This is a genomic window from Nocardiopsis sp. NPDC006198, from assembly GCF_040613895.1.
Classification (GTDB): Bacteria; Actinomycetota; Actinomycetes; order Streptosporangiales; family Streptosporangiaceae; genus Nocardiopsis; species Nocardiopsis tropica.
In genome coordinates this window covers 55,760-151,916 of sequence record NZ_JBEXSY010000011.1, presented here as the reverse complement: position 1 = coordinate 151,916, position 96,157 = coordinate 55,760, and the positions used below count along the sequence as shown (strand labels likewise).

Below are 96,157 nucleotides of genomic sequence, written 5' to 3'. Positions count from 1 at the left end.
CGTCCCCCCCCACCCGCCCCTGGCCGCCGGGCCCCCCCGCATCGGCCGGGCCGTGACCACACCCCCGCCGGGGCGGGGGGCGCCGGGCCCGCCCCCCCCCGCCCCGGAACCGCTCCGGCCCCAGGAGGCGCTGCGCGCCGCCGAGCAGGAGCGCCGTGCCGAACTGGCCCGCCTCGAGCACCTCCGCGGGGACGCCGGACGGCGCCGCGCCCTGGGCCGCTCCGTCGACGAGCTCACCGCGCGCCTGGACCGCACCCGCGAGGAGTCGGCGCGCCTGCGCGAGCGGGCCCTCTCCCTGCCTCCCCGGGTCGAGTCCCTGACAGGCGAACTGCGCCGGGTCCGCGACCTGGCCGGGCAGGTGGAGTCCGCCGGAACCGCCCTGGCCGCCGCGGAGCGCCGCCGGGATGCGGCCGCCGCGTACGAACGGCTCGGCCGCGAGCTGGAGGAGGCCGAGGCCCGGTGCCGCCGCGCCGTGGACGCCGCGCAGGCCGCACGCGAGCGGGCCCTCGCGCTGCGCGAGCGGCGGATCACCCACATGGCCGCCGAGCTGGCGTCGGGCCTGGCCGAGGGGGCCCCGTGCCCGGTGTGCGGGTCGGCGGAGCACCCGCGTCCCGCCCTCCCCTCGGACGGGGACCTGGTCACCGCGGAGGAGGAGCGTGCGGCGCAGGCCGCGGCGGACGACGCCGCCTCCCGCCGCACCGCGGCGGAGAGCGACGTGGTGGCGTTGGGCGAGCGCCGGGCCGCGGCGCTCGAACGCGCCGAGGGCCTCACCCCGGAGTCCGCCCGGGACGAGGTCGGGGAGCGCGCGAGGGAGCTGGCCGACGCCCGCGCCGCCGCCGGCGAGGTCCACCGGGTGGAGGAGGCGCTCGAACAGCTCGAGGCCGAGGTGGAGCGGATCCGCGCCCGGGAGGGGGAGCTGACCCGGCTGGAGGCGGAGGCCGGGACCGAGCTGGAGAGCGCGGTCCGGGAGCACGGGAGGCTGACAGCCCTGCTCGACGCGGCGCGCGGGGGCGATCCGGGGCTGGAGGAGCGGATCACCAGGCTGTTCGGGGAGGCCGACCTGCTGCGCGCCGCCGCCGAGGCCGCGAACACCCGCGACGGCGCAGCCGAGGAGTACCGGTCCGCCGTCGCCGAGGCCGAGCGGTACCGGGCCGAGGCCCGCTTCGCCGACGAGGCCGGGGTGTGGGAGGCGGCCGTGGACGAGCCGCAGCGGCGCGCCCTGCGCGAGCGCGCCCGCGCCTTCGACGACGAGCTGGCCGCGGCCCGGGCCGCGCTGGCCGATCCGGAGCTCCTCGCCGCCGACGGCCCGGCCCCCGACATCGCCGCGCTGACCGCCGGGGCCGAGCGGGCCTCCGCCGCGGCCGACCGCGCGGTCGCCTGGCGGAGCATGCTGGAGGAGCGGGCCCGGCGCCTGTCCGCCCTCCGCCGGGAGCTGCGGAGCCGGATGGAGGGCAGCGAACCGGTCCTGCGCCGCTACGCGGTGGCAGAGGGCCTCCGCGGCCTGGCCGCGGGCACCTCCGGGGACAACACCGACAACGTCCGCCTGTCCGCGTACGTGCTGGCCGCCCGCCTGGAGCAGGTGGTGGCGGCGGCCAACGGACGACTGCTGACGATGTCGGACGGCCGGTACGAACTCCGCTACACGGTGGACAAGGCCGCGGGGGACGGCCGTGCGCGGTCGGCGGGCGGCCTGGGCATGCGGGTGGTCGACGCGTGGACGGGGGTGGAGCGCGACCCGGCCACCCTGTCGGGCGGCGAGACGTTCTTCAGCTCACTGGCCCTGGCGCTGGGGCTGGGCGACGTGGCCGCCGCCGAGGCGGGCGGCGCCGACATCGACACCCTGTTCGTGGACGAGGGCTTCGGCACCCTCGACGAGGACACCCTGGAGGAGGTGCTGGACGTGCTGGACCGCCTGAGGGACGGCGGGCGGGCCGTGGGCGTGGTCAGCCACGTCGCCGACCTCAAGCACCGGGTCACCACCCGGTTGAAGGTGGTCAAGGGGCCCTCCGGCTCGCGGGTGGAGCACACCGGCTGACCGGGCGTCCGGGGCCGCTTCCCGGACGGGGGCGGACCCGGTTCCGTCCCCGGGCGGAGGACGTCCGTTCCGGCGGCCGGGTGCGGGGCGGGGGCCGCGCCCCGCGCGCACGCCGCCCGGCCGCGCCCGGGGCGCTCCGCCCACGCGTGCCCGTCGGCGGGACGGGCCCCGCACCCACCCCGGGTCGGCGCACCCGCGCGGCGGTGCGACAATGACCAGCGTGAATTCGCTGGTGGACATCGCTGTGTTCGGAATCGTGGGCGCCATCATGATGGCGGCCCTCATCGGTCTGCTCCTCGTGGTCTCGGGGAGCGCTCGCGGGGCCTCGCCCCGGGTACGGGTGGCGTTCGGGGCCGCCTCCGTGGTGCTGCTGGTGGCGCTGCCGACGCTCACCGCCGCCAACACGCTGTCCTCGGGCTCCGGTTTCTGGGTGGCGTTCGCCACGGCCACCTGTGTGGTGGCCGTCGTGTACGCGGTGAACGTGGCGATGCTGCCGGTGGTGGCGCGCCGCCGGGCTGCCGCCACGGGCGAGACCGCCCTCGCGTCGCTGCGGCCGTCGCCGCCGGTCCTGGCCGCGGGCCTCCTGATCTGCCTGGCGCTGGGACTGCTGGGCGCGGCCGTGGCCGCCCTCGTCGTCTGAGCCCCCCCTCCCCGCACCCCGTGCCCGTCGGCGCGGGGCACTCGTCGTCCGGGCCCGGCCCCGCGACGGGGCTCCCCGGGCCGACCGCGGCCCCGCCCGTCACGCCCCCGGACACGACGGCGGGGGCGCACCGGGTGGTGCGCCCCCGCCTCCGGTCGGGTCAGCGGCCGTTCGCGGCGGCCGGGTCGTCGTCCGCGGCGCCTTCTCCGGCGGACTCCTGTGCCCCCCGTTCGTCCTTCCCGTCCCGTCCGTCCCGCTCCGTCCGGTCGGCGGGGTGGTCGGAACCGGCGGCGTCCGGCTCGTCGGCGGGCGCCGTCGCGGTCCCCGGGGAGGCCAGGCCGCGCGAGCGGCGGTCCAGTTCGGCCAGGTAGGCGTTGTAGTCGTCCATGTCGGCGTCGTCCGAGCCCCCGCGGCGGCTGTGGCGCTCCCTGCGGCGCTCCTGCTTCTCGTCGTCGCGGGACCACTGGACCACGAGCGTGAGCATCACCAGGAGTGTGGGGATCTCCCCGAGCGCCCAGGCGACCCCGCCGCCCGCGTACTGGTCCTCGGCCAGGCCGTCCAGCCACGGCACGTCGAACTGGCTGTAGAAGTCCATGGCCATCGGGGCCGACTGCATCATGATCGAGATGCCGAAGAAGGCGTGGAAGCCCATCGCGAGCAGCAGGAGCAGGATGCGCAGCAGGTAGGGCATCTTCCTCGGCGCCGGGTCGACGCCCACGATGACCCAGTAGAAGAGGAAACCGGTGACGAGGAAGTGCGCGCCCATGAACAGGTGACCGAGGTGGTCGTTCATCAGGGTCGGGAAGAGCGGGGTGAAGTACAGGGCGTAGGGGCTGAACACGAACAGCGGCGCCGCCACCGCGGGGTGTGTCACCACCTTGGAGAAGCGGCTGTTCAGGAACAGGTTCAGCCACTCGCGCGGCCCCCGGTCCCCGCGCTGCCGGGCGGGCTTGAGCGCACGCAGCGCGAGCGTGACGGGCGCTCCCAGCACCAGCAGGATGGGGGTGAGCATCGACAGGGTCATGTGCTGGATCATGTGCGTCGAGAACAGCACCATCGCGTAGGTCGCGAAACCGCTGAGCTGGATGACGACGATCGACAGCAGACCCGCCCCGAACGCGACCGTGCGCCCGACGGGCCAGGTGTCGCCGCGGCGCAGCAGCCGGGTCACCCCCGCCGCGTACAGTCCTCCGGCGACGACCACGAGCATGATGAAGAACAGGTCCGGACGCCACAGGGTGAGCAGCGTCTGCACGCTCATGGGCGGCGGGACGGGGAAGCCGAGGATGGCGGCGGCGGGGTCGACGGTGCCCTCCAGCGGCGGGGGCGGGGCGGTGCGCCCCAGACCGACGGAGACACCGATGACGGTGGCCATGACGAGCACCTCGACCAGGGCGATGCGCAGGAACGAGCCGCGCCGGAACTCCGGGCCGCCGGCCCCCTTGAGGGCGAACTCGCGGTGCATGTACCCGAACGCCCCCAGGACGCCGAACAGGATGATCTTCACCAGGATGATCAGCCCGTACTCGGTGGTGACGAGCTCGGCCGGTGAGGAGAGCCGGGCCAGGGCGCTGGCCGCGCCGCTGACGGCGACACCGATGTAGGCCCACAGGGCCAGGCGGCTGAACCGGTGGGCGGTGACCGCCGGCTCCTGGGCGTCCCGGCGCACCGCGTGGTAGGTGACGGCCGCCAGCCCGCCCACCCACACGCTGATGGAGACGACGTGCATGGCGAGCCCGGTCACGGCGAGTTCATGGGCGCCGGAGGAGGCGGAGTGGCCGGTCAGGGCGGGCGGCGTGGTGGCGACCAGGGCGAGGACCAGGAGCCACAGGCCCCCGGTCGCCGTGGTCGCCGTGCGGCCGAAGAGGGCGATGCCGGTCGTCAGCAGGATGACGAACATGAGCGCGATGCCGCCCGAGACCGCCCCGGCGTACGCGGTGACCTCGTCGACGCTGACCTGGCCGATGGTCCTGGCCAGGAACTCGGAGGCCTGGAAGTAGAGGGTGGCCACGGCCGCGACGGCCCAGACGAGGGCCGCCCAGGTGGCTCCGCGCACGTAGGAGGCCGCCTGCGGGGTGAGCCTGCCCTGGCGCGAGGGCAGCAGGACCGCGGCGAGCAGGAGGAGCCCGATCGCGACCACGGCCGAGCCGTCCATGGCGACCTTGGCCAGCGGCATGCCCCACCGCACGGCCTCGCCCGCGTCGGGGAGGCCCGGGATGACCTCGGGGAAGGCGGCGCCGCCGAGGACCAGGGTGAGGCTCAGCCCCGTGAGTCCCAGGACCGCGGCGGCCACGGCGAACAGGGGCACCCGCCCTGTGCCCGGAGCGTCGTCATGGTGCTCCGGGGAGGAGGATGTCGCATTGTGTGCGAGTGGAGCCACGCGGCACTCCGTCGTCGATGTCGTTCGGTTGGCTGGTCGGAGCCCTCGGTTGTGGCCGCCTCGCCGCCGCACGGTCGGCTCCGGCAGGGGCTGTGCACGGAGGAGCACCTCGCCCAAGGTTAAACGGTCTACTACACGGCGTCGGACTGGGGTTCGCCCGGACGGCCCCCGCGACCGTGCGGCCCTCCCGCGCAGCGGGGCGCCGCCCCCGGGCCGGCCCCCGCTGCGCGCGGGCCCCTGTTGTCGGGTTCTCCCCTTCCGGCCGGGCTCTTCGCGCTACGCTCGTGAACCAGTCGTGACGACGGTCTCACTCCTCCTCGCGTTCGTCCCCCGCTCCCACGATCCCCCCGCGGATCCCGTGTCCCAGCAGCACTCTCTCGTCGCGAGCGTACGAAGGAGACGGCGATGACCGAGTTCGACAGTGTGGTCCGCTCCAGGCGGGTGGTCACCCCCGAGGGGGTCGTGCCCGCCTCCGTCGCCGTCCGCGACGGCCGCATCGAGGCCGTCGCGGACCACGGTGCGCGCCTGCGCGCGCGGCAGGTGACCGATCTCGGTGACGTGGCCCTGCTGCCCGGGGCCGTGGACATCGGCACCGGCGTACACGTGCCGGGCCGGGGGCTGGCCGAGTCCTACCGCCTGGTGGGACAGGCGGCGCTGAGGGGCGGCGTGACCTGTGTGGTCGCCGCCCCGGCGCCCGCGCGCCCGGCGATCACGTGCGCCGAGGCGCTGCACGCCCACCAGCTGGCGGCCGCGGGCTCCCCGGTGTCCGTGCGCTTCCTGGGAGGGGTGACGAGCGGCACCAGTCCGCTGGACCTGGCCGACCTCCAGGCGGCGGGCGCGGTGGCGTTCCACTGCTCCCTGTCGGACGGGGGGTCCCCGGACACGGCGGCGATGAGCGACGCCCTGCTGCGCAAGACGATGGCCGAGCTCACCGCGTCGGACGCGGTGCTGCTCGTGCACACCGAGGACGCCCGCGAGCTGGGGTCCCCGCCGGTGTCCGCGGAGCAGCGGCCGCCCCGGGCGGAGCGCCGGGGGATGGAGCGGGTGATCGCGGCGGCGCGCGTGGTGGGGGCGCGCACGCACGTGTGCCCGTTCACGGCGGCGGACTGCGCGGCCCTGCTGGCGGCGGCGGAGTCGATCGGCGTGGCGATGACGGCGCACACCTGCCCGCACTACCTCTGCCTGCCCGCGGAGGGGCTGGCCCCGTCCTCGCCCGCGCACGGCTGCCGTCCACCGCTGCGCTCCGACGCCAACCGCAGGGCGCTGTGGAGCGCCCTGCTCTCGCAGGGCTCGGCGATCTCCACGATCGGTTCGGGGCACCTGCCCTCCCACGGCCTGTACACGCTGGAGTGGAGCCTGTCGGCGCTGTGGACGGCGGCGCACCGGCGCGGGCTGGGCCTGGCGGACCTGGCCCGCTGGACGTCGCGGGCCCCGGCGGAACTGCTGGGGCTGGACGGCAAGGGCCGGATCGCGGCGGGGTTCGACGCGGACCTGGTCGCCTTCGACCACGCCCGCGGGGTGGCGGTCCCCCCGGCCGACCCGAGCCCGTACGCGGGTAGGGAGCTGACCGGCCGGGTAGGGCGGGTGTGGGTGTCGGGACGCGAGGCGGCGACCGGGGACGACCGGTAGCCCTCCCCCGGGGAGGCCGCCGCGGGTCCTGGACGGCACCGGCGCACCCTCGTGTCACACCCCACACACCGCCCTTACACGGTGTCAACAAGAACGCCGAGAGACATGCATGTTGGCGATAGCGCCGGAACGCCTTCGCAGTTCACAGTGGGGCTATCAACGGAGATACCAGTGGAGGAACCGTGCGCATCGGCGTGCCCCGTGAGATCAAGAACCACGAGTACCGGGTGGCCATCACTCCCGCGGGAGTCCACGAGCTGGCCGGCCGGGGCCACGAGGTGGTCGTCGAACGCGGCGCCGGCCTGGGCTCCTCCATCTCCGACGAGGAGTACTCCGCGGCGGGGGCCCGCATCCTGGACACCGCCGACGAGGTGTGGGCGGCGGGCGACCTCGTCCTGAAGGTCAAGGAGCCGGTCCGGGAGGAGTACCACCGGATGCGCGACGGGCAGGTCCTCTTCACCTACCTCCACCTGGCCGCGTCCCGGGAGTGCACCGAGGCCCTGCTGGAGCGGGGGGTGACGGGCATCGCGTACGAGACCGTGCAGCTGCCGGACGGAGCCCTGCCACTGCTGGCCCCGATGTCCGAGGTGGCGGGGCGGCTGGCGCCCCAGATGGGGGCGGTGACGCTCCAGCGGCCCAACGGCGGCCGCGGGGTCCTGATGGGCGGCGTCCCGGGCGTGCGACCGGCGCGGGTGACCGTGATCGGCGGGGGCGTCTCCGGCCTCAACGCGGCGCAGATCGCGGTGGGCATGGGCGCCGACGTCACCGTGCTGGACCTGAACGTGAACAGGCTGCGCCACGTGGACGCGCTGTACCGGGGCCGGATCAGGACCGTGGTCTCGAACGCGTTCGAGCTGGAGCACTCCGTCCTGGAGTCCGACATGGTGATCGGCGCGGTGCTGGTGCCGGGCGCCCGGGCGCCCAAGCTGGTGTCCAACGAGCTGGTGTCGCGGATGCGGCCCGGGGCGGTGCTGGTGGACATCGCGATCGACCAGGGCGGCTGCTTCGAGGACTCCCGGCCGACCACGCACGACGACCCGACGTTCCGGGTGCACGACACGGTGTTCTACTGCGTGGCGAACATGCCGGGCGCGGTGCCCAACACCTCCACCCACGCGCTGACCAAGGACACCCTGCGGTACGCGGCGGCGCTGGCGGACAAGGGCTGGCGCCGGGCCCTGCGCGAGGACGACGCGCTCGCCGGGGGGCTCAACACCTTCGGCGGCGAGGTGGTGTACGCGCCGGTCGCGGAGGCGCACGGCCTCAAGCACCGGAGGCTGGACGAGGTCCTCGCCGCCGGCTGAGCGCTCTCGCCCCTCCCCGCGCCCTTCCGGGCCGTCCCCGTCCGAGCCCGTCCGGCCGGGGGCGGCCCGGACCCGTGCGCGGGGACGGGAACGGGAGCGGGGGCGGACCCGTGCGCGGACGCGGGACGGCGGGCGAGCGCGGGGCGCGGGGGCGGCAGGCGCCCGTCCCCGGGACGCCGCCGCGGGGAGCGCACACCGGTGTCGGCGGCCCCCGGGGACCCCCTGTATCCAAGGAAACCCGGAAACCCGCCGCGGCGCCAGGCCGTCCGTCCGCCTGTGGACGGCGCGGGCGCGCACCGCGTTCCGGGGACCGGGGCGGGCCCCCGACCGGGCCCGGCCGATGGGAAGGACCACGCGGTTCGGGGTGGTCGGGCAGGTCGGGCGCGGGTACGGTCGGGAGGAAGGCCCGCGTCCGCCCGCCTGGGACGGACGACCTGCGGGAGGACGAACACCGAGGTGGGGACAGCGTGGCACACACCGGCTCGGCGACCGCGACACGGATCGTCGAACTCGAGCTGATCCGACTGCGGCCCGCGTCCGGCGGGCGGAGCGCCGACACCGACGGCCCCGTCCTCGTCAGAGTGGCCGACGGCGAGGGGGTCGGCGGCTGGGGAGAGCTCCCCGCCGCCACCGGGGCCCAGTGGGAGGCCCTGACCGCCGGGTTCGCCCCGGCCCTGCTCCGGCACACGTGGAGGCGCCCCACCGAGGCGGGCGACGCCTGGGCCGACCTCCCGCGGGATCCCGCTGTGGCGAACGCCCTGGACACCGCCTGCTGGGACCTGTGGAGCCGACAGCGCGGGACGCCGCTGTCGCACGCCCTCGGCGGTGAGCGCACCGCGCTCACCGCGGGGGTGACCCTGGCCCGCCAGGTCACCCTGGAGTCGGTGGTCACGGAGGTGAACCGGCAGGTCGGTTCGGGTTTCCGGCGCATCAGGCTGGAGGTGGAGCCGGGGTGGGACGCCGACGTGGTCCGGGCCGTGCAGACCAGTTTCCCGTTCCTGGTCCTCCAGGTGGACTGCGGAGGCCGCTACACGGAGTCGCCCGCCGACCTGGACTCGCTGCGCGCCATGGACGGGCTGGGCCTCCTGGCCGTCGAGGACCCCTTCGCGCCGGGCGACCTGGCCGCCCACGCGCGCCTGGCCTCGGAGCTGCGCACCCCTGTCGCCCTGGGCCGGGGGCTGTCGTCGGTGGAGGACCTGGACGACGCGATCCGCGCCGAGGCGGGCGGGGCCGTCAACGTGGACCCGACCCGGCTGGGCGGGCTGACGTCCGCCCGGCGCGCGGTGGACCGCGCCGTGGACGCGGGCTGGCAGGTGTGGTGCGGCTCGTCGGCGACGACCGGGATCGGCCGTGCGGCCGTGGTCGCGCTGGCGTCCCTGACCGGGGCGTCCCTCCCGGTGGAGATGCCCGGCGCCGGGAACCGCAGCCGCGACCTGGTGGTGCCGCCGGTGCGCGCCCATGACGGTGTGGTGCCGATCCCCTTGGCGGAGAGCGGGCTGGGACACGGGGTGGACCGGGCCGCGGTGGCCGACCGGACCGCGCGGTCCCTGGTGGTGGACGCGGACGGACCGCGCGAGGTCCGCACCGCGCGCGAGGCCCGCGGCCGACGCCGCTGACCCCGCGCCGGGCGGGCGTGCCCGCGGTCCCCGCAGCGCCGCTCCGCACGCGGCGGGGCGCTGCGGCGGGGCGCTGCGGCGGAGGGCGCGCACCTATAACCGAACACCGTTAGGTAGAGTTGCGGCACCGTCCGGCCCCGACCCCCGGACCCGACGTGACAGTGGAGGCGCGGTGCGCGTATTCGCCGACATCAACGAGGTGCTCTCAGCCGAGGGCGAGCACCTGGGCCACACCGACTGGGTGACCATCGGCCAGGACCGGATCTCCCTCTTCGCCGACGCGACCGAGGACCACCAGTGGATCCACGTCGACCAGGAGAGGGCGGCCGACGGCCCCTTCGGCACCACCATCGCGCACGGGTTCCTGACCCTGTCGTTGCTGGCCCACTTCTCCCAGTCGATCATCTCGGTCACCGAGAAGCCGAGCATGTCCGTCAACTACGGGCTGAACAAGGTGCGGTTCCTCCAGCCCGTCGCGTCCGGCTCCCGCGTCCGCGACGGCGTGGAGATCGTCTCCGTCAAGGAGACGCCCAAGGGCTACCTGGTCTGCACCCGGCACACCGTGGAGATCGAGGGCTCCGAGCGCCCCGCGCTCGTCGCCGAGTCCCTCGGCCTCTGGGTGCCCTGACCGCGCGGGCCCCGGGCTCCCGGGGTCCGGACCGGACGCGCCCCGGGGCACGGTGCCCGGGGCGCGTCCGTCGCGGTGCGCGGCGGCCCGCCCTCAGCGGGCGATCCTGCGCAGGATGCGGCGCCCCAGGCCGGGGGTGAACCAGCGCAGTTTACGCTCGGCCCGCTCCGCGCGCCTGCGGAGCCTCTGCGCCTCGGCGCGCGCCTGGTTCAGCTGGTGGCGGAGCGCCTCGGCGGAGTCCTCCGTCCGCTCCTCGTCCGCGGGACCGGCCCCGTCCGCCACCACGAAGGCCTGCGCGGACGCCCACTGGACGCCGAACAGCTCCTCGACCAGCTGGTCCAGCTCCTTCGGCTCCGCCTCGGGCTCCAGGTGGCGGGCGCGGGCGAACGCGGACGTGCGCTCTAGGCGCAGCACCCCGTCCCCCGCCCGCGTGGCGCCCGGCAGGGGCGCGCAGAACAGGCCGTCGCCCCGCCGGTCCAGCAGCGCCACCAGGTTCGCGACGGCGTTGTCGCGCGGTTCCGCCCCGGCGGGGACGTGGAGGCGGAAGGGCACCCGCGGGTCCTCCTCCGGGTCGCCCTCGGTGAAGCGCACCCGGGGATCGCCCCGGAAGGTCTCCCTCACCAGGCGCAGGTCCAGCCGCTCGTCGTCCAGCGGGGAGCGCCGCCCCTCGTCCAACACGCCCCACGGACCGCGCAGCCACAGCCGCACGTCCGGCGTCGTGCCCCGCAACAGGCCGGAGGCGGTGGTGTCCGCCTCCTCCAGGGTGGCCTCGGCCACGTCGAGGACGATGTCGACCCGGGGCACCTCCCACTGCCGGTCGGGGCGCTTGTTGCGCAGGTGGAAGTCCGGGACCCGGTTGGAGACGTAGGGCCCCCGGTACCGCGTGCCCCTCTCCTTCTCCTGCTGCATCTGGGAGCGGCCCAGGTGCCAGCTGCTGGTGTCCGGGTCGGGGACGAACACGGCGCCCCGCTGGGCCAGGCGGTGCCCCAGTTCGCTGTCACCGCCCAGGATCAGGTCGGCGTCCATCCCGCCCGCCGCCTCGAACAGGGTGCGGTGCAGCGAACCCGTGGCCCCGACGAACACCTTGAAGGCCCCGTGGTGCGCCGTGCGCAGGCCGTCGGTGCGCTCGACGACCTCCTCGATCCAGTGCGTGTCGGCGGTCTCCCGGTCGAACAGGTCGGCCGCCCGCCCCGCCCGCACCTGCTCGGCCACGTACTCCGGGTCCAGCGCCTCCGGGTCGAAGTCCACGAACAGCTTGTGCCCCAGGACCACGGCGTAGTCGAGGAGGTGGTGCCACCGCATCTGCGACTCGACGTGCTCCCGGTACACCAGCATGTCCGAGTCCAGGCGCAGCACGACCGCGCCCTCGGACGCCGCGGCGCCGGTGTTGAAGGCGTGCCCCGACCCCCACCCGCCCGGAGCCGACACCAGCAGCCGCGTGTTCTCCGGACGCACCCGCGGCAGCTCCAACGGCTCCGGAGAACCGTCGTCCACCACGACCACCTCCATCAGACGCGACGGATAACTCTGCGCCGACAACGACGCCAGCACCATCGCCAACTTCTCCGGATGACCGTGCGCCGGAACCACCACCGACACCGACAGCGTCGGCTCCCACCCCCCCAGAACCGGCGGCACGAGCGGTGAGTAGTCGTTGCGGTACAGCCTGGGCTGCACCGCGGGCGCCGGGTCGGTCGGCGCCGTCCCCTGGCCCTCCGGCCCGCCGGCGCCGCGCCCGGCGGGTACCTCCTTGCTGGAGGCGCTGTCTGAGGTGGTCAACTTTGTCCCCCCGAGTGCTCGGTGTGCGGGGCGGCCCGGCCGAGCGGCTCCGCTTCCCCCTCCATGAGGGAGTTGGGCCGCCAGCCCGACCACTGCTTGGTGTGGTTGCGCAGGAAGTAGCCCAGGTCCACCTCCCACGTGTGTCCGGCTCCCGCCCTGCGCAGGAGGTATCCGAGGCCGTGGGTGCGGTAGATGCGGCCGCCGGCCTGCCGTACGGCGAGCAGGAACTGGCTGTCGATCGCCCGGGGCAGCGGGCGGAAGCCCCCGACGTCCTCCAGCACCACGCGGTCGGTGAGGATCGTGCTGCCGACCACCTGGGCGTTGGGGAACTCCGACCGGTAGCTGCGCCACACGGTCAGGTCGAGCTCCTGGAGGTAGGTGAAGTTCTGGCTGATGCCCACGACGTCGGCCCCGGAGTAGGCCCTGGACAGCATCAGGTCGGAGAGGTGTTCGGGGCCGTACCAGTCGTCGTCGTCCCACTTGGCGACGACCGTGCCGGAGGCCCGGTCCACCGCCTCGTTCATCACCGCGCCGAAGACCTTGTCCCCGTCCGCCTCGTGCACGGTGATGGCGTGGCCGAGGGCGGAGAACCCGCGTACGGCCTCCTCCACCGGGGGCAGGGAGGCGGAGAACCCGTGCAGGGCGAGGACCACCTCGAACCTGACGTGGCGCTGCCGGGCCACCTGGGCGAGGGCGAACCCCACCAGGTCGGGGCGCCGGGTGCACAGGACCACGGAGACCAGCGGGTCCGGGACGACGGGGATGCCCGCCTCCTCGGCCAGTGCGCGCCACCTGGTCCGCCGCCCGTGGGCGCGCAGCGCGGCGCGGCGCAGCCGGATGCTGTGCTCCTCCCGCGCCAGGCCGTCGAGCATGTCCTCCTCCTCGGCGGAGGTGAGGAGGTCGGTGAGGGGCTGTCCGAGTCCGGCGGCCCACGCGGGCACGGGGCCGCTCACCAGCGGGACCCCGCCCGCGGCGAGGGAGGCGACCGCCCTCACCGCCGCCGCCGGCCCGGCGTGCCCGGACCAGTCCACCCGGACGACGCGCAGGTCGCGGATCCGGTCCAGGTCGACGTCGGTGAGGCCGCCGTCGGCGGGCACGGTCACCAGGACGTCCCCGTCGGTGCGGATGACGGCGCGCGATCCGTCGACGGTCAGGTCCGCGACGGGGCCCTTGGTCCTCTTGTTGAAACCCATGGGGTTGACGAGGCGCTCGTCGATCGGGGCGACGGCGCTCACCGGGTCGGGGCCCCGGACCCTGAGCGCCGCGGCCGGGCCGTCGGTGTCGACCCGGGACTCCCACGAGTCCGCCCCGGTGGTGGAGCGGTCCAGCGCGGGGACGGCCACGTCCTCCCACAGCGGCAGGGAGGCGCCCTCCTCCGTGCGCAGGACCAGGTCGGCGGCGGGTGTGACCCGGATCAGCGGAACCGGCCCCACCGGACCGACCGGCGTGGCCTCCGGGTCGCCCGGGCTCCACAGGTGCGCCTGCGGTCCGTGGAGCCCGGCCCGGATCCCGCTCCCGGGGCCCCTCCGGCGTCCCCGCCCGCCGTGGAAGACCGCTGCGAGCGCCGGCGCGACGTCGGTCCCGCTGGGGAAGAAGAGCTCGCACACCCATCCGCCCTTCTCCGCCCTGCGCACCCGCAGCTCGTGAAGGTCGTTCCACTCCTCGATGCCGGGCGGTGAGGGGGCCAGGCCCCCGTGGTGGCCGGGGATGTGCGCCACGGCCACGAGGAGGTGGACGGCCCGGGGCAGGTGTGCGGCGAGGGTCACGGCCCTGCGCAGGTCGGTGAGGCTGGCGGCGACGACGGCGACCAGGCCGACCGCGGGCCGGCCCCCGTCCCCGCCGGTCCCTTCTCCGGGGAGCACCGGCTCCCCCACCGGGTGGGTCCCCAGGTCGAGGAGGAGGTCGTCGGGCCGCAACCGCAGGGAGGCGAGTTCGTCGAGGACACCGCCCCCGGCTCCGATCCGGCACAGTACGGCGCGCTCGTCACCGCGTGTGCGCAGGGCCTGGCTGATGGCGGAGGTGATCATCGGGCGACCTCGGTGAGTTGGGTGCGCGGGGCGGGAGCCCGTCGGACGCGTGTCGGTCACTGCGTCCCAGACTAACCAATATGATCACTCTGGGTGCAAACATGACCGCGTGTCGTGATCGATTGGCTCCCGGCCCCGCGGGCCGCCCCGGCTCAGCGCGCGAACCTGCGCAGCACCCTCTCCACCGTCCCCGGCTTGGACCAGCGGAGCTTGCGCTCCGCGCGCTTGGCCCGGGCCGTCTGGCGCTCGACCTCGGCGCGGGCCTCCGCGAGCTTGCGGCGCAGCGCGTCGGCCTCGGCGTCGGACGCCCCGGCCTCCTCCTCCGCCGCCTCCCGTACGACGAACGGCTCCCCCGGCATCCAGTGGGTGGTGTGGACCTCCTCGACCACCCGGTCGAGGTCGCCGCCGGTCGCTCCGGGCTCCAGGTGGCGGGCGCGGGCGAACGCGGACGTGCGCTCCAGGCGCAGCACCCCGTCCCCCGCCCGCGTGGCGCCCGGCAGGGGCGCGCAGAGCAGGCCGGCCTTCTTGTCGTTCACGGTCCGCACCAGGTCCGCCACCATCGTGGGCGTGGGGGCGGCGCCCACGGGGACGTGGAGGCGGAAGGGCACCCGCGGGTCCTCCTCCGGGTCGCCCTCGGTGAAGCGCACCCGGGGATCGCCCCGGAACGTCTCCCTCACCAGGCGCAGGTCCAGCCGCTCGTCGTCCAGCGGGGATCGACGCCCCTCGTCCAACACGCCCCACGGACCGCGCAGCCACAGCCGCACGTCCGGCGTCGTGCCGTCGAGCAGGGCCGAGACGGTGGTGTCGACGTCCTCCAGCGTGTGCGCCCCGACGTCCAGGAGGACGTCCGCGAAGGGCACCTCCCACTGCCGGTCCGGCCGCTTGCGACGCAGGTGGAAGTCCGGGACCCGGTTGGCCACGAAGGGCATGCGGTAACGGGTGCCCGCGTCGCGGCGGGTCTGCATCTGGGAGCGGCCCAGGTGCCAGCTGCTGGTGTCCAGGTCGGGGACGAACACGGCGCCCTGCTGCGACACCCGGTAGGCGAACTCGCTGTCGCCGCCCAGGATCAGGTCGGCGTCCATCCCGCCCGCCGCCTCGAACAGGGTGCGGTGCAGCGAACCCGTGGCCCCGATGAACACCTTGTACGAGAGGCGGTCGGCGGTGCGCAGCCGGTCGTGCTTGTTGATCAGGCGCTCGACCCAGTGCGTGTCGGCGGTCTCCCGGTCGAACAGGTCGGCCGCCCGCCCCGCCCGCACCTGCTCGGCCACGTACTCCGGGCTCAGCGCCTCCGGGTCGAAGTCCACGAACAGCTTGTGGCCCATCGCGACCCCGTAGTCGAGGAGGTGGTGCCACCGCATCTGCGACTCGACGTGCTCCCGGTACACCAGCATGTCGGCGTCGAGTCTGAGGATCACCTGGCCGGACGAGGCGGCCACACCGGTGTTGAAGGCGTGCCCCGACCCCCACCCGCCCGGAGCCGACACCAGCAGCCGCGTGTTCTCCGGACGCACCCGCGGCAGCTCCAACGGCTCCGGAGAACCGTCGTCCACCACGACCACCTCCATCAGACGCGACGGATAACTCTGCGCCGACAACGACGCCAGCACCATCGCCAACTTCTCCGGATGACCGTGCGCCGGAACCACCACCGACACCGACAGCGTCGGCTCCCACCCCCCCAGAACCGGCGGCACGAGGACGCCGTGGTCGTTGCGCAGGACTCGGGGCTGCCGTGTGAAGTCGGCCTCCCACCGCGGTGGCACGCGGGTGGCCGCGGCCGCGGTGGCGGGTTCGTGTCCGGTCTCTGTGGTGGTCAACGCTGTCCCCCTGTGTTCTCGGTGATGGACCGGCCGAACTCCGCGGGCTCGCCCTCCAGAAGGGAGCTGGGCCGCCATCCGGCCCACTGCCGGGCGTAGTTGTGCAGGAAGTAGGCCATGTCCTCGGACCAGGTGTGTCCGCCGCCCGTGCGGCGCAGCACGTAGCCCAGCCCGTGGGTGCGGTGGATGCGGCCGCCGCCCCGGGTGACGGCGAGGAGGAGCTGGGTGTCGATCGCCCGGGGCAGCGGCCGGAAGCCGCCCGTCTCCTCCAGCACCACCCGGTCGGTGAGGATGGTGCCCCCGGCGATGAACCTGGTCGCCGTCTCCGACTCGCGGCTGCGCCACACGGTGACGTCCACCTCCTGGAGGTAGACGAAGTCCTGGCCGGTCCCGACCAGCTCCGCGCCGGAGTAGGCGCGGGCCAGGGCCAGGTCGGCCAGGTGGTCGGGTCCGTACCAGTCGTCGTCGTCCCACTTGGCGAGCAGGTCGCCCGAGGCGCGGGCGGCGGAGTCGTTGAGCACCGAGCCGAACACCTGGTCGGCGTCGGCCTCGTGCACCACGATCCGCAGGCCGGTCGCGGCGGCCTCGGCGACGGCGGCGGCCACCCCCGGCAGGTCGGCGGGGAAGCCGTGCAGGGTCAGGACCACCTCCAGGTCCACACCGCGCTGCCGGGCGATCTGGGCGAGGGCGAAGCCGACCATCTCGGGCCGGCGGGTGCACAGGATGACCGAGATCCGGGGGGCGGGCGGGACGGGCACGCCCGCCTCGGCCGCCAGCGACCTCCAGCGGGTGCGCAGGCCGTGGGTGCGCAGTGCGGCGCGGCGCAGCCGGACGCTGTGCTCCTCCCGCCGGAGCCGGTCGGTGAGGTCGGCGTCGGCGGCTCCCTCCAGGAGGTCGCCGAGCGGTCGGCCCAGCCCGGCCGCCCACGCGGGCACGGGCCCGCTGAGCAGGGGGACCCCTCCGGCCGCCAGCGAGGCGACGGCGCGCACGGCCGCCGAGGGGCCGGTGTGCCCGGACCAGTCCACCCGGACCCCGCGCAGGTGGCGCAGGCGGGCCAGGTCGACGTCGGTGACGGTGCCGTCCGGCGCGACGTCGACCAGGACCTTGTCCCCGGCGCGGACGACCGCGCGGTCGCCGTGGGCGGTGAGGTCCCCGAGGGGGCCCTTCTCGGCCTTGGTGAAGCCGACGGGGTTGACGGACAGCTCGTCCACGGGGGCGATCGCGGACACGGGGTCCGGACCGGCCGCCGAGCGCGCCTCGCGCAGGCGGGCGTGGCCGTCCTCGCCCGCCAGGTCCGCCCAGGCGTCCGCGCCGGTGGTGGCGCGGTCCAGGGCGGGCACGGCCGCGTCCTCCCAGGCGGCGCGCCCGCCTCGGGCGGTCACCCGCAGGGCGAGGTCGGCGACGGGGGTGACGCGGCGCAGCGGGACCGGCCCGGTCGCGGGGACCCCGGTGGCGCCGGTGTCACCCGGCCTCCACAGGGCCCCCTCCGGTCCGGAGAGCGCGGCCAGGGGGGCGACCGCGGGGCCGCGGCGGCGTCCCCGGGTCCCGTGCAGGACCGCGTCGAGGACCTCGGCGGTGTCCACCCCGTTGGGGAAGAACAGCTCGCACAGCCAGCCCTGCCGGTCGGCCCTGCGCACCCGGACCTCCTCCAGGTCCCGCCACTGCCCCATGCCCGGGGAGGCGGGCAGCGGCGGGTCCTGGTGTCCGGGGACCGCGACGAGCGCCACGAGGACGTGGGCGGCCCGGGGCAGGTGCACGGCCGTGGTCAGCGCGCGGCGCAGGTCGGTGGTGGTGGCCGCGACGACCGCGACCAGGCCGGCCTCCGGCCGCTCCCCGCCCGGAAGGTCCACCGGCGCGCCCAGGGGGTGGGCGTCCAGGTCGAGGACGAGGTCGGAGGGGCGCGTGGGCAGGCCGGCCAGTCCGGCCCGGGCGCCGGCGCCCGTGTGGCACAGCACGGCGGTTTCGTCCCCGCGGGCACGCAGGGCCTCGCGGAGGGCGGTGGTGATCATCTGGCGACCTCGGTTCGGGGGACGTGGGTCTGGTGCCGGGGCGGGGCTCAGGCGCGGGTGAACACGTGGGCGCCCTTCTCCGCCGCCTCCTCGGTGCGGCGCAGACCGGGGTTCTCGGCGAGCCAGCGGTCGCCCAGCGCCCGCTCGTCGGGGCGGGAGGCGTCGTCCAGGACGATCACGGCGTCCTCGGCGCAGCGCGGCAGCAGGACGGGAACGGCCGGGTAGCGGGCCTGGGAGCCCGTGGCCTCCGGCGGTCCGTCGACGAACAGCAGGCCGATGTCCTCCAGGTCTGCGAGGACGGAGGTGTCGTACCACCGGCGGGCGCCGCCGTCCGGGCCCTCTCCGGCCTCCCCGTCGCCGGGCTCGAACCCGGTGAGCGGGGCGGTGCGGATCTCCACCACGTCCTCCAGGCCGTGCGAGGCCACGAGGGCGCGGCTGAGCTCCGCGTAGCGGGCGTCGTGCTCGATGGCCACGAGGCGGCCCGCGCCCGCGCGCCGCAGCGCGTACCCGATCCACACGCTGGACGATCCGCTGCCGCACTCGACCACGAGTCCGGGACGGCGCCGGTCGATGTCGCGGACGAGCAGTCGCATGACGTCGGGCGAGGCCGCCCAGCCGCGCAGGGGCGGCATGAACGTCGGGGTGTCGAGGTGTTCGCGCAGCTCGGTCCAGGCGACCTGCTGCTCGTAGTCGTTGCGCCCCTGCACGGTGACCGCGTGGGTGACCTCGCGCGCCAGCTTGGGGAGGGAGTGGTCCCGCAGGTGCGTGAGCCGCTCCTTGACCCCGTCCATCGAGTGCGCGGCCTCCAGGCGGTCGCGGCCCAGCGCCTCCGCGACCCTGCGGCTGTGGGTGTCCATCGCCGTGGACACGGAACCGGACAGGCCCTTGACGGTGCGGCGCAGCAGGAGGAGGACCAGGGCCATGAGCGCGACCGCGCCGCCGAGCGCGCCGAGGAGCACGAGGACGGCCGCGTCCACCCACCGGATCAGGCCGAGGAACCCCAGGACCACGGGGACGGCGAGGACGGCGGCACCGCCGACCGCGCCGACGGCCAGGATCGGACGGAGACGTCTGCGAAGCGACCGCATGGGCGGGTACCTCCACGGGAGTTGGCGGCCCGGCACCGCAAGGGTGAACCGAGGGGGACACAGAGGGGGACGATCGGCTTTCTCCACACGGAACGGCCGGTTCCGAACGCTGTTCCGGGAGGAGGAGCGACAAACGGATCAAGCGTTTTCGAGACTAGCCCTTCACGTCGACGGCGAGATGCGCGTGAGTCGAATCGAAACCCGCAGGACGCTCAATTCTCCTTCTGTTCACCCTTCCATCACCATTTACTCATTTCTGCGTATCTGTACCCTTCTCGCCGGAAGGGCGGTCACCATCCGGTGGCGCCGCGCAGGGCCTCGTCCATCACCGGGGCGAGGGTCGCGGAGTAGGTGGCGGTCATGTGGGAGTGGTCCCAGAACACCAGGACGTTCCCGATGACGGCTTCGCACCGCCCTTCCGGGCACACGTACTCGGTGAGGTCCACGGTCGTGACGTTGCCGGGCAGGTCCGCGGCCGCGGCCGGGTCGGCGGCGGCCTGGCTGTAGCCGGCCGGGGACACGCACTCCTCCAGGGGACGGCTCTCCACGCACTCGGCCCCCGCGGTGTCGCGCCGGGGCAGGTCGCGCATGCCGATGACGTCGATGCCCAGCGCGTCCAGCTGCCGCCAGCGCTCCACGAAACCCTCGTGGACCCGCTCCCCGGCCGGGCTGGCCCGGGTGGAGGAGGTGAACACGGCGTCGGGCCGCTCCCGTTCCAGGATCTCCATGGCCTCGGCGTTCCACGCCTCGCACTCGGGAAAGGGCTCCCCGCCCCGGGTGTGGGGGCCCGTGCCGAACTGGCAGCCGCTCTTGGTGAAGGACAGCAGCCGCCACCCGTTGTCCTCGGCCGCCTCCAGGACCGACGGGTACCAGTGCGCGACCCGGGACGCGCCCACCAGGGCCAGGGTGTGCTCGGCGTCGGCCGGCCCGGCGTCGCACACCGTGACCTCGCTCTGCGTGAGCGGCACGTGGCAGCCCCGGGCGTGGTGGGGGGACAGGTCCTGGCTCGCGTCCGCGGGGTCGGGGCGCACCGGCATCTCCTGGAGCAGCAGGGACGGGTCGACCGCCAGCCGGGCCCCGGGGTAGTAGGCGGGTGTGCGCACCTCCTCCGCGCGGGCCTGCTGCTCCTCCTCGATCCGGCCCGACCACAGTGCCGTCGCGGCCAGCACGGGGGCGAGCAGGGCCGCGGCCACCCCCAGCGACCAGGCCGGGGAGCGCCGCCCGGGCGCCCTGGTCAGGCGTTCGACCCCGCCCTCGACGGCCTTGGAGGTGATCAGGGCCAGGAGCAGGGACAGCGCGAGCACGAACACCCCGCCGAGGGGGGACGCCAGGGAGCGGTCCGTCACGGCCAGGTAGCAGACCAGGACCGGCCAGTGCCAGAGGTAGAAGGGGTAGGAGAGCGCGCCCAGGGCCATGAGCGGCTTCCAGGTGAGCAGCCGGTCGGCGCCGAACCGGGTCCCGGAACCGGCCAGGACCACCATGACCGCGGCGCCGGTCGGCCACAGGGCGACGTAGCCGGGGAAGAGCGTGGAGACCTGGAGGAGGACCCCGCAGGAGACGAGCGCGAGCAGGCCCGCCCACCCCAGGACGACCCGCAGGCGCACGGGCAGGTCGATCCGGTGGACGACGAGGGCGAGCAGCCCGCCCAGTGCGGGCTCCCACAGGCGGGCGCCGGTGTCGAAGTACGCCCAGGCCTGGTCGGTCCCGGTGATCCGCACCGAGTAGGCCAGGGACACGGCGAACACCAGGCCCACGACCGCGGGGAAGGCCAGGTCCGACCGTACGCGGAGCCGGGCCGCGACCAGGGCGGTCAGTCCCAGCAGGAGCGGCCAGAGCAGGTAGAACTGGCCCTGGATCGACAGCGACCAGAAGTGCTGGACCGGGCTGGCCGCGGCCTCCCGGGCGAGGTAGTCCACCGCGGCCCGGGCCAGGGCCCAGTTCTCGTGGTAGAGCGCGGCGGCTCTGACCTGCGCGATCACGTCGGTCCACCGCGAGCTCGGCAGCCACAGCCAGGTGGCGGCGAGGGTCGCGGCGAGCACGACGGCCGCCGCCGGGGTGAGTCTGCGGGCCAGTTTGGCCCAGAAGGCGGCGAGCCCGATGCGGCCGTCGCGTTCCAGCGCCCTGACCAGCGACCCCGTGACGAGGAAGCCCGTGAGGAGCAGGAACACGTCCACACCGCCGGAGACCCGGCCGAACCAGACGTGGTAGAAGGCCACGAGGAGTACCGCGACGGCGCGCAGTCCCTCGATCTCGGGGCGGAATCCGCCGCCCTTTCGCGTGCCCGACGGCTCTCGGGAGAGTGGGTTCGTGGTGGCGGGCGCGGGGGCCCCAGCCGCTGAGACGGACATGAGTGGTGAACGGCCTCGAAGAATAGGAAGGTTTTCACCGAACGAGGCGCGGAGCGGGTTCGGTCCCTCGAATTCGGCGCTGAATCATCGCCGATTTCGACACCCCTCCGGTGAATGGCCGGAGAACGCGCGGCCAACGGTCCGCCGACAATCGTGGCGGCTCCCGGACGTAGGCCCGGAACTCCAGGAGAAACCCCTCTCCGTCAGCCGTGTCGGACCGGGCGGGCGTTTTCACCATGAAGGCGATGATTGCGGACGAGCCGCGCGGGGAAGGGCGGTGGAGGGTCCGCCGCGGGCAGCGCCGGCGGGCCGCGGCTCGGCGGCGTCGCGCCGGGGGCGCGGAGCGCGGTTTATTCCCCGGCCGGGGTGTAAAGAGCCTGACACCCGGTGTCCTGCCGTCCGGCTGATAGCTTGCTGCCTAGGCGATCCCATCGCTGCTGAACACGACGAGCCCCGTTCCTGGAAAGGTGCGTCAGAGATGTCTGCGCCATACACGCTTCCCGAACTGCCCTACGACTACGCGGCCCTGGAGCCGTGGATCTCCGGCCAGATCATGGAGCTGCACCACGACAAGCACCACGCTGCCTACGTCACCGGTGCCAACACCGCTCTGGAGAAGCTGGCGGAGGTTCGCGAGTCCGGTGACTACGCCACCGTGAACCTGCACGAGAAGAACCTGGCGTTCCACCTGGGCGGCCACGTCAACCACAGCATCTTCTGGAAGAACCTGTCCGCCGACGGCGGCGACAAGCCCGAGGGCGAGCTGGGCGCGGCCATCGCCGACCAGTTCGGCTCGTTCGACGCCTTCCGCGCGCACTTCGGCGCCGCGGCCTCCGGCCTCCAGGGCTCGGGCTGGGCGATCCTGGCCTGGGACACCCTGGGCCAGCGGCTGATCGTCGAGCAGCTTTACGACCAGCAGGCGAACAGCCCGGTCACCACCCAGCCGCTGCTGATGCTGGACATGTGGGAGCACGCCTTCTACCTCCAGTACAAGAACGTGAAGGCGGAGTACGTCAAGGCGTTCTGGAACGTGGTCAACTGGGCCGACGTCCAGGAGCGCTTCGACGCCGCCCGCAAGGTCCGGCTGGGCTAGACCGTCCTCCGCGGACCGTTCCGGGCCGGCGACCGGCGCGAGCGCCGGGTCCCGCCGGGGGCGTCCGCGGAAGACGCCCCGGACCGCCCTCCGCGGCGCGGCCCGGGCAGTGCGGGGGGCGGCACCACACCGGTGGTGCCGCCCCCGCGTGCGTCCGGGCCGCGCCGCGGTCAGACCACGAGCCGCACGGGGTCCTTCGCCACCGGGCCGTGCCGGCGGAACTCCCGCCAGGCCCGGGAGAGCCGCCAGACCAGCTCCTCCCGGGTACCGGCGTCGAAGGCCACGGGCAGCCGGAAGTACTCCGCGTGCCGGCCGTCGGGGGACGCCGACATGGTGGGGCCCGGCACCAGCTCCACGTCGTGGCAGAGCGCGACCTGGGCGTAGGCGCGGGAGTCCGCGCCGGGCAGGCGCACCCACAGGGCGGCACCCCCGTCCGGCCGCCTCCACTCCCAGTCGGGCAGGGCCTCGCGGAGCAGCCCCTCCATGTGGTCGAGGGCCCCGCGCATCATCTCCGAGCGCTCGTGGGCGAGGCCGGCGTAGTCCTCCAGCAAGCGCACGGCCACCGCCTGGTCCAGGAGGGGGCCGGCGAGGTCGGCGAGGACCTTGCGGCGGCTGAGCCGCAGCGCCATCTCGGCCGGGGCGCGCAGCCACCCCACCCGGAGCCCCGCCCAGGAGACCTTGGACAGGGAGTCGACGCTGATGATCTCGGCCCCCCGCGGGGCGTACGCGGCCAGGGGGGCGGGTTCGTCGGGGGAGCGCAGTCCGGTGTAGGCGGCGTCCTCCAGGATCGGCACCCCGTGGCGGGCGGACAGTTCGCCCAGCTCCCGGCGGCGCGCCGCGGACATCATCGTGCCCGTGGGGTTGTGGTACGAGGGCATGACGTAGATCAGGTGGGGCGCGTGCTCGGCCACGGCCCGGCGCACGCCCACCCCGTCGATGCCCTGGTCGTCCAGGGGCACCGGCAGGAACTCGGCTCCCCGGTCCGCCATCAGGTCCAGACAGCCCGCGAAGCCGGGGTCCTCCACCACCACGGGCGACCCCTCGCGGAGGTAGAGCTGCGAGACCAGGTTGACGGCCTGGTGGGCGCCGGTGGTGACCACGATCTGGTCCGGGGTCGTCGGCAGGTCCAGTCGGCAGTAGTGGTCGGCGATGGCCCGGCGCAGCGCGGGCAGCCCGCGCGGGTGGTACGTGCTCTCGGCCATGAGCGACGGCAGGTCCTCGGCGACGACCCGGCGGATGGCCGCCTCCACCCCGCCCAGGGCGGGGGTGTGGAGGCTGGCGGCCGAGATGAGCCCCTCGTCGCTCTGGAAGAGGTTGCGGTACATGGCGTTGACGCTGCCGGTGCGGCTCCAGCCGTCCGGGCGCACGGGCGCGACCCTGCCGCTGATCCGGGTGCCGCTGCCCTGCCTGCTCTCGAGCAGCCCCTCCGAGCGCAGGGAGTCGTAGGCGGAGACCACCGTCGTGCGGCTGACCCTGAGCGCGGCGGCGAGGACCCGCTCCGAGGGAAGGCGCTCGTTCGGCGCCAGGGTGCCCTGGGCCACGAGATCGCGCAGGGAGTCCGCGAGGCGCCGGTAGAGGGGGCCCTCCCCCCGGGACCAGGTGCCGAGGACGTCGGCGAGGTCGGCGGGCTTCCGCGAAGAGTCCATTTACCGCTCCATTGGATCTGTGGGGAAGCCCCCGGGGCTTCCATAATGGCATTGGAGAACAGAGCACCACCAGAGCCAAGGTGGACCGCTTCATCGAGGTCCACTTCTCGATCGGAGTCGTCGTGAACCTCCTCGCCCAGCACCCCCGCACCGTCGCCGACCACCCGCGCACACCGCACCGAACCCGGGCGGCGCAGGGCGCCCGGGAGGGACGGCCGCTCCTGGCCGAGTCTCGCACGGTCCGGGGCGACCGCCGGTACCTCGCCCCGCTCGCCGCCGCGCTGCGGAAGCGGGCCGCCGGGGGAGACGGAGCCCCCGAAGAGGTCCACTTCTCCGACGGAGGGGACCGCATACACGTCATCGCGCTGTGGCGCTCACCGACGGACCTGCGGGAGTTCGTGGAGGCGTCCCACGGCGACTTCCTGGACTTCCGGGCGCTGACCGGCGCCTTCCCCCGGGTCGGACGCGTGCTGTGGTGGGCGGCGGACGGCGCCGCGGTGACCCCGGAGGAGGCCGCGGCCCGCGCGGAGCACCTGCGCGAGCACGGTCCGCGTCCGCACGCGTTCACGCTCACCTCCCCGGTCCCCGCCCCGGCCTGAGGGCCCGCGTCGTACGGACCACCGGGGGCCGGCGGCGGGACGGCCCCGCGCGGTCAGCGCAACCCCTCCACCGTCCAGGTCCCGCCCAGCCCGGGCGCCAGGGAGCGGCTCGCCACCTCGGCGAACCCGGCCGGGTCCAGGCCGCCGGTGCTCTCCGGCACCGCCCCCTCCAGCGGCCCCGCCCCCATCCCGGGCAGATCGGTGAGGTTGCAGCGCATCGCCAGGTCCGGCCGCTCCGGCCAGGACCCCACCACGACGCCCGCCGGATGCAGCCCCCGTGTGCGCAGCGCCTCGCCGGTCAGCGCGGTCTCGTTCAGCGTTCCCAGGTCCGGCCGGGCGACCACGAGCACGGGCGCGGACAGCAGCACGGCCGCGTCGGCGAGGGTCTGGCCCTCGGCGTTCAACCGGACCAGGAGCCCGCCGGCCCCCTCCACCAGCACCAGTTCGTGGTCTCCGAGCAGCTCCCACACCGCGTCCGCCACGTGTTCGGCCCGGACCGCGGGCGCCCCGCAGCGCGCGGCGGCCGTGGCGGGCGCCAGGGGGTCGGGGTAGCGGGCCAGCTCGACGGCGGTCACTCCGGGCACGAGCCCGGCGACCACGTCAACGTCACCCCGCTCGGCCGGTCCCACCCCGGTCTGGGCGGGCTTGAGCACCGCCACCCGGCGCCCGGCGGCCCGCGCCAGAGCGGCCACGGCGGCCGTGACCACGGTCTTGCCGACCTCGGTTCCGGTTCCTGTCACCATCAGGACGGTCACCGGCACCACACTCTCTCCCCGTCACGGCCCACGCGGCTCCTCACCTGTCCTCCCGTCACCGATCATCCTGAACCCGCACTCTTCCCCGAGAGGGGGAGCCCAAGCACGGCCCCTGCCCCGCGCACCGGTGAGGGGCGCCCCGGGCCCGGCCCCCGCTCACGCCCCGCCGTCGGCGGCGGCCGCGGAGGCCTCCGCGGCGGCGACCATCCCCGCGGCGACCACGGCCACGTCCCCGGCGGTACAGGTGTAGGGGGGCATGGCGTACACGAGCTCGCGGAAGGGCCGGAGCCACACCCCCGCCTCCACCGCGGCGCGCGTGGCCTCGCGCATCCGCACCGGGGCCTCCAGCTCCACCACCCCGATCGCGCCGAGCACCCGTACCTCCCGCACCCCGGGCGCCCCCTCGAGCGGGGCGAGGCCCGCGCGCAGACCGGCCCCGATCCGTGCCACGTCGTCCCTCCAGCCGCCCCCGGCGAGCAGGTCCACCGAGGCCGCGGCCGTCGCGCAGGCCAGCGGGTTGCCCATGAAGGTGGGGCCGTGGGCGAGGACCGGCTCCTCCCCCTCGGCGATGCCCCGGGCCACGCGCCCCGTGCACAGGGTGGCGGCGAGGGACATGTACCCGCCCGTCAGCGCCTTGCCCAGGCACATCACGTCGGGGGCCACCCCCGCGTGGTCCGCGGCGAACAGCTCGCCCGTGCGGCCGAAGCCCGTGGCGATCTCGTCGAACACCAGCAGCAGCCCGTGCCCGTCCGCGATCCTGCGCAGCTCCCGCAGATATCCCGGGTGGTGGAAACGCATCCCCCCGGCGCCCTGCACCACGGGTTCCACGATGATCGCGGCCAGCTCACGGGCGTGCTCGGCGGCCACCCGCTCGAACTCCTCCACGTAGCCGGGGTCGGGAGGGGCGTCGAACCCGCCGGGCGGCGCAGGCGCGTACACCTGGGCGGGCAGGAGGTCGCCCCACAGGGCGTGCATGCCCCCGTCCGGGTCGCAGACGCTCATCGCGTGGAACGTGTCCCCGTGGTACCCGCCCCTCCAGGTGAGGAACCGCCGCCTCTCCGGGCTCCCCGAGGAGCGGTGGTACTGGAGGCACATCTTCATGGCGACCTCCACCGACACCGACCCGGAGTCGGCGAGGAAGACGTGCTCCAGGGGCTCCGGCGCGATCCCCACGAGCGCCTCGGCGAGCTCGGCGGCCGGGCCGTGCGTGAGCCCCCCGAACATGACGTGGCTGAACGCGTCCACCTGCCGCCGCACCGCCGCGTCGAGCACGGGGTGGCGGTACCCGTGGATCGCCGACCACCAGGACGCCATCCCGTCGACCACCCGGTGGGACCTCCCGTCCGCCCACAGGGTCAGCCGGGTCCCCTCCGCCTCGGTGACCACGTACGGCGGCTCGGCCGGGGGCACCGTGGAGTAGGGGTGCCACAGGCGCGCCATGTCGGTGTCCCTGACCCGGCGGGGGCCGGACCCGGCCCGCGGTCGGACCGCTCCTGTGTCTGTGCGCGTCATGGTGCCCCATTGTTCACCCGGGCCGGGCGTGGGCCCCCGGGCCGTCCCGCCAGGAATCCGCGCGGAACTTTGTGGGCTTCCGCCGGTGACGGCCGGACCCGCGGGCGGGCAGAGTCGTAGACGCCTCCCTGGCACGCAGGACCGGACCGCCCCAGCGGAATTGGCCGCCGCTGGGCCGGTCCCTCCCCGGGAGGCCCTCGCGCCGTCCCGGCCGACCGGGCCGGCCGTCCGGCCTCCCCGCCGCCCCGCCCCGCAGGACGGCCCCGGGGCGCGCGATCCGACCCGGGACCGCTCGTCCGCCTCCCCCGCCCCCACCGGAGTGTGACCCGCACCGACCACCGCACCGAGGAGCCCGCGCTCATGCCGAGCACCGCCGCCACCGCACCGCCCCGCCGCCCGTGGACCCTGCGCGCCAGGCGCCCGCCCTCCCCTGCGGGGACCCCGGTGCGCGCGGACCCCGGGCCCTCCACCGCCGCGTCCCCCCGCCACCCCTTCGGCTGGCTGGACGGCACCGCCCGGATCCGCGCGGCCGCCGGGCTGTCCCGGCGCACCGCCCCCAGGGCCGCCGACGACGGCCTCCTGGACCTGGCGGGCAACGACTACCTGGGCCTGCTCCGCCACCCCGACGTGGTCGGCGCGGCGGCCGACGCGGCCCGTGCGTGGGGCGCGGGCGCCGGGGGCTCGCGCCTGGTCTCCGGCGACACCGACCTCCACCAGGAGCTGGAGCGCGAGCTCGCCGCCTTCTACGGCACGGAGTCCGCCCTCGTGTTCTCCTCCGGGTACGCGGCGAACCTGGCGATGGTCACCGCTCTGGCCTCACGCGACGGCGGCGACACGCCCCTGCTGGTGTGCGACCGGCACAACCACGCCTCCCTCATCGACGCGACGCGGCTGGCGAAGGCCTCCGGAGCGCGGGTCGCCGTCTTCGACCACGCCGACCCGGACCGTGCGGCGGAGGCTCTCGCCCCGGCGCGGGGCCGTGCGCTGGTGCTGAGCGACGCCGTGTTCTCGGTGGACGGCGACCTCGCCGACGCGGCGGCGCTCGCCCGGACGGCGCGCCGGCACGGCGCGGCACTCCTGCTGGACGACGCGCACGGACTGGGCGTGGTGGGGCCGGGCGGCCGGGGGACGCCGACCGCCGCCGGCCTGCGGGGCGCGGACGACGTGGTGGTGTCGGTGACCCTGTCCAAGTCCCTCGGCGCGCAGGGCGGTGCGGTCCTCGGACCGCGGCGCGTGGTCCGGCACCTGGTCGAGACCGCCCGCACCTTCGTCTTCGACACCGGTCTCGCACCGGCCTCGGCGGGAGCGGCGCTGGCGGCCCTGCGCGTGCTGGTCGCGGAGCCGGGGCGTGCCGCCGCGGTCCGGGACCGGGCCCGGCGGCTGTCCGAGGGGCTGCGCGAGCGCGGCCTGGACGCGAGCCGTCCCGACGCCGCCGTGGTCTCGGTCGGGGCGCCCTCGCCCGAGGCCGCGGTGGCGTGGCGGGCCGCGTGCCTCGCCGAGGGGGTGCGGGTGGGGTGCTTCCGCCCGCCGTCGGTCCCCGACGGCAGGTCCAGGCTGCGGCTGACCGCCCGCGCGACACTCGGTGACGGCGACCTCGACCGTGTGCTGGCCGTCGTCGGATCGACCCGCTCCCCGGTACCCTTGCGGAGGGAATCAGGAGCCGTCCGGTAGGCGGGAGGCGGTATCGGCAGTGGCAGCACGTGGTGAAGACCCGCAGACGCCGGAACCTGTGCCCGACGACCCCTCCGCCGTCGGGGGGACCGGCTCCCCGAAGAGCCCGGCCCCCCGGGACGGCGGCCCCTCCGGAGGACCCGGCGACGCTTCCCCGGGCGCGGGCGGCGGGGGCCCCTCGGGGCCGCGCGCACGGCGGCGCGGGGCCCGCGCCGCGGTCGCCGTCTCCCTCGTGCTCGTCCTCGCCCTGGTCGTCACCCTCACCGTGCCCGCCACGCGCGAGGGGCTGATGGGGCTCTGGTGCGACGCCACCGGCGGCGTGTGCCCCGGGGAGGAGCTCCCCCCGATCACCGAGGACGAGGAGTCCGACTGGCGGGTCCGGATGGAACCGGAGGACGCCGCGCTCTGGGGCAACTACGTGGCCCTGGGCGACTCCTACTCCTCGGGGGACGGCGCGGGCGACTACGACCCGGCCACCGCCGAGCCGGGCGGCTGCTGGCGCTCCGAGAACGCCTACCCCAAGGTCATCGGTGAGGAGTTCGACTTCTCGGGCTCGCTGGCCTTCTACGCGTGCAGCACCCACAAGGGCGAGGACATGCTCGGCCAGATCGGCACGCCCGAGTCCCAGATCGAGCGGGTCACCGAGAACACGTCCCTGGTCACCCTCGGCATCGGCGGCAACGACCTGGGGTTCACCCCCGTCCTGCGCACCTGCATCGTGCGGATGCCGCTGCTGGAGAGCAGCGTCTGCGTCGAGCAGGAGGAGGACCTGGAGCGCCGGATGGACGCGTTCGAGGAGACCCTCGCCGAGGTGCTCGGCGAGATCCGCGACCGCGCGCCCGACGCCCGCGTGCTCGTGCTGGGGTACCCCCGGCTGTTCCCCGAGGAGCCGCCGGGCATGTACTACACGCTGACCGTGAGCGACCAGGTCTGGTTGAACTCCCTGGCCCAGCGCTTCAACGAGCGCATCCGCGACGGCGTCTACGAGGTGGACGGCGAGGTGTACGGCGGTCGCCGCACCGGCAGCGTCGAGTACGTGAACACCTTCTCCGCCCTCAACGGGTACGAGGTGAGCGCGGAGGAGTCCTGGTTGAACGGCATCGTGCTCGGCCAGCTGGGCGAGGGCCTGCGCGTGGACCGGGCCAGCTTCCACCCCACCGCCCAGGGCCAGATGTCCATCGCCGAACGCGTGCGCCTCCAGATCCTGGAAGGGCCCGAACGCACCCTGTACGTGTCCCGGGAGACCCTGGAGGACGTCGACCCGGAACAGCTGATGTCGGAGCTGGGCGGACCCCTGGACCCGGTCCGCGTCCCGGAGCCCTCCGGGTCGCCGGCCAACGAGGCCGACGCGCCCTAGACGTGTTCCGCGGAGCATTCCGGGCACGCGGGAGGCGGGAGGCCCGCCGACGGCGGGGTGGGACCGGTGGTGCAGCCATCCGGTGGACGCCTCCCGCCCCTCGGCCCCGGACCGGCAGGTGGCGTAGGCCCGCGCCCGGACCGGGGTCCGGTCGACGCGCCCGGCCTTGCCGTCGGTCCGGGGCCGGCGGGGCCGGGCGCCCCGCGCGGCGGCCGGAGGGGCCCCGTCACAGCGGAGCCCCCTCCGGCCGGTCCGCTACCGCTCAGCCCTGAGTTCCTCCAGGACCTCGCCGAACCGGTCCAGACCCCAGTTGAGGTCCTCCTCGCTGATCACGAGGGGCGGCGACATGCGCACCGTGGAACCGTGGGTGTCCTTGACCAGGACGCCGTGCTCGGCGAGGCGCCTGCACAGCTCCTTGCCGGAGGCGAGTCGCGGGTCGACGTCGATGCCCGCCCACAGGCCGATGCTGCGCGTGGACACCACCCCGTTGCCGACGAACTCCTTCAGGCGGCGCTTGAGCACCTCGCCGAGGCGGCGCGTGTTGTCCAGGTAGGGCCCCTCGGTGAGCATCCGGACGACCGTGGCCCCCACCGCGCCGGCCATCGGGTTGCCGCCGAACGTGCTCCCGTGCTGGCCCGGCCGGATCACGCCGAGCACGTCCTCGTCGGCGACCATCGCCGACACGGGCAGGATGCCTCCGCCCAGCGCCTTGCCGAACAGGTAGGCGTCGGGGACCACCCCGCTGTGCTCGCAGGCGCGGACGGTGCCGGTGCGGCCGAGACCGGACTGCACCTCGTCAGCGATGAACAGCACCCGGTTGGCGTCGCAGATCTCCCGCACCCGGGGCAGGTAGTCCGCAGGGGGCACGATCACGCCCGCCTCGCCCTGGACCGGCTCGATGAGGACCGCCGCCGTGGTGTCGTCGACGGCCTCCTCCACGGCCGCGGCGTCGCCGTACGGCACCGACCGGAAGCCCGGGGTGTAGGGGCCGAAGCCCGTCCTGGCCTCCGGGTCGGACGAGAACGAGATGACCGTGGTGGTGCGGCCGTGGAAGTTGGCCCCCGCCACGACGATGGTCGCCCGGTTCTCCGGGATGCCCTTGACCTCGTAGCCCCACTTGCGGGCCACCTTGATGCCGGTCTCCACCGCCTCGGCGCCGGTGTTCATCGGCAGGACCTTCTCCTTGCCGACCATGTCGGCGAGGGCGCTCACCCAGGGGCCGAACTGGTCGTTGTAGAAGGCGCGGCTGGTGAGCGTGACCCGGTCCAGCTGCCGGTGCGCCGCCGCCAGCAGGTCGGGGTTGTGGTGGCCGAAGTTCATGGCCGAGTATCCGGCCAGGCAGTCCAGGTACTTCCTTCCCTCGACGTCCGTGACCCAGGCTCCGCGGCCCTCGGCGATCACGACGGGAAGGGGTGAGTAGTTGTGCGCGGATCGCGCCTGTGCCAGCGCGATGTGCTCGGCGCTGGAGAATCCCTGTCCGCCGGGGTTTCCGGCGGAGTCCTGCTGGCCCAGATTCTGGGTGTTGTCCATCTAGCCGCTCCGATCACCATTGACCGATGTCAGACAGTAGATACCCACCGGACGGCCCTGTAGAGCCCTCCGGCGGAGGTCCCCACGAGTTGAGCAGATGATCCGGCGGGCCCACAAGGGGTGAGGCGTATCACAGATCGCCGCCGGGGCCCGGAAACCGTGCGGGAGGCCTCCTCCCGACCCCCTGAGCGGCCCCCCTCTCATCCGTGGTGACCTGGTACGACACCCTGGGTGACGCGCTCCACAGCCCCGACGGCGATCGGCTCCTCCCCCGAGGGGTACCGTCGCACCAACGAGCCACAGTGCCGCCGCGAGCCCCTCCGCCGTGGACGGCCCGTCGACCGATGGGAGGTCGGGCGTGCCCACCTCAGTGCCCCCGGTGTCCGCGGACGCCCCGTTCTCCCTCGCGGCGCTGCTCGCCGCGGTCACCGACGCCGTCCCCGACCGGACGGCCCTGGTCGCCGGGCCCCGGCGCCTCACGTACCGGGCCCTGCACGACCGCTCCGTCCGCCTCGCCCGCCACCTGGTCGGCGCGGGCGTGGGCCGCGGCGAGCACGTCGCGATCCTGGCCTTCAACCGCGCCGAGTGGATGGAGTCCTTCCTCGGCGTTCTGCGCGCGGGAGCGGTCCCGGTCAACGTCAACTACCGCTACGTCGCGGGCGAGCTGCGGCACGTCCTGGCCGACTCGCACGCGGTCGCGCTGATCGCGGAGGACTCCCTGGCGTCCACGGTCGAGGCCGTGCTCCCGGACCTCCCCCGGCTCCGCCACGTGGTGCTCGTCTCCGACGGCTCCGTGCGCGGCGCCGAGGGGGTCGGCTACGAGGAGGCGCTGGCCGCCGCGCCGGAGGGCGCGGCCCTTCCTCCGACCAGCGGCGAGGACCACTACCTGCTCTACACCGGGGGCACCACCGGTTACCCCAAGGGGGTGCTGTGGCGGCAGGCCGACATCTTCCGCGCCGCCCTGGAGCGGCGCTCCCCCGGCGCCCCCCGGGCCCGGACCCTGGACGACGTGGCCGGGCGCGCCGCCCGGTGCTTCCCCCAGCGCATGCTGGTGCTCGGCCCGCTCATGCACGCCGCCGGGCAGTGGAACGCCCTGAGCATGCTGCTGTGCGGCAAGCAGGTGGTGCTGTCCACCGACCGCAGCTTCCGGCCCGACCGGGTGCTGGAGACGGCGCACCGGGAGGGCGTGCACACGGTCCAGCTGGTGGGCGACGCCATGGCCCGCCCGCTGGCCCGGCACCTGCTCACCGAACCCGGCCTGTGCCCGGACCTGACCGCCGTCCGCTCCGGCGGCACACCGCTCACCCCGCAGGTGCGCGGCCTGTGGCGCGCCTGGCGCGAGGACATCGTCCTGGCCGACTCCTACGGGGGGTCGGAGACGGGCGTGTGCGGTTCGGCGACCGCCGCGGAGGGGAGCGGCGGGCCGGACGGCTCCGTGTCCCTGGAGGGGGCCGCCGACGCCCGCAGCTTCACGATGGGCGGCAGCATCGCGGTGCTGGACCAGGCGCTGCGCCCGCTCCCGCCGGGTTCGCCCGAGGTCGGCCGGATCGCGCGCACCGGCCGGATCCCGCTCGGCTACTACAACGACCCCATCACGACGGCCCGTACCTTCCCCACCGACGCCGACGGGCGCCGCTGGGCCCTGTCCGGCGACTTCGGGGCGCGGGCCGGGGACGGGTCGATCGTCCTCCTGGGGCGCGGGAGCGCCGTCATCAACACCGCCGGGGAGAAGGTGTACCCGGAGGAGGTGGAGGCCGCCCTGAAGGCGCACCCCTCGGTGGAGGACGCGATCGTGGTGCCCGCCTCGGACGAGCGGCTCGGCCAGAGGGTGACGGCCCTGGTCTCCCTCGCCGCGGGGGCCCGCCTGGAGGAGGCCGCCCTGCTGGACCACTGCCGCGTGCGCCTGGCGGGGTTCAAGGTCCCGAGGACCGTCCACTTCGTGGACCGGGTGCGGCGCACGGCCGTCGGCAAGCAGGACTACCGGTGGGCGGCGTCGGTGGCCCGGGACGAGGGCGGGGTCCCGCGCCCGAGCCCGCTGCGGTACTGACGGCCGCGGTCCGCGGAACCGCCCGGCGCGGGGGCGGGGACGGCGGCCGGCCTGTGGAGGGCCACACCCTGTCACTGAGACGAAGCACAGTTTTCGGATGCTGTCCGGCGGCCCTGCTACAGGGCCGAAAATTACGTCATTCCAGGACAAAGGCCACGTAAGGGTTCTGCCAGGCCTCGCTTTGGCGGCTCCACACGGGGTGCGGTCGTCCACAACTCTCCTCAGCGCCTGCCCACAGCGGCCTCCGCCCCTTGTACCTTAGATCCCGACGGCCGCAATCTCCGGCCGATTCGGACAGTCTCCTTTTCGCCTCATCCCCACCCGTCGCACATTCGCGTGCGCGGGCGAGACCCTTAGGACGGAGGAAGGCGCACCTCTCCCGGACTCCCCGGGTAGCGTCCAACCACCCAGATGGCCAATTCCGCAGGCTCCTACCTCCTCGACGCGGTGCGCGGCGGCGCCGTGGGCGCCTCCGAAGCCCTTCCGGGCATCAGCGGCGGGACCGTCGCCCTCATCGTCGGCCTCTACGACAAGCTCATCGGCGGCGCGGGCCACATGGTCAGCGGGATCAAGCGGTACGTCACGGACGTCCCGCGCGGGCGCGGCAGGGCCCGCGCGCAGGAGCAGTTCCGACAGGTGGACTGGAGCGTCCTGGTTCCCGCGCTGGTCGGCATGGCCGTGTTCCTGGTCCTGGCCGCCCTCCTCCTGGCGCCGCTCGTCGACGCCTACACCCGGTACGCCTACGCCCTGTTCTTCGGCCTCGTCCTGGCGTGCCTGTGGATCCCCTACTCCGGGGCGGGCCGCCCCTGGAGGGCCGGGCACTACGCCGTGGCACTGGTGTTCGCCGTGGCCGCCTTCGTGCTCACCGGGCTGCCGGGCGCCAACCTGCCGACCCACCCGGCGGTCGTCTTCCTCGCCGCCGCGGTGGCCGTCTGCGCGCTCGTCCTGCCGGGGCTGTCCGGCTCCTTCATCCTGCTCACACTCGGGCTCTACGAGCCGACGATCAGCGCGGTCGGCGACCTGGACATCGCCTACCTGGCCGTCTTCGCCCTGGGCATGCTCACCGGCCTGTCCCTGTTCGTGAAGCTGCTCCAGCACCTCCTGGAGAACTTCCAACACATGACCCTCGTTGTACTCACCGGCCTCATGGCCGGTTCGCTGCGCGCCCTGTGGCCGTGGCAGACCGAGTCCCGCGAGGTCGTCACCCCCACCGACGTCCCTGTGACAGTCGTCTTCATCGTCGCCGGTTTCGTGATCGTGACCGCGGCCATCGTCTGGGAGCGCCGCAAGCGCTCCCGGGCCGAGGCCGCCCGCGTCGCGGCCGGCGTCCGACCGGAAAGAACGGAAAGCCACTTCTCATGACAGCGAATCTGTGGACGGCGTCGAACCTGGCGATGGAAGGCGAGGTCGTCCACGAGTACGAGGGCTTCATCGGCTGGGTGCTGAGCCTGATGACGACCCTGGGCGAGCCCGGCGTCGGCGTGGCCCTGTTCATCGAGACCTTCTTCCCCCCGATGCCGAGCGAGGCGGTCCTGCCCGGTGCGGGCTTCCTCGCCTACGACGGGCACATGAACGTCTGGCTCGCCATCCTGTGGGCCACGATCGGCTGCCTGGTCGGCGCCTGGGGCTTCTACGCGATCGGCGCCCTGCTGGGCCGGGACCGCACCAAGTGGCTGGTGGAGAAGACCCCCCTGCTCGAGGTCGAGGACTTCTACAAGGCCGAGCGCTTCTTCGCCCGTTTCGGCGGCCTCGCCGTGCTCCTGGGCCGGTGCGTGCCGCTGGTGCGCAGCTTCATCTCGGTCCCCGCCGGCATCGAGCGGATGCCCATCCTCAAGTTCTCCGTGTACACCGTGATCGGCTCCGCCGTCTGGAACTCGATCTGGATCGGACTCGGCTACGCCTTCGGCCCGGCCATCAAGCCGATCCTGGTGCAGTGGAGCGGCCTCATCAGCAACATCGTGCTGGTCGTCATCGCCCTGCTGTTCCTGTGGTTCGTCATCGTCCGCGTCCGCAAGCTGCTCAAGGCCCGGTCCGCGGACAACGCCCCCACCCTCTGAACGGCGCCGGCAGCCGTACGGGCCCCTCGGGTCCGCGCGTCCGGAACACATACGCCGACCCCCTCGGGTCGGCCGCACACTGAGCGGGGCCGCCCACGCGGCGGCCCCGACGGCGCGGGGTGCCGGTGAGTCCACCGGCTGAGAGCACACCCGTCGAACCTGCCCTAGTTCGTACTAGCGAAGGAACGCCCATGAGCGCGTACAACATCGTGTCCATCGCCGGCAGCGACCCCAGCGGGGGCGCCGGGATCCAGGCGGACCTCAAGGCCTTCTCCGCACACGGCGCCTTCGGCATGACCGTGGTCGCGGCCCTCACCGCCCAGTCCACGCGCGGCGTCACCGGGGTCCACCCGATCCCCGCCGATTTCGTCGCCCACCAGATGGACACCCTCTTCTCCGACGCCACGGTGCACGCGGTCAAGGTCGGCATGCTCGGCACGGCCGAGGTCACCGAGGCCGTCGCCGAGGCGATCGGGCGCCACGGACTGCCCCACGTGGTGGTGGACCCGGTGATGGTGGCCAAGAGCGGCGACCGCCTGCTGGAGCCCTCCGCCGTCGACGCGCTGCGCACCCGGCTGCTGCCCCGGGCGGACCTGGTCACGCCGAACCTGCCCGAGGCGGCCGACCTGCTGGACGAGCCGGAGGCGGCCGACCTGGCGGCGATGCACGAGCAGGCCCTCCGGCTGCTGGAGTTCGGTCCGCGCGCGGTCCTGCTCAAGGGAGGCCACCTGGCCGGAGAGGACTGCGTCGACATCCTCGTGGCCAAGGGCTCCGCCCCGGTCGAGTTCCGCTCGCCGAGGGTCCGCACCCGCAACACGCACGGCACGGGGTGCACCCTGTCCTCCTCGATCGCGGCCCTGCTTCCGCAGCGGCCGGACACGGCCTCCGCCGTGGGCGACGCCAAGGTCTACCTGACCGAGGCGCTCCGGCGGGCGGACGAGATCGACGCCGGAGGCGGGCAGGGGCCCGTGCACCACTTCCACGCCTGGTGGAAGTAGGACCCGCCGACCGGGGGGCGGCACCGACGCCCTCCCCCGCGGGACCGGGCCCGGCGGAGCGGCGCGTCCGCCTCCGCCGGGCCCGGCCGCGTTCGCGGAGGCCGGGGGCCCGGCGGGCCGCCGGTCGTGCCGCTACCCCCGTACGGGCTCCATGACCGCGTCCGGGTCCCGCCAGTCCGGGTGGGCGAAGAACTTCCTCGTCTCCGCGACGACCACCGGGGACAGCAGGAGCAGCCCGATCAGGTTGGGCAGGGCCATGAGGCCGTTGGCGATGTCGCTGAACAGCCACACCGCGTCGATCTGCGCCGTGGCGCCGACGTAGACGACCGCGATGAACAGCAGCCGGTAGGGCACGACGAGCGAGCGCCCCGCCAGGTACACGACGCACCTCTCGCCGTAGTAGGCCCAGCCGAGGATGGTCGTGTAGGCGAAGACCACCACCGCGCAGGCGACGAACACGGGACCCAGGCCCGCCAGGTCCGGGCTGATCCGGCCGAGGCCGGCCTCCATCGCGGAGGTGGTGAGCAGGACCCCCTTGTCGCTGCCCTCCACCCCCGCGGCGTCGGGGTCCTGCCACACCCCGGTCGTGATGATCATCATCGCGGTCAGGGTCAGCATGATCACGGTGTCGACGAAGGTCTGCGTCATCGCGACGAGGGCCTGGCGGACCGGCTGGTCGGTCCTGGCCGCGGCGGCGGCGATGGCGCCGGTGCCCATGCCGGACTCGTTCGAGAAGATGCCGCGGGAGACGCCCTGGCGGATGACGTACATCAGGGTGGCGCCCGCGAACCCGCCCGCCGCGGAGGTGCCGGTGAAGGCGTCGCCGAGGACCAGTGCGAAGGCGGGGCCGATCCGGTCGTGGTGCACCGCCAGGACCAGCAGGTTCATGAGGACGAAGCCGATGATCATGAACGGGACCACGGCGGAGGCGACCCGGCCGATCCCCTTGATCCCGCCGAGGACGACCACGGCGGTCAGCAGCATCAGGACCACGCCGACGGCCCGCTGGTCGGCGCCGGTGGCGTCGTTGACCGCCTCGGCCACGGCGTTGGCCTGGGTGCCGTTGCCGATGCCGAAGGCGGCCACCGCCCCGAAGACGGCGAACGAGCAGCCGAGGAGGACGCCGAGCCCTCCGGGGAGGCCCCGGCGCAGGTAGTACATCGGGCCGCCGGCCTGCTCGCCCCTCTCGTCCGTGACCCGGTACTTCACCCCGAGCAGGGCCTCGCTGTACTTGGTGGCCATGCCCAGGACGCCGGTGACCCACATCCAGAAGAGGGCTCCCGGTCCGCCGAGTCCGATGGCCAGGCCCACCCCGGCGATGTTGCCGACGCCGGTCGTCGCGGCCAGGGCGGTGTTGAGGGCCTGGAAGTGCGAGATGTCGCCCCTGAGGTCCTCGCCGACCTCCTCCCGCCGGACGAGGGCGAGCCACAGGGCGTGGGCGAGCCGGGTGAACTGGAGCGCCCGCAGCCGGATCGTCAGGTAGACCCCGGTGACCAGCAGCAGCGGGAGGAGGACGAGCGGACCCCAGACGATGCCGCTCAGTACTCCGGCCATGTCGAGCAGCAGGTCCACGGGGGTCTCCGTCTCGGTGCGCGCGTCGGCCCGGCGCCACCGGCACGGCGAGGCGGGGTCCGGCGGTCCGGGGGGGTCGTGCCGACGGTAGTGGACACCGCGCGGTGTCGCCAGGAAATCGCGGCAACACGCGGCGGAGCCGTGTCCCCCGCTCCCCGGGGCCCCCTCACCGGGGGCCGGGGGACGCCCGCCCTCCGGACGCTCCGGTCCCCGCAGGCGCGTGTGGGCGGGCAGTGGTCAGGAGTCGTCCTTGTGGGAGAGGGCGAGCCTGCTCAACACCTCGGCGGCCCGGACCGGGTCGGCGCCCCGGCCCACGGCGATGCCGAGCAGGTAGGTGGTGAGCGGGGCGGCGGGGCGGGCCACCGAGTGGGCGGCGTCCTTGGCGAGGTCGAGGACGCGGTCGACGTCCTCCTTGCCCAGGGGCTCCGTACCGGTCAGTTCCAGTTCACGGCGGACGGCTTCCGCCCATTCGACGAGGGTCACCGGGCGACTCCTAGGAGAGGGATGGCGGTCACGTCAGGCGATCATAGCCACCCGGGTGTCACCGGGCGGCCACAGGCGCGCGCGGGCGGGTCACCGTCCGATCGCCCGACCCACGCCTGCGCTTCGGGAGGGGTTCCCCCCGTGCCGGACCGCGGTTCACCCGGCGGTCCTAGTGTCGGCACCAGCCTTCCCCCGGCGTTGGGAGCCCCCGCATGCCACCGACCGAGCCCTCTCAGCCGCTTCGCGTGGCGATCGTGACGGAGTCCTTCCTCCCCCAGGTCAACGGGGTGACCAACTCCGTCTGCCGGGTCGCCGACCTGCTCGCCTCGCGCGGGCACCGGGCCCTCGTCCTGGCTCCCGGCCCCGGACCGTCCTCCTACGCGGGCTTCCCCGTGGTCCGCATGCCCTCGCTCCCCCTTCCCTTCTACCGGGACTTCCCCGTGGGCCTTCCCGCCCGGCGCACGATGACCGCGGCCGTCCGCGCCTTCGCCCCCGACGTGCTGCACCTGGCCTCGCCCGCCCTGCTCGGGTCCGCGGCGGTGGAGACCGCCCGCCGCTGGGCCCTCCCGACGGTGGCGGTGTTCCAGACCGACCTCCCCGGCTTCGCGGCGCGCTACGGCCTGCCCGGCGGCGACGGCGTCTGGTCCCTGCTCAAGCGCACGCACTCCGCCGTCGACCGCACGCTCGTCCCCTCCTCGGCCGCCATGGAGGCGCTGTCCGGGCGCGGGTTCCCCCGGCTGGACCTGTGGCGGCGCGGTGTCGACGCCCGCCGGTTCTCCCCCGCCCACCGCGACGACGGCCTGCGCCGCAGGCTCGCGCCGAACGGCGAGACCGTCGTGGGCTACGTGGGGAGGCTGGCCCGGGACAAACGGGTCGACCTGCTCGCCCACGTGGCCCGCCTGCGCAACATCAGGCTGGTCGTGGTCGGGGACGGCCCCGAGCGCTCCCGCCTGCGCCGCCGCCTGCCCGACGCCGTCTTCACCGGGCAGCGCACGGGCTCCGAGCTGTCCCGGCTGTACGCGTCGATGGACGTGTTCGTCCACACGGGGGCCGACGAGACGTTCTGCCAGGCCGTCCAGGAGGCGCTGGCCTCGGGGGTTCCGGTGGTCGCCCCTGCCGCGGGCGGGCCGCTGGACCTGGTCGTCCCCGAGCACAACGGGCTCCTGTTCGCGCCGGACTCGGTCCGCGAGCTGCGCGTGGCGGTCGGGCGACTGGCCCACAACAGGGCCGTGCGGGAGAGGATGGCCGGGCGGGCCCGCACCTCGGTGGAGCACCGCAGCTGGGAGGCGGTCGGCGACCAGCTCATCGGCCACTACCGAGCGGTGATCGCGCCCAGCCGCGAGCTGGCGGCGCGGGGGACCGACACCGCGCGGTCCGCCTGAGCGCTTCCGGTCGGCGGGACGGCCGCGGGCGGGGGCCGGAGCGGCCCGTCACCGGACAGGGCTCCGGCCTCCCCCGGAAGGAGCGTCCGGGGGAGGCCGGAAGAGTGTGCGCCCGCCCCGCCCCCTTCCACGGGGCGGACGCCGGGATGGTCTAGCCGACGGTCTGGGCGGTGGCCCGGGCCCGCGTGACGACGGCGCCGGGAGCGGCGTCGAGCAGCATGGCGAGGACCTCGTCGAGCCTGTCCAGGTGGGCGCGGATCCAGGGCAGGGCCAGCGGGTCCGTGGCGGCGAGCGCGGTGTAGCGGCGCTCCTCGGACTCCCCGTAGAGGAGGCTGGTGGCGACCCTCATGCGCAGGGCCCCGGCCCCCTCGCCGAATTCGAGGGCGGGCAGGACGCCCATGCCGAAGCGGTCCAGGAGCAGCCCGGTCAGCGCCGGTCCGGTGGTCACGCCGTGCAGGGCGGCCAGTCTCCCGCGGACCGGCTCGAAGTCGGGGTAGAGGTAGAACGCGGCGCGCGGGGCGGCGACGGTCGCGCCGGCGCGCTCGAAGGCCCCGGCGACCGCGCGGGCCACGATGCCGTGCAGGCGGCTGCTGCGGTCGATGTGGTCGACGAGTTCGGCGGGCTCGGTGAAGGCGTGGGAGGCGGCCTCCTGGACGGGGGCGGCGGGGCTGGACCAGATCTCGCTGGCCACGCCCAGCAGCCCGCCGCGCAGCCGATGGCCGGCCTCGGAGTCGGGAAGGCGCAGCACGCCGATCCGCCATCCGCCCAGGGCGAGGTTCTTGCTCAGGCCGGTGGAGATGACGGTGCGCTCGGGCGCGTACTCGGCGGGGCTGTGGATCTCGACGGGGTCCTCGCCCGGGCCCGCCGGATGCACCAGGTCCCGGTAGATCTCGTCGGAGATGATCAGCAGGTCGAGCTCGCGCGCCACCTCGGAGAGCCTGCGGACGGTGTCGGCGTCGGCCACGGTCCCGGTGGGGTTGTCCGGCAGGGTGACGACGACGGCGTTGACCGTCCGCCCCTCCTCGCGGGCGGCGGTCACCGCGGCGTGCAGGAGGTCGGGCTGCGGCACGCCGCCCTGGCCGGTGGCCGTGGGGACCAGGATCGGCCGCTGGCCGACCAGGCGGCTCTGCGCGGCGTAGCTGACCCAGCTGGGCGCGGCGATCGCGGTGTCGCCGCCGATCTCCAGCAGGAGGCTGTACAGGAGCGGCTTGCTACCGGGGCCGGCGATGACCAGGCCGGGGTCGGTGGGCAGTCCGCGGCGTTCCCAGTAGCCCGCCGCGGCCTCCCGCAGGGCCGCCGACCCGGCGACGGGACCGTAGGCGTTGGCGCCGTTGCCGGCGGAGAGCCGGTCGCGCATGACCGGGTGGACCGGGAGCCCGGCCTCGCCGAAGCCGAGCGGCAGAACGCGCACCCCCTGGCGCCGCTTCTCGGCGAGGGCTTCGTTGACGGCAAGGGTGGCGGACACAGTGACGGTCATGGACGACTCATCTCCGGCTCATCGTTCGGCGCTCGACCGCGCCTCGGTGCGGCGGTCTGTCATGCCTCACCCTGCCCCGCTCCGGCCATCAGTACAAGCGAGTCTTTTCGATGCTGAGCGTAAGGTGTCCTTATGCTCGATCTCCGACGCCTGCACGTCCTCCGCGAGTTCAGCGTCCGGGGCACCATCGCGGCCACCGCGAGCGCCCTCGGCTACACGCCTTCCGCGGTCTCCCAGCAGCTGGCCAGACTGGAGCAGGAGACGGGTGTCGCGCTCCTGGACCGCTCCCCCAAGGGCGCCGAGCTGACCGACGCCGGACGGCTGCTCGTGACCCAGGCGGAGGAGATCCTGGCCCTGGTGGAGGCGACCGAGTCGGTGCTCGCGGAGCAGGCGGACGTCGCCCTCGGCATGGTGACCGTCACGGCGTTCCCGACCGCCGCCGTGGCGTTCGCCCCCCTGCTCGCCCCGCCGCTGCGGCGGCACGAGGGGATGCAGCTCGTCCTCCGGCAGACCCTGCTGTCGACCGGGCCCCAGAAGGTGCGGTCTCGGGAGGTGGACATCGCCCTGGTCGACGACTGGTCGGGGCAGCACCCCGGCCGGGGGCCCGACGGCGCGCTGCGCCACATCCACCTGCTGCGCGACCCGCTGGTGTTGGCGGTGCCGGAGGACCACAGGCTGGCGGACCCGGCCGAGCCGGCGACACTGGACCGCCTGCTCGGCGAGTCGTGGATCGTGGCTCCGCAGACCGAGCGATCGCGCTACGGAACGGACCGGCTCCTGGCCGAGGTGGGCGGGCTTCCCGCCACCACCTGGGAGTTCGAGGGCCTGGGGACCATCCTGAGCCTGGTGTCCCGGGGCATCGGGATCGCCGCCGTCCCGGCCCTGGCGATGGTGGGCTCCCCCGCGGGACTGGTCTGCCGGCGGCTCCCCGCGTCGGCTCCGGAGCGGCACGTGTACGCGGTGGTGCGCCCCGCCTCGCTGCGCAGGCCCGCGGTGCAGGTGACGCTGGCGGCGCTGCGCGAGGCCGCCCGGCAGGTCGAGCGGGAGCTCGCGGAGCTCGCGGAGGTCGCGGAGGTCGCGGACCTGTAGTCCGCTCCCCGGGACCGCGTCAGCCGGCGCCGGGCCGCCCGTGGACCGTCCTCCGCGAGGGGTACCGCTCGTCGCCCACGGGATCCCCCTCCGGGTTCCAGCTCCAGGAGACGGCCGGTGTGACGCGCAGGAACACGCCGGGACCGATCATGCCCGTCCGCTCGAACGGCTGCTCCGCGCGGCCGTAGAGCCGGATGCCCCGCGCGGCGAACGGTTCGGGGGACACCAGGTCGTCCACGACCGGCGCCACCCTGCCCGGCCCGTCGCCGAGGTCGCGGAACCTCCGGGTCCGGGTGACGGACGCCGCGCCCCCGATCCAGACGTGCGCGCCGTCGAACTCGAACGCCGCCGGGACGACGTCGGGCTGCCCTCCGGGACCGACGGTCGCCAGGCGCGCGAGCGGTCGGGAGCGGAGGTGGCCGGTCCCGGCTTCGGTGAACGACGCGGGCTCTCGACCTCCGGGCCCCTCGGCGGGGCCGTCGCGCGGACAGGACGGGGCCGGGACACGGGCCGCGCCGGACCAGGACCCGGGGCGCTCCACAACGGCGTGTGGCCCGGCCCTCCCGGGCCGGACCACACGTCGGTCGGATCGCGTTCGGCAGCCCCCCGGGGCTGCGACGCCTCGCACCGGTTCACTCGCCGCCGTCCCTGCCGCGGCTCCTGTCGATCCTGCGCCGCAGTCTGCGGCAGACGTGGAGCGCGCGGTCGCGGTCGTCCCGGGCGTTCCACCATCGAGCGTAGGCTTCCAGTCTGCGTTGTCTCAGCGCCTCCAGTTCGGCCTCCATCCGGGTCACCCTGTGCTCCAGGTCGATCCGCTCGCGCTCGAACGACGACATGTCGCGCTCATGGAACCCCGCCTCCCTCTCGGCGTCGGCGAGCCGAGCGGAGAGGGCCTCGGCGGCGTTCCCGCCGCGGGCGGTCCGGCTGCGGCCGGCCTGTCCACTGATGCCTTGGAACCACACAGTGTCTGGTGTTTCCCGAAGGGCCCCAACATCACCGTTCGCCACGCAAAGAATACGGAAAGTGGCAAAAGGTTCAAGTTTCCCTTTTTGGACATACAGCCCAATTGACTCACACCGCGACCGGGCGCGCGGAGAACTCCCTCTCCGCCCTCAGCGGTACGGGGGTGGCCCCCTGGAGACGCACGTAGACCGACTCGAAGCGCTCCAGCGACCGGTGGTGGTCGTGCCGCAGGGCGATCTCGCGGCTGGCCTCGCCCAGGGAGCGGCGGGTCCGCTCGCTCCCGAGGACCGAGAGCAGCCGGTCCGCCAGGCTCTCCGGGTCGCCCGGCGGGAAGAGGAACCCGTTGCGCCCCACCTCCACCAGGTGCGGCAGCGCCATCGCGTCGGCGGCGACCACCGGCAGGCCGGTGGACATCGCCTCCAGTGTGGCGATGCTCTGGAGCTCGGCCACGCCCGCTATCGCGAACGCGTCACCCGCCGCGTACACCAGCGGAAGGTCCTCGTCGGGGACGAACCCCAGGAAGAACACCCGGTCCGCCACCCCCAGCTCCGCCGCCAGTGCCCGCAGCTCCTGCTCGCGCGCCCCGATCCCCGCCAGCGCCAGCTGGGCGTCCCTCTCCGGAAGGATCCGCGCCAGCGCCCGGATCGTGTCGTCGATCCTCTTCTCCGCGTCGAGCCGCCCCACGAACACGACCGTGTCCCGGTCCGGGAGGCCGAACCTTGCCCTCGCCGCCGACCGCTCCCGCGGCCGGGGGTGGAAGCGCTCCAGGTCGATCCCGCACGAGACGGCCTCGACCTCCCGGGCGAACCCCTTCTCCCTGAGGAGTTCGGCCGCGCGGGGCGTCGGCGTCGTCACGTGGTCGGCCTCCCCCGCCGCCCGGACCATGTCCTTCCACGCCAGCGCCCCCACCGCCGACTGCATCGACCGGGGCACCCGGGCGTGCGCGTACAGGTTGTCCGGCATGAAGTGGTTGGTCAGGACCACCGGGATGCCCTCGGCCCGGCCGCGGTGCATCGCCGACCGGCTGAGGGTGAAGTGGCTCTGCGCGTGCACGACGTCCGGGTCGAAGCGCCGCAGGAGCCTGGTGATGTGCCCGCCCATGCCCAGGGGGACCGCGGCCCGCATACTGGGCTGGAAGGGCAGGCGCGCGGAGCGCAGGCGGTGCTCGGTGACCGCCCCGTCGACCGTCACGTAGGGGTCGCCCACCTCGGAGGGGCACACCACGTGGACCCGGTGCCCGCGGCCCGCGAGCCCCTCGGCGAGGCGGTGGGCGAAGTACCCGGCGCCGTTGACGTCGGGCGGGTACGTGTCGGTGGCGATCAGGACACGCAGCGGGCGACTGGGCTCGGCCATGGTGGGTCTCCTTCGTTCAACGTGTACGGGTACGGACCGTCGTCCCCGAGTACCTCCGGCCGTCCGGGGCCTCGGGGTTGCGGTGGCGCGCCTGCGCCAGCGCGATGGTGCCCGCGATCGCCAGCACGCTGAAGGCCAGCGCTCCGATCCGGGCCACGGGGGTCTCCGGCGCGCCCTCCCCCAGGAGGACGGCGCCTATCGCCACGCCGACGACCGGGTCGGTGATCAGGAGGGTCGCGTAGGCGGCGGAGAAGTGTCCCGTGCGGTAGGCGTTCTGCATCAGCAGGGCGCCGAAGACCGCCGTGACCACGGCGAGCAGGGTCAGCCAGCTGACGAGCCGGGTCCAGTCGTCGACCGCGTTCGCGGTGACCACCCGGGCCAGGCCGGAGGTGGTCCCCAGGGCCGCGCCGCCCGCGAGGGCGAGGAGCAGGGCCCTGACACCGCTTTTCATCCAGTGCGCGGTCAGGTAGACGAGGAGGCCCGCGCCGACCGCGGTCCCGGCGAGCACGAGGGCCGTGGAGGTCGGCAGGACGGGGACGTCGGAACCGTGCGGGAAGAGGAGCAGGACCCCGGTGAGGCCCACCATCACCGCGACCCCGGCGACGACCTGGGACATCCCGACCCTCTGGCGGTTGAACACCGCCGACAGGACGATCGCGAACAGCAGACCGATCACGCCCAGCGGCTGGATGACGGTCAGCGGCGCCCCGCTGAGGGCGATGAGGTGGAGGCTCGACCCGAGGACCGCGGCGGCGCTGCCGATCAGCCAGCGGGGCTGGCGGAGCAGGTGCAGCAGGAACCCGGCGCGGGCGACCTGCCGGCCGGGGGCCCGGACGGCGTCGCGCTCCTGGAGGGCGGAGCCTAGCGCGAGGCTGAACGCCCCCGTGACGGCGATGAGGACGGGCCAGAACATCACCTGGACCACCCGCCGCGCTCAACGGGTGTCCCCCGCCTCTCCGTCATCGCCGCATCCCCTGACGCTCGGTCCCGGCCCGGATCGTGGAACACCGGGCATGACCAGAACAGTACGAACGGGAGGGGTGTCCTGGCGATAAAGCCAACCCCCCTCCGTCGGTAGTGCCCACCCCACTGCGCGACGGGTCCTTGCACGCGCTGTGCCTCTTCTGCGACGGTTTTCGGCGCCTTCGTACCGCCTCGCCTGTTTCTACGTCTCCCGCAAAACACGGAGTGTTAAGAGCCATGCAGGGTCAAGACTGGGTATGGGGCAGGCGCGAACAGCCCTCCCCGGAGGACCGATTGACGCCGGGGGTGTGTTCGGGAGAGGCCCCGTGGCACTATGTCCGTGATTGGTCTAGACCGGATAGGAGCAGTTCGCCGTGCCCGACACCCCAGCCTCATCCCCGACCCCCCTCCCCGTGATCCCCCGCCCCTCCCGGACGGAGTCCGGTGGCCCGGGGGGCCTCACCCTCACCGCCGCGACCAGGGTCTCCGCCGACGCCGAAGCCCGGGGCACGCTCACGTGGCTCCAACGTGAACTCGGCGCGGCCACCGGGCTCCCCCTCGCCACCGGCGACGAGGCCAGCGCGCAGATCCGCCTCAGCGTCGACGCCCGGGCCGGTCTGGGAAGGGAGGGCTACCGGCTGATCGTGGACGGCGAGGGCGCCATCATCGTCGGCAACGACCCCGCCGGGGTGTTCTACGGAGCGCAGACCCTGCGCCAGCTCCTTCCGCCCGACGCCTTCCGCAGCGCCCCCCTGAGCGGCGCCGTGTGGATCCTGCCCGCCGTGAGCGTCACCGACGCCCCGCGCTTCCGGTGGCGCGGCGCGATGCTGGACATCGCCCGCCACTTCTCCCCCAAGCGGGAGATCCTGCGGTTCATCGACCTCCTGGCGATGCACAAGCTCAACGTCCTGCACCTGCACCTGACCGACGACCAGGGCTGGCGGATCGAGATCCGCCGCTACCCGCGGCTCACCGAGGCCGGCTCCTGGCGGACCGAGAGCCAGCTGGGCGCGGGCAAGCCGCCCGAGTTCGACGGTCGCCCCCACGGCGGCTTCCTGACCCAGGACGACATCCGCGAGATCGTCGCCTACGCGGACGCACGCCACGTCGCGGTCGTCCCCGAGATCGACGTGCCCGGCCACTCCCAGGCGGCCATCCACGCCTACCCGGAGCTGGGGGAGAGCGGCCTGATCCCGGTCGGGACCCGGTGGGGCGTCTTCGACGAGGTCCTCGCGGTGACCGACAACGTGCTGGAGTTCTACAAGAACGTCTTCGACGAACTCCTCGAACTGTTCCCGAGCACCTACATCCACGTGGGCGGCGACGAGTGCCCCAAGACCCAGTGGAAGAACAGCGCGTCCGCGCAGAAGCGGATCAAGGACGAGGGGCTGGCCGACGAGGACGAGTTGCAGAGCTGGTTCATCCGCCAGTTGGACGACCACCTGACGGCGCGCGGACGGCGGCTGCTCGGCTGGGACGAGATCCTGGAGGGCGGTCTGGCCCCGGGCGCGACCGTGATGTCGTGGCGGGGCGAGGAGGGCGGCATCGCCGCCGCCCGCGCCGGGCACGACGTGATCATGAGTCCCACCGCCACCTCCTACCTCGACTACAAGCAGTCCGAGTCCGAGGACGAGCCGATCCGGGTGGGGACGCTGCTGCGGACCGAGGACGTCTACACCGCCGGGACGGTCCCCCCCGGCCTCACCGAGGAGGAGGCCGCCCATGTGCTCGGTGCGCAGGTGAACGTGTGGGTGGAGCACATCGACACGCCGCGCAGGCTCGACTACATGGTGTTCCCCCGGCTGTCGGCCTTCGCCGAGAAGGTGTGGTCGGCGGGTGAGCGCGACTACGCCGAGTTCGAGCCCCGGCTGGAGCGGCACCTGGAGCGGCTGGACGCCGTCGGGGTGGAGTACCGGCCGCTGGACGGGCCTCGGCCCTGGCACACCCGCCCCGGGGTCCGCGGCTGGGGGGAGTAGCTCCCCGCCGGGCCCGTCCGCCGACGCCGCGCGCGTCCCTGCGGTCGTCGGCCCCGGCCTCCGTCCGCCACGCGGCGGACGGGGGCCGGGCGCCGGTCAGAAGTAGGTGGCGACCGCGTCCACGACGGTGTCGGCGTCGTCCACCACCGGGATGACGTGCCAGCGGTCGAACGCGGTGCACGGGTGCGAGATGCCGAACGAGAGCAGGTCCCCGGGACGGACGCCCAGCTCCGGCGGGACCCGCAGGTAGGCGTGGTGGTCGTTGAGGTCGGTGATCTCGACGCCCTCCGCCGCCTCCGCTCCCCCGTCCGCGCGGCGCAGCAGGCGCGGGACGGGGAACCCCTGGTCGTAGTTGGCCTCCCGGCGCCCCAGTGCGGCGATCGCCAGCCCCCTCTCCGGCGTCGAGGTCACCTGGGCCCACAGCTCCAGGGCGCCCGCGAGGGCCCCGGGCCCCTCGGGGAGGCGGTTGTAGGGGGTCGTCCTCCTGTACAGGCCGTCGTCGTGGGCGACGTAGGCCCCGCTGCGGAGGACGGGGATGTACTCGATCCGGCCGCCCATCTCCTCCGCGACCAGGTCGAACCACGCGCTGCCGCCCACCGAGACGATCGGCTGGCCCACCCCGAGCGCGTCCGTGAGGGCGGCGGCGTCGCCGGAGAGGTCCCGGAGGAACCCCCGGACCGCGTCCGCGTCGCCCAGCGGCCCCTCGTAGCCGGCGACGCCCGCCAGGGCCAGCCCCGGCGCCTCCTCGACCGCGCGCGCGACGGCGAGGACCTCCTCGCGGGTGCGGCAGCCGGTCCGGCCGCCCGGCACCCCGCGCTCCACCAGGATCCGGAGGGGGCGCCCGCCCTCCCGGCCGGCGACGGAGCGGGCGGCTGCCGCGACCCCCTCGGCCGAGTCGGCGTAGAACAGGAACTCGAAGCCGGGATCGGCCGCGGCCTCGTCCGCCGCCCAGCGCAGGACCTTCCCGTCGAACAGCTGGTTGGCGAGCAGGATGCGGCGGACCCCGAACCGCCTGAGGTCCAGGACCTGGTTGGCGGTGGCGGCGGTGACGCCCCACGCGCCCGCGTCCAGCTGGCGCTGGATGAGGGCGGGTGCCATGGAGGTCTTGCCGTGCGGTGCGAACAGCAGCCCGCCCTCGCGGGTGAAGTCGGCGAGCGCGGTGATGTTGCGGTCCAGCGCGGAGGCCCTCAGGACCATCAGCGGCCAGGTGAAGGGACCCGTGAACAGGTTGTCGCGGCGGGCCGCGAACTCCTCCAGCGTGATGGGCCCGCCCGGCCACCACAGCCCCTTGGTCCGCCAGTCGACGTGTTCCTGGGGGATGGTCAGCCGGTCGCTCACGTCGCCTCCTGCGCCAGTGCCGCGCGCCGGGGGCGACCCGTCGGGTCGCCCCCGGCGCGCCGGTTCGGTGTGGTCCGGACCGATCATGCCATCGGCGGCGGCGCGGCCACCAGGGTCAGTAGCGGACGAGTGCCGGCGCCGGTGTGGCGGCCCTGTCGATGGCGTCGCGCCCTCCGTTGAAGTCGGCGATCGCCCGCTGCCCCGTGTCGGGGAAGTCGGTGATGAAGCCGTCGACGCCGAGGCCGAGGACGTGGTCCATGCGCTGTCTGTCGTTGATGGTGTAGGGCATGATCTCCAGGCCCGCGTCCTGGACCCGCTGGACGTAGGCGGCGTCGATGGTGGTGTGGTTGGGGTTGATCATGTGTGCCCAGGTGAACTCGCCGATGCGCGCCTCGGGCACCCGTCCCAGGAGCGCGTGCGGGACGGACGGCAGCAGGGACTTGGAGCGGCGGACCGAGTCCCAGTCGAAGCTCTGCACGATGAGCTTGCGGGGCTCCCAGGCCGGGTTGTGCTCCAGCCAGGTCCGGCGCCCGGCCAGCTCCTCGGCGACCGCCCGCTCGATGCCGGGGTAGAGCGCCGGTTCCTTGACCTCCAGGAAGAGGTTGAGGTCCAGCCGCTCCAGCCGGTCGAGCGCCTCGTCGAAGGTCGGGATCCGCTCCCCGGTGAAGGAGGGCGCGAACCACGACCCCGCGTCGAGCCTCTTGATCTCCCTCAGGGTGAAGTCGCCGACGAGGTACGGGCTCCGGTCCGGGAAGACCGACTCGACGTTGGTGGTCCGGGCCAGCGTGGTGTCGTGCAGGAGCACGATGTGGTTGTCCGCCGTGCGCTGGATGTCGATCTCGACCGTCTCCGCCCCCAGCTCGTCGGCCGCGTCGAGTGCGGCGAGCGTGTTCTCCGGGGCGTGACCGGCGGCTCCCCTGTGGGAGACGGCGATCAGAGGACGTGTGGGGGATGCGTGCTGGACCTCGACGACGCTCCGGCTGCCCGTCCCCGCGGGGTCGAGGGCCGGTGCTGCGGGCGAGGCGCTGGCACTGACTGCAACGAAGAGTGAAACGGCTCCGACGACGATCCCGATGCGGTGCACCGGACCTCCCAGGTGAGCGTGAACAGGCCGACTGCTTCCTCAGGGTGAGCGCGCATGGTGACGGGGCGGTGACCGTGTGCAGAGCATTCGGTGATCCGCGGCCCATCATCTGGTGGTGAAGTGGCACCCAACACCACGTCTCACCCAGTGCATCCCTTTGATTACTTCATGTGTCATTTTTGACCACAGGGTCCCCCCATAACTACCCAGAGTCCTGAGATCATCACCTTCAGTAGTCGATTGGAAGGAACTCTCATGCGCAAGCACCACACGGGGTGGGTCGCGCTGTTCGGCGCCGCCGCCATCGCGACGTCGGGGCTGGTCGGTGTCCCCGCCGCGTCCGCGGACGCGAGGGACGGAGGAGGCCTGAGCTGGCCGCTGGTCAGACAGGGGACGTCCTCGTACAGCCTCGACGGCTTCGAGATCGCCTACCTGCCCCCGGGGCTGGAGCGGTACGGGATCCACGCGTCCTCCACCACCGACCGGCAGGGCGTCCGCCAGTCGCAGATCTCCTGGGTCCAGGGACCCGACCAGCTGTACGGCCGGGTCTCGGTGATCCGCTCGGAGCGGGTGCAGGAACTCGACGACCTCCGCGAGAGCCGCTACACCCACCTGGCCGACAAGGGCCTGGAGCGGCTCGCGGCCGGCGAGGGCTTCGGGCGCGAGGCCTACCTGTCGGAGTCCACGGGCGACCTGTTCTGGCTGGAGCGGCCGGGCGTCGCCGTCACCACCCACCTCCAGCCGGAGCGGTGGGACCGCGGTGAACTGCTCGAGATGGCCGGATCCGTGACCGAGGAGTCCGGTTCGCCTGAGGCGCCGACGGCGGGGGTCCCCGAGGCTCCCGCCGAGGAGCAGCCGCAGGAGGCGCCGGCGGCGGAGGCTCCCGCCGAAGAGGCTCCCGCCCAACAGGCGCCCGCAGAGGAGGCTCCCGCCGAGGAGGCCGCCGCGGAGGAAGCTCCCGCCGAGGAGGCTCCCGTCGAGGAGGCCGCACAGCAGGTCGAACCCGCGGAGGAGGTTCCCGCCGAACAGGCGCCCGCAACGGAAGCCGGGAACTCCGGGGAGGCGGTGGCCCCCGCCGAGGAGGCTCCGGCGGACGACGCGGTGGAGGCCGCCCCGGTCGCGAACCCCGGCGCTCCGCAGGCGCCCGGGTCCGAGGAGGCCCCGGTCGGGGGAGCCCAGGAAGCTGTCGGCCAGGAGCCCGCCGGGAGCTCGGACGAGACCCCGGCGCAGACGCCCGCCGACACTCCCGTGGCGGCCGAACTGCCCGAGGGCGCCGAGGCCCGCCGGGTCGAGGAGTGCGTCCTCGACCGGTTCGTGGACTTCGGGTCCGGCGCGACCGAACCGGTCGGCGCCCGGCTGCCCCTGGCCGAAGGGGAGTTCGTGGAACAGGCCCTGACCAAGGACCAGCTCACCGCGGAGGACCGCGACCGGCTGCTCGCCACCGTCTGGAACCACGGCGAGGAGGACGCCAAGACCGGTGCCGTCGACCACTGCGCCGGGGAGCTCCGCCTGGATCCCGTCCAGGTGGAGGGCGTGATCGGCGCGGTCGTGGAGAGGGTCGGCGACCTCCTCCAGGAGCCCGCCCAGGAGGCGGGCCCGGCCGTGGAGCAGGTGTCGGACGGGAGCGGCGCCCAGGAGGGCGCCGCCGCGGACACGGGCGCCGAGCCCGTCGACCCCGTCGACGCCCAGGAGTGGGAGGAGATGTGGGCCTCGCTGCCCTGGAAGTTCGAGGCCGGCAGCGCCTGACCACGGCCGTCCCGGGGCGGCCCGGACCGGCCGGAGGGCCGGCCGGGACCGCCCCGGGACGAGCGGGGCCAGGGCGGGGCGGAGCGGTCGGCGCCCGGCGCCGGACGGGTGCCGGGCAGCACGGTGCGGACGCCCCGTGGGGACCCCCTACGTCAAGTCAACCCGGGGCCGGTGCGATGCACGAGCCCCGGGTTCCTTCTGTGGACGACGCGGGGAGGAGGACCGCGGACCTGTGGACGGTCCCTCCCCGACCCCCTCGGGCGGGAACATCCCATGATGTACCGTCACCTCCATGTCGGCGGCCGGGCGACCACGGCCGACCGCCCCGTCACCGCCCCCGTCCGGGGCTCCCCGGCCCAGGACACCGATGGCGACCGCCATCCCCCACCCCCGAGGAAGGGCCCGCTCAGATGCCCGGTTTCACCACACGTCCCCAGCTCCGCGGCGATTTCGGGATGGTCGCCTCCACCCACTGGCTGGCCAGCGCCACCGGCATGTCCCTGCTCGAACGCGGGGGCAACGCCTTCGACGCCGTCGTCGCCGCGGGTTTCACCCTCCAGGTCGTCGAGCCCCACCTCAACGGCCCCGGCGGCGAGGTCCCCGTCGTCTTCCAGGCGGCGGGCGCGCAACCCCGCGTGCTGTGCGGACAGGGCGTGGCGCCGGCCGCGGCGACCATCGAGGCCTACGGGGGCATGGACCGCATCCCGGGCAGCGGCGTACTCGCCGCCACCGTGCCCGGCGCCTTCGACGCCTGGATGCTGCTCCTGCGCGACCACGGCACGATGACCGTCCGCGACGTCCTCGACCACGCCATCGGGCTGGCCGAGCGCGGCTACCCCGTCCTGGACCGGATCGCCGCGGCCGTCACCGCCCTGCGCCCCGTCTTCTCCCGGCACTGGGCGGGTTCGGCCGCCGTCTACCTCCCCCACGGAACGGCGCCCGCGCCCGGCTCCCGGCTTCGCAACCCCGCACTGGCGGCCACCTACCGCCGGATCGTCGCCGAGGCCGAGGGGGTCGGCGGCGACCGCGAGGAGCAGATCGAGGCGGCGCGCAGGGCCTGGTCGCAGGGCTTCGTCGCCGGGGCGGTCGGCGAGTTCCTGGCCTCCCCCGTCCCCAGCGGCACGGGCGAGCCCCAGCGCGCCCTGCTCACCGCCCAGGACATGGCCGACTGGAGCGCCTCCTACGAGGATCCGGTCGGCGTCGCCTACGGGGCCCACACCGTGCACAAGACCGGCCCGTGGGGCCAGGGCCCCACCATGCTCCAGCAGTTCCGGCTGGCGGAGGCCCTGGGCACCGGCCACGACGTCCGCGACGGGATCAGCGCCGACTTCGTCCACCGGGTGGCCGAGGCGGCCAAGCTCGCCTTCGCCGACCGCGAGGCCTGGTACGGCGACCCGGACTTCACCGACGTCCCCCTCAAGGAGCTGCTCGGCTCCGACTACACCGCCGGGCGCGCCGCCCTGGTCGACGACGCCCGCGCCAGCATGGAGCAGCGGCCCGGCCGCGTCGGCGCCCGCTCCCCGTTCGAGCCTCCCCTGTACGTGCCCGGCCGGACCCCCGGCGACCGCACGACCGGGGAGCCGACCGTACGCGACGCGGCCCTCTCCAACCCCGCGGACCTGCGCGGCGACACCTGCCACGTGGACGTCGTGGACTCCTTCGGCAACATGGTCTCGGCCACCCCCAGCGGCGGCTGGCTCAGCAGCTCCCCCGTCATCCCCGACCTCGGCTTCCCGCTCGGCAGCAGGGCCCAGATGTTCTGGCTCGACCCCGACTCCCCCAACGCCCTGGCCCCGCGCAAGCGCCCCCGCACCACCCTGTCCCCGACCCTGGTCACCAGGGAGGACGGGCAGGCCGTGCTGGCGATCGGCACTCCGGGCGGCGACCAGCAGGACCAGTGGACGTTCACCGCGCTGCTGCGCATCCTCAACGGGGTGGACGATCTCCAGGAGGCGCTGGACACACCCATGTTCCACACCAACGCCTTCCCGAGCTCGTTCCACCCGCGCGAGACGGTCCCGGGGGACCTGGTCGTGGAGCCCGGCGTCGGCGAGGACACGATCGCGGACCTGGTGGCACGCGGGCACCGGGTGCAGGTCGCGCAGCCGTGGTCGCTGGGGCGGCTGGCGGCCGTGGCCCGCGACCCCGACACCGGCGAGCTGCGCGCGGCCGCCGACGCCCGCGCGTCGCAGGGGTACGCGGCGGGCCGCTGACACGGAGGGGGACACGGGGCGGCGGCCCACGGGACGGCGCCGGCCGCGATGTGGTCCGGGTGCGGATTGAGAGCGCTTGCCTGCCTTGATCTGGCCTCTTGCCAAATCGTCCGGTCACTGCTTATGTAGACCTGTGCAGCGGATCCCCGGGAACTCCCGGAGTGCCCTCCGCCGCAACTCGGAACCATTGAATACGGGGTTCGCGCGCTGTCTCCCCCTCCCTCAGCGACGGCCCTGTTCCCCCTCCTGACCGAGGCCTGCCTTCCCCTCCCGGCTGGGTTTTTCGGACAAGGAGAAAAGAGTGGGCCGTGGTGCCGCCGGCGCGGTGGCACCACGGCCCACTCCTGCTTTTCCCGGTGTGCCGCATTTCCCTCGCACCCGAGGGATTTCCCCGCCCGGGCCGATACCGGACGGGGAAATCCCGGGAATCACGCGTTGACGCGCACCGCGCCGGCGTAGTTCCGGGTCCGCACCGGCGTGACGCGCACGTCGAGGCCGGTCCGCGGGGCCTCCAGCATCATGCCCTCGCCGAGGTAGATGGCGACGTGCGAGATGTAGTCCGGCGCCGTGGGGTCGGACCGCCAGAACAGCAGGTCGCCGCGCTGGAGGTCCTCGTACTCCACGCGCTCGCCGGCGTTCCACTGGTCGTGGGTCACCCGGGGGATGCTCACCCCCGCCTCGCGGAACGCCCACTGGAGCAGCCCCGAGCAGTCGAACCCGACGTCGGGGGTGGTGCCGCCCCAGACGTAGGGGACGCCGAGCTGGGTCTCGGCGTTCGCGATGACCTGTTCGATCACCGTCGAGGGCACGGCGTCGCCGTCGACGAGGGGTTCGGGGGCGTCCGCGACGAGCTGGAGCGAGGCGTCCTCCCCGAGGGCCTCCTCCAGGGCTTCGTGCAGGTCCCACAGGTCGGCGTCGGGCGCCGAGACCACCAGGGCGTTGCCCTCGGGCATGCCGAGTTCGGCGGCGCGCTCCCGCGACACGAGCGCGTCGATGCCCGCGATGCCGGAGGTGGCGTGCGTCCACACCTCCACGGGGATCTCGCCCCGCCCGCCCGCGACGGTGACCTCGCTGCCGACCTCGAGTCCGCGTTCGGTGCCGACGTCCCTGGAGAGAGCTATGCGGCCCTCGGCCACGCCCTGCCAGACCTCGTCGGACTCGGCGGAGGGCTCGGGCGCGTGGTTGCGGAAGCTGGAGGGGGAGACGCCGAGGACCGAGGTGGGCTCGCCGTCGATCTCGACGCGGGCCGCGTCGACCGCCAGGGCGGCCTCCACGCCCTCGACGGCGCGGACGGCGGCGACGGCCTCGCGTGGCAGCTCGCGCGGGGAGACGGCGAAGTACTCGACGCTGCGCGCCTCGCGGAAGGGGGCCACGTAGGCGTCGCGTTCGAGATCGGCGACGTCGGCGACGTCGGGGGGCCGGGGGTCGGCCCCGCGGTCCTGTCGGGGGTCGGTGCCGCTGGGGGCGTTGAGGGAGAGTTGCTCGCTGACGGGGGGACGGTCCTCGACCACCGGGTCCGCCCAGGCAGGGCTGGCTCCGAGGGCGGTGAAGGCGACCGCGAACGCGACCGTGGTACCCGTACACGTTCTGAAACGGCTCCGCACGGGGAGATCTCACCTTTCTGTGAGCCACCCGGGGTGTGGGGGACCCCTGAGGCGCACGGGCTGTCTTTCCTTGCCGATGGTTACCGCGTCCAAGAATGGGCGCACCAGGACGAGTTTGCAAGAAGCCCACGCCGTCCGGTGGTGGACGCCCAGGTCCCGGCCTCGCGGGCATTCTAGAGGTGCGCGTAGTTGTCCGTGACGACCGTCGCGAGGGGAAAGCGTACGGGGGTCTCCCCGAAGAGCGTCGTCCGGGTCTGCGCCTCCGCGTCGGCGACCGCGCGCACCGCCTCGTCCGCCAGTTCGGCGGGCACGTGCAGGACGACCTCGTCGTGGACGAAGAAGACGATGCCGCCGCCCTCCGGCATGTCCGGCAGGCGCCGGCGCAGCGCGGCGAGCAGCACCAGCGCCCATTCCGCCGCGGTGGCCTGGACGACGAAGTTGCGGGTGAAGCGGCCGTGGGCCCGTCTGCGGCGGTCGCCGCCGGGGCCCGAGACGGCGGCGGCCCAGTCGTCCGGGGCGGGCGAGGTCCGGCCCAGCCAGGAGCGGACCACTCCGCCGCCCTCCCCCGTGCGTGCGGCGGAGTCGACGTGGTCGAGGGCGCGCGGGTAGAGGCGGCGCATGGTGGCCAGCAGGGGCGCGGCGTCGCCGGAGGTCTGGCCGTACATGGCGGAGAGCATGCCGATCTTGGCCCGTTCGCGGTCTCCGCCCACGTGCACGGCGAGGCGGGCGTAGAGGTCCTCCTCCGCGGCGGCCGCGGCGAGCGCGTCGTCCCCGGAGACGGCGGCGAGCACGCGCGGTTCGAGCTGCCCGGCGTCGGCGCGGACGAGCACCCAGCCGGGGTCGGACCGGACGGCCCCCCGCACCGACTTGGGGATCTGCAGGGCGCCGCCGCCCCGGGTGGCCCAGCGGCCGGACACGACGCCGCCGACCACGTAGTCGGGGCGGAAGCGGCCGAGCCGTTCGCCCCGGGGGCCGGGGCGTTCGCCGACCCAGGTCTCCAGCCAGGCCCAGCCGTTGGCCGAGTGCAGCCGGGAGAGCTCCTTGTAGCGCAGCAGCAGGGGCACGACGGGGTGGTCGACCTGCTCCAGCACCCAGGACCGGGTGGACTCCACGGGGTGGCCGATCCACGCCATGGCCTTGAGGACCTGGGCCGGCGAGTCGGGGTTGACCTCGCGGCCGACGGCGTCGCCGATGCGGGCGGCGAGGTCGGCCAGCACGGGCGGGCGCCGCCCGGCCGGAGGGCGGGGCCCGAGGATGTCGGTGAGGATCCGGTCGTGGACGTCGGGCCGCCAGGGCAGGCCGTCGTGGCTCATCTCCGTGGCGGCGAGCCCTCCCGCGGACTCCACGGCCGTGAGCAGGCGCATCCGCCCGGGGTCGGGGAGGTCGGCGATACGGCGCAGCTGGTCGCCGTGCACCTCGACCAGGGCGGCGAGGCGGTCGGTGCCGGGGGGCAGGGTGGAGCGGTCGGCCTCGAAGAGCGCGGGCTGGGCCGCGGCGCCCTCGCCGAGCGGCCGGACCGGATCGGCGGGGACGGGCAGCCCGTGCAGCCTGGCCCACGCCGCGCCGAGGGAGTGCGCCTCACGGTGGCGCACCTGGTGGCCGAGGAGGAGTGCCTCGGTCAGGGCCGCGTCGTGGCAGCGGGAGACCCGGACGCCCGCCCTGACCAGGTCGGGGTAGACGTCCTCCCCGGCCGACCACACCCACCGGGGCGGCTCGGGCCCCGCGTGCTCGGCGGCGCGAACGGCGGCGGCGAGGTCGGCCACACGCCGGACGGGTCCGGGGACGGCGTCCAGTTCCTGGAGCCAGCCGCCGCCCTCGCCGTCGGCGACCACTGCGATCCGCATGCTCCCATTCTGGTCGCGACCGCCGACATTCGGCCGTCTCCGCCGCGGTCGCCGTGTCGGCCTCCCCTCCCAGGGGAGGGGCCGCCGCCGCGCCTCCGGCACGGGGCCGCCGGGTCCGGGGCCGCCCGTGCCGCACCGGTACGGCCCCGGCCGTAGCGCTAGCGGCCTCCGTCCCCGGCCCGGACGACGTTGGCCAGGGGCTCCCCCGCGGCCCAGTGGGAGAGCTGGGCGTCCATGAAGGTCCGGGCACGGGGGTAGAACGCGGCGGAGCCGCCCGCGACGTGCGGGGTGACGAACACCCCCGGCGCGTCCCACAGGGGGTGTTCCACCGGCAGGGGCTCGGGGTCGGTGACGTCGAGGGCGGCGCGCACCCGGCCGTTCTCCGCCAGCAGGGCACGGGTGTCCAGGACGGGGCCCCGCCCCACGTTGACCACGAGCGCGTCGTCGCGCAGCAGGGCGAACTCGGCCGCGCCGAACAGGCCGCGGGTGGCCTCGGTGAGCGGGGTGACCAGCACGACGACGTCGACGTCCGGCAGCAGGGCGTGCAGCTCTCCGGCCCCGTGCACGCCCTCGTCGGGGCGCGCCCGGCCGGCCACGCGCACGACCTCGGTCTCGAAGGGGAGGAGCCTCTGCTCGACGGCCCTGCCGATGCTGCCGTAGCCGACGATCATCACGCGCGAGTCGGCGAGGGAGCGCAGCGGGACGGACTCCCACCGGTGGTCCCTCTGCGCGACCGCCCACCTGGGCAGGTCGCGCTGGGCGGCCAGGATCAGGGCGAGGGTGTGCTCGGCGGTGCTGGCGTCGTGCAGGCCGCGCCCGTTGCACAGGGTCACGTGGTCGGGGACCAGGGGCAGGACGTGCTCGTAGCCCGCCGAGAGGAGCTGGACCACCTCCAGCGAGGGCATCCGCGAGATCACGTCGAGCCGCTCGTCGACGCCCTGGGAGGAGGGGGTGTAGGGCACCTGATAGAAGGCGACCTCGTCGAGCCCGGCCTCGGGGGCGCGTCCTCCGGCGTAGACGTCCACCGTCAGGGAGGCCGGGGCGCCCTCCCTGTTCTGTTCCCACTGCACCAGTGCTCGGCCGCCCATGTCGCCGCATCCTCTCCCTCGGTCCGTGTCACCGGCCACCCTAGTGTCCCGGGTCGCCCGAAGTCCGATGGTGGGACGAATCACACGTCCACCGACCCCGTTCTCGCGCCGTCCCCGGGGTGCGGCGCGCGGACGGAGAGGAGGCCGGGCCCTCCGGGCTCACGGGCGTGCGCCGCGCGCCAGTTCGTAGCAGGCGATGGCCGCGGCCGCGGTGACGTTGAGGGAGTCGACGTCGCGGTCGGCCATCGGGATGTGCACCCGTGCGGTGGCGCGCTCCAGCCAGCGCGCGGACAGCCCGTCGCCCTCGGTCCCCAGCAGCAGGCCGACCCTGTCGCCGGGGGCGAGGGCGGCCATGGCGTCCCGGATCGGCAGGGAGCCCTCCCCCGGGGTGAGGGCCATGAGGTGGAACCCGGCCCCGCGCAGGGTGTCCAGGCCGCCGTGCCAGTCGTCCATGCGGGTGTGGGGGAGGGTGAAGACCGCGCCCATGGACACCTTGACCGACCGCCGGTACAGGGGGTCGGCGCAGCGGGGCGCGAGGACGACGGCGTCCACCCCCAGGCCAGCGGCGCTGCGGAAGATCGCGCCGACGTTGGTGTGGTCCACCAGGTCCTCGAGCACGACGATGCTGCGGGCGTCCCGCAGGACCTCGTCGAGCGGGGGCAGCGCCCTGCGGTGGAAGGCCGCCAGCGCGCCCCGGTGCAGGTCGAACCCCACGAGGCGCTCCGCGGTCTCCTCGGTGACGACGTACAGGGGGGCTCCGGAGCCGGCGACCACGTCGTCGAGGGCCTCGGCCCGGCGCTCGGTGAGCAGGAAGCTGCGGGGCCGGAACCCGGCCGCGGCGGCCCTGCGGATCACCTTGTCGCCCTCGGCCATGAAGAGGCCGTGCTCGGCCTCCAGGTGGCGGCGCAGGTTCACGTCCCGCAGGCGGGTGTAGTCGGCCAGGCGCGGGTCCCCGGGGTCACTGACCTTGATGACGTCCATGGGACGGGATTATCCCCTGCTCCGGGACGCGGGTCCGACCCGGGCGGCGGGCCGCCCGCCCCGGAGGGGTCTGCGGCCCCGGCCGCGCGGAGGCGCCGGGCGCCGCGGGCCGGACCGGCCGCCGGCGCGCAAGGGGTACCGGGCGGGCCGGGGTCCGGGCGGTGCGGGAGGGGTCAGCCGATCTGGTCGGTGAGGGCGCGCAGCCGCTGCCAGCGCGCCTCCTCGCAGGAGCCCTTGCGGGTGAGCGTCGTCTCGACCTCCTGGCCCTCCCAGGTGCCCACGACGGTGGCCTCCTCCTGGCCGTACACCTTGTCGGTGCAGACGGTGCCCTCGCCGACCTCGGTGAACAACTGCTCCCCGCCCGGGTCCGCGGCGGTGGTGGGCTCGGCCTCGATCCCGGCCAGGGCCTCCTCCGGCTCCTCCTCGGAACCCTCCGCGCCCTCGGTCCTGCCCTGGAACTCGACGGCGGCCAGGGCCAGGTCGGCGCAGGTGGCCGGGTCCTCCTCGACGACGCCGGTGCAGCGCAGCGTCTGCACCCAGGCGCGGTCGCGGTCGCTCAGCTGGATCTGGAGGTAGCCGACCGGCCCGGGCTCCGCCACCTCCTCGGGCTCGGGCTCGGGGACGGCCGGGCCGGCGTCGGGGGTCATCGCGGTGGTGGCCTGCACGTCCTGCGGCGGCATCATCGACGGACCGACGACCACTCCGTAGGCGATCGCGCCGACGCAGCAGGCGCCGGCGAGCATGGCGGTGCCGATGGTGCCTCGGCTCCGGTGGTCACGGTGCGATGGGGACATACCAAAAACCCTCGGGGGTCGGTTGGTCACGAGTCGTCCACCGGGGAGTGTGAGTCGGGGTGGACGCCAGGGGCGGGGCCCAAGCTTAGCGGGCGGTGCGGAGCACTCCTCCGAGAGCACCGTAACAAAGCGATCACCCCGATCCGGCGTCTCCGGGGCTCCCGCGCCTCCGGTCCGCCCCTTCCGCTTCACCGTTACCAACGAGTAGGGTCCAGGTGAAGAATCGTTCGCACCCCAGGGCGCGGTCGTTCGTCTCCACCCTGTGGGACGCCGGCCGACGCGCGATGGTTCGCCCCTTTCCCCTACCGCGGGTGCGGGACGCCACCCCCGCGGCCTCCCCTCGCACCCACCCGGCTTCCGGGCGGCCGCCGGTCGGAAGCCGGACACCGCCACACCCCCGGAGTGCCCGTGTCCAGTGGACGCCACCGCCATCCCTCCCCGACCGGCCGGACCGCCCGCGGTGCGTTCAGGTCGCCGCTGGGGATCACCGCCGCCGTCGTCGCGATCGTCGCCGTCGCCGCGATCGCGGTTCCGGTCGCCCTGAACTCGCTCGGTTGCGGCGAAACCCGCTACCTGCGCGTGTCGGCGACCCAGAGCATCGCCCCCGTGCTGCGGGAGGCCGCCACCGAGTTCAACGCCGACCGTCCCGGATACGGCGGCGCGTGCGTGTACGCGCAGGTGGACGAGATCGCTCCGCACCGCATCATGACCGCGCTGACCGGCGGGCGGGCGGCCGACTCCACCATCGCCCCGCACGTGTGGGTGCCCGAGTCGTCGGCCTGGGTCGAGCTGGCCCGCGTGTCGGGGGGCGGGACCCCCGGCATCGGGACCGATCCGCCGTCCCTGGCGTCCTCCCCGGTGGTCCTCGCCGCCCCCGAGCGGACCGAGGGCATGCCCGACCCCGACGACACCAGCTGGACCGCGGTCCTGCCCGACGGCCGGGAGCCCGACCGCCCGCTGGTCATGGTCGACCCCAACCGCGGGGCCGACGGGATGACGGTCATGCACGCCGTGCGCCGCCACCTGGGCTCCGGGGACGGGGCGGACACCGCCATGACCGACTTCGTGCGCGACGTGCAGACGGACAGCGCGTTCGGCGAGATCGACCTCGCCACCTTCTACACGGGGTCGGAGGCCTCCGCGGAGCGCCCGGACCCGGTGATCGTCGTCCCCGAGCAGGCGGTGGTGTCCTACAACCAGGACCGCGCGGAGTCGGCGCCCCAGCTGGCCGCCCACTACCCGGCCGAGGGGACGGTCAGCCTCGACTACCCCTACGTCACCACCACCGACGAGGAGGCGCTGCGGTCCGCGGCGGCGGACCTGTACGAGGTGCTGCGCGACGACGCCTACCGCTCGCGCCTGCGCGACCTGGGATTCCGCGACCCCGACGGAAGGGCCTCGTCCGCCCTCGCCGGCCGGCCCGGGCTGATCCCCGAGGAACCCGCCACCCACGAGGACCTGACCGGGGACGCCCTGCTGGCCTCGGTCACCGACTGGAACCGTCTGTCGATGCCCAGCCGCACACTGGTCCTGGCCGACGTCTCGGCCAACATGGCGGACGACCTCGACGGCGCCGGCGGACCGACCCGTATGGAGGCCGCCCTCCAGGCGGCCCTGCTGGGCCTGTCGATGTTCCCCGACGAGACCGACATGGGCCTGTGGCTGATGTCGGACGCGTACGGGGAGGAGGGCCGCGAGGAGTCCGCCGACATGCACCGGCTGGGCACCTCGGACGGCGACGGGGACTCGACCCGCCGCCAGGAGCTCACCTCCGTCGCGGAGGGCGTCGAGGTGCGCGGCGGCGGCTCGCGCCTGTACGACAACATCCTGGCCGCCTACGACGAGGTCCAGGACGCCTACCACGAGGACAAGATCAACAGCGTCATCCTGCTCACCGCCGGGCAGGACGAGGGATCCAGCGACATCTCGCACGCGGAGCTCGTGGCGGCGCTGCAGGACCGGTTCGACCCCGAGCGGCCGGTCAGCATGTTCATCATCGCCTTCGGTTCCCAGGCGGAGGAGGCGGAGCTGAGGCAGGTCGCCGACGCGACGAGCGGCTCGGCGTTCGTGACCGACGACCCGGACGAGATCGGCGACATCTTCCTCAGCTCGATCTCACGCCGGCTGTGCGTTCCCGACTGCGACAACTGAGGCCGTGCCCGTGTCGGCGCCGGTCCGGGGCGCTCCCCGGACCGCGTCGGCGACGACAGCGCCCGATGGTCTCGATTGGATATCGGAATCGGGTTTCGGCCGGAGCACTCCGGAAAACCCTGCTCCCGGAACGGCCGCCCGATATCCCGGGGCGAACGGCACTGAGCTGAGGTTCACCCCCGGTACACCCCCGCGTCGACCGTCCGCCACCGGCCCGCCCGGCCTCCACCCGGTCCGGGCGGTTGAGTACCGTTCCCACCAGTAACACACCGGTGGCCGGTTCGCTCCCGAGGCGGACCGGTACGCGCGGCCCGTCCGGACCGGTCGCCCCCGAGCCGACATGTCTCCCCCTGTACGGCACCCCCGTCCGTACACCACCCCGTGAGGAAAGCTGTGGGACGTCACCGCGGAAGATACGCAGAAGAGCCCTCCAACCGGGCCAGGCGCCGGCGCGGCCGGGGCGGGGCCTTCGTGGCCCTGGCCGCCGCCCTGGTGATCGTGCTCGGCCTCACCGCCGCGGGCGTGTACATGTTCGGCGAGTCCGACGGATGCGGCGGCTCCGACATCGCGCTCGACGTGGCCGTCAGTCCCGAACTCGCCCCCGCAGTCGACCAGGTCGCCTCGGACTTCAACGCCGGGGAGAACCGGGTGGACGGGCGCTGCGTCCGGGCCGAGGTGCGCCAGGTCGACTCCGCCAACGTCGCCTACCAGATCACCGGTTCGGGAGCCACCATGGGCGACACCGAGTCCGACGTGTGGATCCCCGACTCCTCCATGTGGCCCCGTCTGGTCCAGAGCCAGGCCGGGGACGCCGTCATCACCGAGACCGGCACCTCCGTGGCCCGGTCCCCGCTGGTCCTGGCCGAACTCGCCGAGTTCGCCGACGGGGAGGCCGCCCTCGCCTGGGCCGACGTCATCCCCACCTCCGCCCCCGGGGAGGCGTCCGAGCGCAGCGTGCGCGTCGTCGACCCCGCCCGCAGCTCCACCGGCCTGAGCACCCTCTCCCTGCTGCAGTCCGCGCTGGAGCGGTCGAGCCCCGACGCCGACACCTTCAACGCCCACATGACGGCCGCCCTCCAGGCACTCCACCAGGGGGCCTCCTCCGACGAGGACGCCGCGTTCCTGGCCCTCAGCGGCGGCCAGGCCGACTCGCCGCCCGCGATGGTGATGTCCGAGCAGGCCGTGTGGCGCTACAACGCGGCGCACGAGGAGGCCTCCGCCCGCGCCAACTACCTGGAGGGCGGCACCTACTACCTCGACTACCCGTACGTGGTGCGCAGCGAGGACAGCGACATCACCCGTGCCGCCGAGGTGTTCCGGGAGGCGGTGCGCTCGGACGAGGCCCTCCCCCACCTGCTCGCGCAGGGGTTCCGCGGCCCCGACGACCAGATGGACCCCGCCGTGCTCACCGAGGACGTCGGCTTCACCGAGGACGCCCCGGAGGAGCTGCCCGTCCCCTCCGACGGGGCCGTCACCGATCTGACCCGGTCGTGGAACCAGCTCAAGATGGACTCCCGGGTGCTCGCGATCGTGGACGTCTCCGGGTCGATGCTCGCCGAGGTGCCCGGGACGGGGATGACCCGTATGCAGGTGACGGGCGCGGCAGCGACGGAGGGCCTCCAGATGTTCACGCCCACCTCGGAACTGGGCCTGTGGGAGTTCTCCACCGACGTCAACAACAACCTGCACTACCAGGAGCTGGCGCCCGTCCGCGAACTCCAGGCCACGGGGGACGGCGGGACCGAGCACCGCGACGCCATCGCCGGCGCGCTGGCCGGGCTCCGGCCCCGCCCGCAGGGCGACACCGCGCTGTACGAGACCTACCTGGCCGCCTACCAGGAGATGTCCCGTACCTACCGGCCCGACCGGACCAACGTCATCCTCATGCTCACCGACGGGGACAACGACAACCCCGGCGGCATGGAGCTCGACGAGCTGATGACGCAGATCGACGGCATGGCGAGCCCCTCGCGCCCCATCCCGATCATCACGATCGCGTTCGGGCCGGACGTGCAGAACCTGGAGCCGCTCCAGGAGATCGCCGCCGCCACGGGCGGCGCCGCGTACATGACGGAGGACCCCACCGAGATCGGCGACATCTTCCTCCAGGCGTTCTCCCTGCGGCTCACCGAGGACGACCCCGGGGCCGAGTAGCGGCCCCCGCCCCGGCGGGGCAGGGGCGGCCGTGCCCGGTACGGACCGCGTCCGGGCCGCCCCGCGCACGGCCCCCGGCGTGACTGGGGGTGACAAGACCCTGTCCTAGGGCGAAGGGGATATGGACTTCTCCCCCGGGTTGGCGTACTCAGGGAGGGGCCGGGGAACGCCCCCCGGCGCCCGGCCCCTCCCCCGGGGCGCGTGCCCCGCGGCCAGCGTGCCCGGGCCGTCCGGCCCGTCCGGCGTCGGGCCCGGCCACACGACGACCCGATTGGGAGTGCCATGGCGAAGGCGTGGATGCCCGGTGCCGCGAGACTCGACGGCGGGGCCACCCGAACACCCCCCGGCACCGGGGCCCCGCGCGCCGTGTGGACGGTGACCGGCTCCGACCCCGGTTCGTGGTCCGCGCACGAGGAGGCGCGACGGCTGGTGGACGAGGGCCGCGCGACGCACCTCGTCTGGAACCCGCTGACCGGCGAGACCGTCCAGACGCTGGCGGCGACCAGGCGCGTCGGTGTGCAGCTGGGCGGCACCGACCTGTACGAGCAGCACCTCGACCACGGACACGAGGGCCGGGTGTGCCTGGTGGTGTCGGTGGTGGCCTTCCGGGAGACCCCGTTCACGGACGGGCCGATGGTCGGCCTGGCCCCGCTGCTGCTGTGGCTGGACTCCTGGGGGGTGCGCCGTGCGTGGCCCGCCGGCCGTCCCGGGTCCGAGGGCCCCAAGGCCGAGGTCGCGGCCCGCGCGTGGGCCCGGGGCGGCCACTTCGGCCACGACCAGGTCCCGGGCTCCTCCGCCAAGGGGCCGGGGAGGCTGGACACCGCCTGCCTGCTGTCGGCGGGGGCCCGCCCCGACCGCCCTGCACCGGGAACAGACACCGCGGGGCAACTCTCGGCAACGCCCCGAGCACGAAGGGCGACGAGCTCGTGATCCGCACACCACCGGGCACGTGGGACCGGGTACCACTGGTCGAGCGCCGCTCCGCCACCCCTTAGTCTGTCGCCCATGGGTGGATCTATCGAGCCGGGTTGGTACGCGGACCCGCGAGGCGACGCGCAGACGCTCAGATGGTGGAACGGCGACGAGTGGACGCGGCATACCCGTTCCCTGAGCGAACTCCAGGGCGGTGCCGACGGCCAGGACGACGAGGGGGCCGCCACCGCGTTCCTGGGCGCTCCCGACCGGGGGGGTTCCGCCGCCCCGGACGAGGAGGAGGCCGGGACCGTCCGGCTGGGCTCCGCGGCGGCGGCGCCCGCTCCGGTCGAGGACGAGCCCAGCACCATGCGGATCGACCCGTCGTGGGTCCAGGGCGCCTCCGGGCCCCCCGCCCCGGTGGACGACGAGCCCAGCACCATGCGCATCAACCCCTCCTGGGCCCAGGACGCCTCCAGCCCGTCCGACCCGACCCCGGCGTCCCCCACCCCCGCGCCGATCGGCGAGGACCCCGGCACCGTGCGCATCGACCCCTCCTGGGCCCGGAGCGCCTCCGCCCCAGCGGCCCCGGCCCCGGTCGGCGAGGACCCCGGCACCGTGCGCATCGACCCCTCCTGGGTCCACGGCGCCTCCGATGACGAGACCCCCACCGCCGACGTGCGCGGCCCCGGCGCGGACGAGGAGCCGACCGCCGACCTGAGCGGCGTCGGCGCGACCATGCGTGTGGGCCCCGGCGACATCTCCGGCCGGGACCAGGACGAGACGCCCACCGCGGACCTCGGCGACGACGACATCCCCACGGCCAACCTCACCGACGACGACATCCGCCCCGCCCCGCAGACGGCGGTGTTCACCCCCTCCTCCGAGGCCCCCGGCACCGCCGTGTTCACGCCGTCCGCCCCGGAGCCGTCCGGAACCGCGGTGTTCGACCCCTCCGACCCGATGTTCTCGGGCACCGGGAACAACGAGGACTCCGAGGGCAAGGGCGGCAAGTTCAACAAGTTCCTGGGCAGCCTCAAGGAGGGCTGGGCGGACCTGTCCGAGGAGCGCAAGGAGCAGCGCCGCCAGGCCGAGGAGGAGGCCGCCAAGCAGCGCGAGGAGGAGCGCGTCCGCAAGGAGGCCGAACTCCGGGAGGAGGCCGCGCGCCGCGCGGAGGAGCAGGCCCGCAACCCCCAGGCGCAGCCCCCCGGCCAGGCGCCGGGCGCCGCCGCGGCCGTGCCCGGCGAACCGCAGCCCGGGCAGCCCTGGCCCTCGCCGGCTCCGGACCAGCAGGCCCAGGGGTACGCCCCCGGACAGCAGCCGCCGGGACAGCAGGTCCCGGGAAGCCAGTCCTCCGGGGCGCAGCAGGCACCCGCGCAGCAGTATCCCGGCGTCCCGCCCCTCTCCGGTCCGCAGCCGGGGCACGCCGTTCCGCCGGGCGCCCCCTCCGGCCCGTATCCGAGCGGCTTCCCGCCGCACCAGCGGTCCGGCCCGCAGATCCCGCCGTCGGGCCCCCAGCCCGGCTTCCCCCCGGCGCACCACCAGGGCGGTTACCCGCCGCCCGGGTACCCGCCGCAGCAGATGGGCAACCCGAACATGGGCGGACACCCCCACCAGGGTCCCCCCATGCCGCCCCCTCAGCACATGAACCGCCCTCCCCAGGGCCCGCCGCCCGGATACCCCCGTGCCGGCGTGTCCGGCGGGCAGCCGCCGATGGGCGGGGGCCACCAGCAGCGGGGGCCGGGCCGGCCGCCCGGCGGCGGCCTGTACCCGCAGCAGCCCCCGCAGGCGCCTCCGCAGCCGCAGAGGAAGAAGAAGGGCGGCTGCGGACGCGGCTGCGGCTGCGGCTGCTTCTTCTTCCTCCTGATCCTGGTGGTCGTCCTCGGCCTGGCCTACGTCCAGTTCTGGGGCGTCTACGACTGGATGGACGCCGTCTTCGGCGTCAGCGGCCTGGTCTGGGACTGACCCGGCCCCAGGGGCGGTCGGGCCACGGGCCCGGCCGCCCCTTCGTCATCCCCGGCACTTCCCACAACCTCTAAGCTGACCGGTATGAATGACAGTTTGGTGTGGATCGACTGCGAGATGACGGGCCTCGACTTCGAGAACGACGCGCTGATCGAGGTGGCCTGTCTGATCACCGACGGTGAGCTCAACGTCCTCGACGAGGGCGTCGACGTCGTGATCAGACCGCCGCAGGCCGCACTGGACGCCATGGGCGACTTCGTCCGCGACATGCACACCAAGTCGGGCCTGCTGGAGGTGCTGGACAAGGGCGTCACCCTGCACGAGGCCGAGGACATGGTCCTGGAGCACATCCGCCGGTACGTGACCGAGCCCCGCAAGGCCCCGCTGTGCGGCAACTCGATCGCCACGGACCGCACCTTCCTCGCCCGCGACATGAAGCGCATCGACGAGTTCCTCCACTACCGGATGGTGGACGTGTCCTCCATCAAGGAACTGCTGCGCCGCTGGTACCCGCGCGTGTACTACGCGAGCCCGGACAAGAACGGCGGGCACCGGGCGCTCGCCGACATCACCGAGAGCATCCGTGAGCTGCGCTACTTCCGCGCCACCGCGTTCGTGCCCGAACCCGGTCCCAGCTCGGCCGAGGCGCGCGCCGTCGCGACCGAGGTGATCGCCGGGGGCAACGGACTCAGGCCCCGCGACGGGGCCTCCGGGGACGCCGGGGCGGAAAACTGATCGAAGCACTCCCCGGAGTCCGCTAAGATTTCATACGTACGCAGGGCCGCGAGGCCAGGCGAACGTGGTGGGTGTAGCTCAGCCGGTAGAGCACTTGGTTGTGGTCCAAGAAGTCGCGGGTTCAAGTCCCGTCACTCACCCCAGAGGAGAGAGGCCCTGACCAGCGCGGAAGCGCAGAGGTCAGGGCCTCTCCCGTGTCCGTGGGGAAGCGACGGCCGCCCTGTCCGGCGGCGGAACAGCGGGGGAACCGGAGTCGGCCGCCCTGGTCGTCGATCCCCGCACGTGGCAGGATGACGCCCATGTCCCAAGCACCCCCCTTCGGGGTCCCCCCGAACTCCCCCCGGCCCGGCTACCGGTCGGGCACCGCGCCGCAGCGCCGACAGGGGTCGCCCGCGGACAAGGCGATCACGATCGTCCTCATCTGCCTCGCGCCACTGGTCTGCCTCGGGACGAGTGCCTGGGGCTTTTTCTCGGTCATGGCGACCGCGAGCTGTGGAAGCGACTGCGGCGGCGCCGTCGACACGGCCGTCCCACTGATGATCTTCTCGCCGTGGGTGGTCTGGCTGATCGTCACCGTCTGGTCGATCGTGCACCTGAGCAGGAGGAGGCCCGCCGCCTGGGTGATGCTGCTCGGCCTGGGGGTGGCGACCGTGATCTACGTGGCGGCGAACATCGTGCTGTTCATCGGCGTGGGCTGATCATCCGCGCGCACGGCGACCGCGCTCGACTCCTCGCCCTCCGGAGCGACCTTTCCGGGCCCCGTGCGGGGAACCCGCCCGATCTCCGCGCATGCCGGTGGCGGCCCGGAGTCCCCCTGTGCGGTGCCCACGCGCACAGGCGGTTCCGGACCACCGCGGCTTCCGGCGGCAGAGCCCCCTGCCGGGCTCTGCCGTAGATGCGTCCGGCTTCGGGACGAGCACCTCTCCTCTCGGCGCGACCGTGCCGTCACCGCAGGCGGCCACCGCGTCTTGTGGCCGGTGCGGCGGCGACGGTTCCCCGACCGCTTCCGTGCCCCGCCCGCCGCGGCGCTCGGAGAGCGGCCTGCCCGACCCCTCGGGCTGCCGCCGGTGCGTACCTCCGCCCAACCGGATTCCGCACCGGGAGGGACGGGTGCCGTCGTCCGTCAACCGGTTCTCCGTGGCCGGTGAACCGGGGAGCGGTTTCCGACCGGGCGGACCGGAGGTCCCCGGGCCGGGGTGGACGTGCCCCCGCCCTGCGGTCGGCGGCTGCGCGGAGCGGCCGGGCGCACGGCCCGTTCCCCCCGCCGGGGACGGACCTGTCCACCCCCGCTCCGGCGCCGGTCCGCGGCGCCGGGGCCGGGAACACGTGCGGCATGGCTTCCCACGACCCCGGGGACGGTGCCTCCGGGAAGGCCGGGCCCTCCCGCGGACCGGTCCGGTGAGGGGACGGGGGAGTTCTCGTCGTGGACGGCGGCGCGGTCCCCGGCCGGCCCGGCGTCCGCGGCCCCGCGCGGGAGGCTGCCCGTGAGCCCGGCCGGGCCGACGGCCTTGCCCGGGTACCGCGGCGTGCCGTGGTCGACCACCAGCACCGGCGGCGCGCTCCCGACGTCGAAGCGGAGCCAGGCCGCGGTTCCGGACTCGTCGCGTTCACCGAGCCGGAGGTGGAGGTGGGACTCCCCGTTGTCCACGGCCCACCGGTAGGCCTCGGTGACGTCGAACTCCACGCCCCCGTCCACGGGGCAGGCGGCCTGCCCTCCCGTGATGCTCCGGGTGTCGAGCAGGGCGCGGGCCTCGGGCTGGTCGTTCCAGGTGGTCCCTCCGTGGAAGGGGTCGACCCGGTGCACCTGCGCGTAGGAGGTGCTGTCGCAGTCGTAGGACCACACCACCTCGGTACGGAGCACCGCGGAGTCGACGACGGCGCCGGGGCCGGGCGCGACCGGGAACCGGAACAGGGCCCTGCGGGTGTAGACGCGGTCCCAGGCGAGGCGCCCCGTGCCCACGCTGGCGGTCTCGGCGCCGCCGTAGGACCGGTCGGGGAAGGCCCGGTCGACGTAGGTCCACGCGGAACTCCCGGCTTCGGTCCGGCCTCCGCCGGAGCGCACCTGTTCGGGAGGGCCGTCGGCGTCGGAGCCGGTCGGCCCGGGGACCCCGTCGGCCGGGTCGGCGCTCCCTCGCGCGCCGCTCAGCTCCTCCCGGGCACCGCGCTCCCCGGAGGCGACCGGCCCGCCGGCGGCCGGGGCCTCATCGTCGGCCGCGACCGGGGCGGCGGCCAGCAGCGAGAGGACCAGGGCGAAAATCGCACAGGCCGTCGTCGCACGGGGCAGGGAACGACGCATGACGGGGGGTGCCTACACATTCCGACTATGACCGAAAAAGAATACGGGCGGGACATGCGGGCCCCGCTCCGACAACCAGGAAGTTATCAAATTCCCGCAGCGGCCCACAAATCCCAGCGGCATAAATACAGACCAAAAACAGAATTACTACCACCGGAAACACGGTGCCATCCGCAACAACCTCCGCACAGAAGAAATCGAACTCATGATCGACCTTTAATCGGCGACCATCGAACTGCGCTTCACGTCGGTCCGAAAATCGGCCGCTTCCCGGGGTTCGGGGACACACGCCCTCCGCGACAGCGCCTCGCGAGGGAGGGGCGTCCGTGCCCCCGGCCGCTCCGGCGGGTCCGCCATGACACGGCGGTCGCCCCGCGAACCGGGGTGCTTGTTCCGTTCCGCCTCCCCGCCGTCATTCCCGGGCAGCGCGGCGGCGGGTCGTGGAAGCGCGGCGTCCAGAAGACGGACCTGGCCGGTCGGACAGCACTCCACGCCCGGCGGGGATCCGCCTTTGACAGAAACCCCTTATCCACAGACTCTTTTCGGAAATCCGGAAAACGCATATACGTCGGTATCGATGGTCGGGCGCTCTTTCCGCCGCCCCGTCCCGGCCGGACGCCGTGGGGCGGGCCCGGTCGCCTCCGGCTCCCGCCGGGACGGCCTCCCGGGGCTCACCCCTCGTCGGCGTCGTCCTCGGACCGTTCCCCGGGTGGGCGGATGCGGCTGGCGAGCCGGTAGTCGGCGCGGATGTCCTCGTAGACGACCCCGGTCATGACGGGCCGGGGAAGCCCCGAGCGGTCGCTGCCGGCGGTCCCCTCCTGGTTCGGCTCCCCCCAGGGCCGGGACACGACCTCCGGGGCCTCGTGGAAGACCAGCTCGTCCGCGGTCACGGAGGCGCTGATCTCCACGTCGTACTCGGTTCGTTTCCGGTCACCCATGGTCTCCACCCCCGTCTGCCGCCGGGCGGGTCCGCATCCACCGGGCCAGGCGGCCCCGGGCCCTACTTCCGGGCCCTGCCGCCGGTGCCCTTGGCCGTGCCCCCGGCGCCCTTCCCTGTACTCTTCGCCGCGGTCCCGGTGCCCTTCGCGGCACTCCCGGTGCCCTTGGCCGCGGTCCCGGTGCCCTTACCGGTGCTCTTCGCCGCGCCCTTCGCCGCGGTCCCGGTGCCCTTCGCCGTGGTCCCGGTGCCCTTCGCGGCACTCCCGGCGCCCTTGGCCGCGGCCCCGGCACCCTGGCCGGTGCTCTTCGCCGCGCTGCCCGCACCCTTGCCGACGTCCTTCGCAGCGGCCCCGGCATCCTCGGCCGCGCCGCCCACGCCCCTGCCGATGTCCTCCGCAGCGCTGCCGGCTCCCGCGCCGACGCCCTCCGTCGCCTTCCCCGCCCCCGTGCCGACGTCCTCCACCGCGCTGCCGGCTCCCGCGCCGACCTCCTCGACCGCGGTCCCCGCACCGGCGCCGACGTCCTCCACGGCCTTCCCCGCGCCCCGGCCCACGCCCTCCACGGCGCCTCTGGCACCCCGGCCCAGGGCCCCCACGGCCTGTCCCGCACCGCCCGCGACCTGCTCGAGCGAGGTCCCCACTCCCCGGGTCACCTGCTCGAGGATCTGAGGGTTCGTGTCGATGGTCTGCAGCACCCGGGTGATGATGTCCCGGACGTTGTCGAGCCGGACCTTGAGCAGGGCCTGGGCCTCGACGCCCTTGATGTTCAGGTGGACGCGGCCGAGTTCGACGTCCGCCCCCACCTTCAGTTTGAGCAGGTCCAGCACCTCGGCCTGGAGCGAGACGGAGGCCAGGAGGTTCTCGACCTCGAGCTCGATCTCGTCGACCTTCAGGACCGGCACGTCGAGGAGCACGTCCGTCTCCTCTCTGCCGGAGTCCCGGTCGATGTCCTCCGGGCGGGGCTCCGACTCCTCCTCCGCACCGTCGGACCGCCTCGCCCGCGCGGTCCCCGGCTTCGCGGTCCCCTCGTCCGGGGCATCGCCCTTCCCTGTTCTCCTGCCGCCGGAGCGCGTGGTCCGCTCCTTGCCCTTGCCGGTCTCCTGGGGACTCTGGTTCACCGTGTCGGCACCCTTCTGCGTGGTCCGGGCGCACCCGGCCGTCCCCGCGCCCTCCCGGGGATGCGGTCCGCCCGTCGTCCATGGCGCGACACCCGCACCGAACGCCCTGTTCACCGCCGCTCGGGAAGCGCGGGTGTGTCCGCCCCCTGTACCCGCGACCGCCGCCGGAAAAACCGTTCTTCCTGCTCAGGGCGTCTCCTGCGGCTCCGTCCCGGTGCTCCCCGGCGGTGCGTCCCACGCCCGGAGCGGCTCAGGGCGGCGCCCCCGCCGACCCCCGGCCGCCGAGGCGGCGCAGCGCCTCCTCCCAACGGCTCCGGCGCTCGTCACCGGTGAGCTCCCACCAGGGGGTCCCGCGTTCGCCCAGGCCCTCCTTGGCCAGGGCCACCCGGGACCGGGCCAGCCGCTCCGCCCCGGGATCCCGCGAGCGCAGCGCCGCCGCCACGTCCCTGCGGGCCGACATCAGGTGGCCGACCAGGTCCTCGCGCACCCCGTCCGGCAGGTCGGGGTCGCTCGCCCGCCACCGCCGGCCGCCGATCACGACGTGGCGGCCGTCGGCGGTGCGTTCGGGTTCCCGCATGTCGGGAACCCTGCCCCGTGGCGCGGGAGGCCACACCGGCCGCTGACCGGCCGGGCGCCCTCCGCCCGTCCCCGCGGGCCGGGGGCGGCGCCGTGCACGCCCCCGGCGCCACCGGCTCAGCGGGCGGGGGCCACGCCCACCGCCACGGCGAGGTCCTGCCAGGACATGCCGGACCCCTTGAACACGTTGGGGCGGTCGGTGCTGCGGTGCGCCTCCCCGCGCACGAGGGGTGCGAGGCCGACGAGGTCCTCTGCGGTGAGCGTCCCCTCGCCGATCGCGAGCACGACGTCGCCGCACTCGCGCAGCGCGGCGCCGCGCTCCTCGACGACGACGTGGGAGCGTCCCATCAGTGCCGCGTCGAGTTCGCGGCGGTCCGGTTCGTGGGAACCGATGGCGACCACGCAGGCGCCGTCGCGGACGAGGGAGCCGTCGAACAGGGGCTCGGCGGCGGACGTCGCGCACACGACGATGTCGGCGTCCGCGACGTCGGCGGCGGTGCCGGCCTCCGCCGTGATGCCGTGCGCGGCGATCTCGGCGAGGGCGGAGGCGACCTTGCCGGGGGTACGGCCGATCAGCCGGACGTCGGCGAGGTCCCGGATCCCCGCGATCGCCACGGTGTGCGAGACGGCCTGCGGACCGGTCCCGAACACGACGAGCCGGGAGGCGTCGGGCGCGGCGAGCCGGTCGGCGGCCACGGCGGAGGTGGCCGGCGTGCGCAGCGAGGTGAGGGCGACGCCGTCGACGAGCAGGCGCGGTGTCAGCGTCCGCGCGTCCATGAGCATGTAGACGGCCTGGATCCGCGGGAGTCCGCGCCCGGGGTTGTCCGGGGACACGGACGCGATCTTGACGCCGACCCACTCCCCCAGCGTCGAGGGCATGAGCAGCAGGTGGCCCTCCCCTGCCGGGGCGTGGGCGCGGGCCGGGTCCCCGGCCGGGTCGAAGCCGTCGAGCAGGGCGCTCTCGACCAGTTCCCGTGCGCGCGAGGGGCTGATCCGGGCGCGGACCTCCTCCGCGTCGACGAGGGGCAGGCCGGCGGGTGCGGGGTTCATGGGGTCACCTTGTCGTTCTCTCTGGCGGCGATCGCCGCGGACTCCTTGCGCACGATCCGTCCGGAGAGCGAGACCGCGCAGATCGAGATGGCCGCCAGGACCACCAGGTACGCGGCGATGGGCCACCAGGCGCCGTCGAACCGGGCGAGCAGCCAGGTCGCCAGGAGCGGCGCGGTGCCGCCGGCGAGGGCCGCGCCGACCTGGTAGCCGAGGGTCACACCGGTGTAGCGGACGCGCGTCGTGAAGATCTCCGAGGTCAGGGTGCCGAGGGTCGCGGTGACCGGGGGCCACACGAGGCCGAGGCTGATCACGACGGCCGCGTACACGGCCCAGTCCATCCGGAGGTCGAGCAGCATGAAGAAGGGGGCCGCGAAGGCGGCGATGAGCACCGCGCCTCCGAGGAACACGGCGGGGCGGCCGAGCCGGTCGGAGAGCCTGCCCATGAGCAGGATGCCGAAGGTGCTGACGAGGGCCCCGGCGCTCACGGCGTTGAGGACGACGGACTGCTCCATGTCGAGCGTGCCCGTGGCGTAGCTGACGACGAACGTCGCGAAGATGTAGAACGGCGCGGTCTCGACGACCTTGGCGCCGACGGCCACGAGCACGGAACGCCAGTGGTCGCGGAGCGTGTCGATGATCGGCAGCTTGGCGACGTCGCCGCTCTCCTTGGCCTCGCGGAAGGCCGGGGTCTCGGCGAGGCCCTTGCGGATCCACAGGCCGACGAAGACGAGGACGACGCTGGCGACGAACGGGATGCGCCAGCCCCAGGACTCGAACGCGGCCGCGGGCATGAGGCTCACGAGCGCGAAGGCGACCGTGGACATCAGCATGCCGATGGTGATGCCGGTCTGGGGCACGGAGCCGAAGAAGCCCCGGCGGTTCTCGGGCGCGTACTCGTAGGCGAGGAGGAGGGCGCCGCCCCACTCGCCGCCGATCGCCAGGCCCTGGACCACGCGGCAGAGGATCAGCAGGACCGGGGCGAGGACGCCGACCTGGTCGTAGTTGGGCAGCAGGCCGATCGCCACGGTGGCGCCGCCCATGAGCGACAGGGTGATGACGAGGGTCTTCTTGCGGCCGATGCGGTCGCCGATGTGGGAGAAGACGATGCCGCCGAACGGCCGGATGAAGAAGGTCAGCGACAGCGACAGGTACGACAGCATCAACGAGATCAGGGGGTCGTCGTTGGGGAAGAACTGCTTGTCGAAGATCAGCGCGGCGGCTGTCGCGTAGAGGAAGAAGTCGAACCACTCGATGGTGCTGCCGCTGAGGCTGCCGATGAGCACCCGGCGGTTGGTGGCCGGTTTTCCGACCGTGGACTGTTGCGGTGACACGCACAACTCCTGGAGGTGGGGGCCGACGTGACGTGGGCCTCACGAAGGGGACTAGTGCAACGTACAATTTCACATTGCACTTAGGCAAACCCTCGTGACCTGGCCGGTTCCCGGACCGCCGCCGTCGCGGAGGCCGTGTCAGGACTCGGGGAGGCCCGCCCAGACCCCGCGCACGTGCCCGAGGTGGTGCCTCATGAGCGCCTCCGCGCCCGGGGCGTCGCGGGCCTCGACACGGTCCAGCAGGGCGTGGTGCTCCCGGGCCGTGGCGGTGAGGCGCCCCTCCTGGTGGAGGCGGCGCAGCGCCGACAGGCGCGACATGCCGCGCAGGCGCCGCACCTCCTCGACGATCCGGGCGTTGCCCGCGATGGCGAGCAGCTGGAGGTGGAAGGCCGTGTCCGCGGCGACGAACTCCCGGAGCTCCCCCGACTCGGCGGTCTCCGTGAGCCGGTCCGCGAGCGGGCGCAGCCGGGCGACCTGCTCGGCGGTGGCCGTCCCGGCGACACGGCCGACGGTCGGGACCTCGATGAGGGCCCGCAGCTCGATGATCTCGTCGAGCGCGACGTCGCCGAGTTCGACCACCCGGTACCCGCGGTGCCGGATCGTCTCGACGAGGCCCTCCCGGGTCAGCTCCATCATGGCCTCCCGGACCGGGGTGGCCGAGACGCCGAGGCGTTCGGCCAGCGCCGGGGCCGAGTAGATGGTGTCGGGTGCGAGCTCCCCGGCGACCATGGCCTCGCGCAGCACCTGGGTCACCCGGGAGCGGAGGCTCGTGGGCTCGGCGAGCGACCCGAGGACGGGAGTCGTCCGGGCCCGGCGCGCGTCGATGCTCATACGGTGCGTTTCCTCCTCGGGCGGGCTCCTGTCGCTCCCAGGATGCCACGCTCCCCGCCGGGGCCCGCCGGAGCGGGGGTTCCGGGCCTTTCCCGGCGGTGCCCCGCCCGGCTCCGGAGGCGGCGCCGCGCGCGGTCGGCCCCGGTCCCCCACGGCATTCCTCGCACTCCCTTGGGTTTGTCCCGGCTCGGACCCGGGCAGCGGCACGAGTGCGGCACGAGCAAGGTCCGCGACCACAAGGGAGACGACATGATCCGCAAGCTGTCCGAACTGGGCGTCACCTCCGAAATGGCCTACTGCGCGGGCGCAGCGTCCATCGGCCTGACCATTCTGACGTGGCTGGCGTCCAAGAAGAAGGAGGACGCCGGCAAGGACGCGGCCGAGCGCAAGGGCCTGTTCGTCGGTGAGTGGGCGCCGACCTTTTTCGCGCTCGGGGTGGCGCTCAGGCTCGAAGAGGCCAAGAAGTAGGGCCGCACAGCAGAGCGGGCCCCGTCGCGAGCTTCGCGGACGGCAAGCCCGGCCGGTCTCCCGGCCGGGCTTCGGCGTGTCCGGCGCGGCGGTCCGGCCCACACGGCATCGGAGGGGCACGACCTGGTGGAAACGTCAGAGGCAGTGGACGGGAACGGACCGGACACGACGGGGGGCGGGCACGAGGAGCGGCACGGGGACCGCGTCGCCGCCAGGCTGGTGGCGGAGACCGCCTCGGGCGGGCTGGACCTGCCGCTCCCCGGCGGCGGCGCCACATGGGCGCGCTGGGAGCGCCTGCGCGACCTCGCCCGTGAGGACCTCTCCCTGGCCCGGCTGGCCGAGGGCCATGCCGACGCCGTCGCGATCCTGGCCGACCTGGACGGCCCCGCCCCCGAACCCGGTGACGTGTGGGGTGTGTGGGCCGCGCATCCCCCCGGCGCGACCCTGACGGCGCGCGGGTCGGGCGGCCGTTGGAGGCTGTACGGGACCAAACCCTTCTGCTCCGGAGCCCACGTCTGCACCTACGCCCTGGTCAGTGCCGAGGTCGAAGGCGGTCGACGGGCCCTGTTCGCGGCCGGGACCGCGGACGCGGAGCCGTTGGCGGACACGTGGGCGTCGGCGGGCATGGAGGCCAGCGACACGCTCACCGTCCGCTTCGACGGCGTGGCGGCCGAACCGGTCGGCGGTCCCGGCGACTACCTGGACAGGCCGGGGTTCCACCACGGCGGCGCAGGGGTCGCCGCCTGCTGGTACGGGGGCGCCCTGGCCGTGGCGCGGTCCCTGGCCGAACGCGCCGCGCCGGAGGGCGCCGGTCCGCACGTGCTCAGCGCGTACGGCGCGGTGGACCGGGACCTGTACTCCGCGGGGTCGGTGCTGCGCCGCGCCGCCCGCGAGATCGACGACCACCCCCTGGACGCCGCCCGCGGCGCCGTGCTCGCCGCGAGGGTGCGCGCGGTCGTCGCCGAGGCCTGCGCCGGTGTGCTCCGGCGGACGGGGGAGGCCCTGGGCGCCGGGCCGCTCGCGGGCGACCCCGCCTACGCGCGGGCCACGGCCGACCTCGCGGTGTACGTCCGCCAGCACCACGCCGACCGGGACCTGGCCGCGCTGGGGGCACTCGCGGCGCAGACGAGAGGAGACGGGGATGACCACTGAGGGAGCGCCGGCGCGTCCGGCGGAGGACACCGGTACGCCCGAGGAGGAGTGGGTCCGGTGGAAGGGCCTGGACCGCCTTCCGGCCCTGGACCTCGAAGGGGTGCGCGAGGCGGTCGTCGTCGCGCCGCACCCCGACGACGAGACGCTCGGGTTCGGCGGCGGGCTCGCCGTGCTCGCCGCAGCCGGGGTGCGCCTCCGGATCGTGGCGGTGACCGACGGGGAGGCCTCGCACCCGGGCAGCACCGTGTTCACGCGGGACCGGCTCGTGGCGCGGCGCGCGGCCGAGCGCACGGACGCGCTGGCGGCCCTCGGGGCGGCCGGGGCCGGGGTCGATCGCCTGGGCCTGCCCGACGGCGGCGTGGGCGTCTACGAGCAGGAGCTGGCCCGGCGGCTGGCGGACCTCTGCGTCGGCGCGGACCTCTGCGTGGCGCCCTGGGAGGGCGACCCTCACCCCGACCACGAGGCGGTCGGCCGCGCCTCCCTGCACGCCGCCCGCACGCTCGGGGTCCGCTTCCTGTCCTACCCGGTCTGGACCTGGCACTGGAGGCGGCCGGGTGACAGGGGCGTCCCATGGGACCGGGCGAGCCGCCTGGACCTGTCTCGGGACGTCCGGCGCAGGAAGGGCGCCGCGCTCCGCGCCTTCACGACGCAGGTCGCCCCGATCGGTCCCGGCGAGGCGGACCGGGCGATCCTGGAGCCCTCGATGCTGGCCCACTTCACCCGCGACCACGAGGTGGTGTTCACGTGACGGTCGACGGAGCCTACTTCGACGCGATGTACTCCTCCTCCGACGACCCGTGGGGGTTCCGGTCCCGGTGGTACGAGCGGCGCAAGCGCGCCCTGAGCACGGCCGCCCTGACGCGGGAGCGCTACGGGCGCGCGTTCGAGCCGGGTTGTTCGATCGGATTGCTGACCGGGGACCTCGCGTCGCGCTGCGACCGGGTCCTGGCCTGGGAGGGGTCGGCCGAGGCGGCCTCCCTGGCACGCGAGGAGTCGGCGGGCGCCGGGAACGTCCTCGTGCGGTGCGCCCGGATCCCCGCGGAGTGGCCCGAGGGCCCGTTCGACCTCGTGGTCCTCTCCGAACTGCTCTACTACTTCGACGACGGGGACCTGGCCTCGGTCCTGGGCCGGACGAGGGACTCCCTCGGCCCGGGCGGGACCGTCCTGGCCGTCCACTGGCGCCATCACGTGCCCGAGCACGCGCGCTCCGGAGACGACGCGCACCGGGCCCTGGCCGCGGTACCCGGGCTGGAGCGGGTGGTCGAGCACGTCGAGGAGGACTTCCTCCTGGACCTGTACCAGGCCTCGGACGCCGGGGGCCCGGTGTCCGTCGCCCGGGCCGGGGGGCTGGTGTGATCCGCGGTCTCGCGGTGGTGGTCCCGGCCCACCAGGAGGAGCTGCTCCTCGGTGACTGCCTGAGGTCGGTCGGCGCGGCCCTGGACGCCTCGGACGTCCCGCTCCGCGAACGGCACGTGGTGGTGGTCGCCGACGCCTGCACCGACCGGACCGCGTCGGTCGCCCGGGCCGCGGGGGCGCACGTGGTGGCCGCCGACCACCGGAACGTGGGCGCGGCCCGCCGGACCGGCGCGGGACACGCCCTCCGCCTGGTGGGCCGCACCGACCTGGACGCGGTCTGGCTGGCCGTCACCGACGCCGACACGCTCGTGCCCCGGCACTGGATCGCCGAGCAGCTCCGGCACGCCCGTGACTGCGACGCCGTCGTCGGGACCGTGGCGGTGCGGGACTGGTCCTCCCGGGAGCCGGGGTTCGGACAGCGCTTCGAGCGGGTGTACCCGCGCGACACGGGCGGGACGCACCCCCACGTCCACGGGGCCAACCTCGGTGTACGGGCGTCGGCCTACAGCGACGTCGGCGGCTTCCCTCCCCTGCCCTGCTCCGAGGACCTCGCGCTGGTGACGGCGCTGGAGGCCGCGGGCTACCGCGTCCGCCGCCCCCTCGACCTGGCCGTGACGACCTCCGCCAGACCGGACCCGCGCGCCCGCGGGGGCTTCGGCGACCACCTGACCCGCACGCTGGGGGCCGACGGCCGCCCGAGGCCGACCCTGCCCCGCGCCTGATCCCGGGCGCTCCCGCGCCGGCCCCGCGGGGATCCGCGGGGAGGGCGGGGTTCCCGTGTGCGGCCGGGCCGTGCCGGCGCCCGGTCGGGAGGTCCCGGGGACGGGGACGCGGGACGGCCCCGCACGGTGGGTACCGTGCGGGGCCGTGCCTTCCCGCTGTGTTCGGCCTCAGTGTGCCGGGCGGGCACCCGAACGCGGGAAGTCCGGTGCGGCGTCGCCCCCGGGGTCACCGAATCCTTCGGCTCCGGGCGAGGCCGCTGAGCCAGCTGAGGGGGCTCCTGCGGGGCCGGCGGCCGCGCGGAGGGGTCCTGCCGGCCGGGAACCGCAGCGGGTTCCCGGGGCCGGGCGTCCGCACGGGGCGGCCGGGCCGCCCCAGGGGGCCGCCTCCACGGGCCAGCGGGTTGCGCCCCGGCGCCAGCGGATTGCGTCCGCGTGCCAGGGGTGTGCGGGCGGCGGGTCGCCGTCGCGCCGGCGGAGCCCACTTGGCGGTCAGGCTCCTGGCCTTCCTCAGGGGGTTCCTCATCACGGTTCTCCTCCTCGTCAGCGCGGAACCGCGCTGTCTCGGTCGGTTCGTGGCGGCGTCGTCACCGCAGATCTCCCGGGCGCGGTCACCTCGTCGCGGCGCCGGAGGGCGCCGTGGTCGTTCTCCCGGGGGCTCCCTACCGAGTCTGTCCCCGGTCCCCGGCCCCCGCGGTGCGCCGACCGCGCTCCCACCGTCGGCGGGGCCCGCGGGCCCTCGCCGGTCGGAGGACGCCGGGCCGCGCTCCGTGAGCTGTGCCCTGCGCCTCCTCGCCGTCCTCACAGGGAACGTGCGGTACGGAAGGGAGAAATAATCACGAAAAAGATACTTTTTTCATGCTCATCTGCCTTGCTACCCCAACGTGTGGTAATGATGCGGTTTCTTTGAGGAAAGCTCGTACGGCGGCGTACCCGGATCCGCCTGAGGAGGGGAGCCGGGCGGGATCACCGCAGCTCGGAGCCCCCGTGGCCGGCTCCCGCGCCCTCACGAGATTTTCTGCCGCGCCGGCGCCCGGGCCCGTCCCCCGGCGGGTCCGGGGCGGGAACCCCGCTCAGTGGGGCGCGTCGAAGGAGCCGGTGCGCTGCCCCGTGCCGCCGTCGAGCCCGGGAAACGCCTCGCGGACGCGGACCGCCACGTCGTCGAAGCCGCCGAGCCCCAGAACCCGCACCTGCTCGCGCGCGAACTCGGCCCGGGCGGCCTCGTCCTCGACCGCGTCGACCAGGCTCCGGATGATCGCGACCTGGACGTCGCGTTCGGCCGCCTCGTGGCCCTCGGTCTCGGCGGGCCACCAGTAGCTCTCGAAGCCCTCGCTGTCGACGTCGTTGCCCGGCCCGGCGGGCTGCGGCGGCCCGTCGCCGAGCGCGTGCCCGTCCGGCGCCCCGACCGGATCGGCGACGCCACCCCCCTCGCCGAACGGCGCGTCCAGGGGGTCGGCCTCCCCGAACGGGTACACGCCCGGGCGCGTCGGGGGAACCACCGCGGCGGCCTCCTCCAACTCCTCCTCGGCGTCGCGTATCGCGTCGCGCAGCGCAGCGTCCTTGCGCAGCGCGGAGAGGCGTCGCAGCCGCTCCGCGTCCTCGTCCGCCAGCCGCAGGCTCACGTCCTCCGCCCACACCACGATCCCGCTGCCCAGGACGGCCTTCTCCACCGCGAGCAGGGCGGCGAGTTCGCACTCGGCCGTCCCCTCACGGGCGGGGTCGGTCCCGCTGACCAGGTCCGACGCCCGCGTGACGACGGCGAGGACCGCCGGGGCGACCGGGTTGCGCAGGCCCAGGTCCACGTGGCCGGACCAGCGCCAGTGGACCGTCGCGGAGAAGTACAGGTCGTGGTCGGCGACGGCGCTCGGAAGCGCCACGGGGCGGATCCGCGTGCCCCGCGCGCCAACGGGCCCCTCGGCCCCGGGCCCCGCCTCCGGCTCGGGCGGGTCCGACGCCCCGGACCGCCCCTCCGCTCCGCCGGAACGCGACAGGTAGGCCGCCAGGCACAGCAGGACGACCGGGGCCCACAGCAGGGCCCAGGGGCCGACGAGCGGGTACAGCAGACCGGGGACGAGGGCCACCGCCGCGGCGGCGGCGATCAGGCGTGCTCGGGTGACGGGGGTGACGGTGCGCCTCCTCTCGCGGCGAGGCCGCGGCGGACGGTGCCCGACCGGTGCCCTCTGGTGGGCGGACGCGGCCCGGCGGCCGGGAACGCCGCGACGGGGGGTCGCGGCGCCGTCGGCGGGGCGGCGTCCGTACAGGACAGTGTGCCCGAGATCCGGAGCGCGCGTGCCGGGAACACACCAGCCCGGGGGCCGTGTGGGGAACATCCGGTCACGGGAAGGTGTCCGCTCTGCCCAGGTTGGGCGAACACCTCCCCTCGTGTTGCCTTGGAACACCACACAGGTCGCCGGAACATAACAGAATGCGATCACCAGTTCCGCGGCCCTTCCGGTCGCCCGTCCCCGAACCCGCTCGCGGAGCACACCGAATGCCTGCCACACCTCCCGGGGCCGAACGCCGGTTCCGCCCCGAGGTCCAGGGACTGCGTGCCGTCGCCGTCCTCCTGGTCCTCGTCTACCACCTGAACCCCGCCCTGCTTCCGGGCGGCTACGTCGGCGTCGACGTCTTCTTCGTCATCTCCGGCTTCCTCATCACCTCGCTGCTGTACCGCGAGGCGACGGCGCACGGACGCGTGTCGATCCGCGGCTTCTACGTGCGCCGCGTCCGGAGGCTCCTGCCCGCCGCGACGGTCGTGCTCCTGGGCACGGGCGTCCTCTCGTTCTTCGTGCTGCCGATCACCAGGCTCACCGACACGGCCTGGCAGCTGGCGGCCTCGGCGCTCTACGTCGAGAACCTCTACCTGGCCCGGCAGGCGGTGGACTACCTGGCCTCCGACACGCCGCCCAGCCCCGTCCAGCACTTCTGGTCGCTGTCGGTGGAGGAGCAGTTCTACGTGGTGTGGCCGCTGCTGTTCGCGGTGTGGGCGCTCACGCGGCGGCGCTGGCGGACCACCGCCCGCGCCCTCACGGTGCTCCTGGGGTCGGTGCTGGTGCTGTCCTTCGCCTGCTCGGTGGTGCTGACCTCGCAGGAGTCGGCGTCCGCGTACTTCCTGCCGACGACCCGCGCCTGGGAGCTCGCGGTGGGCGGACTGCTCGCCGTGGGCCTGGCCCACGGCAGCCTGCCGGAGAGGGTGCGCGCCCCCCTGGGCTGGCTGGGCCTGGCCGCCGTCGTCGCCTCCGCCGTCGCCTACGACGACGCCACCCCCTTCCCCGGTTGGGCGGCGGCCCTGCCGGTCCTGGGCGCCGCTGCGGTGATCGCCGCCGAGCAGGGGTCCGGCCGCCTGACCGCGTCGGCCCTCCTGGGCACCGCGCCGGCCCGGTGGGTGGGGGACGTGTCCTACTCCCTGTACCTGTGGCACTGGCCGCTCATCGTCTTCGCGCTCGTCCTCACCGGCCGGGACGGGCTCGGCCCCTTGGACACGGTCGTGGTGGCGGGCCTGTCCGTGCTGCTGGCGTGGGCGACGAAGGTGTGGGTGGAGGACCCGGTGCGCGACCGGGGCCTGGTCCGGAGCGGACGGTCCGCGCTGGCCGTGGCCACCGCGGGCATGGTGTCGGTGGCGGCGGTGGGCGGAGCCGCGTACCTGCAGGTCGACCGGTCGGGGTCGGTGACGTTCGACCCGTCGGTGCACACCGGCCCGGCCGCGATCGGCCGGTCCGCCGACTCCGAGGGGGAGTGGACGTACCCCTCCCCGGTCAGGGCCGAGGACGACCTGCCCCTGCTGTACGACGACGACTGCCAGGCGTCGAAGGAGGACAGCGACCCCGCGTCGGCCCAGTGCGTGTACGGGGCGGAGGACGCCGGGACGACGGTGGCGGTGGTCGGGGACTCCCACAGCGCCCAGTGGTTCCCCGCCCTCCACGAGATGGCCGAGGAGAGGGACTGGCGGCTGTTCCTCTACACGAAGTCGTCCTGCGCGTTCACGGACACGATGACCGCGGACGCCGAGGGCGGCGCCTACGAGGAGTGCCGGGAGTGGAACCGGGGGGTGGTGGAGGAGTTCGCGGAGCTGGCCCCGGACCTGGTCTTCACCAGCTCCTCCACGACCAGCCGCCCCTTCGGCGCCGAGACGATCGAGGAGGGCAAGACCGCGATCGCCGAGGGCATGCACCGCCTGTGGCAGGACGTGGCCGAGGTCTCGGGCCCGATCGTCGCGATCCGGGACACCCCCCGCCACCAGAGGGACGTGGTGGAGTGCGTGTCGGCCAACCTCGACCAGCCGGAGCGCTGCGAGGTGTCCGAGGGTGAGGCCTTCGAGCACGCCGACCCGCAGGAGGAGGCCGTCCTCGCGCTGGGGGACGAGGCGCACATGCTCGACCTCAGCGACCGGTTCTGCGTCGACGGCGCGTGCCCCGCGGTGATCGGCAACGTGATGATCTACCGGGACGCCGGGCACATCACGGAGACCTACATCCGGCTGCTCGCCCACGACCTGGGCAGCCGCCTGGACCGCGCCCTGTCCTGAGCACGCCGCCCGACGGGCCCGGCGCCCCCGGCGGCGGCCGGGCCCGTCCGCCGTGCGTCCCGGGCCCGACCGCCCCCGGGCTCCGGCCGTTGCCGGTCCGGGAGAGAACCGCGTGAACGTCGTCCGTCGCACGTCCCTTCGCAAACCGTTGTCACGATCGCCGAAAAACACATTTCCCGAGCCTCATGAGCACCATATAAAGCTCTTCAGTGCATAATCGGACGTTTTCGGATGGCACACGAAAGCGCAGGTGGAAGGCCAGAACAATCCCTCCGAGGGCATGCGCGACCCCGGGAATGTGTCGCGTGCGTTCTCCCCGTCGGCGAAGGCCTCCGCGAGTATGATCGCGGAATACACCGGCCGCGCCGTGACAGCGCTGCGCCGTGGTCGTTCCGGAGGCGAAAGGCGAATCGGATGGGGTCGCACGACGGCGGAGGGTCGGCGGAGGTCGCCGCCGGGCGCGCCGCCATCGCCGGGAACGCCGTGGGCGACGACACCGCCCCCTCTCCGGACCACCGCGTCCGCATCGGTGACGCACTGCTCCCGGGGCTTCCCCACGGACCGGCGGGGACCCCCTTCCGGATCGGGTTCCACCTCACCGGGACCGGCCTGCTCCACGTGCGCGGCCGGGACCCGGCGAGCGGGCGGGCGACCGGTTTCGACGGACGGATCGGCGGGACGGGCAGGGCGGGAGCGGAGCGGGCCGAGGAGGCCGTCGCCATGATCCGCGCCTCCGGCTGACCCGGCGGGGGTTCCGCTCCGCGGAGCCCCCGGACGACGCCGACGACCACCACGAGCGCGAGGGGAGCGGCACGGCACGATGCCCTGGAACGCACAGGACCGCAGACGCCACGAGGGCGAGGAGGCCGCGCGCACCCTCACCGCGGCGGCGGAGGCGGCCGACGACGAGGCCCCGGCCGACGGACTAGAAGACGTGGAGCCGATGCCGCCGCGCGGAGCCCGCGCCCGCGTGGACGGCCGCGACGTGGTCGTGTCGTGGCAGCCCGTTCCGGGCCCGGCGGGTCCGGTCACCTACCGGGTGGTGCGGCGGACCGGCCGGGCCGGGACCGCGCGCGAGGTCGCCGTGGGCGAGCTGTCGGGGACCGAGATCACCGACACCGAGGCCCCGGTCGGCACGGACGCCCGTTACGCGGTGGTTGCGGTGCACGGCGGCCGCGGGGTGTCGGAGCCGGTGGAGACCTCCCCGGTGACGATCACGCCGGAGGTCTGCGACCTGCGCGTACGAGCGGGCGAGGCGTCGGTGACCGCCTCGTGGCAGGCCCCGGCGGAGGCGGTGCGCGTGGACGCGTGGCGGCGCGAGGGGGCAGCGCCGAGGGGGCCGGGCGACGGGGTCAGGGTGGAGACGGACGGCGCCGGGTTCCGGGACCCCGACGTGCGCCCGGACGCGGAGTACTTCTACCGGGTGCGGGCGGTCTACCTGACCTCGAACGGGCACGCCCGTGCGTCGGAGGGGCTCGTCCGCCGGGCGACCCCCGGGCCTCCGCCCCCTCCGGTGCTCGACCTGGCCGTGTCGGCGGACGGCGGCACGGGGGTGCGGGTCCACTGGACCCGGCCGCCCCGCGGCCGGGTCGTCCTGAGGGTGGGCCCGGAGCCGTCCAGGTGGGAGCCGGGAGCGGTGGTCGGTCCCGACGAGGCGGCCGCGCACGGCCCCGAGGCGGTACGGGAACCGGAACCCGTACCGGGGCCGGAACCGGTCCGGGAGGGGGACCCCGGGCCCGGACGCGAGCGGGCGGAGCTGCTCCTGGGCGCGGGGATCAGCCACGTGCTGGCGGTGACGGTCGCCGGCGACCGGGCCGTGGTGGGCCGCTCGGTGCGGATCGCGACCGCGCCGCCGGTCGGGGGGCTGCGCGCGGAGCGCTTCGACACCTCGGTCCGGCTGGGGTGGACCTGGCCGGACGAGGCCGCCGCGGCCCTGGTCTCCTGGACGCCCGAGACCCCTGGGGGGCCGGAGCACACGCGGGGACCGGACGGGTCCGGGAGCGCGCGGTGCACCCGGCGCCAGTACGGGGCGGACGGCGGCTTCGAGGCCGCCATGGGATCCGACCCGGTGCGGGTGAGCGTCCGCACCGTCGTGGTGACGGGCGGCGAGGAGGCGGTGGGCGCTCCCGTGTCCGTCACCGTGCCGGGCCGGGCGGTGATCTCCTACCGCGTGGAGACGGCCGGTCTGCTGCGGCGCGAACGCGTCGTCCACCTGGTCGCGGACCGGGCCTGCGCCATGCCCGAGGTGTCCGTGGTCTACGCCGAGGGGGAGGTGCAGCCGCACTCGGGGGCCCAGGGGCGTGTCCTGGCGACCCTGCCCTCCCGGCGCCTGGACGCGGGCGAGCGGGTGTCGGTGCGCGTGAGGCCTCCCCGGGGGTCCGGCCCCGGCTGGCTGATGTGCTTCCCCGCCGCCGACGACGACCGCGCTGCGCGCCTGCGCCAGCCCTCGGTGAAGGAGCTGCGCCTGTGAGAGCCCCGACCGCGTTGCACGCCCTGAACCCCCTGGACGGCCGACGCCTCGTGTGCCCCTACTGCTACTCGGGTTTCACCGAGCGCCTGATCCGGTTCCGGTGCACCGGGCGGCCCGGCCCCGGCGGGAGGGTCTGCGCCCCCGTCGAGGACACGGCGGTCCGGACCCACCTGGGACGCCGCGAACTGCTCCCCCCGGTGTTCGGGGCCGACGGGCGGCGGGCCCTCGCGGTCTGCCCGGAGTGCTCGTCGACCACCGGCAAACAGGTGTGCGCCACCTGCCACGCGCAGCTGCCGGTGAACTTCGGCCGCACCCGCAGCCGGCTGATCGCCCTGGTCGGCGCCCGCGACGCGGGCAAGACCGTGTTCATGACGGTGCTCATCCACGAGCTGATGAACCGCGTGGGCGCCAGGTTCGGCGCCTCGGTGGGCGGCTCCGACGACCACACGCGCCACCGGTTCCGGGCCGACTACGAGACCCCGCTGTACGAGGAGGAGCGGCTCCTGGGCGCCACCCGGCGCACGGGGACCACGCGCGAGCCACTGGTGTTCCGGTTCACGGCGCCCCGGCGGGGGCTGACCGGACGGCGGCCCCGGCACACCCTGCTGTCGTTCTTCGACACCGCCGGGGAGGACCTGACGTCGGAGGAGAGCGTCGAGGCGAACCTCCGGTACCTCAACAACGCCGACGGGGTCATCCTGCTGCTGGACCCGCTCCAGATGGAGGGCGCGCGCAGGCTCGCCCCGGCGGGGACGAGGATGCCCGCGCCCGGACGCAACGCGGGACGGCCGCTGGACATGCTGGGCAGGGTCACCGACCTGCTCCTGAAGCGGCCCGGGGCGGCCGGCCGGCTCATCCGGGTTCCCATGGCGGTGTGCCTGACCAAGATCGACGCGCTGCACGGCCAGCTGGACGCGGGGTCCCCCCTGCACCGGCCCCAGCCGGGGGAGCCGTTCTTCGACGACTCCGACAGCCAGGACGTGCACGCCCAGGTCCAGCAGCTCCTGCACCGGTGGGACGGCGGCGGGATCGACGGGCACGTGCGCAACCACTACCGCAACGCCCGCTACTTCGGGGTGTCCGCGCTGGGCTGCGCCCCCGACGACGGGAACCGGGTCCGGGGAGGGGTGCGCCCCTACCGGGTCGCGGACCCGTTCCTGTGGATGCTGGGCGAGTTCGGGGTGGTCCCCTCCCGGGAGGGCCCCTGACCCGCGGCCGCCCCGGTGAGGCGTACCCGCAGGGCCGGTCCGCCGGCCGCAGGATCCCCCGCGAAAGACCAGAACGACCGGAAGGGCGCGCCGATGGGTTTCGCTCAGCTCTACTACACCTCGTGCGAACACGGCCTGTCGGGGTACGCGGGATACCAGTTCAACGCGGCCACGCCCGGGGTGGACCCCCGGGTACTGAGGGAGGTCGAGCGGTTCACCGTCTACGAGCCGCCGCGCCGGTCCTCCCCCGCCGGGGTCGCCGCACACCCCGTCAACCTCTGTTACGCGCCGGACCTGGGCGGGGTCCCCGTGGTGAGCCGGGTCGTGTCCAGCGGCGACGACCCCTCGGGGCGGCCGGGCAACTACTTCGCGCACAGCCTGGTCCCCGCCGGAGGCGCGGCGGACGGCGACGGGGCCGGCGGTGTCCGGGACGGGGGCCCGCTGCCGGCCGAGCTGTGGGGCGCCCGCTTCTGGGCGGACGCACCGGTCCGCGGTGCCGGGCTCCCGGTGCTGGAGGTGCGGCGCGGCCCCTTGGACCGGCGCCGGACCGAGGCCTGGGCGCGCGGCCTGCCCCCGGAGGCGGTCGTGCGGCTGCTGGTCTGCGCGGACGGGGCCGTGGACGGCGCCCGGCCCCTCGTGCTCGTGGCCGACAGCGCCTCCGTCGCCCACTGGGTGGCGGCGCTGACCCACCTGATGCCGCCGGAGCGGGCGCGACTGCTGTCGTTCGCGACGTACGGCGCCGACCCGGACGGGACGCCGGTCCACGTCATCGGGGTGCCGCCGGGGTCGGACACCTCGCCGTGGGAGGACCGGTTCACCGTGCACGCCCCGGGGTCGGACTCCCCCGGGCGGCTGCCCGAACCCGACGAGCGGTCGCGGGCGGTGGCCGCCCGGCTGGTCGGCGCGGGGTCCCGCGGAGCGGTGGGCCTGTGGCGCGGGGCCGCCCCCTACGCGTCGGGGAGGGAGCGGCGCCTGGCGGACTGGCGCCCGGTGCTGGCCGCGGCGGCGGCCCTGGCCGGCGACCCGCTGGGCCCGGAGGACCTGCGGGCCGTCCGCGAGTGGCTGTCGGAGGCTGTGGAGTGGCTCGCCCCCGGGGACACGGCGTCGCTGGTCGCCCGGGTCCTGGACTCCGGCGCCGGGGCGCTGGACGACGGGGCGCTGGCCGGGTTGCAGCGGCTGGCCCACCGGGTGGGCGCGGACGAGGTCACCGAGCGGATCGAGCGCGTCCTGGTGCACCGCTCCCTGGACGGCATCGCCGGGGGCGGGGCCGCTCCCCGGGTCGCGCCGATGCGGTCGGACGCGGTGCGCGCGGCGGCGCGGGAGCGCATCTCCGCACTCCTGGCCGGCGAGCCTTCCGAGGAGTCCTCGCCCGGTCGGTCCGCACGGGTCGGGACGGAACCGGACGGGACCGGTCCGGAGGCCGGGGCGCCGGGGGGCGGGCGGCCCGGGGCGGAGGCTGCCCCGGCGCGGGCGCCCGGCGTGAACGCGGCAGCCCGGCGCGGCGGGGTGGGGGGCGGCGGGGTCGCCCCCGACCGGGCCGTGGAGCTGCTGCGATGGGCGCGCGCGGGAGGGCTGGCGCCGTCGGCGGTGAGCCTGGAGAGGTACGGGCGCGAGGTCGTCGCCCCTCTGCTGGCGGACCCCTGCTTCGGCCGTCCCTCCGCGCCCGGCGTCGCGGGAGCCGCCCCCGCCTCCGGGCGGCGGGGCGGGGCGCCGCGGGCGGCGTGGCCCGATCCCGCCGTGGCGGTCCTGTTGTCCCACCACCACGAGGTGCGGCGCGGCGCGGCGGAGCGGCTGGCGGCCCTGCCCCCCGACCGGCTCGCGGACGTGGCGATCGGCCCGGCCGGCGCCCTGTTCGCCGGCGACCGCGACGGGGCCAGCGCGCGCCTTCGCGAGCTGCGCCGCCTGGGTACCGACGACCGCTCCGACCCCGTGGGGCTGCTGGCGTACGTGGTGTCGGTGCGCCGGGAGGGGCGGGCGTCGAACGCTCCGGGCCTGGCCGAGCACGATCTGGACGACGCCCTGCTGACGGAGGTGTGGGGACCCGGGCACGGGCCGCACTCCGCCCTGCTGGCCCTGCGGGCGATGCGCCCCGGCGTCCTGGTGTCCCCGGGCGTGGGCGGCTGGGTGGCCGAGGCGATGGTGGCCGCGCCCGCGCCGGACGGGGAGCGGGCGTGGCGGGACCTGGTGGACGAGGTGTCCCGGCACTGGCTGCGCGACCGACTGCCGGCGGCGGGGCAGCGCGTGGCGGTGGAGTGGTCGGAGGTCCGCCCCCTTCTGGACGGGCTCCACCGGGCCGGGGAGGAGCACGGGCCGGAGCGGCTCGCCGCCGTGTACCGGGCGCTCGTGGAGGTCCACCCGGCGGTGGACGCCGTAGCCCGGCGGACGGTCGTGGGCGTGCTGTCCGGATGGCGGAGTCCCGGGACGCTGGCCGCGGCTCTGCGGGGGTGCCCGGAGGACGTGTTCGGGGCCTTCTGCGGGGTGGTCGCCGCCCGGCTGGCCGACGACCGGCCCGACACGGCGACGGCGGCCGCGGTGTACCTGGCCGCGGGGCACGAGGACCTGGCGGGGCACGAGCGCGGGGGGCGCCTGGACTCGGCGGTGCTCTCCCCCGCCGTGGCGGCGTGGCGCCGCCGCCACCTCGCCGGGGTGCGCAGACAGCTGCCCCGGGAGGGGGCGGCGGCGTTCGACGAGTGGGTCCGGCGGCGGCGCGGGGAACGGGAGCGGAGACGGTTCGGGCTGGGTCGCCGGGCAGGCGGGCGGCACACGTGAGCGGTCCCACGGGCGAAGGCGCGACCGCGGGCGCCGAGGGCTCCGCGCCCCCGGGCGGTGCGGCGGCCCGGACGCGCGGAGGCGCCGGAGGGCGGCGGGCGGGCGGGCGCGGGGCGCCGCCCTCTCGGCGGGGCCGCACCGGCCGGCCACGGATCGCGGGGTTCGCGGGGGCGCTGTGGCCGCGCCGGGACGGGGGCCGGGCGGACCTGGGGACGGGCTGCGCGGCCGCGGCGTCGGTGGCGGTGCTCGGGCTGGCGGTCGTCTACGTCCTGCGCTGGTGGCTGCTGGCGTTCCTGGTGAGCGCCGTCGTCGCCCTGGGCGTCGCCGCCGCCGCGGTCGGCGGGTCCGTGCTGACGGGCCTGTACTTCCGCCGGACGCACGAGGTGATGTTCGGTGGCGGCCGCCCCGAGGAACCGCCCCCGGGCGAGGGGGACGACCCGGCCCACCGCGCCTACCACGGGGGCCCCGCCTGGTGGGACCTGCGGACGATCGTGGGCCGGACCTGGGCCGCGTCGGCCCTGTGGGGGGTGCTCCTGGGCGCGCACTTCGCGGTCCACGCCCTGGTGGTGGCCGCGTACCTGGCGGCGGCATGGACGTTCGTGGGGGTGCTGCGGGTCGTGGACGCCGGCCTGCTGGTGGTCCGCCGGGTGCGGATGGTGTGCCCGGGCTGCTTCCTGCGGCTCGGCTACCCGGCGTACCTGTGCACGCGGTGCGGGCGCAGGCACGGTGCGATCCGCCCGGGGCTCCGGGGGCTGCTGCGGCGCCGGTGCCTGTGCGGGGCCCGGCTCCCCACGCTGCTCCTGCTGGGCTCGGCCGACCTGGACGCGCTGTGCCCGCACTGCGACCGGGGCCTGGAGCACCGGCCCGGTGAGGCCCGGGAGTTCGTGCTGCCGCTGTTCGGCAGCGCGGGCGCGGGCAAGACCCGCCTGGTGGCGGGGATGAACCTGGCGCTGGCCCAGGCCGCGCGGGGCACACGGGAGGCGTACGTGGAGCCCGTCGGCGAGGAGACCGTCCGGCGGCTGCGCGACAGCGAGCGGCTCCTGACCGCGGCCCACCGGACCGGCCCCACTCCCCCGGGGCGCGAGGTCCGCGGGCTGACGGTACGTGTGGGGGCCGAGGGGCGGACCCTCCTCCTCCAGGTGTACGACGCGGCCGGGGAGCGGTTCAACCGGTCGGCGACCACCGAGGAACTCACCTATCTGGGGCAGGCGTCGACGTTCGTGCTGGTGGTGGACCCCCTGGGCGTCGAGGCGGTGTGGCGGTCCATGACCGCCGGGGAGCGGTCGCGCCTGTCCGGGCACCGCTCGCGCGTCCGCGACCCCGAACTGGCGTACGGGGCGGTGCGCGACGAGATCCGGCGCCAGTACCGCATGTCCGGCCGCAGACTGCGGCCCCGGCGTGCGCGGACCCGTCTGGCGGTGGTGGTCACCCGCGGAGACCTGGTCCGCGGCACCTCGGCGGCGCCCGGCGGGATGCCGCCGGAGGAGTGGGCGGCACGGACCCTGGGGCTCGGGAACCTTCTGCGGGACGCGGCGGCCGACTTCGGGGAGGTGCGGGTGTTCCTGACGGCGTCGGTCGCCGACGGCTCCGGGACCGCGCACCCCAGCCTCTCCGCACTGCTGCGGTGGGTGCTGGCCGGGGAGTCCGCAGCGTTCGCGGGGATGCTGGCCGGGTCCGCGCCCGGTTCCGGGGCGGGGACCGCACCGCGCGGCGCGCCCGTGCCCCTCGGCTCCGCCCCGCCCCGGCCCGAGCGCGTGGGAGGCGGCCGATGAGCTGCCGCACCCCCGGGCACCGGGGCGCGCGCCGGACGATCGCCGTCACCGTCTACCTGGTCACCGGGGTACTGACGGCGGCCGCGGTCACCGCCGCCGTCTGGTTCGGCGTCGCCGCCGTCCAGTTCGTGTGGGAGCACGCCCTCGCCCGGATGTGACGGCGCCCCGTCGTGCCGGGGGCCGGGTGGCGGCCGGAACCCGGCCGGCGCCCCGGGGACCGCCTGTGGCACAGTGGCGGCGGAAGCGGTGCCCACCGCCTGACCACGCCTTACGGGAGGAAACCGATGGCCGTCTTCGCCGTCACCTACACCTACGCCGACGGGAGCGCCGCCGCACGCGACGAGCACCGCCCGGCCCACCGGGAGTACCTGGGCGGGCTGTCCGAGCGGGGCGTCAACCTGTGCTCGGGCCCGTTCGGCCCCGAGGAGGCCCCCGGCGCACTGCTGCTGTTCCGGGCCGACTCCCGCGAGGAGGCGGTGGCCCACACCGAGAAGGACCCCTTCCGGATCCAGGGCCTGGTGGCGGAGGTCTCCGCCCAGGAGTGGGTCCCGGTGCTGGGGCCGCTCGCCGAGCACTTCTGATCCGGCGCCCGGTGCGCACGCCGCGGGACAGGGCGCCCCGGCCGGTCCCGCGGCGCCCCCCGGCCGGTCCCGCGTGCGCTACTCCGGCGCGAAGCCGTTGTCCCTCATCCACCGCGGGTCGGGGGCGACCAGCTGGAGGATCTCCACGAAGAGCCCCTCGGGGCCGGCGACCTGGAAGCGGCGCTGCCCCCAGGGCTCGCTGACCAGGGGCAGGACGATCTCCAGGCCGGCCTCCCTCAGCCGCTTCTCCTCCGCGTCCGCGTCCTGCACCAGGAAGGCGACGAGTGTCCCCGCCACCGTCCTGCCGAGCATCCCCTCGGCGAGGGACGCGTGGTCGCGCCGGACGAAGTCCAGCGACAGGTTCTTGTGCTGGGCGTGCTGGGTGTTGACGTACCAGCCGATGTCGGCGCCGATCTCGAAGCCGATGTGCTCGGCGAACCACTCGGCGCTCGCGCGCGGGTCGTCGCAGAGCACCGCCATGCCGATGAGGTCGATATTCACGGTGTTCTCCCCTGAGTCGTTCTTGACCACTTCACCTAAAGTACTACACTTAAAGTGGTTGCAGCAAGCAGCTCTTCCCGACGACTGGAGACCGAGACCATGCGGCAGAACCCCGAACGCAGGCGCGCCCTCCTGGACGCGGCCATCGACGTCCTGGCCGAGGAGGGGGCGCGGGGGCTCACCTTCCGGGCTGTGGACGCACGCGCGGAGGTGCCGAAGGGCACTGCGTCGAACTACTTCGCCAACCGCGCCGAGCTCCTGCTCCAGGCGGGCGCGCACGTCCATGTGCGCCTGACCCCCACCGACGAGTTCATGGACCGGTTCACGAACGCCCTGCCGTCCCGGGAGCAGACCCGGCTGGGCATGCAGGACCTGCTGCGGCGCATCGAGCACAACCGCAACGGCTACCTGGCGCTGCTGGAGCTCCGGCTGGAGGCCAACCGCCACCCGGGCATCCGCGAGGAGCTGACCCGCACCATCAAGGAGACGCTGGAGGAGAACGTGCGCACCCACCTGGAGGGCGGCTTCCCCGGCGACCGGACCACCGTGGTGACGCTCTACCTGGCGATGACGGGCCTGTTCATCGAGCACCTGACCCTGCCCGCGGTACTCGCCGACGACGCCGCCGGCCCCCTGGTGGACCGCATGGTGGACCTGATCGTCCCCGGCCCCGACCAGGCATAGCCCGCCCCCGGCCCCGCACGGGCCTGCCGCCCCGGGGAGGCCGCCCCCTCTGCGCCCGCCCCGGGAGGCTCCCCGTCCGGAACGCCGGCGACGGCGCCCTGCCGCCGGGAAGCGGAGGGCCCCGGCGCGGGCCGGCACCCTGCGTTCACCGGCGTGGCCCCGGACGCCGCACGCCCGGTGCCACTGCCGGACGCGTGCCCGCCCGCCGGGGAGGAGGCAGGCGCGCCCCCGGGCTCCGAGCCCTTCGCCGGCCCCGACGCCCCGCCCCCGAGAAGGACCCCGCACGCCGCCCGCGCCCGCGACGGCCGGTCGGCACGCGCCCGGGAGAGTCCGCGACGTCCGGTCCGTCCCGGAAAACCCCTGTCCGGGGGCGGCTCCGGCGTGCAAGACTCCAGAATCTCGCGAGGAGGCCCTGTGCACACACACCACTTCGGCATCGTCACCGGCGACGGCCACACCCGGCGCGCCGTCGTCGAACTGCCGGGACGGCCCGACGCGGTCGTGACCGGCGACGACGAGGCCGGGCTGGCGGACGAGATGTCCGAGGTCGTCGCCGGGCGCCTGGGCGTCTCCCCCGACGAGGTCGACGTGACCCTCTTCGGGCACGACGGCGACGACCCCTGCTACGCGGCGGCCGTCCTGTGCGACGGCGCCGGGTGGCACACGCGGTTCCCGGCCCAGGAGGACCTTCCCGCGGCCCTGGACCTGCCGGTGGCGCTGAGCCGGGAGGCGGCCGAGGGCCAGGCCCTGCGCGCGCTCGCCTCCGCGCTGGGCCGCCCGGCCGCGGGCCTGGACCTGGAGGTCGTCCGCATCGGGCCCGGCAGCGAGGACGCCGACGCGGACGAGGGGTGGGACGAGGACCGGGACGGTCCCTGACCGCTCCCCGCGACCGCGCCCGCGACCGTCGGCCCGCACCGCACGTGAGCGCCCGCCACCCGGCGCTCCCCTCCGCGTGTCCCCGCCGGGCGCGGCCCCCCGGGCCGGTCAGCCCTTGGGCGGGGCCGTGCTGCTGCGCTCCACGAGCCGTGTGGCCATCTCCACGCGGGTGGTCTCGGGCCGGTCTCCGCCGACCAGGTCGAGCAGCATGCGCGCGGCCATCTGCGCCATGTCGCGCAGGGGCTGGCGGACGGTGGTCAGCGGCGGAGTCGCCCACAGCGCCTCGGGCAGGTCGTCGAAGCCGATCACGCTGACGTCGTCCGGGACCCGCAGCCCGCGGTCGAACAGGGCCCCGTAGGCCCCCCGGGCCATCTGGTCCGACCCCGCGAAGATCGCGGTGGGGGGCTCGGGCAGCTCCAGGAGGGCGGCCGTCTCGGTCCGGCCCGTGTCCAGCAGGAAGTCGCCGTAGCGGACGTAGTCGTCGGGGACGGCGAGGCCCGCGTC

Annotated in this window: 75 protein-coding genes, 1 tRNA gene and 1 riboswitch (1 of these 77 only partly in view); of the genes, 41 read left to right on the top strand and 35 right to left on the bottom strand. The window is 74.8% G+C overall.

Annotation, left to right across the window (positions count from 1 at the left end):
• Both ABZ234_RS10770 and ABZ234_RS10765 read left to right on the top strand, forming a co-directional pair.
• The coding region (locus tag ABZ234_RS10770) for an SbcC/MukB-like Walker B domain-containing protein (protein WP_355011833.1) at window positions 1-2,035 on the top strand (2,035 nt) is incomplete at its 5' end.
• A gap of 211 nt (window positions 2,036-2,246) precedes the next feature.
• Entirely contained in the window at window positions 2,247-2,675 is a 429-nt protein-coding gene (locus ABZ234_RS10765; RefSeq protein ID WP_267946057.1) for a hypothetical protein, read from the top strand.
• Window positions 2,676-2,835: 160 nt separating this feature from the next.
• Here the strand turns inward: ABZ234_RS10765 and ABZ234_RS10760 are convergent, their stop codons facing one another.
• Entirely contained in the window at window positions 2,836-5,055 is a 2,220-nt protein-coding gene (locus tag ABZ234_RS10760; protein ID WP_355011832.1) for a cytochrome c oxidase assembly protein, read from the bottom strand.
• Window positions 5,056-5,460: 405 nt separating this feature from the next.
• On the opposite strand from ABZ234_RS10760, the gene ABZ234_RS10755 reads away from it, so the two are divergent.
• The 4 genes from ABZ234_RS10755 (at window position 5,461) to ABZ234_RS10740 (ending at window position 10,232) form a co-directional block, all read left to right on the top strand.
• Window positions 5,461-6,684, top strand: a complete 1,224-nt coding sequence (locus ABZ234_RS10755) for an amidohydrolase family protein (protein WP_355011831.1) — start codon at window positions 5,461-5,463, stop codon at window positions 6,682-6,684.
• 182 nt (window positions 6,685-6,866) lie between these two features.
• Window positions 6,867-7,988 carry an alanine dehydrogenase gene (gene ald, locus ABZ234_RS10750; protein ID WP_355011830.1) on the top strand — a complete coding sequence of 374 codons (1,122 nt, stop codon included), beginning with the start codon at window positions 6,867-6,869 and terminating at the stop codon, window positions 7,986-7,988.
• Window positions 7,989-8,455: 467 nt separating this feature from the next.
• A complete protein-coding gene (locus tag ABZ234_RS10745; protein WP_355011829.1) occupies window positions 8,456-9,604 on the top strand; it encodes an enolase C-terminal domain-like protein in 1,149 nt (382 codons plus the stop codon).
• 172 nt (window positions 9,605-9,776) lie between these two features.
• Window positions 9,777-10,232: a MaoC family dehydratase gene (locus ABZ234_RS10740; protein ID WP_267946062.1), complete on the top strand. Its 456-nt coding sequence runs from the start codon at window positions 9,777-9,779 to the stop codon at window positions 10,230-10,232.
• 93 nt (window positions 10,233-10,325) lie between these two features.
• Here ABZ234_RS10740 and ABZ234_RS10735 read toward each other — a convergent pair whose 3' ends face one another.
• The 6 genes from ABZ234_RS10735 to ABZ234_RS10710 form a co-directional block, all read right to left on the bottom strand.
• Window positions 10,326-12,011 carry a glycosyltransferase family A protein gene (locus ABZ234_RS10735; protein ID WP_355011828.1) on the bottom strand — a complete coding sequence of 562 codons (1,686 nt, stop codon included), beginning with the start codon at window positions 12,009-12,011 and terminating at the stop codon, window positions 10,326-10,328.
• Window positions 12,008-14,038 carry a glycosyltransferase gene (locus ABZ234_RS10730; RefSeq protein ID WP_355011827.1) on the bottom strand — a complete coding sequence of 677 codons (2,031 nt, stop codon included), beginning with the start codon at window positions 14,036-14,038 and terminating at the stop codon, window positions 12,008-12,010. The genes ABZ234_RS10735 and ABZ234_RS10730 overlap by 4 nt, the downstream gene beginning before the upstream one ends.
• Window positions 14,039-14,190: 152 nt before the next feature.
• Entirely contained in the window at window positions 14,191-15,801 is a 1,611-nt protein-coding gene (locus tag ABZ234_RS10725) for a glycosyltransferase (protein ID WP_352982978.1), read from the bottom strand.
• Window positions 15,802-15,851: 50 nt separating this feature from the next.
• Window positions 15,852-17,864 (bottom strand): glycosyl transferase family 2, encoded by a 2,013-nt coding sequence (locus ABZ234_RS10720; protein WP_355011826.1) that lies wholly within the window; start codon window positions 17,862-17,864, stop codon window positions 15,852-15,854.
• A gap of 47 nt (window positions 17,865-17,911) precedes the next feature.
• A complete protein-coding gene (locus tag ABZ234_RS10715; RefSeq protein WP_267946066.1) occupies window positions 17,912-18,952 on the bottom strand; it encodes a class I SAM-dependent methyltransferase in 1,041 nt (346 codons plus the stop codon).
• Window positions 18,953-19,242: 290 nt separating this feature from the next.
• A complete protein-coding gene (locus ABZ234_RS10710) occupies window positions 19,243-21,300 on the bottom strand; it encodes an acyltransferase family protein (protein WP_355011825.1) in 2,058 nt (685 codons plus the stop codon).
• 478 nt (window positions 21,301-21,778) lie between these two features.
• Between ABZ234_RS10710 and ABZ234_RS10705 the strand changes: the two genes are divergently transcribed.
• A complete protein-coding gene (locus ABZ234_RS10705) occupies window positions 21,779-22,393 on the top strand; it encodes a superoxide dismutase (RefSeq protein WP_267946068.1) in 615 nt (204 codons plus the stop codon).
• 170 nt (window positions 22,394-22,563) lie between these two features.
• Here ABZ234_RS10705 and ABZ234_RS10700 read toward each other — a convergent pair whose 3' ends face one another.
• Entirely contained in the window at window positions 22,564-24,039 is a 1,476-nt protein-coding gene (locus ABZ234_RS10700) for a PLP-dependent aminotransferase family protein (RefSeq protein WP_355011824.1), read from the bottom strand.
• A gap of 80 nt (window positions 24,040-24,119) precedes the next feature.
• On the opposite strand from ABZ234_RS10700, the gene ABZ234_RS10695 reads away from it, so the two are divergent.
• The gene (locus ABZ234_RS10695; protein WP_355011823.1) at window positions 24,120-24,638 is read left to right on the top strand and encodes a DUF3291 domain-containing protein; all 519 of its coding nucleotides are present in this window, start codon (window positions 24,120-24,122) and stop codon (window positions 24,636-24,638) included.
• Window positions 24,639-24,691: 53 nt separating this feature from the next.
• Here ABZ234_RS10695 and bioD read toward each other — a convergent pair whose 3' ends face one another.
• Complete coding sequence (gene bioD / locus ABZ234_RS10690) at window positions 24,692-25,393, bottom strand: dethiobiotin synthase (RefSeq protein ID WP_267946071.1); 702 nt, start codon at window positions 25,391-25,393, stop codon at window positions 24,692-24,694.
• Between the two features lie 156 nt (window positions 25,394-25,549).
• Window positions 25,550-26,905, bottom strand: a complete 1,356-nt coding sequence (locus tag ABZ234_RS10685; RefSeq protein ID WP_355011822.1) for an adenosylmethionine--8-amino-7-oxononanoate transaminase — start codon at window positions 26,903-26,905, stop codon at window positions 25,550-25,552.
• A gap of 360 nt (window positions 26,906-27,265) precedes the next feature.
• Between ABZ234_RS10685 and ABZ234_RS10680 the strand changes: the two genes are divergently transcribed.
• Together ABZ234_RS10680 and ABZ234_RS10675 are read left to right on the top strand one after the other, a co-directional pair.
• Entirely contained in the window at window positions 27,266-28,576 is a 1,311-nt protein-coding gene (locus ABZ234_RS10680) for an aminotransferase class I/II-fold pyridoxal phosphate-dependent enzyme (RefSeq protein WP_355011836.1), read from the top strand.
• 19 nt (window positions 28,577-28,595) lie between these two features.
• Window positions 28,596-29,933 (top strand): SGNH/GDSL hydrolase family protein, encoded by a 1,338-nt coding sequence (locus ABZ234_RS10675; RefSeq protein WP_355011821.1) that lies wholly within the window; start codon window positions 28,596-28,598, stop codon window positions 29,931-29,933.
• A gap of 255 nt (window positions 29,934-30,188) precedes the next feature.
• Here ABZ234_RS10675 and rocD read toward each other — a convergent pair whose 3' ends face one another.
• The gene (rocD, locus tag ABZ234_RS10670; RefSeq protein WP_355011820.1) at window positions 30,189-31,463 is read right to left on the bottom strand and encodes an ornithine--oxo-acid transaminase; all 1,275 of its coding nucleotides are present in this window, start codon (window positions 31,461-31,463) and stop codon (window positions 30,189-30,191) included.
• A 358-nt stretch (window positions 31,464-31,821) separates the two neighbouring features.
• On the opposite strand from rocD, the gene ABZ234_RS10665 reads away from it, so the two are divergent.
• The 4 genes from ABZ234_RS10665 to thiD all read left to right on the top strand — a co-directional run bounded on the left by ABZ234_RS10665 (window position 31,822) and on the right by thiD (window position 36,565).
• Window positions 31,822-33,510, top strand: a complete 1,689-nt coding sequence (locus tag ABZ234_RS10665; RefSeq protein WP_355011819.1) for an acyl-CoA synthetase — start codon at window positions 31,822-31,824, stop codon at window positions 33,508-33,510.
• A gap of 411 nt (window positions 33,511-33,921) precedes the next feature.
• A complete protein-coding gene (locus tag ABZ234_RS10660; RefSeq protein ID WP_355011818.1) occupies window positions 33,922-34,872 on the top strand; it encodes a DUF368 domain-containing protein in 951 nt (316 codons plus the stop codon).
• Window positions 34,869-35,567: a DedA family protein gene (locus ABZ234_RS10655; protein WP_267946077.1), complete on the top strand. Its 699-nt coding sequence runs from the start codon at window positions 34,869-34,871 to the stop codon at window positions 35,565-35,567. Before ABZ234_RS10660 ends, ABZ234_RS10655 begins: the two co-directional genes overlap by 4 nt.
• Window positions 35,568-35,672: 105 nt before the next feature.
• A riboswitch (TPP riboswitch) is annotated at window positions 35,673-35,770 on the top strand.
• Window positions 35,759-36,565 (top strand): bifunctional hydroxymethylpyrimidine kinase/phosphomethylpyrimidine kinase, encoded by an 807-nt coding sequence (gene thiD / locus ABZ234_RS10650; protein WP_355011817.1) that lies wholly within the window; start codon window positions 35,759-35,761, stop codon window positions 36,563-36,565. Its footprint overlaps the riboswitch before it by 12 nt.
• A 132-nt stretch (window positions 36,566-36,697) precedes the next feature.
• Here thiD and ABZ234_RS10645 read toward each other — a convergent pair whose 3' ends face one another.
• Together ABZ234_RS10645 and ABZ234_RS10640 are read right to left on the bottom strand one after the other, a co-directional pair.
• Entirely contained in the window at window positions 36,698-38,137 is a 1,440-nt protein-coding gene (locus tag ABZ234_RS10645; protein ID WP_267946079.1) for a sodium:alanine symporter family protein, read from the bottom strand.
• Window positions 38,138-38,374: 237 nt separating this feature from the next.
• The gene (locus ABZ234_RS10640; protein ID WP_267946080.1) at window positions 38,375-38,620 is read right to left on the bottom strand and encodes a DUF6457 domain-containing protein; all 246 of its coding nucleotides are present in this window, start codon (window positions 38,618-38,620) and stop codon (window positions 38,375-38,377) included.
• A gap of 212 nt (window positions 38,621-38,832) precedes the next feature.
• Here ABZ234_RS10640 and ABZ234_RS10635 point away from each other — a divergent pair, with 212 nt between their 5' ends.
• The gene (locus tag ABZ234_RS10635; protein WP_355011816.1) at window positions 38,833-40,002 is read left to right on the top strand and encodes a glycosyltransferase family 1 protein; all 1,170 of its coding nucleotides are present in this window, start codon (window positions 38,833-38,835) and stop codon (window positions 40,000-40,002) included.
• Window positions 40,003-40,153: 151 nt separating this feature from the next.
• Here ABZ234_RS10635 and ABZ234_RS10630 read toward each other — a convergent pair whose 3' ends face one another.
• Window positions 40,154-41,479 carry a pyridoxal phosphate-dependent aminotransferase gene (locus ABZ234_RS10630; RefSeq protein ID WP_267946082.1) on the bottom strand — a complete coding sequence of 442 codons (1,326 nt, stop codon included), beginning with the start codon at window positions 41,477-41,479 and terminating at the stop codon, window positions 40,154-40,156.
• A 132-nt stretch (window positions 41,480-41,611) separates the two neighbouring features.
• Here ABZ234_RS10630 and ABZ234_RS10625 point away from each other — a divergent pair, with 132 nt between their 5' ends.
• Window positions 41,612-42,568, top strand: a complete 957-nt coding sequence (locus tag ABZ234_RS10625; RefSeq protein ID WP_355011815.1) for a LysR family transcriptional regulator — start codon at window positions 41,612-41,614, stop codon at window positions 42,566-42,568.
• Between the two features lie 19 nt (window positions 42,569-42,587).
• On the opposite strand, the gene ABZ234_RS10620 is transcribed toward ABZ234_RS10625, so the two are convergent.
• The 4 genes from ABZ234_RS10620 to ABZ234_RS10605 all read right to left on the bottom strand — a co-directional run bounded on the left by ABZ234_RS10620 (window position 42,588) and on the right by ABZ234_RS10605 (window position 45,797).
• The gene (locus tag ABZ234_RS10620; protein WP_355011814.1) at window positions 42,588-43,109 is read right to left on the bottom strand and encodes a PPOX class F420-dependent oxidoreductase; all 522 of its coding nucleotides are present in this window, start codon (window positions 43,107-43,109) and stop codon (window positions 42,588-42,590) included.
• A gap of 91 nt (window positions 43,110-43,200) precedes the next feature.
• Window positions 43,201-43,530, bottom strand: coding sequence for a hypothetical protein (locus ABZ234_RS10615; protein ID WP_267946085.1), 330 nt, complete (start codon window positions 43,528-43,530; stop codon window positions 43,201-43,203).
• A gap of 109 nt (window positions 43,531-43,639) precedes the next feature.
• Window positions 43,640-44,884, bottom strand: coding sequence for a glycosyltransferase (locus ABZ234_RS10610; protein ID WP_355011813.1), 1,245 nt, complete (start codon window positions 44,882-44,884; stop codon window positions 43,640-43,642).
• A 16-nt stretch (window positions 44,885-44,900) separates the two neighbouring features.
• Complete coding sequence (locus ABZ234_RS10605; RefSeq protein ID WP_355011835.1) at window positions 44,901-45,797, bottom strand: DMT family transporter; 897 nt, start codon at window positions 45,795-45,797, stop codon at window positions 44,901-44,903.
• Window positions 45,798-46,221: 424 nt separating this feature from the next.
• Here ABZ234_RS10605 and ABZ234_RS10600 point away from each other — a divergent pair, with 424 nt between their 5' ends.
• Window positions 46,222-47,823 carry a beta-N-acetylhexosaminidase gene (locus tag ABZ234_RS10600; protein WP_355011812.1) on the top strand — a complete coding sequence of 534 codons (1,602 nt, stop codon included), beginning with the start codon at window positions 46,222-46,224 and terminating at the stop codon, window positions 47,821-47,823.
• Window positions 47,824-47,919: 96 nt separating this feature from the next.
• On the opposite strand, the gene ABZ234_RS10595 is transcribed toward ABZ234_RS10600, so the two are convergent.
• Both ABZ234_RS10595 and ABZ234_RS10590 read right to left on the bottom strand, forming a co-directional pair.
• The gene (locus tag ABZ234_RS10595) at window positions 47,920-49,161 is read right to left on the bottom strand and encodes an alanine racemase (protein WP_355011811.1); all 1,242 of its coding nucleotides are present in this window, start codon (window positions 49,159-49,161) and stop codon (window positions 47,920-47,922) included.
• A 115-nt stretch (window positions 49,162-49,276) separates the two neighbouring features.
• Window positions 49,277-50,245: a glycerophosphodiester phosphodiesterase family protein gene (locus ABZ234_RS10590; RefSeq protein WP_355011810.1), complete on the bottom strand. Its 969-nt coding sequence runs from the start codon at window positions 50,243-50,245 to the stop codon at window positions 49,277-49,279.
• 255 nt (window positions 50,246-50,500) lie between these two features.
• On the opposite strand from ABZ234_RS10590, the gene ABZ234_RS10585 reads away from it, so the two are divergent.
• Window positions 50,501-51,991, top strand: coding sequence for a hypothetical protein (locus ABZ234_RS10585; protein ID WP_355011809.1), 1,491 nt, complete (start codon window positions 50,501-50,503; stop codon window positions 51,989-51,991).
• A gap of 410 nt (window positions 51,992-52,401) precedes the next feature.
• Window positions 52,402-54,204 (top strand): gamma-glutamyltransferase family protein, encoded by a 1,803-nt coding sequence (locus tag ABZ234_RS10580; protein ID WP_344179415.1) that lies wholly within the window; start codon window positions 52,402-52,404, stop codon window positions 54,202-54,204.
• Between the two features lie 428 nt (window positions 54,205-54,632).
• On the opposite strand, the gene ABZ234_RS10575 is transcribed toward ABZ234_RS10580, so the two are convergent.
• The 5 genes from ABZ234_RS10575 to ABZ234_RS10555 form a co-directional block, all read right to left on the bottom strand.
• On the bottom strand, window positions 54,633-55,808 hold the full coding sequence (locus ABZ234_RS10575) for a C40 family peptidase (protein WP_355011808.1): 1,176 nt from the start codon (window positions 55,806-55,808) through the stop codon (window positions 54,633-54,635).
• A 173-nt stretch (window positions 55,809-55,981) separates the two neighbouring features.
• The gene (locus ABZ234_RS10570; RefSeq protein WP_344179418.1) at window positions 55,982-57,652 is read right to left on the bottom strand and encodes a bifunctional 3'-5' exonuclease/DNA polymerase; all 1,671 of its coding nucleotides are present in this window, start codon (window positions 57,650-57,652) and stop codon (window positions 55,982-55,984) included.
• A gap of 158 nt (window positions 57,653-57,810) precedes the next feature.
• Window positions 57,811-58,740, bottom strand: a complete 930-nt coding sequence (locus tag ABZ234_RS10565; RefSeq protein WP_355011807.1) for a 2-hydroxyacid dehydrogenase — start codon at window positions 58,738-58,740, stop codon at window positions 57,811-57,813.
• A gap of 159 nt (window positions 58,741-58,899) precedes the next feature.
• Entirely contained in the window at window positions 58,900-59,721 is an 822-nt protein-coding gene (locus ABZ234_RS10560) for an RNA methyltransferase (protein ID WP_267946095.1), read from the bottom strand.
• Window positions 59,722-59,894: 173 nt separating this feature from the next.
• Window positions 59,895-60,515 (bottom strand): hypothetical protein, encoded by a 621-nt coding sequence (locus ABZ234_RS10555; protein ID WP_355011806.1) that lies wholly within the window; start codon window positions 60,513-60,515, stop codon window positions 59,895-59,897.
• Window positions 60,516-60,923: 408 nt separating this feature from the next.
• On the opposite strand from ABZ234_RS10555, the gene ABZ234_RS10550 reads away from it, so the two are divergent.
• From ABZ234_RS10550 to ABZ234_RS10520, 7 genes are all read left to right on the top strand, one after another.
• Window positions 60,924-62,666, top strand: coding sequence for a substrate-binding and VWA domain-containing protein (locus ABZ234_RS10550; RefSeq protein ID WP_355011805.1), 1,743 nt, complete (start codon window positions 60,924-60,926; stop codon window positions 62,664-62,666).
• A gap of 393 nt (window positions 62,667-63,059) precedes the next feature.
• Window positions 63,060-64,820 carry a substrate-binding and VWA domain-containing protein gene (locus ABZ234_RS10545; protein ID WP_267946098.1) on the top strand — a complete coding sequence of 587 codons (1,761 nt, stop codon included), beginning with the start codon at window positions 63,060-63,062 and terminating at the stop codon, window positions 64,818-64,820.
• Window positions 64,821-65,102: 282 nt separating this feature from the next.
• Complete coding sequence (locus ABZ234_RS10540) at window positions 65,103-65,750, top strand: hypothetical protein (RefSeq protein ID WP_355011804.1); 648 nt, start codon at window positions 65,103-65,105, stop codon at window positions 65,748-65,750.
• A 75-nt stretch (window positions 65,751-65,825) separates the two neighbouring features.
• Window positions 65,826-67,697: a DUF2510 domain-containing protein gene (locus ABZ234_RS10535; protein WP_355011803.1), complete on the top strand. Its 1,872-nt coding sequence runs from the start codon at window positions 65,826-65,828 to the stop codon at window positions 67,695-67,697.
• A gap of 84 nt (window positions 67,698-67,781) precedes the next feature.
• Complete coding sequence (orn, locus tag ABZ234_RS10530) at window positions 67,782-68,432, top strand: oligoribonuclease (RefSeq protein WP_355011802.1); 651 nt, start codon at window positions 67,782-67,784, stop codon at window positions 68,430-68,432.
• Window positions 68,433-68,499: 67 nt separating this feature from the next.
• Window positions 68,500-68,575 (top strand) — tRNA-His (locus tag ABZ234_RS10525).
• Window positions 68,576-68,731: 156 nt separating this feature from the next.
• Window positions 68,732-69,130, top strand: a complete 399-nt coding sequence (locus ABZ234_RS10520; protein WP_267946102.1) for a hypothetical protein — start codon at window positions 68,732-68,734, stop codon at window positions 69,128-69,130.
• A gap of 425 nt (window positions 69,131-69,555) precedes the next feature.
• Here the strand turns inward: ABZ234_RS10520 and ABZ234_RS10515 are convergent, their stop codons facing one another.
• The 7 genes from ABZ234_RS10515 to ABZ234_RS10485 form a co-directional block, all read right to left on the bottom strand.
• Window positions 69,556-70,728 (bottom strand): DNRLRE domain-containing protein, encoded by a 1,173-nt coding sequence (locus tag ABZ234_RS10515; RefSeq protein WP_355011801.1) that lies wholly within the window; start codon window positions 70,726-70,728, stop codon window positions 69,556-69,558.
• A 671-nt stretch (window positions 70,729-71,399) separates the two neighbouring features.
• On the bottom strand, window positions 71,400-71,666 hold the full coding sequence (locus ABZ234_RS10510; protein WP_355011800.1) for a hypothetical protein: 267 nt from the start codon (window positions 71,664-71,666) through the stop codon (window positions 71,400-71,402).
• 62 nt (window positions 71,667-71,728) lie between these two features.
• Window positions 71,729-72,784: a hypothetical protein gene (locus ABZ234_RS10505; protein ID WP_355011799.1), complete on the bottom strand. Its 1,056-nt coding sequence runs from the start codon at window positions 72,782-72,784 to the stop codon at window positions 71,729-71,731.
• Between the two features lie 250 nt (window positions 72,785-73,034).
• Window positions 73,035-73,361: a hypothetical protein gene (locus tag ABZ234_RS10500; RefSeq protein WP_267946106.1), complete on the bottom strand. Its 327-nt coding sequence runs from the start codon at window positions 73,359-73,361 to the stop codon at window positions 73,035-73,037.
• A gap of 116 nt (window positions 73,362-73,477) precedes the next feature.
• On the bottom strand, window positions 73,478-74,410 hold the full coding sequence (locus tag ABZ234_RS10495; protein ID WP_267946107.1) for an ornithine cyclodeaminase family protein: 933 nt from the start codon (window positions 74,408-74,410) through the stop codon (window positions 73,478-73,480).
• Complete coding sequence (locus tag ABZ234_RS10490) at window positions 74,407-75,741, bottom strand: MFS transporter (protein WP_267946108.1); 1,335 nt, start codon at window positions 75,739-75,741, stop codon at window positions 74,407-74,409. The genes ABZ234_RS10495 and ABZ234_RS10490 overlap by 4 nt, the downstream gene beginning before the upstream one ends.
• 138 nt (window positions 75,742-75,879) lie before the next feature.
• The gene (locus ABZ234_RS10485) at window positions 75,880-76,572 is read right to left on the bottom strand and encodes a GntR family transcriptional regulator (RefSeq protein WP_267946109.1); all 693 of its coding nucleotides are present in this window, start codon (window positions 76,570-76,572) and stop codon (window positions 75,880-75,882) included.
• A gap of 249 nt (window positions 76,573-76,821) precedes the next feature.
• Here ABZ234_RS10485 and ABZ234_RS10480 point away from each other — a divergent pair, with 249 nt between their 5' ends.
• The 5 genes from ABZ234_RS10480 to ABZ234_RS10460 all read left to right on the top strand — a co-directional run bounded on the left by ABZ234_RS10480 (window position 76,822) and on the right by ABZ234_RS10460 (window position 80,270).
• Window positions 76,822-77,040: a hypothetical protein gene (locus tag ABZ234_RS10480; RefSeq protein WP_267950482.1), complete on the top strand. Its 219-nt coding sequence runs from the start codon at window positions 76,822-76,824 to the stop codon at window positions 77,038-77,040.
• Between the two features lie 126 nt (window positions 77,041-77,166).
• Window positions 77,167-78,192 carry an acyl-CoA dehydrogenase gene (locus ABZ234_RS10475; RefSeq protein ID WP_355011798.1) on the top strand — a complete coding sequence of 342 codons (1,026 nt, stop codon included), beginning with the start codon at window positions 77,167-77,169 and terminating at the stop codon, window positions 78,190-78,192.
• A complete protein-coding gene (locus ABZ234_RS10470) occupies window positions 78,182-78,940 on the top strand; it encodes a PIG-L family deacetylase (protein WP_355011797.1) in 759 nt (252 codons plus the stop codon). Before ABZ234_RS10475 ends, ABZ234_RS10470 begins: the two co-directional genes overlap by 11 nt.
• Window positions 78,937-79,548, top strand: a complete 612-nt coding sequence (locus ABZ234_RS10465; protein WP_355011796.1) for a class I SAM-dependent methyltransferase — start codon at window positions 78,937-78,939, stop codon at window positions 79,546-79,548. The genes ABZ234_RS10470 and ABZ234_RS10465 overlap by 4 nt, the downstream gene beginning before the upstream one ends.
• Entirely contained in the window at window positions 79,545-80,270 is a 726-nt protein-coding gene (locus ABZ234_RS10460; protein ID WP_355011795.1) for a glycosyltransferase, read from the top strand. Before ABZ234_RS10465 ends, ABZ234_RS10460 begins: the two co-directional genes overlap by 4 nt.
• 1,070 nt (window positions 80,271-81,340) lie before the next feature.
• Here ABZ234_RS10460 and ABZ234_RS10455 read toward each other — a convergent pair.
• Window positions 81,341-82,348 carry a hypothetical protein gene (locus ABZ234_RS10455; protein ID WP_355011794.1) on the bottom strand — a complete coding sequence of 336 codons (1,008 nt, stop codon included), beginning with the start codon at window positions 82,346-82,348 and terminating at the stop codon, window positions 81,341-81,343.
• A gap of 410 nt (window positions 82,349-82,758) precedes the next feature.
• On the opposite strand from ABZ234_RS10455, the gene ABZ234_RS10450 reads away from it, so the two are divergent.
• The 8 genes from ABZ234_RS10450 (at window position 82,759) to ABZ234_RS10415 (ending at window position 93,592) form a co-directional block, all read left to right on the top strand.
• Window positions 82,759-84,792, top strand: coding sequence for an acyltransferase family protein (locus ABZ234_RS10450; protein ID WP_352982817.1), 2,034 nt, complete (start codon window positions 82,759-82,761; stop codon window positions 84,790-84,792).
• A gap of 414 nt (window positions 84,793-85,206) precedes the next feature.
• Window positions 85,207-85,533: a hypothetical protein gene (locus ABZ234_RS10445; RefSeq protein WP_355011793.1), complete on the top strand. Its 327-nt coding sequence runs from the start codon at window positions 85,207-85,209 to the stop codon at window positions 85,531-85,533.
• A gap of 79 nt (window positions 85,534-85,612) precedes the next feature.
• Entirely contained in the window at window positions 85,613-87,262 is a 1,650-nt protein-coding gene (locus ABZ234_RS10440) for a fibronectin type III domain-containing protein (protein WP_355011792.1), read from the top strand.
• Entirely contained in the window at window positions 87,259-88,470 is a 1,212-nt protein-coding gene (locus ABZ234_RS10435) for a hypothetical protein (protein ID WP_267946114.1), read from the top strand. Before ABZ234_RS10440 ends, ABZ234_RS10435 begins: the two co-directional genes overlap by 4 nt.
• 93 nt (window positions 88,471-88,563) lie before the next feature.
• Window positions 88,564-91,239 (top strand): GTPase-associated protein 1-related protein, encoded by a 2,676-nt coding sequence (locus tag ABZ234_RS10430; RefSeq protein ID WP_355011791.1) that lies wholly within the window; start codon window positions 88,564-88,566, stop codon window positions 91,237-91,239.
• Window positions 91,236-93,011 (top strand): hypothetical protein, encoded by a 1,776-nt coding sequence (locus ABZ234_RS10425; RefSeq protein ID WP_355011790.1) that lies wholly within the window; start codon window positions 91,236-91,238, stop codon window positions 93,009-93,011. Before ABZ234_RS10430 ends, ABZ234_RS10425 begins: the two co-directional genes overlap by 4 nt.
• Complete coding sequence (locus ABZ234_RS10420) at window positions 93,008-93,169, top strand: hypothetical protein (protein WP_267946117.1); 162 nt, start codon at window positions 93,008-93,010, stop codon at window positions 93,167-93,169. The genes ABZ234_RS10425 and ABZ234_RS10420 overlap by 4 nt, the downstream gene beginning before the upstream one ends.
• Window positions 93,170-93,295: 126 nt before the next feature.
• Complete coding sequence (locus ABZ234_RS10415) at window positions 93,296-93,592, top strand: YciI family protein (protein WP_355011789.1); 297 nt, start codon at window positions 93,296-93,298, stop codon at window positions 93,590-93,592.
• A 78-nt stretch (window positions 93,593-93,670) separates the two neighbouring features.
• Here ABZ234_RS10415 and ABZ234_RS10410 read toward each other — a convergent pair whose 3' ends face one another.
• Entirely contained in the window at window positions 93,671-94,123 is a 453-nt protein-coding gene (locus tag ABZ234_RS10410; RefSeq protein ID WP_344183543.1) for a VOC family protein, read from the bottom strand.
• 24 nt (window positions 94,124-94,147) lie between these two features.
• On the opposite strand from ABZ234_RS10410, the gene ABZ234_RS10405 reads away from it, so the two are divergent.
• Window positions 94,148-94,777 (top strand): TetR family transcriptional regulator, encoded by a 630-nt coding sequence (locus ABZ234_RS10405; protein ID WP_355011788.1) that lies wholly within the window; start codon window positions 94,148-94,150, stop codon window positions 94,775-94,777.
• A 414-nt stretch (window positions 94,778-95,191) separates the two neighbouring features.
• Window positions 95,192-95,653: a hypothetical protein gene (locus ABZ234_RS10400; protein ID WP_355011787.1), complete on the top strand. Its 462-nt coding sequence runs from the start codon at window positions 95,192-95,194 to the stop codon at window positions 95,651-95,653.
• Between the two features lie 108 nt (window positions 95,654-95,761).
• On the opposite strand, the gene ABZ234_RS10395 is transcribed toward ABZ234_RS10400, so the two are convergent.
• On the bottom strand, window positions 95,762-96,157 hold the final stretch of the coding sequence (locus tag ABZ234_RS10395; protein ID WP_344183537.1) for a substrate-binding domain-containing protein. Its footprint extends 621 nt past the window's final position; 396 of the gene's 1,017 nt are visible here — the last part of the coding sequence; its start codon lies off the right edge, out of view; the stop codon is at window positions 95,762-95,764.

Bases quoted from the DNA above. Each gene is read 5' to 3' on its own strand.
- ABZ234_RS10765 (WP_267946057.1), top strand. From the start codon at position 2,247: ATGACCAGCGTGAATTCGCTGGTGGACATCGCTGTGTTCGGAATCGTG.
- ABZ234_RS10755 (WP_355011831.1), top strand. From the start codon at position 5,461: ATGACCGAGTTCGACAGTGTGGTCCGCTCCAGGCGGGTGGTCACCCCC.
- ABZ234_RS10730 (WP_355011827.1), bottom strand. From the start codon at position 14,038: ATGATCACCTCCGCCATCAGCCAGGCCCTGCGCACACGCGGTGACGAG.
- ABZ234_RS10720 (WP_355011826.1), bottom strand. From the start codon at position 17,864: ATGATCACCACCGCCCTCCGCGAGGCCCTGCGTGCCCGCGGGGACGAA.
- ABZ234_RS10715 (WP_267946066.1), bottom strand. From the start codon at position 18,952: ATGCGGTCGCTTCGCAGACGTCTCCGTCCGATCCTGGCCGTCGGCGCG.
- ABZ234_RS10710 (WP_355011825.1), bottom strand. From the start codon at position 21,300: ATGTCCGTCTCAGCGGCTGGGGCCCCCGCGCCCGCCACCACGAACCCA.
- ABZ234_RS10705 (WP_267946068.1), top strand. From the start codon at position 21,779: ATGTCTGCGCCATACACGCTTCCCGAACTGCCCTACGACTACGCGGCC.
- ABZ234_RS10700 (WP_355011824.1), bottom strand. From the start codon at position 24,039: ATGGACTCTTCGCGGAAGCCCGCCGACCTCGCCGACGTCCTCGGCACC.
- ABZ234_RS10685 (WP_355011822.1), bottom strand. From the start codon at position 26,905: ATGACGCGCACAGACACAGGAGCGGTCCGACCGCGGGCCGGGTCCGGC.
- ABZ234_RS10680 (WP_355011836.1), top strand. From the start codon at position 27,266: ATGCCGAGCACCGCCGCCACCGCACCGCCCCGCCGCCCGTGGACCCTG.
- rocD (WP_355011820.1), bottom strand. From the start codon at position 31,463: ATGGACAACACCCAGAATCTGGGCCAGCAGGACTCCGCCGGAAACCCC.
- ABZ234_RS10660 (WP_355011818.1), top strand. From the start codon at position 33,922: ATGGCCAATTCCGCAGGCTCCTACCTCCTCGACGCGGTGCGCGGCGGC.
- ABZ234_RS10655 (WP_267946077.1), top strand. From the start codon at position 34,869: ATGACAGCGAATCTGTGGACGGCGTCGAACCTGGCGATGGAAGGCGAG.
- thiD (WP_355011817.1), top strand. From the start codon at position 35,759: ATGAGCGCGTACAACATCGTGTCCATCGCCGGCAGCGACCCCAGCGGG.
- ABZ234_RS10635 (WP_355011816.1), top strand. From the start codon at position 38,833: ATGCCACCGACCGAGCCCTCTCAGCCGCTTCGCGTGGCGATCGTGACG.
- ABZ234_RS10630 (WP_267946082.1), bottom strand. From the start codon at position 41,479: ATGACCGTCACTGTGTCCGCCACCCTTGCCGTCAACGAAGCCCTCGCC.
- ABZ234_RS10625 (WP_355011815.1), top strand. From the start codon at position 41,612: ATGCTCGATCTCCGACGCCTGCACGTCCTCCGCGAGTTCAGCGTCCGG.
- ABZ234_RS10610 (WP_355011813.1), bottom strand. From the start codon at position 44,884: ATGGCCGAGCCCAGTCGCCCGCTGCGTGTCCTGATCGCCACCGACACG.
- ABZ234_RS10605 (WP_355011835.1), bottom strand. From the start codon at position 45,797: ATGTTCTGGCCCGTCCTCATCGCCGTCACGGGGGCGTTCAGCCTCGCG.
- ABZ234_RS10585 (WP_355011809.1), top strand. From the start codon at position 50,501: ATGCGCAAGCACCACACGGGGTGGGTCGCGCTGTTCGGCGCCGCCGCC.
- ABZ234_RS10580 (WP_344179415.1), top strand. From the start codon at position 52,402: ATGCCCGGTTTCACCACACGTCCCCAGCTCCGCGGCGATTTCGGGATG.
- ABZ234_RS10570 (WP_344179418.1), bottom strand. From the start codon at position 57,652: ATGCGGATCGCAGTGGTCGCCGACGGCGAGGGCGGCGGCTGGCTCCAG.
- ABZ234_RS10565 (WP_355011807.1), bottom strand. From the start codon at position 58,740: ATGGGCGGCCGAGCACTGGTGCAGTGGGAACAGAACAGGGAGGGCGCC.
- ABZ234_RS10560 (WP_267946095.1), bottom strand. From the start codon at position 59,721: ATGGACGTCATCAAGGTCAGTGACCCCGGGGACCCGCGCCTGGCCGAC.
- ABZ234_RS10555 (WP_355011806.1), bottom strand. From the start codon at position 60,515: ATGTCCCCATCGCACCGTGACCACCGGAGCCGAGGCACCATCGGCACC.
- ABZ234_RS10540 (WP_355011804.1), top strand. From the start codon at position 65,103: ATGGCGAAGGCGTGGATGCCCGGTGCCGCGAGACTCGACGGCGGGGCC.
- ABZ234_RS10535 (WP_355011803.1), top strand. From the start codon at position 65,826: ATGGGTGGATCTATCGAGCCGGGTTGGTACGCGGACCCGCGAGGCGAC.
- orn (WP_355011802.1), top strand. From the start codon at position 67,782: ATGAATGACAGTTTGGTGTGGATCGACTGCGAGATGACGGGCCTCGAC.
- ABZ234_RS10520 (WP_267946102.1), top strand. From the start codon at position 68,732: ATGTCCCAAGCACCCCCCTTCGGGGTCCCCCCGAACTCCCCCCGGCCC.
- ABZ234_RS10515 (WP_355011801.1), bottom strand. From the start codon at position 70,728: ATGCGTCGTTCCCTGCCCCGTGCGACGACGGCCTGTGCGATTTTCGCC.
- ABZ234_RS10510 (WP_355011800.1), bottom strand. From the start codon at position 71,666: ATGGGTGACCGGAAACGAACCGAGTACGACGTGGAGATCAGCGCCTCC.
- ABZ234_RS10500 (WP_267946106.1), bottom strand. From the start codon at position 73,361: ATGCGGGAACCCGAACGCACCGCCGACGGCCGCCACGTCGTGATCGGC.
- ABZ234_RS10495 (WP_267946107.1), bottom strand. From the start codon at position 74,410: ATGAACCCCGCACCCGCCGGCCTGCCCCTCGTCGACGCGGAGGAGGTC.
- ABZ234_RS10485 (WP_267946109.1), bottom strand. From the start codon at position 76,572: ATGAGCATCGACGCGCGCCGGGCCCGGACGACTCCCGTCCTCGGGTCG.
- ABZ234_RS10480 (WP_267950482.1), top strand. From the start codon at position 76,822: ATGATCCGCAAGCTGTCCGAACTGGGCGTCACCTCCGAAATGGCCTAC.
- ABZ234_RS10470 (WP_355011797.1), top strand. From the start codon at position 78,182: ATGACCACTGAGGGAGCGCCGGCGCGTCCGGCGGAGGACACCGGTACG.
- ABZ234_RS10450 (WP_352982817.1), top strand. From the start codon at position 82,759: ATGCCTGCCACACCTCCCGGGGCCGAACGCCGGTTCCGCCCCGAGGTC.
- ABZ234_RS10445 (WP_355011793.1), top strand. From the start codon at position 85,207: ATGGGGTCGCACGACGGCGGAGGGTCGGCGGAGGTCGCCGCCGGGCGC.
- ABZ234_RS10440 (WP_355011792.1), top strand. From the start codon at position 85,613: ATGCCCTGGAACGCACAGGACCGCAGACGCCACGAGGGCGAGGAGGCC.
- ABZ234_RS10430 (WP_355011791.1), top strand. From the start codon at position 88,564: ATGGGTTTCGCTCAGCTCTACTACACCTCGTGCGAACACGGCCTGTCG.
- ABZ234_RS10420 (WP_267946117.1), top strand. From the start codon at position 93,008: ATGAGCTGCCGCACCCCCGGGCACCGGGGCGCGCGCCGGACGATCGCC.
- ABZ234_RS10415 (WP_355011789.1), top strand. From the start codon at position 93,296: ATGGCCGTCTTCGCCGTCACCTACACCTACGCCGACGGGAGCGCCGCC.